Annotated in this window: 115 protein-coding genes, 3 tRNA genes and 1 pseudogene (2 of these 119 running past the window's edge); 58 read left to right on the top strand and 61 right to left on the bottom strand. The window is 67.1% G+C overall.

Going from position 1 to position 110,119, the window contains the following annotated elements; genetic code table 11:
* Window positions 1-708, bottom strand: partial view of an ABC transporter ATP-binding protein gene (locus M4578_RS20645; protein WP_258095115.1) — the 5' portion only. It extends 153 nt beyond the left edge of the window; the window shows 708 of its 861 coding nt (coding positions 1-708); it begins with the start codon at window positions 706-708; its stop codon lies off the left edge, out of view.
* A 303-nt stretch (window positions 709-1,011) separates the two neighbouring features.
* On the opposite strand from M4578_RS20645, the gene M4578_RS20640 reads away from it, so the two are divergent.
* The 3 genes from M4578_RS20640 (at window position 1,012) to M4578_RS20630 (ending at window position 2,968) form a co-directional block, all read left to right on the top strand.
* On the top strand, window positions 1,012-1,650 hold the full coding sequence (locus M4578_RS20640; RefSeq protein ID WP_258095114.1) for a TetR/AcrR family transcriptional regulator: 639 nt from the start codon (window positions 1,012-1,014) through the stop codon (window positions 1,648-1,650).
* Between the two features lie 51 nt (window positions 1,651-1,701).
* The gene (locus M4578_RS20635; RefSeq protein ID WP_258095113.1) at window positions 1,702-2,322 is read left to right on the top strand and encodes a MarC family protein; all 621 of its coding nucleotides are present in this window, start codon (window positions 1,702-1,704) and stop codon (window positions 2,320-2,322) included.
* Window positions 2,323-2,386: 64 nt separating this feature from the next.
* Window positions 2,387-2,968: a retropepsin-like aspartic protease family protein gene (locus M4578_RS20630; RefSeq protein WP_258095112.1), complete on the top strand. Its 582-nt coding sequence runs from the start codon at window positions 2,387-2,389 to the stop codon at window positions 2,966-2,968.
* A 66-nt stretch (window positions 2,969-3,034) separates the two neighbouring features.
* On the opposite strand, the gene M4578_RS20625 is transcribed toward M4578_RS20630, so the two are convergent.
* Genes M4578_RS20625 through M4578_RS20615 form a run of 3 tightly spaced genes read right to left on the bottom strand, consistent with a single transcriptional unit; the run spans window position 3,035 to window position 5,379 of the window.
* Entirely contained in the window at window positions 3,035-3,493 is a 459-nt protein-coding gene (locus M4578_RS20625) for a DNA polymerase III subunit chi (RefSeq protein ID WP_258095111.1), read from the bottom strand.
* Window positions 3,494-3,496: 3 nt separating this feature from the next.
* Complete coding sequence (locus M4578_RS20620) at window positions 3,497-3,904, bottom strand: VOC family protein (RefSeq protein ID WP_258095110.1); 408 nt, start codon at window positions 3,902-3,904, stop codon at window positions 3,497-3,499.
* Window positions 3,905-3,906: 2 nt separating this feature from the next.
* Window positions 3,907-5,379 (bottom strand): leucyl aminopeptidase, encoded by a 1,473-nt coding sequence (locus M4578_RS20615; protein WP_258095109.1) that lies wholly within the window; start codon window positions 5,377-5,379, stop codon window positions 3,907-3,909.
* 148 nt (window positions 5,380-5,527) lie between these two features.
* Between M4578_RS20615 and lptF the strand changes: the two genes are divergently transcribed.
* The 6 genes from lptF to rsmA all read left to right on the top strand — a co-directional run bounded on the left by lptF (window position 5,528) and on the right by rsmA (window position 13,035).
* The gene (gene lptF / locus M4578_RS20610) at window positions 5,528-6,643 is read left to right on the top strand and encodes an LPS export ABC transporter permease LptF (RefSeq protein WP_258095153.1); all 1,116 of its coding nucleotides are present in this window, start codon (window positions 5,528-5,530) and stop codon (window positions 6,641-6,643) included.
* The gene (lptG, locus tag M4578_RS20605; protein WP_258095108.1) at window positions 6,640-7,734 is read left to right on the top strand and encodes an LPS export ABC transporter permease LptG; all 1,095 of its coding nucleotides are present in this window, start codon (window positions 6,640-6,642) and stop codon (window positions 7,732-7,734) included. Before lptF ends, lptG begins: the two co-directional genes overlap by 4 nt.
* Window positions 7,734-9,917: an LPS-assembly protein LptD gene (locus tag M4578_RS20600; protein ID WP_258095107.1), complete on the top strand. Its 2,184-nt coding sequence runs from the start codon at window positions 7,734-7,736 to the stop codon at window positions 9,915-9,917. The genes lptG and M4578_RS20600 overlap by 1 nt, the downstream gene beginning before the upstream one ends.
* Complete coding sequence (locus tag M4578_RS20595) at window positions 9,908-11,140, top strand: peptidylprolyl isomerase (RefSeq protein WP_258095106.1); 1,233 nt, start codon at window positions 9,908-9,910, stop codon at window positions 11,138-11,140. Before M4578_RS20600 ends, M4578_RS20595 begins: the two co-directional genes overlap by 10 nt.
* The gene (gene pdxA / locus M4578_RS20590; protein ID WP_258095105.1) at window positions 11,137-12,114 is read left to right on the top strand and encodes a 4-hydroxythreonine-4-phosphate dehydrogenase PdxA; all 978 of its coding nucleotides are present in this window, start codon (window positions 11,137-11,139) and stop codon (window positions 12,112-12,114) included. The genes M4578_RS20595 and pdxA overlap by 4 nt, the downstream gene beginning before the upstream one ends.
* A gap of 84 nt (window positions 12,115-12,198) precedes the next feature.
* Window positions 12,199-13,035, top strand: a complete 837-nt coding sequence (gene rsmA, locus M4578_RS20585; protein ID WP_258095104.1) for a 16S rRNA (adenine(1518)-N(6)/adenine(1519)-N(6))-dimethyltransferase RsmA — start codon at window positions 12,199-12,201, stop codon at window positions 13,033-13,035.
* Between the two features lie 82 nt (window positions 13,036-13,117).
* Here rsmA and M4578_RS20580 read toward each other — a convergent pair whose 3' ends face one another.
* The 7 genes from M4578_RS20580 to M4578_RS20550 all read right to left on the bottom strand — a co-directional run bounded on the left by M4578_RS20580 (window position 13,118) and on the right by M4578_RS20550 (window position 19,925).
* Entirely contained in the window at window positions 13,118-13,726 is a 609-nt protein-coding gene (locus tag M4578_RS20580) for a DUF4167 domain-containing protein (RefSeq protein ID WP_258095103.1), read from the bottom strand.
* A gap of 221 nt (window positions 13,727-13,947) precedes the next feature.
* The gene (gene prmC / locus M4578_RS20575) at window positions 13,948-14,823 is read right to left on the bottom strand and encodes a peptide chain release factor N(5)-glutamine methyltransferase (protein WP_258095102.1); all 876 of its coding nucleotides are present in this window, start codon (window positions 14,821-14,823) and stop codon (window positions 13,948-13,950) included.
* A gap of 25 nt (window positions 14,824-14,848) precedes the next feature.
* Window positions 14,849-15,898 (bottom strand): peptide chain release factor 1, encoded by a 1,050-nt coding sequence (prfA, locus tag M4578_RS20570; RefSeq protein WP_258095101.1) that lies wholly within the window; start codon window positions 15,896-15,898, stop codon window positions 14,849-14,851.
* A gap of 91 nt (window positions 15,899-15,989) precedes the next feature.
* Window positions 15,990-16,394 (bottom strand): DUF1499 domain-containing protein, encoded by a 405-nt coding sequence (locus M4578_RS20565; protein WP_258095100.1) that lies wholly within the window; start codon window positions 16,392-16,394, stop codon window positions 15,990-15,992.
* 170 nt (window positions 16,395-16,564) lie between these two features.
* Window positions 16,565-17,533 (bottom strand): agmatinase, encoded by a 969-nt coding sequence (speB, locus tag M4578_RS20560; protein ID WP_258095099.1) that lies wholly within the window; start codon window positions 17,531-17,533, stop codon window positions 16,565-16,567.
* An 8-nt stretch (window positions 17,534-17,541) separates the two neighbouring features.
* Window positions 17,542-18,708 carry a M20 aminoacylase family protein gene (locus M4578_RS20555; RefSeq protein ID WP_258095098.1) on the bottom strand — a complete coding sequence of 389 codons (1,167 nt, stop codon included), beginning with the start codon at window positions 18,706-18,708 and terminating at the stop codon, window positions 17,542-17,544.
* A 56-nt stretch (window positions 18,709-18,764) separates the two neighbouring features.
* The gene (locus tag M4578_RS20550; RefSeq protein ID WP_258095097.1) at window positions 18,765-19,925 is read right to left on the bottom strand and encodes a M20 aminoacylase family protein; all 1,161 of its coding nucleotides are present in this window, start codon (window positions 19,923-19,925) and stop codon (window positions 18,765-18,767) included.
* Between the two features lie 63 nt (window positions 19,926-19,988).
* On the opposite strand from M4578_RS20550, the gene mazG reads away from it, so the two are divergent.
* Both mazG and M4578_RS20540 read left to right on the top strand, forming a co-directional pair.
* A complete protein-coding gene (gene mazG / locus M4578_RS20545) occupies window positions 19,989-20,798 on the top strand; it encodes a nucleoside triphosphate pyrophosphohydrolase (protein ID WP_258095096.1) in 810 nt (269 codons plus the stop codon).
* Between the two features lie 271 nt (window positions 20,799-21,069).
* Window positions 21,070-22,071: a Fe(3+) ABC transporter substrate-binding protein gene (locus M4578_RS20540; protein ID WP_258095095.1), complete on the top strand. Its 1,002-nt coding sequence runs from the start codon at window positions 21,070-21,072 to the stop codon at window positions 22,069-22,071.
* A 297-nt stretch (window positions 22,072-22,368) separates the two neighbouring features.
* On the opposite strand, the gene M4578_RS20535 is transcribed toward M4578_RS20540, so the two are convergent.
* The 3 genes from M4578_RS20535 to fabD form a co-directional block, all read right to left on the bottom strand.
* Window positions 22,369-22,602, bottom strand: a complete 234-nt coding sequence (locus M4578_RS20535; protein WP_007800270.1) for an acyl carrier protein — start codon at window positions 22,600-22,602, stop codon at window positions 22,369-22,371.
* A gap of 219 nt (window positions 22,603-22,821) precedes the next feature.
* The gene (gene fabG / locus M4578_RS20530) at window positions 22,822-23,559 is read right to left on the bottom strand and encodes a 3-oxoacyl-ACP reductase FabG (protein ID WP_258095094.1); all 738 of its coding nucleotides are present in this window, start codon (window positions 23,557-23,559) and stop codon (window positions 22,822-22,824) included.
* Between the two features lie 35 nt (window positions 23,560-23,594).
* The gene (gene fabD, locus M4578_RS20525) at window positions 23,595-24,539 is read right to left on the bottom strand and encodes an ACP S-malonyltransferase (protein ID WP_258095093.1); all 945 of its coding nucleotides are present in this window, start codon (window positions 24,537-24,539) and stop codon (window positions 23,595-23,597) included.
* A gap of 185 nt (window positions 24,540-24,724) precedes the next feature.
* Between fabD and M4578_RS20520 the strand changes: the two genes are divergently transcribed.
* The 15 genes from M4578_RS20520 to M4578_RS20450 all read left to right on the top strand — a co-directional run bounded on the left by M4578_RS20520 (window position 24,725) and on the right by M4578_RS20450 (window position 40,503).
* Window positions 24,725-25,921, top strand: a complete 1,197-nt coding sequence (locus M4578_RS20520; RefSeq protein ID WP_258095092.1) for a cytochrome b/b6 domain-containing protein — start codon at window positions 24,725-24,727, stop codon at window positions 25,919-25,921.
* Between the two features lie 167 nt (window positions 25,922-26,088).
* Entirely contained in the window at window positions 26,089-27,123 is a 1,035-nt protein-coding gene (gene pyrC, locus M4578_RS20515; protein ID WP_258095091.1) for a dihydroorotase, read from the top strand.
* A 172-nt stretch (window positions 27,124-27,295) separates the two neighbouring features.
* On the top strand, window positions 27,296-27,766 hold the full coding sequence (locus M4578_RS20510; RefSeq protein ID WP_258095090.1) for a hypothetical protein: 471 nt from the start codon (window positions 27,296-27,298) through the stop codon (window positions 27,764-27,766).
* A gap of 129 nt (window positions 27,767-27,895) precedes the next feature.
* Window positions 27,896-28,576: an orotate phosphoribosyltransferase gene (locus M4578_RS20505; RefSeq protein WP_258095089.1), complete on the top strand. Its 681-nt coding sequence runs from the start codon at window positions 27,896-27,898 to the stop codon at window positions 28,574-28,576.
* A 227-nt stretch (window positions 28,577-28,803) separates the two neighbouring features.
* Window positions 28,804-30,288 (top strand): replicative DNA helicase, encoded by a 1,485-nt coding sequence (locus tag M4578_RS20500; RefSeq protein WP_258095088.1) that lies wholly within the window; start codon window positions 28,804-28,806, stop codon window positions 30,286-30,288.
* A gap of 59 nt (window positions 30,289-30,347) precedes the next feature.
* On the top strand, window positions 30,348-31,385 hold the full coding sequence (alr, locus tag M4578_RS20495; RefSeq protein ID WP_258095087.1) for an alanine racemase: 1,038 nt from the start codon (window positions 30,348-30,350) through the stop codon (window positions 31,383-31,385).
* Window positions 31,382-32,164 carry an MlaE family ABC transporter permease gene (locus M4578_RS20490; RefSeq protein WP_258095086.1) on the top strand — a complete coding sequence of 261 codons (783 nt, stop codon included), beginning with the start codon at window positions 31,382-31,384 and terminating at the stop codon, window positions 32,162-32,164. Before alr ends, M4578_RS20490 begins: the two co-directional genes overlap by 4 nt.
* 88 nt (window positions 32,165-32,252) lie before the next feature.
* On the top strand, window positions 32,253-32,999 hold the full coding sequence (locus M4578_RS20485) for an ABC transporter ATP-binding protein (protein WP_258095085.1): 747 nt from the start codon (window positions 32,253-32,255) through the stop codon (window positions 32,997-32,999).
* A gap of 10 nt (window positions 33,000-33,009) precedes the next feature.
* On the top strand, window positions 33,010-33,390 hold the full coding sequence (locus M4578_RS20480; protein WP_258095084.1) for a hypothetical protein: 381 nt from the start codon (window positions 33,010-33,012) through the stop codon (window positions 33,388-33,390).
* Between the two features lie 94 nt (window positions 33,391-33,484).
* Window positions 33,485-33,913, top strand: a complete 429-nt coding sequence (locus tag M4578_RS20475; RefSeq protein ID WP_258095083.1) for a paraquat-inducible protein A — start codon at window positions 33,485-33,487, stop codon at window positions 33,911-33,913.
* A 156-nt stretch (window positions 33,914-34,069) separates the two neighbouring features.
* On the top strand, window positions 34,070-34,900 hold the full coding sequence (locus tag M4578_RS20470; protein ID WP_258095082.1) for a DNA repair protein: 831 nt from the start codon (window positions 34,070-34,072) through the stop codon (window positions 34,898-34,900).
* A 124-nt stretch (window positions 34,901-35,024) separates the two neighbouring features.
* On the top strand, window positions 35,025-36,389 hold the full coding sequence (radA, locus tag M4578_RS20465) for a DNA repair protein RadA (protein ID WP_258095081.1): 1,365 nt from the start codon (window positions 35,025-35,027) through the stop codon (window positions 36,387-36,389).
* 39 nt (window positions 36,390-36,428) lie between these two features.
* The gene (locus M4578_RS20460) at window positions 36,429-37,001 is read left to right on the top strand and encodes a CvpA family protein (RefSeq protein ID WP_258095080.1); all 573 of its coding nucleotides are present in this window, start codon (window positions 36,429-36,431) and stop codon (window positions 36,999-37,001) included.
* 193 nt (window positions 37,002-37,194) lie between these two features.
* Window positions 37,195-38,754, top strand: coding sequence for an alkaline phosphatase PhoX (locus M4578_RS20455; RefSeq protein ID WP_258095079.1), 1,560 nt, complete (start codon window positions 37,195-37,197; stop codon window positions 38,752-38,754).
* 135 nt (window positions 38,755-38,889) lie between these two features.
* The gene (locus M4578_RS20450; protein WP_258095078.1) at window positions 38,890-40,503 is read left to right on the top strand and encodes a hypothetical protein; all 1,614 of its coding nucleotides are present in this window, start codon (window positions 38,890-38,892) and stop codon (window positions 40,501-40,503) included.
* Between the two features lie 4 nt (window positions 40,504-40,507).
* Here the strand turns inward: M4578_RS20450 and M4578_RS20445 are convergent, their stop codons facing one another.
* Window positions 40,508-41,101 (bottom strand): RES family NAD+ phosphorylase, encoded by a 594-nt coding sequence (locus M4578_RS20445; RefSeq protein ID WP_258095077.1) that lies wholly within the window; start codon window positions 41,099-41,101, stop codon window positions 40,508-40,510.
* Between the two features lie 11 nt (window positions 41,102-41,112).
* Window positions 41,113-41,838 carry an antitoxin Xre/MbcA/ParS-like domain-containing protein gene (locus tag M4578_RS20440; RefSeq protein ID WP_258095076.1) on the bottom strand — a complete coding sequence of 242 codons (726 nt, stop codon included), beginning with the start codon at window positions 41,836-41,838 and terminating at the stop codon, window positions 41,113-41,115.
* 206 nt (window positions 41,839-42,044) lie between these two features.
* Here M4578_RS20440 and purF point away from each other — a divergent pair, with 206 nt between their 5' ends.
* The 6 genes from purF to M4578_RS20410 all read left to right on the top strand — a co-directional run bounded on the left by purF (window position 42,045) and on the right by M4578_RS20410 (window position 47,440).
* Entirely contained in the window at window positions 42,045-43,514 is a 1,470-nt protein-coding gene (gene purF / locus M4578_RS20435) for an amidophosphoribosyltransferase (RefSeq protein WP_258095152.1), read from the top strand.
* Window positions 43,515-43,656: 142 nt separating this feature from the next.
* Window positions 43,657-43,920, top strand: a complete 264-nt coding sequence (locus tag M4578_RS20430) for a pilus assembly protein PilP (RefSeq protein WP_258095075.1) — start codon at window positions 43,657-43,659, stop codon at window positions 43,918-43,920.
* Window positions 43,921-43,952: 32 nt separating this feature from the next.
* The gene (locus M4578_RS20425) at window positions 43,953-44,600 is read left to right on the top strand and encodes an SDR family oxidoreductase (protein ID WP_258095074.1); all 648 of its coding nucleotides are present in this window, start codon (window positions 43,953-43,955) and stop codon (window positions 44,598-44,600) included.
* Window positions 44,601-44,756: 156 nt separating this feature from the next.
* Window positions 44,757-45,542: a 5'/3'-nucleotidase SurE gene (surE, locus tag M4578_RS20420; protein WP_258095073.1), complete on the top strand. Its 786-nt coding sequence runs from the start codon at window positions 44,757-44,759 to the stop codon at window positions 45,540-45,542.
* Complete coding sequence (locus tag M4578_RS20415) at window positions 45,539-46,183, top strand: protein-L-isoaspartate(D-aspartate) O-methyltransferase (protein ID WP_258095072.1); 645 nt, start codon at window positions 45,539-45,541, stop codon at window positions 46,181-46,183. The genes surE and M4578_RS20415 overlap by 4 nt, the downstream gene beginning before the upstream one ends.
* Before the next feature lie 63 nt (window positions 46,184-46,246).
* Window positions 46,247-47,440: a peptidoglycan DD-metalloendopeptidase family protein gene (locus tag M4578_RS20410; RefSeq protein WP_258095071.1), complete on the top strand. Its 1,194-nt coding sequence runs from the start codon at window positions 46,247-46,249 to the stop codon at window positions 47,438-47,440.
* 175 nt (window positions 47,441-47,615) lie between these two features.
* Here M4578_RS20410 and M4578_RS20405 read toward each other — a convergent pair whose 3' ends face one another.
* From M4578_RS20405 to tatA, 4 genes are read right to left on the bottom strand one after another with little or no spacing between them, the layout of a single operon-like run.
* Window positions 47,616-48,413, bottom strand: a complete 798-nt coding sequence (locus M4578_RS20405) for an ATP-binding protein (RefSeq protein ID WP_274705706.1) — start codon at window positions 48,411-48,413, stop codon at window positions 47,616-47,618.
* 41 nt (window positions 48,414-48,454) lie between these two features.
* Window positions 48,455-49,438: a twin-arginine translocase subunit TatC gene (gene tatC / locus M4578_RS20400; protein ID WP_258095069.1), complete on the bottom strand. Its 984-nt coding sequence runs from the start codon at window positions 49,436-49,438 to the stop codon at window positions 48,455-48,457.
* Window positions 49,435-49,917 (bottom strand): Sec-independent protein translocase protein TatB, encoded by a 483-nt coding sequence (gene tatB / locus M4578_RS20395; protein WP_258095068.1) that lies wholly within the window; start codon window positions 49,915-49,917, stop codon window positions 49,435-49,437. The genes tatC and tatB overlap by 4 nt, the downstream gene beginning before the upstream one ends.
* A gap of 6 nt (window positions 49,918-49,923) precedes the next feature.
* Window positions 49,924-50,139: a twin-arginine translocase TatA/TatE family subunit gene (tatA, locus tag M4578_RS20390; RefSeq protein WP_258095067.1), complete on the bottom strand. Its 216-nt coding sequence runs from the start codon at window positions 50,137-50,139 to the stop codon at window positions 49,924-49,926.
* Window positions 50,140-50,347: 208 nt separating this feature from the next.
* On the opposite strand from tatA, the gene M4578_RS20385 reads away from it, so the two are divergent.
* Window positions 50,348-51,013: a helix-turn-helix transcriptional regulator gene (locus tag M4578_RS20385; protein ID WP_258095066.1), complete on the top strand. Its 666-nt coding sequence runs from the start codon at window positions 50,348-50,350 to the stop codon at window positions 51,011-51,013.
* Window positions 51,014-51,178: 165 nt separating this feature from the next.
* On the opposite strand, the gene M4578_RS20380 is transcribed toward M4578_RS20385, so the two are convergent.
* Window positions 51,179-51,754 (bottom strand): YceI family protein, encoded by a 576-nt coding sequence (locus M4578_RS20380; RefSeq protein ID WP_258095065.1) that lies wholly within the window; start codon window positions 51,752-51,754, stop codon window positions 51,179-51,181.
* Window positions 51,755-51,863: 109 nt separating this feature from the next.
* Window positions 51,864-52,103: a hypothetical protein gene (locus M4578_RS20375; RefSeq protein ID WP_258095064.1), complete on the bottom strand. Its 240-nt coding sequence runs from the start codon at window positions 52,101-52,103 to the stop codon at window positions 51,864-51,866.
* 276 nt (window positions 52,104-52,379) lie between these two features.
* On the opposite strand from M4578_RS20375, the gene rpsF reads away from it, so the two are divergent.
* The 3 genes from rpsF to rplI are packed head-to-tail and all read left to right on the top strand — an operon-like array spanning window position 52,380 to window position 53,614.
* A complete protein-coding gene (gene rpsF, locus M4578_RS20370; RefSeq protein WP_258095063.1) occupies window positions 52,380-52,742 on the top strand; it encodes a 30S ribosomal protein S6 in 363 nt (120 codons plus the stop codon).
* 25 nt (window positions 52,743-52,767) lie between these two features.
* The gene (rpsR, locus tag M4578_RS20365; RefSeq protein ID WP_258095062.1) at window positions 52,768-52,995 is read left to right on the top strand and encodes a 30S ribosomal protein S18; all 228 of its coding nucleotides are present in this window, start codon (window positions 52,768-52,770) and stop codon (window positions 52,993-52,995) included.
* A 13-nt stretch (window positions 52,996-53,008) separates the two neighbouring features.
* On the top strand, window positions 53,009-53,614 hold the full coding sequence (rplI, locus tag M4578_RS20360) for a 50S ribosomal protein L9 (protein WP_258095061.1): 606 nt from the start codon (window positions 53,009-53,011) through the stop codon (window positions 53,612-53,614).
* 300 nt (window positions 53,615-53,914) lie between these two features.
* Here the strand turns inward: rplI and tig are convergent, their stop codons facing one another.
* Window positions 53,915-55,246 carry a trigger factor gene (gene tig / locus M4578_RS20355; RefSeq protein WP_258095060.1) on the bottom strand — a complete coding sequence of 444 codons (1,332 nt, stop codon included), beginning with the start codon at window positions 55,244-55,246 and terminating at the stop codon, window positions 53,915-53,917.
* Window positions 55,247-55,441: 195 nt separating this feature from the next.
* Between tig and M4578_RS20350 the strand changes: the two genes are divergently transcribed.
* The 3 genes from M4578_RS20350 to M4578_RS20340 all read left to right on the top strand — a co-directional run bounded on the left by M4578_RS20350 (window position 55,442) and on the right by M4578_RS20340 (window position 59,309).
* Window positions 55,442-55,515 (top strand) — tRNA-Gly (locus M4578_RS20350).
* Window positions 55,516-55,596: 81 nt separating this feature from the next.
* Complete coding sequence (locus M4578_RS20345) at window positions 55,597-56,718, top strand: metallophosphoesterase family protein (RefSeq protein ID WP_258095059.1); 1,122 nt, start codon at window positions 55,597-55,599, stop codon at window positions 56,716-56,718.
* Window positions 56,715-59,309, top strand: coding sequence for an AAA family ATPase (locus M4578_RS20340; RefSeq protein ID WP_258095058.1), 2,595 nt, complete (start codon window positions 56,715-56,717; stop codon window positions 59,307-59,309). Before M4578_RS20345 ends, M4578_RS20340 begins: the two co-directional genes overlap by 4 nt.
* A 364-nt stretch (window positions 59,310-59,673) precedes the next feature.
* Here M4578_RS20340 and M4578_RS20335 read toward each other — a convergent pair whose 3' ends face one another.
* The 5 genes from M4578_RS20335 to purC all read right to left on the bottom strand — a co-directional run bounded on the left by M4578_RS20335 (window position 59,674) and on the right by purC (window position 64,773).
* Window positions 59,674-61,008 (bottom strand): sigma-54-dependent transcriptional regulator, encoded by a 1,335-nt coding sequence (locus M4578_RS20335; protein WP_258095057.1) that lies wholly within the window; start codon window positions 61,006-61,008, stop codon window positions 59,674-59,676.
* A gap of 42 nt (window positions 61,009-61,050) precedes the next feature.
* Entirely contained in the window at window positions 61,051-62,808 is a 1,758-nt protein-coding gene (locus M4578_RS20330) for a sensor histidine kinase (protein ID WP_258095056.1), read from the bottom strand.
* A 46-nt stretch (window positions 62,809-62,854) separates the two neighbouring features.
* Window positions 62,855-63,523: a phosphoribosylformylglycinamidine synthase subunit PurQ gene (gene purQ, locus M4578_RS20325; protein WP_258095055.1), complete on the bottom strand. Its 669-nt coding sequence runs from the start codon at window positions 63,521-63,523 to the stop codon at window positions 62,855-62,857.
* 170 nt (window positions 63,524-63,693) lie between these two features.
* The gene (gene purS / locus M4578_RS20320; protein WP_258095054.1) at window positions 63,694-63,924 is read right to left on the bottom strand and encodes a phosphoribosylformylglycinamidine synthase subunit PurS; all 231 of its coding nucleotides are present in this window, start codon (window positions 63,922-63,924) and stop codon (window positions 63,694-63,696) included.
* Window positions 63,925-64,011: 87 nt separating this feature from the next.
* On the bottom strand, window positions 64,012-64,773 hold the full coding sequence (purC, locus tag M4578_RS20315; protein ID WP_258095053.1) for a phosphoribosylaminoimidazolesuccinocarboxamide synthase: 762 nt from the start codon (window positions 64,771-64,773) through the stop codon (window positions 64,012-64,014).
* Between the two features lie 158 nt (window positions 64,774-64,931).
* On the opposite strand from purC, the gene M4578_RS20310 reads away from it, so the two are divergent.
* Window positions 64,932-65,246 (top strand): DUF1476 domain-containing protein, encoded by a 315-nt coding sequence (locus tag M4578_RS20310; RefSeq protein WP_258095052.1) that lies wholly within the window; start codon window positions 64,932-64,934, stop codon window positions 65,244-65,246.
* Window positions 65,247-65,593: 347 nt separating this feature from the next.
* Here M4578_RS20310 and M4578_RS20305 read toward each other — a convergent pair whose 3' ends face one another.
* Window positions 65,594-66,874, bottom strand: a complete 1,281-nt coding sequence (locus M4578_RS20305) for an ATP-binding protein (protein WP_258095051.1) — start codon at window positions 66,872-66,874, stop codon at window positions 65,594-65,596.
* Between the two features lie 43 nt (window positions 66,875-66,917).
* On the opposite strand from M4578_RS20305, the gene M4578_RS20300 reads away from it, so the two are divergent.
* Both M4578_RS20300 and M4578_RS20295 read left to right on the top strand, forming a co-directional pair.
* Entirely contained in the window at window positions 66,918-67,832 is a 915-nt protein-coding gene (locus M4578_RS20300; RefSeq protein ID WP_258095050.1) for an MBL fold metallo-hydrolase, read from the top strand.
* 80 nt (window positions 67,833-67,912) lie between these two features.
* Window positions 67,913-67,987, top strand: a tRNA-Asn gene (locus M4578_RS20295).
* A 310-nt stretch (window positions 67,988-68,297) separates the two neighbouring features.
* On the opposite strand, the gene M4578_RS20290 is transcribed toward M4578_RS20295, so the two are convergent.
* Window positions 68,298-68,372: transfer RNA gene (locus M4578_RS20290), tRNA-Val, on the bottom strand.
* A 165-nt stretch (window positions 68,373-68,537) separates the two neighbouring features.
* On the opposite strand from M4578_RS20290, the gene M4578_RS20285 reads away from it, so the two are divergent.
* The 9 genes from M4578_RS20285 (at window position 68,538) to xylB (ending at window position 78,441) form a co-directional block, all read left to right on the top strand.
* Window positions 68,538-69,236 (top strand): HAD family hydrolase, encoded by a 699-nt coding sequence (locus M4578_RS20285; RefSeq protein WP_258095049.1) that lies wholly within the window; start codon window positions 68,538-68,540, stop codon window positions 69,234-69,236.
* Window positions 69,229-70,176, top strand: a complete 948-nt coding sequence (locus M4578_RS20280; protein WP_258095048.1) for a sugar-binding transcriptional regulator — start codon at window positions 69,229-69,231, stop codon at window positions 70,174-70,176. Before M4578_RS20285 ends, M4578_RS20280 begins: the two co-directional genes overlap by 8 nt.
* Before the next feature lie 105 nt (window positions 70,177-70,281).
* A complete protein-coding gene (locus M4578_RS20275; RefSeq protein ID WP_258095047.1) occupies window positions 70,282-71,601 on the top strand; it encodes an ABC transporter substrate-binding protein in 1,320 nt (439 codons plus the stop codon).
* 106 nt (window positions 71,602-71,707) lie between these two features.
* Window positions 71,708-72,580 carry a carbohydrate ABC transporter permease gene (locus tag M4578_RS20270; RefSeq protein WP_258095046.1) on the top strand — a complete coding sequence of 291 codons (873 nt, stop codon included), beginning with the start codon at window positions 71,708-71,710 and terminating at the stop codon, window positions 72,578-72,580.
* Window positions 72,581-72,706: 126 nt separating this feature from the next.
* Window positions 72,707-73,537 carry a carbohydrate ABC transporter permease gene (locus M4578_RS20265; protein ID WP_258095045.1) on the top strand — a complete coding sequence of 277 codons (831 nt, stop codon included), beginning with the start codon at window positions 72,707-72,709 and terminating at the stop codon, window positions 73,535-73,537.
* Window positions 73,538-73,731: 194 nt separating this feature from the next.
* Window positions 73,732-74,736, top strand: coding sequence for an ABC transporter ATP-binding protein (locus tag M4578_RS20260; RefSeq protein ID WP_258095044.1), 1,005 nt, complete (start codon window positions 73,732-73,734; stop codon window positions 74,734-74,736).
* Window positions 74,733-75,506 (top strand): L-iditol 2-dehydrogenase, encoded by a 774-nt coding sequence (locus M4578_RS20255; protein WP_258095043.1) that lies wholly within the window; start codon window positions 74,733-74,735, stop codon window positions 75,504-75,506. Before M4578_RS20260 ends, M4578_RS20255 begins: the two co-directional genes overlap by 4 nt.
* Window positions 75,507-75,518: 12 nt before the next feature.
* Window positions 75,519-76,985, top strand: coding sequence for a mannitol dehydrogenase family protein (locus M4578_RS20250; RefSeq protein ID WP_258095042.1), 1,467 nt, complete (start codon window positions 75,519-75,521; stop codon window positions 76,983-76,985).
* 7 nt (window positions 76,986-76,992) lie between these two features.
* A complete protein-coding gene (xylB, locus tag M4578_RS20245; protein ID WP_258095041.1) occupies window positions 76,993-78,441 on the top strand; it encodes a xylulokinase in 1,449 nt (482 codons plus the stop codon).
* Window positions 78,442-78,462: 21 nt separating this feature from the next.
* Here xylB and M4578_RS20240 read toward each other — a convergent pair whose 3' ends face one another.
* The 13 genes from M4578_RS20240 to M4578_RS20180 all read right to left on the bottom strand — a co-directional run bounded on the left by M4578_RS20240 (window position 78,463) and on the right by M4578_RS20180 (window position 89,168).
* Window positions 78,463-79,536 (bottom strand): DUF1513 domain-containing protein, encoded by a 1,074-nt coding sequence (locus M4578_RS20240; protein ID WP_258095040.1) that lies wholly within the window; start codon window positions 79,534-79,536, stop codon window positions 78,463-78,465.
* Between the two features lie 4 nt (window positions 79,537-79,540).
* A complete protein-coding gene (locus M4578_RS20235) occupies window positions 79,541-80,524 on the bottom strand; it encodes an imelysin family protein (protein ID WP_258095039.1) in 984 nt (327 codons plus the stop codon).
* Between the two features lies 1 nt (window position 80,525).
* Window positions 80,526-82,055, bottom strand: a complete 1,530-nt coding sequence (locus M4578_RS20230) for a di-heme oxidoreductase family protein (RefSeq protein ID WP_258095038.1) — start codon at window positions 82,053-82,055, stop codon at window positions 80,526-80,528.
* The gene (gene bfr, locus M4578_RS20225; protein WP_258095037.1) at window positions 82,042-82,527 is read right to left on the bottom strand and encodes a bacterioferritin; all 486 of its coding nucleotides are present in this window, start codon (window positions 82,525-82,527) and stop codon (window positions 82,042-82,044) included. Before bfr ends, M4578_RS20230 begins: the two co-directional genes overlap by 14 nt.
* Complete coding sequence (locus M4578_RS20220; RefSeq protein WP_258095036.1) at window positions 82,475-82,771, bottom strand: (2Fe-2S)-binding protein; 297 nt, start codon at window positions 82,769-82,771, stop codon at window positions 82,475-82,477. Before M4578_RS20220 ends, bfr begins: the two co-directional genes overlap by 53 nt.
* Before the next feature lie 14 nt (window positions 82,772-82,785).
* A complete protein-coding gene (locus M4578_RS20215; protein ID WP_258095035.1) occupies window positions 82,786-84,042 on the bottom strand; it encodes an imelysin family protein in 1,257 nt (418 codons plus the stop codon).
* A gap of 49 nt (window positions 84,043-84,091) precedes the next feature.
* Window positions 84,092-84,253 (bottom strand): hemin uptake protein HemP, encoded by a 162-nt coding sequence (gene hemP / locus M4578_RS20210; protein ID WP_258095034.1) that lies wholly within the window; start codon window positions 84,251-84,253, stop codon window positions 84,092-84,094.
* The gene (locus M4578_RS20205; RefSeq protein WP_258095033.1) at window positions 84,250-84,399 is read right to left on the bottom strand and encodes a hypothetical protein; all 150 of its coding nucleotides are present in this window, start codon (window positions 84,397-84,399) and stop codon (window positions 84,250-84,252) included. Before M4578_RS20205 ends, hemP begins: the two co-directional genes overlap by 4 nt.
* 536 nt (window positions 84,400-84,935) lie before the next feature.
* Window positions 84,936-85,667: a gamma-glutamyl-gamma-aminobutyrate hydrolase family protein gene (locus tag M4578_RS20200; protein ID WP_258095032.1), complete on the bottom strand. Its 732-nt coding sequence runs from the start codon at window positions 85,665-85,667 to the stop codon at window positions 84,936-84,938.
* Window positions 85,664-86,632, bottom strand: a complete 969-nt coding sequence (locus M4578_RS20195; RefSeq protein WP_258095031.1) for an amidoligase family protein — start codon at window positions 86,630-86,632, stop codon at window positions 85,664-85,666. Before M4578_RS20195 ends, M4578_RS20200 begins: the two co-directional genes overlap by 4 nt.
* A complete protein-coding gene (locus M4578_RS20190) occupies window positions 86,616-88,394 on the bottom strand; it encodes a sensor histidine kinase (RefSeq protein ID WP_258095030.1) in 1,779 nt (592 codons plus the stop codon). Before M4578_RS20190 ends, M4578_RS20195 begins: the two co-directional genes overlap by 17 nt.
* A gap of 46 nt (window positions 88,395-88,440) precedes the next feature.
* Window positions 88,441-89,001 (bottom strand): RNA polymerase sigma factor, encoded by a 561-nt coding sequence (locus M4578_RS20185; protein WP_258095029.1) that lies wholly within the window; start codon window positions 88,999-89,001, stop codon window positions 88,441-88,443.
* A complete protein-coding gene (locus tag M4578_RS20180; RefSeq protein WP_258095028.1) occupies window positions 88,998-89,168 on the bottom strand; it encodes a NepR family anti-sigma factor in 171 nt (56 codons plus the stop codon). Before M4578_RS20180 ends, M4578_RS20185 begins: the two co-directional genes overlap by 4 nt.
* Window positions 89,169-89,281: 113 nt before the next feature.
* On the opposite strand from M4578_RS20180, the gene M4578_RS20175 reads away from it, so the two are divergent.
* Window positions 89,282-90,082, top strand: a complete 801-nt coding sequence (locus M4578_RS20175) for a response regulator (RefSeq protein ID WP_258095027.1) — start codon at window positions 89,282-89,284, stop codon at window positions 90,080-90,082.
* 168 nt (window positions 90,083-90,250) lie between these two features.
* On the opposite strand, the gene M4578_RS20170 is transcribed toward M4578_RS20175, so the two are convergent.
* Together M4578_RS20170 and M4578_RS20165 are read right to left on the bottom strand one after the other, a co-directional pair.
* Window positions 90,251-90,415 (bottom strand): DUF1328 domain-containing protein, encoded by a 165-nt coding sequence (locus tag M4578_RS20170; protein WP_258095026.1) that lies wholly within the window; start codon window positions 90,413-90,415, stop codon window positions 90,251-90,253.
* A gap of 45 nt (window positions 90,416-90,460) precedes the next feature.
* On the bottom strand, window positions 90,461-90,649 hold the full coding sequence (locus tag M4578_RS20165; protein ID WP_258095025.1) for a PLD nuclease N-terminal domain-containing protein: 189 nt from the start codon (window positions 90,647-90,649) through the stop codon (window positions 90,461-90,463).
* Window positions 90,650-91,116: 467 nt separating this feature from the next.
* On the opposite strand from M4578_RS20165, the gene M4578_RS20160 reads away from it, so the two are divergent.
* Window positions 91,117-91,311, top strand: a complete 195-nt coding sequence (locus tag M4578_RS20160) for a PepSY domain-containing protein (protein ID WP_420854826.1) — start codon at window positions 91,117-91,119, stop codon at window positions 91,309-91,311.
* A gap of 71 nt (window positions 91,312-91,382) precedes the next feature.
* On the opposite strand, the gene M4578_RS20155 is transcribed toward M4578_RS20160, so the two are convergent.
* The 3 genes from M4578_RS20155 to M4578_RS20145 form a co-directional block, all read right to left on the bottom strand.
* Window positions 91,383-92,780: a TRAP transporter large permease gene (locus M4578_RS20155; RefSeq protein ID WP_258095023.1), complete on the bottom strand. Its 1,398-nt coding sequence runs from the start codon at window positions 92,778-92,780 to the stop codon at window positions 91,383-91,385.
* Complete coding sequence (locus tag M4578_RS20150; RefSeq protein WP_258095022.1) at window positions 92,777-93,409, bottom strand: TRAP transporter small permease subunit; 633 nt, start codon at window positions 93,407-93,409, stop codon at window positions 92,777-92,779. Before M4578_RS20150 ends, M4578_RS20155 begins: the two co-directional genes overlap by 4 nt.
* A gap of 106 nt (window positions 93,410-93,515) precedes the next feature.
* Window positions 93,516-94,532, bottom strand: a complete 1,017-nt coding sequence (locus tag M4578_RS20145) for a C4-dicarboxylate TRAP transporter substrate-binding protein (protein ID WP_258095021.1) — start codon at window positions 94,530-94,532, stop codon at window positions 93,516-93,518.
* Window positions 94,533-94,959: 427 nt separating this feature from the next.
* On the opposite strand from M4578_RS20145, the pseudogene acs reads away from it, so the two are divergent.
* The 5 genes and pseudogenes from acs to aat all read left to right on the top strand — a co-directional run.
* Window positions 94,960-97,018 (top strand): annotated as a pseudogene (acs, locus tag M4578_RS20140) (acetate--CoA ligase); the annotation flags it as partial.
* Window positions 97,019-97,348: 330 nt separating this feature from the next.
* Window positions 97,349-97,846 carry a hypothetical protein gene (locus M4578_RS20135; RefSeq protein WP_258095020.1) on the top strand — a complete coding sequence of 166 codons (498 nt, stop codon included), beginning with the start codon at window positions 97,349-97,351 and terminating at the stop codon, window positions 97,844-97,846.
* A gap of 217 nt (window positions 97,847-98,063) precedes the next feature.
* Entirely contained in the window at window positions 98,064-98,549 is a 486-nt protein-coding gene (gene accB / locus M4578_RS20130) for an acetyl-CoA carboxylase biotin carboxyl carrier protein (protein ID WP_258095019.1), read from the top strand.
* A 12-nt stretch (window positions 98,550-98,561) separates the two neighbouring features.
* Window positions 98,562-99,917 (top strand): acetyl-CoA carboxylase biotin carboxylase subunit, encoded by a 1,356-nt coding sequence (gene accC, locus M4578_RS20125; RefSeq protein ID WP_258095018.1) that lies wholly within the window; start codon window positions 98,562-98,564, stop codon window positions 99,915-99,917.
* Window positions 99,918-99,966: 49 nt separating this feature from the next.
* Window positions 99,967-100,602: a leucyl/phenylalanyl-tRNA--protein transferase gene (aat, locus tag M4578_RS20120; protein ID WP_258095017.1), complete on the top strand. Its 636-nt coding sequence runs from the start codon at window positions 99,967-99,969 to the stop codon at window positions 100,600-100,602.
* Here aat and M4578_RS20115 read toward each other — a convergent pair.
* The 13 genes from M4578_RS20115 to soxC all read right to left on the bottom strand — a co-directional run.
* A complete protein-coding gene (locus tag M4578_RS20115; RefSeq protein ID WP_258095016.1) occupies window positions 100,566-100,925 on the bottom strand; it encodes a DUF2155 domain-containing protein in 360 nt (119 codons plus the stop codon). The genes aat and M4578_RS20115 overlap by 37 nt on opposite strands.
* On the bottom strand, window positions 100,922-101,371 hold the full coding sequence (mlaD, locus tag M4578_RS20110) for an outer membrane lipid asymmetry maintenance protein MlaD (RefSeq protein WP_258095015.1): 450 nt from the start codon (window positions 101,369-101,371) through the stop codon (window positions 100,922-100,924). The genes M4578_RS20115 and mlaD overlap by 4 nt, the downstream gene beginning before the upstream one ends.
* 4 nt (window positions 101,372-101,375) lie before the next feature.
* Window positions 101,376-101,759 (bottom strand): NADH:ubiquinone oxidoreductase subunit NDUFA12, encoded by a 384-nt coding sequence (locus M4578_RS20105; RefSeq protein WP_258095014.1) that lies wholly within the window; start codon window positions 101,757-101,759, stop codon window positions 101,376-101,378.
* A 71-nt stretch (window positions 101,760-101,830) separates the two neighbouring features.
* Entirely contained in the window at window positions 101,831-102,193 is a 363-nt protein-coding gene (locus M4578_RS20100; RefSeq protein ID WP_258095013.1) for a RidA family protein, read from the bottom strand.
* Window positions 102,194-102,256: 63 nt separating this feature from the next.
* On the bottom strand, window positions 102,257-103,522 hold the full coding sequence (gene clpX, locus M4578_RS20095) for an ATP-dependent Clp protease ATP-binding subunit ClpX (protein WP_258095012.1): 1,266 nt from the start codon (window positions 103,520-103,522) through the stop codon (window positions 102,257-102,259).
* 152 nt (window positions 103,523-103,674) lie between these two features.
* On the bottom strand, window positions 103,675-104,307 hold the full coding sequence (locus M4578_RS20090; protein WP_258095011.1) for an ATP-dependent Clp protease proteolytic subunit: 633 nt from the start codon (window positions 104,305-104,307) through the stop codon (window positions 103,675-103,677).
* Window positions 104,308-104,418: 111 nt separating this feature from the next.
* Entirely contained in the window at window positions 104,419-105,342 is a 924-nt protein-coding gene (locus M4578_RS20085; RefSeq protein WP_258095010.1) for a cation diffusion facilitator family transporter, read from the bottom strand.
* A gap of 87 nt (window positions 105,343-105,429) precedes the next feature.
* Window positions 105,430-106,050 carry a hypothetical protein gene (locus M4578_RS20080; protein ID WP_258095009.1) on the bottom strand — a complete coding sequence of 207 codons (621 nt, stop codon included), beginning with the start codon at window positions 106,048-106,050 and terminating at the stop codon, window positions 105,430-105,432.
* 72 nt (window positions 106,051-106,122) lie between these two features.
* Entirely contained in the window at window positions 106,123-107,385 is a 1,263-nt protein-coding gene (locus M4578_RS20075) for an NAD(P)/FAD-dependent oxidoreductase (RefSeq protein WP_258095008.1), read from the bottom strand.
* 149 nt (window positions 107,386-107,534) lie between these two features.
* Window positions 107,535-107,669 carry a hypothetical protein gene (locus M4578_RS20070; protein ID WP_258095007.1) on the bottom strand — a complete coding sequence of 45 codons (135 nt, stop codon included), beginning with the start codon at window positions 107,667-107,669 and terminating at the stop codon, window positions 107,535-107,537.
* A gap of 154 nt (window positions 107,670-107,823) precedes the next feature.
* Complete coding sequence (locus tag M4578_RS20065) at window positions 107,824-108,534, bottom strand: c-type cytochrome (protein ID WP_258095006.1); 711 nt, start codon at window positions 108,532-108,534, stop codon at window positions 107,824-107,826.
* 7 nt (window positions 108,535-108,541) lie between these two features.
* On the bottom strand, window positions 108,542-109,756 hold the full coding sequence (locus M4578_RS20060; protein ID WP_258095005.1) for a c-type cytochrome: 1,215 nt from the start codon (window positions 109,754-109,756) through the stop codon (window positions 108,542-108,544).
* On the bottom strand, window positions 109,740-110,119 hold the final stretch of the coding sequence (soxC, locus tag M4578_RS20055; protein WP_258095004.1) for a sulfite dehydrogenase. Its footprint extends 898 nt past the window's final position; only the last 380 of its 1,278 coding nucleotides appear in the window; the start codon falls outside the window, past its right edge — the gene reads right to left on this strand; it ends in the stop codon at window positions 109,740-109,742. The genes M4578_RS20060 and soxC overlap by 17 nt, the downstream gene beginning before the upstream one ends.

The raw sequence follows: 110,119 nt of genomic DNA, 5'->3' as shown, positions 1-110,119 counted from the left end.
GCGCCCGGGATTGGCGTCGAGCACCAGCACGCGGTCGGCCATGCGCACGGCCTCCGAGACGTCATGGGTGACGATCACCAGCGTCAGGCCGAGGTTGCGCGCAATGGCGCGCACATCGCGCTGTAAGGAACGGCGGGTAAAAGCGTCGAGCGCCGAGAACGGCTCGTCGAGCAGCAGCATTTCGGGGTTGGTGGCCAGCGACCGCGCCAGCGCCACGCGCTGCTGCTGGCCGCCGGAGAGTTCCTGTGCGTTGCGGTCGGCAAAGCTCGCCAGATCGACCAGCTCCAGCACCTCGGGCACGCGCTTGGCGATCTCGTGGCCGCGGCGGGTAAAGCGCAGACCAAGCGCCGCGTTCTGCGCCACCGTCATCCAAGGGTAAAGCGACGGCGCCTGAAACATCATGACCCATTTCGGCGATGGTTCGGTGACGGTATTGCCGTTGATCACCACCTCGCCCCGGCTTGGCAGGGTCAGCCCCGCCAGCATGTGCAGAAGCGTGGACTTGCCGCAGCCCGAGCGCCCCAGAAGCGCCAGCACCTCGCCCGGGCGCACCTCGAAATTGATGTCGTCAAGCACCATCCCGTCGCTTTTGCGATAGGCGTGGCCAAGCCCCATCACCGCAAGATGCGCGCCGCGCGAAACGGCTTGGCGAATCCCGGCCGAGGCGGGTTTGGCGGAGGCAGTCGCATAGGCGGCTTGCGAGATCATGTCAGCATTTCACTCCAAAATCAGACGAACAGGTCTGTCTGTATTTCGGAGATAAATCCCGATTCTCGTCAAGCGCAGGCTCCTAAAAAATGCCTCAGTTTTTTCTGTGCCCGCTTTTTATACGCAAATTTGCGCCATTAATGCGCATATTCAGCGCGAAAAGGCTGTATTTCGGGTGAATGCCCGGAAATGATGCAAAGCCGCACCATCTCGGCCAAAGGTGAACGAATCTGTCTCCTTTACTTGCGTGTGCCACCATCTCTTGCGATAGTTTCCCAAAGGCCAGTTCCCGGATACCGACTCATGCTCAAGACACTCGATCCCGCCTGCCCCACGCCCCCGAACGGCCGCTGGAGCATGGCACAGTCCGAGCCCCGCACGGCACGCGACCGCATTCTCGTCGCCGCCTCCACATTGTTCTGCCGCCACGGCTTTGCGGCGACGGGGATCGACACGGTGATCGAGCAGGCGGGCACGGCCAAGGCGACGCTTTATAAACACTTCTCCTCGAAACAGGAGCTGATCGAGGCCGCGCTGAACGCCGAGGGCGCGACCTGGCGGTCGTGGTTCTTCGGGCGGCTGGCCGAGATCCAGGGCGCGCCCGATCAGCGGATGCTGGCCGTGTTCGACGTGCTGGGCGAGTGGTTCTCCGACCCCGGTTTCTACGGCTGCCCCTTCATCAATGCGGTGGCCGAGTTCGAAACCGGCAACGATGCGGTGCGCAAGGCCGCAGAGGCGCATAAGTCGCATCTGATGACCTGGCTCAAGGCACAGGCCATCGAAATGAACCTGCCCGATGTGCAGGAGGTCGCACGCTCTTTCGCGGTGCTGATCGACGGCGCCATCGTGGCGGCCCAGCACACCCGCGACGCCAGCTTCGCGGCAACCGCGCGGGCCATGGCCGAACAGCTTCTGGCCGGCGCCCGCGCGTCCTCTGCCTGAGCCCGCATTCCCCGCTGGACAAACGCGCCGCGCTCTCCTAGCCCATTCAGGATGGAGGCCGCCTTTCTCATCACCGCTTTCGCCACGCTTTTCGTGGTGATCGACCCGATCGGGCTGACGCCGATCTTTATCGCGCTGACGCAGGGGGCGGATGCGCGGCACCGCCGGGGCGTGGCGCTGCGCGCCTGCATCATCGCGGCGCTGATCCTCACGCTCTTCGCCTTCTTCGGCGAGGCGGTTCTGGGCTTTATCGGCATCTCGATGCCCGCCTTCCGCATCGCCGGCGGCATCCTGCTGTTTCTGACCGCGCTCGACATGCTGTTCGAGCGGCGCTCGAAGCGGCGCGAGGACAAGGCGGAAGAGGAAACCGCCCTGCCCGACCCGTCGGTCTTTCCCATCGCCATCCCGCTGATCGCCGGCCCCGGCGCCATCGCCACGATGATCCTGCTGGTGGGACAGACCAGCTCGGCGCTGGGGGTGGCGGCGGTTCTGGGGGTGCTGGCGGCGGTACTCGGTCTCGTGCTGCTGCTGTTTCTGAGCGCCGGCCCCATCGAGCGCGCGCTGGGGCATACCGGGATCGTGGTGGTCACCCGGCTGCTGGGCATGCTTCTGGCGGCGCTCTCGGTGCAATTCGTCATCGACGGGCTGCGGAATATCGGTCCGCTCTTCTGACCCCTACCGCCGTGCCGCCCGGGTCCCTACATTACCCGTAAGCACAGCGCAGCGGAGCAGCCCCTTGAATACCCTCGATTACGGATCGCTTGCCTATCTGGGGCTTCTGGCCGCCGCCCTGATCTTCTGGATGTTCGTCCAGAACCGCGACCGTCTGGGCAAGAAGCTGCAATATCTCGCCGTCTGGGGGCTGATCTTTCTGGGCGCCGTCGCGGCGGCGGGGTTGTGGGGCGACATTCGCCAGACCATGATGCCCGCTCAGGCGGTGTTTGCCGATCAGGGCCGGGTTGAGCTGCCGCGCGCGCCCGACGGGCATTATTACGTGTCGCTCGACATCAACGGCGTACCGACGCGCTTTGTGGTCGATACCGGCGCCACCGGCATGGTGCTGACGCAGAAGGATGCCGAACGCGCCGGGCTCGACCCCGAGGCTCTGATGTTCCACGGCGAGGCCACCACCGCCAATGGCACCGTGCAGACCGCCCCGGTGCGGCTCGACGAGGTGGCGCTTGGCCCCTTCACCGACCGCGGCGTGCGCGCCTATGTGAATGGCGGCGAGATGAAGACCTCGCTGCTGGGCATGAGCTATCTTCAGCGCTTTCACCGGCTGGAGATCTCGGGCGGAAAGCTGGTTCTGGAACGTTGAGACGGCATGCAAGGATATAGCGTCAACATGCTGAAATAATAGGGGTTTTCGCGCGAGAAGGTCCGTTCAGGCTTCCGCCTTCTTCTCCCATCGCCCGCTTTCCTCGGACCAGTATTGCGCCGCGCATCCGGCACCGGTCAGCCGGCGCCACAAGCCGCGCGCCGCCTGCACCGCCGCCGGGTCGTGCCCGTCGAAGAGGATGCAGACCCGCTCCAGCTCGGTCACTTCCTCGGGGCTCACCTCGGCGCCGTCCACCGTCATCAGGCAGGCCGCCGCGTTCGGAATCGCCGCTTCCACCGTCAGCAGCACCGGTTGCAGCGCGTCATGCCTGCCGCCCGCCAGACCGTGCGGCAGGAACCCCTCCTCGGGCCCCAGCCACAGCCGCTGGTCGAGCCAGTCCATGCGCGCGCGGTCGGTGCCGCGCACCGCCACGCGCCAGCCCGCCGCCAGAGACTTCTCCAGAAGCACCGGCAGCGTCGCCTCGAGCGGGCGCTGCGTCAGATGGTAGAAATACGCCGCCCCCATGGCTCAGCCCCCATGCGCGCCTTCGGGATGATATTCGCCGAAGGTAAAGATCTGCCCCTCAGGATCGCGCACCGTATAGCTCTGTCCGCCATAGGGCAGCTCTTCGAGCGGCAGCAGGATCTCGGCCCCGGCCCCCACGGCGCGGGCGAAATGACCGGCCACGTTCGACACGCAGACATAGATGGCGGCGGTCACGCCGCCCGCCGCCGGAGGCCGCAGCATGTGCCGCCCCATCGGGCTGTCGCGATGTTCCGGGCCGAACATCAGGAACCCGTCGCCCTGCTTCAGCTCGGCGTGGATGATCCGCCCGTAGGAATCGCGATAGACCGCGTGTTCGGCAAAGCCGAGCGCGCCGGTCAGAAAGGCCAGCGCCGCGTCGCAATCCGCATAGCGCATCGCGGGAACGATCACGCTCAGCCCTCCCCGCCCTCGAACCGGTCGCGGACCAGCCTATCGAGCGCCATCACGCCCCAGCCCGTCGCGCCCTTGGGCGCCAGCGTGCTGTCGCTCTTGAGATGGGCGACACCGGCGATATCGAGATGGATCCACGGCACATCGGGCTTGACGAAACGGCCAAGGAACTGCGCCGCCGTGATCGAGCCCGCCGGACGGCCGCCGATGTTCTTCATATCCGCCACCGGCGATTTCAGCATGTCGTCATAGGCCTTGCCCATGGGCATCCGCCAGGCACCTTCGCCCTCGGCACCGGCGGCCTTAAGGAAGGCATCGGCAAAGCCGTCGTCGTTGGAGAACACCGCGGCGTTGTCATACCCCAGCGCCACGATGCAGGCGCCGGTCAGCGTGGCGAGATCGACCATCGCGGCGGGTTTGACATGCTCCTGCGCGTACCACATCACGTCGCACAGCACGAGCCGCCCCTCGGCATCGGTGTTGATCACCTCGATCGTGTCGCCCTTCATCGAGGTCACCACATCGCCCGGGCGCACCGCGGTGCCCGAGGGCATGTTCTCGACCAGCCCCACAAGCCCCACCACATGCGCCGGCGCCTTGCGCAGCGCCAGCGCTTTCATCACCCCCGAGACGACGCCCGCGCCGCCCATGTCCATGGTCATGTCTTCCATGCCCGCACCGGGCTTGAGCGAGATCCCGCCGGTGTCGAAAACCACGCCCTTGCCGACCAGCGCCAGCGGCGCGCCCTCGGCGCCCTTCCAGCGCATCACCACCACCTTCGACGGCGAGGCCGAGCCCTGCCCCACGCACAGCAGCGCGCCCATGCCCAACTCGGCCAGCCTGTCCTCTTCCAGAACCTCGACCTCGACCCCCAGATCGCGCAGCCCTTCGAGACGGGTGGCGAATTCCGTGGTGGTCAGCACATTGGCGGGCTCGTTGACCAGGTCGCGGGTAAAGAACACCCCCTCGGCCAGCCCGAGCAGCGGCACGCAGGCCGCCTGCATCTCTTCCGGCTTGGCACAGAAGACATGCGCCCGCCCCGGGGTCTTGCCCTTGTCGCTCTTGTGATCGGTGAAGCCGTAGCCGCGCAGCGCCAGCCCCAGCACCACCTGCGGCAGCCGGATCAGCGACTCGCCCAGCACCGTCACCGCGCTGCCGCCGGCGGCGCGGGCGATGGCCGCCCCCGCCGCGCGCGCCTCGGACACCTCCGAACGGCGCTCGAGCTTGATCACATCCACCGCCTCTGCGGCCATGCCGGCGGGAAAGGCCAGGCTGATCATCTCGCCCGCCGCCTTCTTCTCCCAGCTTTCGCCGGCCACCGCGCGGGCCACCGCGCCCCGGGTCAGCCGGTTCAGCCGCCGCGCCCCGCGCCCCAGTTGCCCCGCCGCATTGACAAAGACGGCCACCCGCCCCTCGGCCGCCGCCAGGGCGTCCAGATCGGTTTCGGCAAAGGTGATCTCGCGCAGATCGGTCATCGTGCTCTCCTGTGTTCCTTGTCCCAAGTGGTAGAGCCGCCGGACGGCATTGACCAGAGGCACCTTTTCCCCCACACACCGATCGTCTAGGGTCTGATGCGACATAAGTTCTGGGGGGAACGCAGGCGTGCAGAGATTCGACAGATACATGCTGTCGCAACTCATGGTGGTGTTCGGGTTTTTCGCCCTTGTGCTGGTGATGGTCTATTGGGTCAACCGGTCGGTAAGCCTGTTCGACAGGCTGATCGCAGACGGCCATTCCGCGGGCATCTTTCTCGAATTCACACTGCTGAGCCTTCCGGGCGTCATCGCCATCGTGCTGCCGATGGCGGCCTTTGGCGCGGCCGTCTATGTCACCAACCGCATGTCGAACGAATCCGAGCTGACCGTGCTTCAGGCCACCGGGCTGTCGCCCTGGCGCCTGGCCCGTCCGGTGCTGGTCTTTGGTCTGCTCATCGCCGTGCTGATGGCGATTCTCAGCCATGTGCTGGTGCCCGCCTCGATCGCGCAGCTCCGGCTGCGCGAGACGCAGATCTCGGGCTCGGTCTCGGCCCGGCTGCTGCACGAGGGCACCTTCCTGCACCCGACCCGCGGCGTGACCTTCTACATCCGTGACATCACCGCCGATGGCGAGCTCAAGGACGTCTATCTCGCCGACCGCCGCGACGAGAAGCGCGCGATCACCTACACCGCCGAAACCGCCTATATCCTGCGCGACGACGAGGGGCCGAAGCTCGCCATGCAATCGGGGCTGGCGCAGACCCTGCTGCTCGAGGAACAGACGCTCTCGACAACCAACTTCACCGATCTCACCTATGACATCACCGGGCTGGTCACCGCCGGAAACCGCCCCGGACGCCGTGCCCGCCAGGTGTCGACCTGGGAGCTGCTGACCAACACCGACGCGGTGGCCGAAGAGGTCAATGACAGCGTCGGCGAGATTCTCGAAGAGGCGCATGCCCGCTTCGAACTGCCGCTGCTTTGCATCGTGGCGGCGCTGATCGGCTATGCGGCGCTGATGACCGGCACCTATTCGCGCTTCGGGGTGACCAAGCAGATCGTCGGGGCGATCTTCCTGCTGGTGCTGCTCAAGCTGGTGGAAAGCGCGGTAAGCGATCCGGTGCGCGCCAATGCGGCGCTCTGGCCGCTCATCTACCTGCCCAGCGTGACCGGCGTCGGCATTGCCGGCGCGCTGCTCTGGCGCGCCTCACGCCCCTTCCGGCCCGGCAAGCCCGTGGCCGAGGCGGAGGCGCTGCCCGCATGATCCTGCATCTCTATTTCGCCCGGCGCTTCTTCTGGATGTTCATGTCGATCCTCGCGGTCTTCGCGCTGTTTCTGGGGCTTGTCGATCTGGTCGAGCAACTGCGCAAATTCGACAGCGACGTGAGCTTCGGCCAGGTGGTGCAGGTGACGCTGCTGAAACTGCCCGAAGGCATGTACGAGATCCTGCCGCTGGTGATGATCCTCGCCACCGCATCGCTGTTCCTGATGCTGGCGCGCAGCTCCGAACTGGTGGTGGTGCGCGCGGCCGGGCGCTCGGGGCTCACCGCGCTGCTGGGGCCGGTGCTGGTGGCGCTGGCGATCAGCGGCGTGACCGTGGCGATGCTCAATCCCATCGTCGCGGCCACCTCGAAGCGCGCCTCGGACCTGACCGAAAGCTACGAGAGCAACGGCGCCTCGGTGATCTCCATCGGCAAGGAAGGGCTCTGGCTGCGCCAGGGCGGGCCACGCGGCCAGACGGTGATCCGTGCCGAACGCGCCAACCCCGATGCCACCGTACTGTATCAGGTGAGCTTTCTGGCCTACGCGCCCGATGGCGGGCCGGTGCGCCGGATCGAGGCCGCCGAGGCCCAGCTCGAGGACGGTGCCTGGGTGCTGCACGACGCCAAGGCCTGGCCGCTGGCCGCAGGGCTCAACCCCGAAACCTCGGCCGAGCGTCACGACGTGCTGCGCATCGAGTCGGATCTCACCCAGGACGGCATCCGCGACCGGTTCGGCAAACCCTCGGCCATTGCCATCTGGGATCTGCCCGCTTTCATCGACGGGCTGGAACAGGCAGGCTTTTCCGCGCGCCGCCACATCGTCTGGTTCCAGATGGAGCTGGCGCGGCCGATCTTCCTGATCGCCATGGTGCTGGTCGCGGCGGGCTTCACCATGCGACCCGCGCGGCTGGGCCGGACCGGGCTTTATGTGCTGGCGGCGGTGCTGCTGGGCTTCGGCCTGTATTACGTGCGCAACTTCGCGCAGATCATGGGCGAGAACGGCCAGCTTCCGCCGCTCCTCGCCGCCTGGATTCCCCCTGTCGCCTCGCTGCTTCTGGCACTGGGGCTGGTGCTTCAGATGGAGGACGGCTGATGCGCCTTGCCCGCCATCTTTGCCTCGCCGCGCTGCTGGCGCTGAGCGCGCCCGTGCCGCTGGCTGCACAGACCACGACCCTGTCCGCCAATGCCGAGGACACCAGCACGGAAGCCGCGCTGCTGATTGCCGACGAGGTGTTCATCCAGGACGGCTCGCAGCTTGTCGCCAGCGGCAATGTCGAGGCGCTGCACGATGGGCTGCGGCTGACGGCGGCGCGCATCCTCTTCGATCAGGACAGCGGGCTGCTCACCATCGAGGGCCCGATCCGCATCACCGACGAGGCCGGCAACCTGCTGCTGGCCGACGCCGCCGAGATGGAGGAAGGGCTGCGCAACGGGCTGCTCAAGGGCGCGCGCATGGTGATGGACGACCAGCTTCAGCTCGCCGCCGTCGAGGCGCAGCGGGTCGACGGGCGCTACACCCAGCTTTCGCGCGTCGCGGTCACCTCGTGCCAGGTCTGCGGGCGCAACGCCACGCCGCTCTGGCAGATCCGCGCGCAGCGGGTGATCCATGACGAGGAGCAGCGCCAGCTCTATTTCGAGGGCGCGCAGTTCCGCGTGCTCGATGTGCCGATCCTCTGGGTGCCGCATATGCGCCTGCCCGACCCGACGCTGAAACGCGCGCGCGGCTTCCTGACCCCCTCGATCCGCAGCACCTCGCTGTTGGGCAGCGGGCTGCGCATCCCCTATTTCATCCCGCTGGGCGACCATCAGGACATCACCCTCACGCCTTATCTCTCTTCCGAGACCCGCACGCTCGAGGCGCGCTATCGCCGCGCCTTTGCCAATGGCACGATCGAGCTGAACGGTGCGGTGAGCAAGGACACGCTGATGCCCGACCACACGCGCGGCTATCTCTTCGCCGAGGGGCAGTTCGGGCTGCGCGACGGGTTCCAGCTCGATTTCGACGTGGCAACGGTCTCCGACGACGCCTATTTCAACGAATACGATTACGGCCCCAGCGAACGGCTCAAGAGCGGGCTGACGCTGAGCCGTGCCCGCAAGGACGACTACCTGCAGGCCGATCTGCTCTATTACGAGACTCTGCGCGCCTCGGAAGAGAACGACACCCAGCCCTCGGCCATGATCAACACCATGTACGAGCGGCGCTTTTTCCCGACCCGCACGGGCGGCGAGCTGCGGCTGGGCGCCATGCTGCACGCGCATTACCGGCGCTCGGATCTGGACATCGACAGCGCCGACGACGACAGCGTCGTCGATGGGCGCGACATGGCGCGGCTTTCGGCCGAGGCGAGCTGGCAGCGGCGGTGGACGCTGGCGGGCGGCATCCGCGCGGGCGTGTCGGGGCATCTCTGGGCCGACCGCTACGCGGTGCGCGACGACGCCGCCTCGGACAGCGAGGCCTCGCAGCTCACCCCCGGCGCGGCGCTGGAACTGCGCTGGCCGCTGATCCGGCGCGGCGCCTATGGCGAGCGCACCCTGCTCGAACCGGTGCTGCAATACGGCTGGGTCGGCGGCGAGCGCCCGAACATCCCCAATGACGAAAGCACGCGGGTCGAGTTCGACGAGGCCAACCTGCTGTCGCTGTCGCGCTTTCCCGCCGCCGACCGCCACGAGCGCGGACGGCTGATGGCTGCCGGGCTGCGCTGGCTGCACGAGGCGCCGTCGGGCTGGACGGCGGGGCTCACGCTGGGCCGGGTCTGGCGCGACGAGCCCGACAGCGATTTCAGCCGCTCCTCGGGGCTCGACAGCGAGGCCTCGGACTGGCTGATCGCGGGCGGCTTCACCAATCCGCTGGGGCTCAGCATCTCGGCGCGCGGCCTGCTGGACGACACCGCGCAGTTCAACAAGGCCGAGGCCCGCGCCGGCTGGTCCAACGCCCGGATGGATCTGGGCGCCACCTATGTGATGCTGGTGCAGGACCCGGCCGAGGACCGCGACGAAAGCCAGGCGGAATGGGGCTTTGACGGCACCTACCGGATCACCCGCCACTGGACCGGATCGGCGGAGTGGCGCTATGACCTCGCCGACCAGCGGCTTGACCGCACCGGCGTGGGGCTGCAATACCGCAATGAATGCGTTCAGGTGGATTTTTCGGTGATGCGCAAGTTTGCCTCCTCGACTAACCTCGAACCGTCTACAGATTTCGGCCTGACGGTCGCGCTGACCGGGTTCGGCACCACCGGCAGCGCCAAGGAGTATCGACGCACATGCAACTGACCCCTGCCCGCCTTTTCCGTTCGCTCACCCTCGCCGCCGGGCTTGCGCTGGTGCTGACCCCGGCCATGGCGCCGGCGCAGAATCTTTTCGCGCCCGCCATCGTGGTCGATGAGATGGTGATCACCGGCTACGAGATCGAGCAGCGCGCGCGGATGCTGACGCTGCTGAACGCGCCCGGCAATTCCACCGAACTGGCCCGCGAACAGCTCATCGACGACCGTCTGCGCATGCAGGCCGCGCGCGACGCGGGCATCGAGCCCTCGGCGCAGGACGTGATGGACGGCATGGACGAATTCGCCGGCCGCGCCGACATGACCCGCGACGAATTCGTGCAGGCGCTGGAACGGGGCGGCGTCGCCGAACAGACCTTCCGCGATTTCGTCCAGGCGGGCTTTGCCTGGCGGATGCTGGTGCAAAGCCGCTTCGCGCAACGGGCGCAGATCTCTTCGGACGAGATCGACCGCGCGCTGGCCGGCAATGGCAGCGGCTCGAATGTGCGGGTGCTGATGTCGGAGCTGATCATGCCGATGACGCCGCAGAATGCCGAAGAGGTGCGCGCGCGGGCCGAGCGCATCGCGCAGCTCACCTCCGAGTCGGCGTTCTCGGCCGAGGCGCGGCGCTATTCGGCCACCGCGACCCGCGGCAGCGGCGGGCGCCTGCCCTGGCGCGATCTGGCCGAGCTGCCGCCGCAGCTTCAGCCGCTGATGCTGGGGCTGGCTCCGGGTGAGGTCACCGAACCGCTGCCGATCCCCGGCGCCATCGCGCTGTTCCAGCTTCGCGACATCGAGGAGACCGGTTATTCCGCGCCCGAGATCGCCTCGGTGGAATATGCCGCCTATTACATGCCCGGCGGCCGCACGCCCGAGACGCTGGCCAAGGCCCGGGTGCTGGCCGAGCGGATCGACCGCTGCGACGATCTTTACGGCATTGCCAAGGGCCAGCCCGAAGAGGTGCTCGAGCGCGGCGCCCTGCCGCCGGCGGAGATCCCCACCGACATCGCCTATGAGCTTTCCAAGCTCGACGACGGCGAGGTCTCGACCGCGCTGACGCGGTCGAACGGGCAGACGCTGGTTTTCCTGATGCTCTGCGGCCGGACCGCGACGGTGGCCGAGGATGCCGATCGCGGACAGGTCGAGATGGGGCTGCGCAACCAGCGGCTGGGCGCGCTGGCCGATGGCTATCTCGCCGAGCTGCGCGCCAACGCCCGCATCATCGAGAAATGAGCCCGTCCCCCGCACCCGTCGCGCTGAGCTGCGGGGAGCCCTCGGGGATCGGCCCGGAACTGGCCGAATCCGCCTGGGAGATCTTGGGCGCGGCCCTGCCCTTCGTCTGGATCGGCGCGCCCGGGCATCTGCCCGGACGGGTGCCGCATGTGCTGCTGAGCCGCCCCGAGGAGGCGGCGCAAGCGGCCGAGGAGGGGCTGCCGGTTCTGCCGCTGCCGATGCCCGGGCCGCGCGTGCCCGGCACGCCGCAGCCGGCACAGGCCGCCGGGGTGATCGACTCCATCGCGCGCGGCGTGGCGCTGGTGCAGGACGGCGCCTGCTCGGCGCTCTGCACGCTGCCGATCTCGAAACAGGCGCTGGCCGAGGGGGCGGGCTTTGCCTATCCCGGTCACACCGAATATCTCGCGGCGCTGGCCGGCGCCGACGAGGTGGTGATGATGCTCGCCTGTGACGAACTGCGCGTGGTGCCCGCCACCATCCATATCGCACTGGCGGACGTGCCCCGCGCGCTCACCGCAGAGCTTCTGGAAAAGCGCCTGCGCATCACCCGCGACGCGCTGATCGCGCAGTTCGGCATCGCCGCGCCGCGCATCGCGGTGGCGGGGCTCAACCCCCATGCCGGCGAAGGCGGGCGCATGGGCCGCGAGGAGATCGAGCTGATCGCGCCGCTGCTCGAGCGGCTGCGTGCCGAGGGCATGGACCTCGCCGGCCCGCTGCCCGCCGACACGATGTTCCATGCCGAGGCACGGGCGGGCTACGACGCGGCGGTCTGCATGTATCATGATCAGGCGCTGATCCCGATCAAGACGCTGGCCTTCGACAAGGGCGTGAACGTCACGCTGGGGCTGCCCTTCATCCGCACCTCCCCCGATCATGGCACCGCTTTCGGGATCGCCGGGCAAGGCATCGCCAGCCCGAGCTCGACGGTGGAGGCGCTGAAACTCGCCTGGCGCATGGCCGGAGGAGCCGCGTGACCGGCGGGCGGCGAGGCCGCGGCCCCTGCCAGGCCCCGTGCAGGCCCGGCGGCTGACAGTGCGTATTTTCGGAAAGATGAAACCATGAGCGGGATCGACGGGCTGCCGCCGCTGCGCGAGGTGATTGCCACCCATGAGCTTTCGGCGAAGAAATCGCTGGGCCAGAACTTTCTGCTCGACCTGAACCTGACCGCCAAGATCGCGCGCCAGGCGGGCGATCTGTCCGGGATGGATGTGCTGGAAATCGGTCCCGGCCCCGGCGGGCTGACCCGTGGGCTGCTGGCCGAGGGCGCGCGCAAGGTGCTGGCCATCGAGAAGGACCGCCGCTGCCTGCCGGCGCTGGCCGAGATCGCCGAGGCCTATCCCGGGCGGCTCGAGGTGATCTCGGGCGATGCGCTGGAGGTGGACCCGCTGGCGCATCTCACCCCGCCCATCGCGATCTGCGCCAATCTGCCCTACAACGTGGGCACCGAGCTGCTGGTGCGCTGGCTGACGCCGGCGGAATGGCCGCCGTTCTGGACCACGCTCACGCTGATGTTCCAGCGCGAGGTGGCCGAGCGCATCGTGGCCCAGCCCGGCTCCAAGGCCTATGGGCGGCTTGCGGTTCTGGCGCAATGGCGGGCGGAGGCGCGCATCGTGCTGTCCCTGCCGCCCTCGGCCTTTACCCCGCCGCCCAAGGTATCCTCGGCGGTGGTGCATCTGCGCGCCCTGCCCGCGCCGCGCTTTCCCGCCGATCAGGCGGTGCTGGAACGGGTGGTGGCCGCCGCCTTCAACCAGCGCCGCAAGATGCTGCGCGCGGCCCTGAAGGGGCTGGCCCCCGACATCGAGGCGCGGCTCGAAGCCGCGGGAATCGCGCCGACCCAGCGCGCCGAACAGGTGTCGCTGGAGCAATTCTGCGCGCTGGCCCGCGCCCTCGCCTGACAGTCCCCTGCGCGGAACGGAAAACGCCACGCCCGGAGGGGGCGTGGCGTTGCGATAAGTGCCGTCCGTTTCGGGATCCGGCTTATTCTGCCGCGTCCGGCGCCGGGGTCTCGCCGTTTTCGGCGCTGGGCTCGGGCTCGGGTTTGGGGTCCGGTTTGGGTTCGGCCTTCTTGCGCGTGCGGCGCGGCTTCTTGGGCTTTTCCTCGGCCGGCGGCGGCGTTTCGCGGTTTTCCGGCGTCTCCACCAGCCCGGCCTCCTCGCCGCCCATGTCGATCACATCGGGCTGGTCGCCGCCGCCCAGCGGATCGGCCCGGGGCGCCTCGGCCTCCTCGGGCTCCTCGCGCGCGGCGGATTTCTGCACGTCGCGCTCGGCCCGCTCCTTGTCGCGCTGCGCCTGGCGCTCGCGGTTCTCGCGCTCCTGCTGCTCGCGCCGGACCTCGGCCTCGCGCTGCGCTTCGGAGAGCAGCCGCATGTAATGCTCGGCATGCTGCTGGAAGTTCTCCGCCGCGACCCGGTCATTGGCGAGCCCTGCGTCGCGGGCGAGCTGGTTGTATTTGTCAATGATCTGCTGCGGCGTGCCGCGCACCTTGCCCTCGGGACCGCTGCTGTCGAACACACGGTTGACGACATTGCCCAGAGAGTTGCGGTTGCGGTTGTTCTTCGACCGCGAACGGGATTTCGAGGATCGCATGTTGTTCTGCTATCAGCCTTGTGTCTGACTGTCCCTGTGACCCTGCGGCGCCTGAGCGCGATCAATTGCGAGGTCACACCAATGTTGGGTTGACGTCGGGCGGGACCGCCGCGAGGCATCCACCGCTCCAACCCCCTCTGATAATCACGTCCGGCCCCCGGAAACAAGCAAAAATCGGGAAAACATTCGGAAATCCGGCGGAAATCTGCGCTCGTCCCGGCTCAAACCGCTTGCAGCCGGGCGGCCACCACCCGGTCGCGCCCGTCGAGATCGGGGATCACCGCGATCTCGTCCAGCCCGGCCTGCGCAAAAAGCGCCGCCACCGCGGCCCCCTGGGTGGGGCCGATCTCGACCAGCAGCCGGCCACCCGGGACAAGATGCCGCGCCGCGCCCGCGGCGATGGCGCGATAGGCGGACAGCCCGTCGCCCTCGTCGGTCAGGGCCATGCGCGGCTCGTGGTCGCGCACATCCGGCGCGAGCCCCGGCATCTCGGTGGCGGCGATATAGGGCGGGTTCGACACGATCAGGTCGAAGCGCCCGGAGAGGCTGCCAAGCGCGCCGAACCAGTCGCCCCGCCGCAGCGCCGCGCGGGCCATGAGCCCCAGCGCATCGCCGTTCCGCCCGGCGACGCGCAGCGCCGCCTCGGAGAGATCGGTGCCGATTCCGGTCGCCGATCCGCGCTCGGCCAGCAGGGTGAAAAGCAGACAGCCCGAGCCGGTGCCCAGGTCGAGCACCCGGTCGAACGGGGCGGAGAGCGCCTGAGCGACAAGCGTCTCGGTTTCCGGGCGCGGATCCAGCACATCCGGGGTCACCTGGAAATCGCGGCCGTAAAACGCCCGCCGCCCGGTCAGATGCGACACCGGCGCATGCAAGGCGCGGCGCGCGATCAGGTCGGAAAAGGCGGCCTCGTCCTCGGGCGTCACCGGGTCTTGCAGGCACAGCGAGAGCCGACCCGGAGCGACCCCGAGCACATGGGCCAGCAGCCGGCGCGCATCGCGGCCCGGATCGGGGATCCCCGCCTGCGCCAGTTGCCGGGTCGCGCCGGCCAGAAGCACCGCGCCTGTCACGCGCGCAGGCAAGAATTTTCGGACGAACATTCTTGCCCCTCCCCGGCGGCCCGCGTCACGCGCCCATCTCCGCAAGCTGCGCCGCCTGGGCGTCGGCGGTCAGCGCATCGACGATCTCGTCGAGATCGCCGCCCATGATCTGGTCCAGCCGGTAGAGCGTCAGCCCGATCCGGTGATCGGTCATCCGGCCCTGCGGGAAATTATAGGTGCGGATCCGTTCCGAGCGGTCGCCCGTCCCCACCTGGCTGCGGCGATCCGAGGCGCGGGCATCGGCGGCTTTCTGGCGCTCCATATCGTAGAGACGGGCCCGCAGCACGTTCATCGCGATCTCGCGATTGCGGTGCTGGGATTTCTCGGAGCTGGTGACCACGATCCCGGTGGGAAGATGGGTGATGCGCACGGCAGAATCGGTGGTGTTCACATGCTGGCCGCCGGCGCCGGAACTGCGCATCGTGTCGATGCGGATGTCGCCCGGGGCGATGTCGATGTCCACCGCCTCGGCCTCTGGCAGCACGGCGACGGTCGCGGCGGAGGTGTGGATCCGCCCGCCCGACTCGGTTTCCGGCACGCGCTGCACCCGATGCACGCCGGATTCGAACTTGAGTCGCGCAAAGACGTTCTCGCCCTCGATGCGCACCACGAGTTCCTTGAGCCCGCCGAGCTCGGTCGCCTGTTCCTCAATCACCTCCCAGCGCCAGCCGCGCGCCTCGGCATAACGCTGATACATGCGCGCCAGATCGCCCGCGAACAGCGCCGCCTCTTCGCCGCCGGTGCCCGGGCGGATCTCCAGAATCGCCGGGCGCGCATCGGCGGCATCCCTGGGCAGCAGCGAAAGCTGCAACGCCTTTTCCGCCTCGGGCAGCCGCGCCCGCAGCGCCGGCAGTTCCTCATCGGCCAGCGCCTTCATTTCCGGATCGGACAGCATGGCCTCGGCCTCGGCCAGATCGGCCTGAAGCCGGTCCCATTCGGCGATCTGGTCCACCACCGGCTTCAGCTCGGCATATTCACGGCCGAGCGCGGCCAGATCGCCGGCCCCCTCGGCCATACGGGCCTCGAGATATTCGAAACGCTCTCGGATTTGCTGAAGACGGTCTGCTGGGATCATGGCGCAACTGTCTTTCCCGAAACCGCACAGGCGTCAAGGGCGGCCAAATCTCTTCGAAGAGATTTGCATATTCCTTCGAAGGAATTTGCGCTCAGCGCCCGTCGCCGAGCTGCGCCAGCCAGCCCTCGACCCGCGCCCGGTTCACCCCCAGATCGGACTGACCGAAACGCTGTCGGGCATAAAGCTCCAGATGGCCCTCGCCCAGCTGCACGGTGGTGTAATCGGGAAAGCCCATCCATTGCGAGCGCGTGACATAGGTCACCCGCCCGTCATCCGGCGCGCCCGCCAGCACCTCGGTGCGCGGCGTCTCGAGGATGATCCGGTGCAGCGCCGCAAAGACCGGTGCGCCGCCAGCGATCCGCCGGCGCACCCCGCTCGCGAGGTCCTGGTCGGCTGTCACCTTCGGATCCACATGCCACACGGCGGGATCCGACGGCGCGAGGCGAATCCAGGCAAGCCCGCCCACGACGACAAGCACAACGATCCAGAACAGCATTCGCAAAGGCTCCGATCCTTTCGGTCGATGGGGGTCAAAACCGGCACGCCCGCGAGGCACGCCGCAGCGGCGCTGCGCATGACAGAGCCGCCGACGCTTTCCTGTTCACACGATTCTGCCCGGCGGGAAAAGGCTGACCCGCTCACAATCGCGGGAATCCGCCGATAGCGTTAACCGCCGGCGCGCCGGGTCCAGCCCCAGAGGCAGAGCAGCTCCGTCGCCACATGGGCTGCCGCAATAGCGGTGGCGCCACTGGTGTCGAAGGGGGGCGAGACCTCGACCACATCGCCGCCCTTGAGGTTGATCCCCGCCAGACCGCGCAGCATCACCGCCGCCTGATGGCTGGTGAGCCCGCCCCAGACCGGCGTGCCCGTGCCCGGCGCAAAGGCCGGGTCGAGCGCGTCGATGTCGAAGGTCAGATAGACCGGATGACGCCCGACGATGTCCTTGACCCGTTCCGCAATTGTCTCCGGCCCCTCGCGATGCAGCTCGCGGGCGTCGAGGATGTGGAACCCCATCGTATCGGGGTTGTCAGTGCGGATGCCGATCTGCACCGAGCGCTGCGGGTCCACATAGCCGAGCTTCACCGCCTTATACATAAAGGTGCCATGGTCGATGCGGCTGAAATCGTCATCCGCCCAGGTGTCGGTATGGGCGTCGAACTGGATCACGCTCAGGGGCCCGTATTTCTCTGCATGCGCCTTGAGGATCGGCAGGGTGATCGAATGATCGCCGCCCAGCGTGACGGTGGCCGCGCCTTGTTCGAGGATTCCCGAAATATGCTTTTCCAGCGTTTCGGGAAACCCCGGAACATTGGCATAGTCGAAGGCCAGATCGCCGTAATCGGCGATGGCAAATTCGCTCAGCACATCATAGCCCCAGCCATAGGGCGCATCGCAGGGTTGCAGGGCGCTGGCCTCGCGGATCGCGCGCGGCCCGAGCCGCGTGCCGGTGCGGTTGGTCACCGCCTGATCGAAGGGCACGCCGGTCACGGCGATGTCCACCCCGCGCAGATCCTTGGTGTATTTGCGGCGCAGGAACGAGGTGGCGCCGCCGAACACGTTCTCGAAACTCGGCCCCTTCAGGTCTTCACGGGTGAAGGCGTGGTCGATCTGGGTCTTTGCGTCTTCCAGTGCCATGGGATGCCTCAGCCTTTCAGGGGCAGCGCGGTTTCCACCAGCCGCGCGAAGAAGGACGCGCCGATGGGCGCGATGGAATCGTTGAAATCGTATTCCGGGTGGTGACAGACCGGCGTGTCGCCCTGCCCCAGAAACAGATAGGCGCCGGGCCGCGCTTCCAGCATGTAGGAGAAATCCTCCGCCGGCATGATCGGGTCGATGTCGTCGCGCACCTTGTCGGCGCCCACCACCTCGCGCGCCACCTCGGCCGCGAAAGCCGCCTGCGCGGCGTGGTTCACGGTCGGCGGATAGCCCCGGTCATAGATCACCTCCGCCGTGCAGCCGAAGACCGCCGCCTGCGCTTCGGCGATCTCGCGCATCCGCCGTTCGGCCATGTCGCGGGTCTCGGGTCGGAAGCTGCGCACCGTGCCGCCCAGCCAGGCGGTCGAGGGGATGATGTTATGGGCGGTGCCCGCGTGGATCTCGGTCACCGAGACCACAAGGTTGTCGATGGCCGAGGTGTTGCGGCTGACGATCGTCTGCAGCGCGCCCACCAGCGCCGCCGCGGCGGGCACCGGGTCGATGCAGTCCTGCGGTTCGGCGCCATGGCCGCCCTTGCCGGTGATCTCGATACGGAACTCATCCGCCGAGGCCATGAGCGGGCCGGGGGCGGTGACGATATGCCCCTCGGGCTCGCCCGGCGCGTTGTGGATGCCATAGACCTCCTCGATGCCGAAGCGGTCCATGATCCCCTCGTCGACCATGACCTTGCCGCCGCCGCCGCCCTCTTCGGCGGGCTGGAAGAGCAGCGCCACGCGGCCCGCGAAATTGCGCGTCTCGGCGAGGTATTTCGCGGCCCCAAGCAGCATCGTCGTATGGCCGTCATGGCCGCAGGTATGGGCCACGCCCGGCACCGTCGAGGCATGATCGCTGCCCGAAAGATCCTGCATCGGCAGAGCGTCCATATCGGCGCGCAGCCCGATGGTCCTGCCCGGTGCGCGCCCCTCGATGATCGCCACGACCCCGGTTTTGGCGATCCCTTCGTGTATTTCCGAAATCCCGAAAGATGTCAGCTTTTCAACGACAAACCCGGCGGTCTTGACGCAGTCGAAGAGGAGTTCGGGATGCTGATGCAGATGCCGGCGCCATGCGGTCAGCGTGTCGGCATCGGCGGCAATGGAATTGATCACGGGCATGGGTCTCTCCCTCGCGGGCCTGTCCCGCGTATCTTCTCATGAAACGATAAAACCGCTCAGCTCTTCAAGGGGTGGCGCGTCTCGATCAGCCGGGCGAAGAAGCTGGCGCCGATGGGCGCGGCCTCGTCGTTGAAATCGAATTTCGGGTGGTGACAAAACGGTCCCTCGCCCTGCCCGAGATAGAGGAAGGCGCCGGGCCGCGCCTCGAGCATGTAAGAGAAATCCTCCGCCCCCATGGAGGGCACGGAGTCGTCCTCGACCTCGGCCACGATCTCGCGCGCCACGGACACGGCAAACCCGGTCTGTTTGGCGTGGTTGACGGTGGGCGGGTAGTTGCGCTGGTAATCCAGCTCGGCGGTCAGCCCATAGCTCATCGCGGTGCCCGCCACGATCTCGCGGATGCGCTTTTCCGCCATGTCGCGGATATGCGGATCAAAGCTGCGCACGGTCCCCGCGAGATAGGCCGTCTCGGGGATCACATTGGTGGCCGATCCCGCCTGCACCACGGTCAGCGACACGACCAGCGACTGCAGCGGATCGGTGTTGCGCGACACCACGGTCTGAAGCGCCTGGCCGATGGCCAGCGCGCAGGGCACCGGGTCGATGCAGGTGTCGGGATGCGCCGCATGGCCGCCGCGCCCGGTGAGCCGCAGCTCGAAATCGTCCACCGCCGCCATCAGCGGGCCGGTGCGCGTGGCGATCTCGCCCAGCGGGCGCGAGGGATCGGTGTGCAGGGCATAGACCTCCTCGATGCCGAACCGCTCCATGATCCCCTCTTCGACCATGATACGCCCGCCGCCGATGGTCTCTTCCGCCGGCTGGAAGATCAGCGCCACCTTGCCCGAGAACTTGCGCGTCTCGGCGAGATATTTCGCGGCGCCCAGCAGCATGGTCGTGTGCCCGTCATGGCCGCAGGCATGCATGCGCCCCGGCACCTCGGAGGCATATTCCGCGCCGGTTTCCTCGTCCATCGGCAGCGCGTCCATGTCGGCGCGCAGCCCGGTCACGGGCCCGTCGCCCTGCCCCTCGATCACCGCCACGACACCGCTTTGCGCGATCCCTTCGTGGATTTCCGAAATACCGAATTCCCGCAGTTTCTCGACCACGAAGGCTGCTGTCTCGTGACAGTCGAGGCTCAGCTCCGGGTGGCTGTGCAGATGGCGGCGCCAGGTCTTCATCTCCTCGGCGTAATCGGCAATGCGGTTGACGATGGGCATGGGTGGACTCCGGTGCTGGCATGGCGCAGGACTGAACCCAATACCGAAACGCGGGGGAAGTCCATGAGCGACGATCTGATCCACAATCCCAAGGGCGGAATGCCGCGGCTGCTCGAGATCATGCGGCGGCTGCGCGACCCGGAGACCGGCTGCCCCTGGGACATCGAACAGGATTTCGCCAGTATCGCGCCCTACACGATCGAAGAGGCCTATGAGGTCGCCGACGCCATCGAGCGCGAAGCCTGGGACGAGCTGAAGGGCGAGCTGGGCGACCTGCTGTTCCAGTCGGTGTTTCACGCCCAGATGGCGAGCGAAAAGGGCCTCTTCAGCTTCGACGAGGTGGCCGACACCATGTCGGACAAGATGGTCGCGCGGCATCCGCATGTCTTCGGCGACGAGTCGAACGCCAAAACACCGGAACAACAGACCGCGGACTGGGAAGCGATCAAAGCGCAGGAGCGCGCGGCACGGGCCGAGAAAGGCGTGCTCGACGGGGTGGCGCTGGGGCTGCCGGCGCTTCTGCGCGCGGTGAAGCTGCAAAAGCGCGCCGCGCGGGTGGGGTTCGACTGGCCCTCGACCGACGAGGTGATCGACAAGATCGTCGAAGAGGCGCAGGAGCTGCGCGAGGCCAGCGATCCGGCGCATGTGGAAGAGGAATTCGGCGATCTGCTCTTCGTCATGGCCAATCTGGCGCGGCACCTGAAGATCGACCCGGAGGCCGCGCTACGCGCCGCCAACGCCAAGTTCACCCGGCGCTTCGAATCCATCGAAACCGCGCTCGCCACGCGGGGCAAGCGCCCCGAGGACAGCACTCTGGAAGAGATGGATGCGCTTTGGGATGCGGCCAAGGCGCAGGAAAAAACCGGTGGCTGACCAGAGCCCACCGCCCGGTCACGCGGATGTGCGGCCGGGCGCCAAGGCGCGACCCGGGGACTGCGCAGTGCCAAAATTATTTGAAAAATAATTTTGGCACCAAGACCTTACCCATAAACTCTATGATCTTGCACAAAGCGCTCTGAGCCGCGATCCGCCCCAGCAGGGCGCGTGCCAGGCTGTCTCTCCGACTTCCGCCCCATTGACCTGACAATTTTTATCGGATTTAACATGGCGAAATTGGAACCCTGCAAGACCGGAGCCTTTGCCCATGCGCCTCGCATCCACTGCCCTCGCCCTGCTCGCGACCGCCAGCCCCGCCCTGGCGGAAGAGGTCAATCTCTATTCCTACCGCCAGCCGGAGCTTCTGGCGCCGCTGACCGAGGCGTTCACCAAGGCGACCGGGATCGAGGTCAATGTCGCCTATCTCAGCAGCGGGCTGGTGGAGCGGCTGCAGGCCGAGGGCGACCGCTCGCCCGCCGATCTGGTGTTCACCGTGGACATCGCCCGCCTGGCGGCGATCGTACAGGCCGGCGTGACACAGAAGGTGGAAAGCCCGGTGCTGGACGAGAACGTGCCGGCGCAATATCGCGATCCGGGCGGGGAATGGTACGGGCTGACCACCCGGGCACGCATCATCTATGCCTCCAAGGACCGCGTCGATCCCTCCGAGGTAACCACCTATGAGGATCTCACCGATCCGAAATGGCAGGGGCGGCTCTGCACCCGCTCGGGCACGCACCCGTATAATGTCGCGCTGACCGCAGCCTATCTCTACCATCACGGGGAAGAGGCGACGAAAGCCTGGCTCGAAGGGCTCAAGGCCAATCTGGCGCGCAAGCCGCAGGGCAACGACCGCGCCCAGGTCAAGGCGATCTGGTCGGGAGAGTGCGACATCGCGCTCGGCAACACCTATTATATGGGCGAGATGCTGAACGACCCCGAACAGGTGGCCTGGGCGGAATCGGTCAATGTGCTGTTCCCGGTCTTCGAGGGCGGCGGCACGCATGAGAACATCTCGGGCGTGGCGATGACCAAAGCGGCCCCGAACCGCGAAAACGCCCTGAAAATGATGGAATTCCTGACCTCGCCCGAGGCGCAGGAAATCTATGCCCACGCGAATTTCGAATACCCCGTCGCCCCGGGCAGCGAGGCGGACGATCTGGTCAAGAGCTGGGGCAGCTTCACGGCGGATGACGTGAACCTCATGGATCTGGCCGCCCACCGCGCCGACGCGCTGCGGATCATCGAAGAGGTCGATTTCGACGGCTGAGGCTGCGGGGCGTGGTGACGGATCTCTTGCCACCGCGCTCAATCCCCGCGCCTCTGGCCCGGAATCAAGGCCGAAGGCCGCCGGGCCCAGCGGCGGCCCGTCCCGGCGGGCTGCCGCTGGGCCCGGCTTGCTTTGCATATGACTGCAACGCACCGGTCTGTTCTCTCGACCGGACACCGTAGGGTGGGCAATCCTGCCCACCCCTCCCCGAACATCCGGCCCGCACCACATCCCCAAAACGCAAAACGGCGCCCCGAGGGACGCCGCTGCAATATTCCGGTTCGTCCGGAAAGCGTCTTACGACGCTTCCTTGATGAACTTCACCGCGTCGCCGAAAGTCTGGATCGTTTCGGCGGCGTCGTCCGGGATCTCGATGCCGAACTCTTCTTCGAAGGCCATGACCAGCTCGACGGTGTCGAGGCTGTCGGCGCCCAGATCGTCGATGAACGACGCGCTCTCGGTCACCTTGTCTTCTTCCACGCCGAGATGCTCGACAACGATTTTGCGCACGCGATCAGGAATATCGCTCATTCTAACGTCCTCACATTTCTCCGGGCCATCGGCCCCGTTCTGCCCTTGCCCCACCGGGGTGGCTGCTCCTCGCGCCCGTGACGGGCGGCTCATCCCCGGATGCACCGGGACCGGCCTTGCAGCGCGGCAGAACCGCACGTCCGGGCCTCATTCCTTGCGCGCCTATACCATAAGGGGGCGGGATGGCAAATGCTTTCCGCCCGCCCTGGCAGGCTGCCCTTACAGCATCGCCATACCGCCGTTGACGTGCAGCGTTGTGCCCGTCACATAAGCGGCTTCCGGGCTCGAAAGATAGAGCACGGCGGCGGCGATTTCCTCGGGCGTGCCCATGCGCCCGGCGGGGATCTGGCCCATGATCGCGGCCTTCTGGTCGTCGTTGAGCTTGTCGGTCATCGCGGTCTCGATAAAGCCCGGCGCCACGGCATTCACAGTGATCCCACGCGTCGCGACCTCGTAGGCGAGCGACTTGGACATGCCCACCATGCCCGCCTTGGCGGCGGCATAGTTGCCCTGACCGGGGTTGCCGGTGGCCCCCACGATCGAGGAGATGTTCACGATCCGGCCCCAGCGCGCCTTCATCATGCCGCGCAGCACCCCCTTGCAGAGCTTGAAGGTCGCGGTGAGGTTCACGTCGATCACCGACTGCCATTCCTCGTCCGACATCCGCATGAAGAGGTTGTCGCGGGTGATGCCGGCGTTGTTCACCAGAATATCGACGGCCCCCATGGCCTCGGCCGCCTGTTTCGGCAGCGCTGCCACGGCCTCGGCATCCGAGAGGTTGCAGGGCAACACGAAGGCGCGCTCGCCCAGCTCTTCCGCCAGCGCCTGAAGCGGCGCTTCGCGGGTGCCCGACAGCCCCACCGTCGCGCCCGCCGCATGCAGCGCCTTGGCGATGGCCCCGCCGATGCCGCCCGACGCGCCGGTGATCAGCGCGCATTTTCCCGTAAGATCGAACATGTCCGTTAGTCTCCCTGCCTCGTTCCTGGCGCCGCTCAGACCGACGCGGCCTCGAGCACCTTGGCCACGTCCTCGGGCGTGCCCACCGCCTGCACGGCGGCGGCGCGGTTGATGCGCCGCACCATGCCCGAAAGCGCCTTGCCCGCGCCGATTTCCCAGAACTCGGTGACGCCCTGCGCCACCATGTATTCCACCGATTCCCGCCAGCGGACAGAGCCCGTCACCTGCTCGACCAGCAGCGCGCGGATCTCTGCCGGATCGGTCACCGCCGCGGCGCGCACATTGGCCACCAGCGGCACCGAAGGGGCTGTGATCTCGACCCCTGCCAGCGCCTCGGCCATCACCTCGGCGGCGGGCGCCATCAGCGCACAATGGAAGGGCGCGCTCACCGGCAGCATCACCGCGCGCTTGGCGCCCTTTTCCTTGGCCAGCTCCACGGCACGCTCGACGGCGGCCTTGCTGCCCGAGATCACCACCTGACCCGGATCGTTGTCATTCGCGGCGGCGCAGACCTCGCCCGGCGCGGCAGCGGCCTCGGCCACCTCGCGCGCGGCGGCGAGATCGAGCCCCAGCAGCGCCGCCATGGCGCCCTCGCCCACCGGCACCGCCTGCTGCATCGCGCGGCCGCGCGTGCGCAGCAGCCGCGCCGCATCGGCGATGCTCAGCGCCCCGGCGGCGGTCAGCGCGGAATACTCGCCCAGCGAATGGCCTGCCACAAAGGCCGCCGAACCGACGCTCACGCCCTCGGCTTCCAGCGCGCGCAGCGCCGCCATCGAGGTAGCCATCAGCGCGGGCTGCGCGTTCTCGGTCAGCGTCAACGTCTCGGCCTCGCCCTCCCAGATCAGCGCAGAGAGGTTTTCCCCCAGCGCGGCGTCGACCTCGTCGAAAACGGCGCGCGCTGCCGGATAGGCCTCGGCCAGCGCCTTGCCCATGCCGATGGCCTGTGCGCCCTGACCGGGGAAAATGAATGCTCGGGACATAGGGGCTCCTCCCATCTTCTGCGGTGATCCAGCGGTTTGGGCGCCTCCCATAGCGCCCTCGTAACGCTTTCGCAACGCTCATGCACGCCTATTGTGCGCAGCTTCGCAATTGCGCTGCGCCGCAGCGACGCTAGGTAGGGCAAAGCCGGAGCCCATGCCCCATGCCCAACCTCAGGAGCCGCAAGATGCCCCTCGCCAATTCGACCACGACCTATGGCCCCCTCGCCCGCGCGTTTCACTGGCTGATCGCGCTCGGCATTCTGCTGATGATCCCGCTGGGATGGATCGCCCATCTGGCACCGATGCAGGATGCCGACCAGATCGCACTCAAGACCGCGCTGTTCTCTGCCCACAAGACGCTGGGCGTGGCGCTCTTCCTGCTGGCGCTGCTGCGCATTCTCTGGGCGCTGGTCCAGCCCAAGCCGGTGCCGCTGCACCCGCACCGCAAGGGCGAGACGCTGCTGGCCGAGGCGATCCACTGGGTGCTTTACGCGGCCCTGGTGATCGTGCCGCTGTCGGGCTGGGTCGAACATGCCGCGACCGACGGTTTCGCGCCGATCCTCTGGCCCTTCGGACAGAACCTGCCCTTCGTGCCGAGCTCGCCGCAGGTGGCCGAAACCGCCGCCACGGTGCATTTCCTGTCGCAATGGGCGCTGGTGGGCGCGCTGGCGCTGCATATCGCGGGGGTGCTGAAACACACGGTGCTCGACCGCGACGCGACGCTGGCCCGCATGGCGCGCGGCACCGCTGCCGGCACCGAGGGCGGTCATTCCGGCTTTGCCGCGCCGCTGGCGCTGGCGGTGCTGATCTGGGCCGGGGTGATCGGCGGCGGTGCGGCCGCAGGCTATTTCACCCAGGAAGGCGCGCCGGACGCCCCCGCGCTCGAGGCGGCCGCCAGCGACTGGCAGGTGCAGGAGGGGACGCTGTCGATCGCGCTGGTGCAGATGGGCTCCGAGGTCACCGGCAGCTTCGCCGACTGGACCGCCGCCATCACGTTCGAGCCGCAGGACGCGCCGGGCAAGAGCGGCGAGGTCACCGTGCAGATCGCCATCCCGTCGCTGACCCTCGGCTCGGTGACGAAACAGGCGATGGGGGCGGATTTCTTCGACGCCGAAACCTATCCCACCGCCACCTTCCAGGCCGATCTGATGAATGTCGCCGACGGCTATGTGGCCGAGGGCACGCTGAGCCTCAAGGGGGTGGACCTGCCGGTGTCGCTGCCCTTCACGCTGACGCTCGACGGCGACCGTGCCGAGATGACGGGGCGCACCACGCTCGACCGGATGGGCTTTGCCATCGGCGCGAACATGGCCGACCCCGGCCAGCTCAGCCACGAGGTCGAGGTCATCGTCGCCCTGACCGCCACCCGCAGCGCCGAGTGAGCCGCGGCGGATGCCTCCGGCGGGCGTATTGGAAGAAAGATGAAAGCCGGGCCTGTCTTTCATCTTTCCGATAAATACTCACCTGCCGGCGGTGCCGCCGGGCGCCGCTGCGGGAGGCGCGCGCTTGCCTCTGGCCCCGCTTCGCGCCGCATGCTATCGGCTCGGCCATGACCCAGATCACGCTCCGCCGCCCCGATGACTGGCACCTGCACCTGCGCGATGGCGCCATGTTGCAGGCCGTCGCCCCCGAGACCGCCCGGCATTTCGGCCGCGCCATCATCATGCCCAACCTCGTGCCCCCGGTGGTGACCGGCGCCGAGGCGGCGGCCTATCGCGCGCGCATCCTTGCCGCCCTGCCCGAAGGCAGCGATTTCACCCCGCTGATGACGCTCTATCTGACCGAGACCACCGATCCGGCGGATGTGGCCAGGGCGCATGAGTCCGGCCTCATCACCGCGCTCAAGCTCTACCCGGCGGGCGCCACCACCAACTCCGCCTCGGGCGTGCGCGATTTCGACAAGGTGCGCCCCGTGCTCGAGACCATGGCCGAGCGCGGCATCCCGCTATGCGTGCATGGCGAGGTGGTCGATCCGGAGGTCGATATCTTCGACCGCGAGGCGGTGTTCATCGACCGGGTGCTCGACCCGATCCGCCGCGCCACCCCCGGCCTGCGCGTGGTGATGGAGCATATCACCACCAGGGACGGCGCCGATTACGCGCGTGCCGGCGGGCCCGATCTGGGCGCCACGATCACCACCCATCACCTGGTGATCAACCGCAACCACATCCTCGTCGGCGGGATCAAGCCGCATTACTACTGCCTGCCCGTGGCCAAGCGCGAGACCCACCGCCAGGCGCTGGTCGCCGCCGCCACCGGCGGCGAGAGCTGCTTCTTCCTGGGCACCGACAGCGCGCCGCATACCGATCCCAACAAGGAAAGCGCCTGCGGCTGCGCCGGCTGCTTCACCGCCACCAACACGATGTCTATCCTCGCCGAAGTCTTCGAGCGCGCCGGCGCGCTGGACCGGCTCGAGGGCTTTACCTCGCTCAACGGTCCGGCCTTCTACCGGCTGCCGCCGAACGAGGCGACCCTGACGCTGACCAAGGGCGCGCCGGTGACCTATCCCGATAAGATCGCCACCGGCGACGGGCCGCTCACGGTCTTCGATCCCGGCTTCCCGTTGCACTGGCAGGTGGCCTGAACCGGGCGCGGCGGCGTCCGGCGCCGCCCAATCCCATGGCAAACACCCCCTCGCCGCTCACAAAAGCGGCAAATGCTGCAATGCAGCATCATCAGGCCGGGTCGCTCATGCGACCTTGGTCGTAGATCTGGCAGGCTGGTCTTCGGGAGGATCTGTACCGGAGACGGGCCCGATGGACGCATTGATCGACGCCTTGCTGGCCTGGGTGGCCGGCAACAGCGATTACGACACGACGGCGATGCCGCATCCCGCAGTGGTCGAGCTGAGCCCCCAGGAGCTGACGCTGGAATTCTACAACGGCATTGCCAGCCTGATGCCCGAGGATGGTGTGGACGAGCGGCTGAACGCGCTTTTCGCGGTGACCGACGGACCCAACGGCACGATCTACATTCTCGATGCGGCGACGATCGAGGGCGCCGCGCATTACGACGATCCGCATCAGAACCCGCTGTGGCGGGAAATCCTGCTGCACGAGCTGGTGCATCATGCGCAGGCCCAATCGGGGGCGACCGCGCACTGGGAATGCCGGCGCTTTGGCGAAATGGAAGCCTATACGCTGGGCGGCCGCTATCTGAAGCAGAAACGCATCGACGACCCGATGCCGAACCGGATGTTCTGGGCGCACGCCTATTCCACCTGCTGAGCGGCGCCCCGGCAGCGCCGGCACCTGGGCGAAACGCGCGCTGCCATTTCCGCCCGAACCGCCACCGCGGGGCTTCAAGCAGGCGACAAACCGCGCTAGAGGGGGCGGAACCCTTAAGGAGTGCGCCCCATGATCCCCTCGTCCTACCCCTCTTCCGAAGAAATGGCCCGGCTGACCGCGCGGATGCTCTGGGAGATCGGGGCGGTGCATTTCATGGAGAACGGCACGCCGTTCAAGCTGGCCTCCGGCCTGCCCTCGCCGGTCTATATCGACTGCCGCAAGCCGAACTCCTTCCCGCGCGTGCGCTCGACGCTGATGGATTTCCTCGCCGTCACGGTGATGCGCAACGCGGGTTTCGAGGCCTTCGACAATATCGCGGGCGGCGAGACCGCCGGCATCCCCTTTGCCGCCATGGTGGCCGAGCGCATGGCGCTGCCGATGACCTATGTGCGCAAGAAGCCCAAGGGCCATGGCCGCAACGCCCGCATCGAGGGCGTGATGACCGAGGGCCAGCGGGTGCTGCTGGTCGAGGATCTGACCACCGACGGCGGCAGCAAGCTGAGCTTTGTCGATGCGATCCGCGAGACCGGCGCCACCTGCGCCCATACGGCGGTGATCTTCTATTACGGCATCTTCCCCGAGACGACGAAGACGCTGGGCGACCATGGGGTCGATCTGCATTACCTCTGCACCTGGCACGACGTTCTGGCCGAGGCCAAGACGCGCGGCGGGTTCGATGCCGAGACGCTGAGCGCGGTCGAGGCGTTCCTTGCCGATCCGCGCAAATGGCAGGCGGAAAACGGCGCGTAAATTTTCACCGGCGCCGGGGGATAACCCCGGCTCGAATCGCCCCACCACAACCAGATATTGCGGCATCAGCGCAATCTGCTACGATATGAGCCGAGGCGCGGCGGGGTGCCGCGATCTCCACCGCTTTTTCCCGGCGGTTCTCCACAAAACTATCCCGATTGGTTCCGGCCCGCGCATTGGCTATGACGCATGAACCGCGGGACAGACGGGAAAATGGGGGCAGAGCAATGAACGACCACAGCGTGTTCAATCCGGCCGGAGTCGAGGTCGAACAGGCGGAGACCATGCCGCATTCGATCGAGGCCGAGCAGCAATTGCTGGGCGCGATCCTGACCAACAACGACATTTACGACCGGGTCGCGGCGATCCTCGGCGCGCATCACTTCTATGAGCCGGTACACGCCCGCATCTTCGAGATCGCGGCGGCGCGCATCGCGAAGAACAATCTTGCCTCGCCCGTGACGCTCAAGGCGTTCATGGAGGATGACGAGGGGCTGAAGGAGCTGGGCGGCCCGGCCTATCTCGCCCGGCTCGCCGGTGCCGCCGTGTCCAGCTTCGCGGTGCGCGACTATGCGCAGATCATCTACGATCTCGCGGTGCGCCGCGACCTGATCGCGCTGGGGCGCGACATCTCGGCCAAGGCCTCCAAGGTCGATGTGAAATCCGAACCGCGCGAGCAGATCGTCGAGGCGGAACAGGCGCTTTACAAGCTCGCCGAGCAAGGCCAGACCGAAGGCGGTTTCCAGAGCTTTCTCAGGGCTGTAACGGATGCTGTTAACGTCGCCAACGCGGCCTATCAGCGTGAAGGCGGGCTCGCCGGCATCTCCACCGGCCTCATCGACATGGACAAGAAGCTGGGCGGGCTGCACCCCTCCGACCTGCTGATCCTCGCCGGGCGCCCCTCGATGGGCAAGACCTCGCTCGCCACCAACATCGCCTTCAACATCGCCAAGGCCTACAAGCGCGGGCAGAAACACGACGGCAGCGAGGGCGCCATCGACGGCGGCGTCGTGGGCTTCTTCTCGCTCGAAATGAGCGCCGAGCAGCTTGCCAGCCGGATCCTCGCCGAAGCCTCCGAGATCTCCAGCCACAAGATCCGCCAGGGCGACATGGACGAAAAGGAATTCCGCCGCTTCGTCGATGCCGCCAAGGAGCTGGAGGCCTGCCCGCTCTTCATCGACGACACGCCCGCCCTGCCGATCTCCCAGGTCGCGGCCCGGTCGCGGCGGCTCAAGCGGACCCATGGGCTCGACCTGATCATCGTCGACTATCTCCAGCTTCTGCGCGGCACCGCCGAAAACCGGGTGCAGGAGATTGCGGAAATTTCCATGGGGCTCAAGGCCATCGCCAAGGAGCTGAACATCCCGGTGATCGCGCTGTCGCAGCTCTCGCGTCAGGTGGAAAGCCGCGACGACAAGCGCCCGCAGCTCTCGGACCTGCGCGAATCGGGCTCGATCGAACAGGATGCCGACGTGGTGATGTTCGTCTTCCGCGAGGAATATTACGTCGAGCGCGAGAAACCCTCCGACGACCGGCTCGACGAGATGGCCGCCTGGCAGGAGCGCATGAGCCGCCTGCACGGCAAGGCCGAGGTGATCATCGGCAAGCAGCGTCACGGCCCCATCGGCACCGTGGAACTCTCCTTCGAAAGCCAGTTCACCCGCTTCGGCAACCTGGTGAAACCCTGGCAGCAGGACGGCGAAGGCTACTGAGCCGCCGCGCGGCGTCTTTCCCCCTTGACGCCCCTGCGGGCTTGGCTTTCAAGCAGGACATGGCACAGGCACAGCTCACCATCGACCTCGCCGCGATCCGCGCCAACTGGCGCGCGCTCGCCCAACTCACCACCGGCGAGGCCGGCGCCGTCGTCAAGGCCAACGCCTATGGGCTCGGCGTCGAGCGGGTCGTGCCGGCGCTGGCCGCCGAAGGCGCAAGGCGCTTTTTCGTCGCCGCCGCCGAGGAAGGCATCGCGGTGCGCCGCGCGCTGGGGCCCGGCCCCGAGATCTGCGTCTTTTCCGGCCATATGGACGGCGATGCGGCGGTGCTGCGCGATCACCGGCTGACGCCGATGATCAACTCCATCGACCAGATGCTGCGCCATGTCGAGGCGCTGCCCGGCCATCCCTTCGGCATCCAGCTCGACAGCGGCATGAACCGTCTGGGCATGGAGCCCGCCGAATGGTCGGCGCTGCGCGACATCGCCCTGGCGCAGAAGCCGGTGCTGCTCATGTCGCATCTGGCCTGTGCCGACGAGCGCGAGCACGGCATGAACGATTTCCAGCTCCGCAGCTTCCGCGCCATGACCGACGGCATCGACGTGCCGCGCTCGCTCTCGGCGACCGGCGGAATCCTGCTGGGCCCGGACTATCATTTCGAGGTGACCCGCCCCGGCGTCGGGATCTATGGCGGCCTGCCCTTCGTCGAGGCCAGCCCGGTCGTCACCTTGACGCTGCCGGTGATCCAGATCCGCGACGTGGCCCCCGGCGAGGCGGTGGGCTATGGCAATGCCTTCGTTGCGCGGGTGCCGACCCGCGTCGCCACCGTCGCCGCGGGCTATGCCGATGGCATCCACCGCGCGCTGGCTCCCAAGGGGTCGCTCTGGGCCGGCGAGATCCGCTGCAAGATCCTCGGCCGCGTCTCCATGGACCTGATCACCGTGGATGTGACGGCAGTCAAGCAGGTGCCCGAGCATCTCGAACTGCTGGGCCCGCATCAGGGCATCGACACGGTCGCCGACGCGGTGGGCACCATCGGCTACGAAATCCTCACCTCCCTCGGGAGCCGCTACGCCCGCAGCTACACGGGCGCATGAGCCCCGCCGCCCCTCTCGCGCTGCTCGGCCGCACGGTGCTGGGCTTTCTCGCCGCCGTGGGGCGGGTGGCGCTTTTCGCGGGCGACGCGCTTTCCCATATCCTGCGCCCACCCTTCTACGGGCGCGAATTCCTGCAGGCGCTCTTGCAGATCGGCTGGCTGTCGCTGCCCGTGGTGGGGCTGACGGCGGTCTTCACCGGCGGCGCGCTGGCGCTACAGATCTATTCCGGCGGCGCCCGCTTCAACGCCGAGGCGGTGGTGCCGCAGATCGTCGCCATCGGCATGGTGCGCGAGCTGGGCCCGGTGCTGGTGGGGCTGATGATCGCCGCCCGCGTCACCTCCTCCATCGCCGCCGAGATCGCCACCATGAAGGTGACCGAACAGATCGACGCGCTGGTGACGCTCTCCACCCATCCGATGAAATATCTCACCGCGCCGCGCCTGCTGGCGGCGCTGATCGTGGTGCCGCTGCTGGTGGGAATCGGCGACATCATCGGCATTTTCGGCGGCTATTTCGTCGGCACCGGCTCGCTGGGCTTCAACCCGGCGAGCTATCTCAAGAACACCGTCGATTTCCTCGAACCGCTCGACGTGATCTCCTCGCTGGTCAAGGGCTGCGCCTTCGGCGGCATCGCCGCGCTCATGGGCTGCTATTACGGCATGCATTCGGGCCGCGGCGCGCAGGGCGTGGGCCGCGCCACCAAAAGCTCGGTCGAGGCCGCCGCCGTGCTGATCCTCGCCGCGAACTTCCTGCTCACGGGGGTGTTCTTCTCGGTATGACCCACCCGCCCCGCACCCTGCCCTTCTTCTCTTTCCAAATACGCACCGCCGCCCGTGCCGCAGGCGCCAAGGCCCGAGGAGATGCGCCATGATCACCCTCACCGGCGTGCAAAAATCCTTCGGCCCGAAGACCGTCCTGCGCCATGTCGACCTGACCGTCCCGCGCGGCACCTCCATGGTGATCATCGGCGGCTCCGGCACCGGCAAATCCGTCACGCTGAAATGCATCCTCGGGCTGGTCGAGCCCGACGCGGGCACCATCACCGTCGATGGCAGCGATGTGCACGAGGGCGACCGCGACGCCTTTCTCGCCCGCTTCGGCATGCTGTTCCAGGGCGGCGCGCTCTTCGACTCGCTGCCGGTCTGGCAGAATGTCGCCTTCCGCCTGCTGCGCGGCGCGCTGAAGCGCCCCAGGGCGGAGGCGCGCGAGATCGCCATCGAGAAACTGCGCCGCGTCGGGCTCACCCCGGATGTGGCCGACGCCTTCCCCGCAGAGCTTTCGGGCGGCATGCAGAAACGCGTCGGCCTCGCGCGCGCCATCGCCGCCGACCCCGAGATCATCTTCTTCGACGAGCCCACCACCGGACTCGACCCGATCATGGCCGGGGTCATCAACGATCTCATCCGCGAGATCGTCACCGAAATGGGCGCGACGGCGATGACCATCACCCATGACATGTCCTCGGTGCGCGCCATTGCGGACCATGTGGCGATGCTGCATGACGGGGTGATCAAGTGGACGGGGCCCGTGGCGCAGATGGATGCGGCGGAAGATCCCTATCTGCAACAGTTCATCCACGGGCGCGCCGAGGGCCCGATCGCCGCCGTGAGATAGAGGCCCCGCCATGTTCGAACCCGGCCCCGTCCTGCTCGCCTTCCTGGTCTTCAAGCGGTTCGTCTTCCTCGAACTGGTCGCCGCCCTGGCGCTGGCGCGGGTGATCCGCGCCGCTGGCCCCGCGCGGCTGGCCGCGCTCGCCGCGCTTCTGCTGGCGCTGACGGGCGCCGCGGCGCTGCTCGCACCGCTGGCCGGGGCCGCCGGCCCGGCGGTGGCCGCCGCAAACCGCTTCATGACGCTCGGCAACGGCATGCTGCCGCTGCTCCTGCCCTCGCTCTTCCTCGCGCTCAGCGCCTATCTGCCCGGCACCCGCGCGCGCGGGATCGACTTCGCCCATATCGCGCTGCTCTGGATCCTGGCCGGGCTCTGGGTCGCGACGCTGATCCTGTGAACGCCCCCCGTCCGGCCTGGCCGTGCCTGGGGGAGCGCGAGGGGGTGGAACCCCCTCGCCCCCGCGCCTCCGGAACGTCGCAAGCTCCGGTGCCATGCTGAAAGCCGTCAATCTCGCCCTGCTGCTGCTCTACCCGATCGCCTGGTCGGCGCCGCTGCTGCGCGCCGGCCTGCTGCCGCTCTTCGGCATGTCGGAAATCAGCGTGCTGACCGGGCTTCAGGCGCTCTGGGGCAGCGACGTCTTTCTCGCCCTCGTCGTGACCGTCTTTGCGCTCTTTGCCCCCTGGCTCAAGACCCTGGGCCTGAGCCTGCTGCAATTCGGCCTGCTCGACCGCCGCGCCCTGCCGGCGCTCGGCCTCCTCGGCAAGCTCGCCATGGCCGACATCTTCCTGATCGCGCTCTATATCACGCTTGCCAAGGGGATCGGGGTCGGTCGGATCGAAACCGCCTGGGGCCTCTACCTCTTCACCGGCTGCATTCTGGCCTCGCTGCTCGTCTCGCTGGCAGAGGCGCGACGGCATTGATGCGCTGACGGAAACAGAGCGTTGATTCGCGAAGGATTGTCCCGCGCGACCGGTCCCGCGGACCACCCGCTCAAAAAAGTCTAGGAAGAACCGCCCCCTTCGGCATATTCTTGCCACTATCTGTTCGATCAGAGTGATTTGCCGGGGGGCTTTTCGATGATGACGCATTTGCGCGCGACGGGCCTGCTCGTGCAATTTTTCATGCAGCGGCTGGCCTTCCTGCTGGTGATTTCTCTGGGGCTGGGGCTGGCCGCCTATTCGCTCGCCTGTCTCCTGGGCTATGCACCCTGGCTCACCCTGCCGTTGCAATTCGGCGAGACCCGCGTGCCCGAAGCCGGGATCTATGTGCAGCTCACGTTCTGCGCGCTGGCGGTCGGGCTGATGTTCTTCCTGCCCGCCAATGCGCGCATGATGGCGCTGGAGAATTCGCACCGGCGCTTTCACATCGGCATGAAGGATGTGGCCCGCGCCTATGCCGCCGCCCATCGCGCCGACCGCGAAGGCGTGTTCACCCTGTCCTCGGAATTCGACTCGGTGCGCGAGCGCATCGCCTTCCTGCGCGACCATCCCGACCTCGGCGATCTGGAGCCTTCGGTGCTCGAGGTGGCGGCGCAGATGAGCCACATCTCGCGCGAGCTGGCGCAGACCTATTCCGGCAGCAACATCCAGCGCGCCCGCGATTTCCTGACCGCAAGGCAACAGGAGATCGAGGATTTCAACGAGCGGCTGGACGAGGCCAAGGCCATCGCCGCCGAAATGCGGCAATGGCATATGCGCGTGTCGCTGGAAGAGGATGTGGCCGAGGCGCAGCTTGCGCGGCTTTGCGAGGAGCTCGAGGAGATCCTGCCCGAGATCCTGCCCGAAGACTCGCGCCCCGAAGCCGAGGAGGCCTCGGGCTGGGTGAGCGGTCCGGAAGGGTTCGAGGCCGACGAGGCGCCGCAGGACGACCGGATCGTCGCCATGCTGTCGCGCCGCGCGGCGGAATAGGCGGCGCCTCTTCCCAAGCGGCGGAACGGGCGGGTGCGTCCGGCCGGCCTCCGGCGGGCGTATTTGTGGAAAGATGAAAGCCGGATGCTTGCGCCTGCCGCAGGGCTGGGCCTAGAAGGCGGATATGGCGCGCGCTTCCTCCAGTTTTGTCTGTCAGTCCTGCGGCAACAGCACCTCGAAATGGTCGGGGCGCTGCGAAGCCTGCGGGGAATGGAACACCATCGTCGAGGAGGCGCCGCTCTCGGAGGGGCCCACGGGCAAGACGCTGGGCAATGCCAAGGGCCGCGCCGCCAAGCTCACCGATCTCAGCCATCCCGAGGCGCCGCCGCCGCGCACCGCCTGCGGCATCGGCGAGCTCGACCGGGTGCTGGGCGGCGGGCTGGTGCCGGGCTCGGCCATCCTTGTGGGCGGCGATCCCGGCATCGGCAAATCGACGCTGCTCTTGCAGGCGGCGGCGGCCTTTGCCAATACCGGGCTCAAGGTGATCTATGCCAGCGGCGAGGAGGCCAGCGCCCAGGTGCGCATGCGCGCCCAGCGGCTGGATCTGACACAGGCGCCGGTGAAGCTCGCCGCCGAGACCAATCTGCGCGATATCCTCACCACGCTGGAGCAGGAAAAGCCCGCGCTCGCCATCGTCGATTCGATCCAGACCATGTGGGCCGACAATGTGGGCTCGGCCCCCGGCTCGGTGGGCCAGGTGCGCGCCGCCGCCCATGAGCTGACGAGCTTTGCCAAGAAGCGGAATACCAGCGTCATCATGGTGGGACATGTCACCAAGGACGGCCAGATCGCCGGGCCCCGCGTGGTCGAGCATATGGTCGACACGGTGCTCTATTTCGAGGGCGAGCGCGGCCATCAGTTCCGCATCCTTCGAAGCGTCAAGAACCGCTTCGGCCCCGCCGACGAGATCGGCGTCTTCGAGATGACCGGGGCCGGGCTGGCCGAGGTCGGCAACCCCTCGGCGCTGTTTCTGTCGGAGCGCGGCACCCCGGCCACCGGATCGGTGGTCTTTGCCGGGATCGAGGGCACGCGGCCGGTGCTGGTGGAATTCCAGGCGCTGGTCGCCCCCACGCCGCAGGCGCAGCCGCGCCGCACCGTGGTGGGCTGGGACGGCGGGCGTCTGGCGATGATCCTCGCCGTTCTGGAGGCGCGCTGCGGCATCCCCTTTGCCGGGCTCGATGTCTATCTCAATGTCGCGGGCGGCATGAAGGTCAGCGAACCCGCCGCCGATCTGGCGGTGGCGGCAGCACTTTTGTCGGCGCGGGAAGATGTGGCATTGCCGCCCGAAACGGTGGTTTTCGGCGAAATCAGCCTCTCTGGCGCCTTACGTCCGGTGGGACAGACCGAAAACCGGTTGAAAGAGGCGCAAAAACTTGGTTTCTCCACGGCCATCCTGCCTCGGGGCGGAAAAGCCAAGGGGAACGGGATGACGCTCACCGAAATGGCGGATCTGGCCGCCGTGGTGGGAGAGGTCTTTGGCGCCGGCTGAGGCGCGCGGGCAGACAGGGTCGACAAGGGACGGGATCGGATGGAAGGTTTCACTATCGTGGATGGCGTGGTCGCCGTCGTCATCGTGCTGTCGGCGCTGCTGGCCTATTCGCGCGGCTTCGTGCGCGAGTCGCTGGCCATCGCCGGATGGATCGCCGCGGCCTTCCTCGCCTATGTCTTTGCCCCGCAGGTGCAGCCGCTGGTCAAGGAAGTGCCGGTCATCGGCGAATTCCTCACCGATAGCTGCGAGCTGTCGCTGATCGCCGCCTTTGCCGCCGTGCTGGCGCTGGCGCTGGTGGTCACCTCGCTTTTCACCCCGGTCTTCTCCAGCCTGATCCAGCGCTCGGCGCTTGGCGGGCTCGACCAGGGGCTCGGCTTTCTCTTCGGCGTGGCGCGCGGCGTGCTGCTCGTGGCCATCGCCTTCTTCGTCTATGACACGGTGATCACCGCCCAGGACATTCCGATGGTCGATGATTCCCGCTCGGCGGCGATCTTCTCGCGCTTCACCGACCGCATCGAGGAACAGGATCCCGAGGCGGCTCTGGGCTGGATCACCCGGCAATACGAACAGCTTGTGGCGGTTTGCCACGCACCGGGCGCAAACGACGCCTGAGCGGCACCCGCCCGCAACACTTCTCCAGGTTCAGACGGCGCGCGCGGATCTTCCGCGCGCGCTTTTTCATCTGCGACACCCTGCCCCGGCGGCACGCGCCGGATTGATGCAGCCGTTACAAAACCGTCGCCGAACCGTCACAGAACAGGTCTAGCCCGGCGGACGACCGCAACCCTGACCTCAGGAGATTCCCATGAAAGCCACGAAAGCGCTTCTCGCGCTCGCAGCGACCACCTGCCTGACCTCCGCCGCCATGGCGCAGGAGATCAAACGCGTTGCCACCGTTCCGGTCGGCGGCGAGATCACCGGCATGTTCCTGCAGGGCGACGATCTGTTCTTCAACGTGCAGCACCCTTCCGACGACATCGGCACCGATTTCGCCAAGGCGACCGTGGGTGTTGTGGCCAATGCCGATTTCGACGCCGCCGCGCTGTCGGTGCCGGAAGGCGACGACATGAAGCTCGTCAAGACCTCGCTGGGCGCCTACCAGATCCTGGTTCAAGAGGGCGATTTCGAGAAGATGGGCGTGATCGCCGGCAAGGGCGGCGTCATCAAGACCTCGAACGACCCCGACTTCAACGGCTTCATCGCCACCGGCGACAACGAGGGCTATCTCTTCTCGAACTGGGAAGACCGTCCCGGCGGCATGTCGCGCGTCAAGCTGACCCGCGCCGCCGATGGCAGCTACAGTGTCGACGAAGCCGACGCCACCATGGTCGATTTCTCTGCCGTTCAGGGCACCTGGGTGAACTGCTTCGGCACCGTGTCGCCCTGGAACACGCCGCTGACCTCGGAAGAGCTCTATTTCGACGACACCGCCGACTGGAACAACCCGGGCTATGAGTACCATGGCGACCAGGAAGCGCTGGCCTCGTATGTGGGCAAGTTCCCGAACCCCTACCGTTACGGCTATATCGTCGAGATCACCGATCCCGCCGGCACCGCCACGCCGGTCAAGATGACCGCTCTGGGCCGTTACAGCCACGAGAACTCGGTGGTGATGCCCGACCGGAAGACCGTGTATCTGTCGGATGACGGCACCAATGTGGTGTTCTTCAAATTCGTCGCCGACACCGCCGGCGATCTGTCGGCCGGCACGCTCTACGCCGCCAAGATGACCCAGAAAGGCGCCTCGGGGGCCGACAGCGCCACCACCGGTTTCGACATCGAGTGGATCGAGCTGGCCCATGCCAGCAACGCCGAGATCGAAGGCTGGATCGCCGAGTATGACGCCGTGACCGCGGAGGATTACAAAGAGGGCGCAACCTCCTACATCTCCGACGACGAGGTTGCCGCCTGGGCTGCCGGCACCGCCGCCGACAACCGCGTGGCCTTCCTCGAAAGCCGCAAGGCCGCCGCGGCCAAGGGCGCGACCGCCGAGTTCCGCAAGATGGAAGGCGTGAACATCAACCTTGCCGGCGCCGCCGACGGGTCGGTCCCCTATGCCTATATGGCGATGTCGGAAGTCGCCAAGGGCATGGCCGACGACAAGGGCGACATTCAGGTCACCGAGAACAAATGCGGCATCGTCTACCAGATGCCCTTCGACGCGGCCTACAACATCACCGCGATGACCCCGGTCGTCGCCGGCGGCCCCTACGACAAGAACGCCGAAACCAACGCCTGCGCGCTGGATGCGGTGTCGAACCCCGACAATATCGTGGTGCGCAATGACGGTTCCGTGCTGATCGGCGAGGACACCGGCAACCACGAGAACAACGCCATGTGGCTGTGGAAATCCGCCGCGATGTAAGCGGCCCGTCCCAGGATATGACCGAGGGGCCGCCTTGCGCGGCCCCTCTTTCCTTTTGTCAGAGCCCGCGCCGCAGCCGCCAGCCCGACCGCCAGCCACCTGCCGTCCGCCTCTCCCCGACCGATGGTGACCCGAATGCTCCGCCCTGCCCTGCTGATCTCCCTGCTCTCCTCCGCCAGCGCCCTTGCCGCCGAGGATCTGAGCCGGATGGGAACCGAAGACTACATGCGCCTGCGGCCCGCCGCGCAGGACATGGCCGAGGCCGGCCGCCTCTACAATCCCGAAGCGCCGATCCCGCCGCAGTGCTATACCAAGATCGAGGGGCGGCATAATCCCTGCTATGTCTGCCACCAGTACAATTCCGAGGCCGACCGGCCGAATTTCATGCAGGATGGCGCGTTGCAGGAAAGCTATGCGTTTTCCGACGCCGGCATGACCAACCACCATGTGAACCTCTTCCTCGACCGCTCGGCCGAGGTAGCGGCAATCTCCGATGCCGAAATCCTCGCCTGGATCGAAACGGAGAATTACTCCGACCTCGCCGGACGGCTGGAGGATACGGGGTTCGAAGGCTGGATTCCCGATCTCGCCGAATATCACCTGGGCGCTGCGGCTTTCGACGAGACGGGCTTTGCCCGGGACGGTTCGGGCTGGGTCGCCTTCAATTACAAACCGCAGCCCTCGACCTTCTGGCCCACCAACGGCTCGACCGACGATGTGCTGATCCGCCTGCCCGCCGCCTTCCGTCAGGATGCCGCCGGGCAGGAAAGCCGCGACATCTACATGGCCAATCTCGCACTGCTGGAAATCGCCTTTCAGGATCTCGACGACGTGACGCTGCCGGAGGTGGACGAGGCGCGGATCGGTGCCGATCTGGACGGCGACGGCACGCTGGGCCCGGTGACCTGGATCGCGCGCCGCGACAGCTATCTGGGCGGCGCCTCGGGCGAACCGCTGACCCGCATGATGTATCCCGAGGGCACCGAGTTCCTGCATTCCGTGCGCTATGTCGGCGTCGAGGGCGACGCGATCGTCACACCGCCGCGCATGAAAGAGCTGCGCTATATGGTCAAGAGCCGGATGCTCGACATCCCGCAGCTCCGATCGCGCTATGGCAATGAATTGCAGGAAAAGGCCGACGAGAACCTGCCGCGCTATATCAGCCTCGGGGACCGGGGCATGGACAACGGCTTTGGCTGGACGCTGCAAGCCTTCATCGAGGATGCCGATGGCGCCCTGCGGCCACAGACCCGCGAAGAGACCTTCTTCTGCCGCGGCTGCCACGCCACGGTGGGCGCCAATATCGACCAGACCTGGGCCTTTCCACGCAAGGCGAAGGGTGCCGAAGGCTGGGGCTATATCGACCTGCACGGCATGCCCGACGCCCCCAATCTCGGCGAAGAGATGGGCGAGATCGCGCTCTATCTCGACCGCGCGGGCGGCGGCGACGAGTTCCGCTCGAACACCGAGATGCTGGCGAACTGGTTCACCGACGGCAAGGTCGATCCCGCCAAGCTCGCGGGCCAGGATGTGCACAGCCTCATCGCCCCCACCCGCGCGCGGGCGCTGACGCTGGACAAGGCCTATCGGGTGATCGTCGGCGAGCAGAGCTTTCTGTTCGGGCGCGACGCGACGGTGACGCCGCCGGCCAATGTGCATGCCTTTATCGACGAGGCCACCGCGCCGACCCTGCCCGAAGCCTACCGCTACAGCCACGACATCCGCCTCGACTGGGACGCGGCGGAATAAGCGTCTAGAGCGCGTCCTCGGGGTCGATCTCGATATGCAGCGCGCGCAGATGCGCCGCCAGGTCGGGATGCTCCAGCAGGCGCATATGGGCGGGGCAGCGCAGCGCCGGGAAGGCGCGCTCGTAGATCACCATGCACAGCCGCCCGGTCAGGCGGCTGCGGTACTTGATCCCCGCGATCTCGGGAAACTGGTCGTGCAGCATCTGCGAAAACACCTGCCCCGCGTCATGCGCCCGCGCACCAAGCGTGTCGGTGTCGATCCCCAGCAGGAAGGGCGACACATCGACCAGATCGAGCACCATCAGCGGCGCGCCGGTGCCGATCTCGGCGACGGACCAGCGCGCCAGTTCGCCGAGGCGGAGCACCCGGTTGCGGCGCGCGACCCGTTCGAACCGGTCCCGCACGATGGTTTCCGCGATGCCGGTCGCGGTGTCCTCGGCGGCGTAGATGACGCGAAAGCCCTGGCGCGGCGAAGAGAAGCGCGTGTCGCCATAGCCCGCGCCCAGCGGCATGTCGTGATAGGCGCCGGCATAGACCCGACGCCAGCGCAACAGCGACACCCGCTGCAACGCAAGCCCCACCGCCGCCGGATCGAGCACCACCCGCCCCGTCAGCCGAGGCTGCGCCGCGCGGCGGTCGTCACCATCGCGACCGCGCCGACCCGCAGTGCCTCAAGCGGCGGACGGTCGCCGAAATCCAGATGCGGCTGGCACAGCCATTCCCAGGCGACACCGGCATTGCCGCCCGCTGCGGCAAGCACCCCGTCGAGCCCGGGCATCGGGCGTCCGTCCGGAAACTGCGCCATCGGGATCACATGCGCGCGCTTGCCCTTGGGCAGCGCGATGATCTTCCCCTCCTTGCGCCACGCATCGAGCGTCGATCGTCCGATCCCCAAAAACTCCGCCGCGGCACTCGGCCCCAGAACCGGCCCCGCCCAGCTTTCCATGTCGCGCGCGCGCATCAGCGGCGACAGCCGCCGGAGGGTTTCCTCGGGCGCCACCGCCGCCGGCAGCGGGCGCCCGGTCAGGGTTTCGACCTCCTGTTCTAAAGCAGCGTCGAAAAGGCCCTCGTCGGGCCTGGCGCCAACCGGGGAATACCCCTGCGCATACCCCTGCCCCGGGAATACCGTGACCTGCGTGTCGAACGCCCGCACCCCGCTCCACATCCCGACCGTGGCCCGCGCGACCGCCGCGCCCGACTGGCTCATCGCCGTGACAATCGCCTCGGCAACCGCCGGATCCAGCCCCGGGTTGCGCGCGAGCAACCCTTGATAAAGGCTGTCGTGGTCGATCATCTGAAACTCGGCGGGCGGCAGAGCCTGGGATTTCTCGGACATGGGGGCTCCTTGGTCGCCTTTCATATAGTCCAAAATGTCCAGTTTGTCCATTTTGTCCGGTAAAGTTGCGCTCTTTTGCACAACCCTCTTGCATTGCCGCATTGCAGCGCCGAAATGTGATCCTTCCGTGACATGTCCTCTTCATGCCAGTATGAGGGGGCCACACCCCAATACCGGATTCGGAGCTGCCCTTGTCCGAGCGCCAGATGCCACCCGCCCATCCCTTCGATTTCGACGCAATCGAGGGGGACACACTGCATGAAGAATGCGGGATCTTCGGTGTCATCGGTGTGACCGATGCCGCGAATTTCGTAGCCCTCGGGCTGCACGCGCTGCAACACCGCGGCCAGGAAGCCGGCGGCATCGTCTCCTACGCGCCCGGCGAAGGCTTCAACTCCGCCCGCCGCTTCGGCTATGTGCGCGACAATTTCACCAAACAATCGCTGATGGAAACCCTGCCCGGGGCGCTGGCCATCGGCCATGTGCGCTATTCCACCGCCGGATCGAAGGGCGCCGCCATCCGCGACGTGCAACCCTTCTTCGGCGAGTTCTCGATGGGCGGCGCCGCCATCGCCCATAACGGCAACATCACCAATGCCGAGGCGCTGCGCCGCGAGCTGATCGAGCGCGGCTCGATCTTCCAAAGCTCGTCGGACAGCGAGTGCATCATCCATCTGATGGCCCGGTCGCTTCAGCGCGACATCCCCTCGCGCATGGAAGACGCGCTGCGCAGGGTCGAGGGCGCCTTCAGCGTCGTGGCCATGACCCGCACCAAGCTCATCGGCGTGCGCGACGCGCTCGGCGTGCGCCCGCTGGTGCTGGGCCGCGTCGGCGACGGCTGGTGCCTAAGCTCGGAAACCTGCGCGCTCGACATCATCGGCGCCGAATTCGTGCGCGAGATCGAGCCGGGCGAGATGGTCGTGATCTCGGGCGACAAGGTGGAAAGCACCCGCCCCTTCCGCGCCCGCAAATCGCGCTTCTGCATCTTCGAACACGTCTATTTCTCGCGCCCCGATTCGATCATCGGCGGCCGCTCGGTCTATGAGACCCGCCGCCAGATCGGCGTGGAACTGGCCCGCGAAGCGCCGGTCGAGGCCGATCTGGTCTGCCCGGTGCCCGACAGCGGCACCCCGGCGGCCATCGGTTATGCGCATGAAAGCGGCATTCCCTATGGCATGGGCATCATCCGCAACCAGTATATGGGCCGCACCTTCATCGAACCCACCGAGCAGATCCGCAACATGGGCGTGCGGCTCAAGCTCAACGTCAACCGGGCGCTGATCCGGGGCAAGCGGGTGATCCTGGTGGACGATTCGGTGGTGCGCGGCACCACCTCGCGCAAGATCAAGGAAATGATCCTCGACGCGGGCGCGGCGGAGGTGCATTTCCGCATCGCGTCGCCCCCCACCGCCTGGCCCTGTTTCTACGGCGTCGATACGCCGCAGCGCGAAAAGCTGCTGGCCGCCACCATGTCCGAGGACGAGATGTGCGCGCATCTGGGCGTCGATTCGCTGAAATTCATCTCGCTCGACGGGCTCTACCGCGCCGTGGGCGAGGCGAACGGCCGCGACGACAAGGCGCCGCAATATTGCGACGCCTGCTTCTCGGGCGAATACCCGGTGGAACCCGCGGACATGATCGAGAAGGGCTTCAAGCTCAAGACCGCCGCCGAATAAGCGCGCTTCCGCCGCTCCGGCGGCGGCGGCCCGCGCATGACAAAGCCTCTCACGGCGGCGTGACAGGCACCGGTCTTTTTTATCCTCCATACGGCCTGTATCTGCCCGCGTCTGACAACAACGCGAGAGATACAGCGCCATCATGGCTCAATCCCAAACCCCTCAGAACGTCGCCGAAAGCGCGACCCAATCGGCGAAGATCCCCAATCGCGGCCCGCTGCTGCTCGGCATCTTCGGCACCGAAAGCGCGCCCGAGGCGCTCATCCGCCTGCCCGGCGGGCGCACCGAGACCGTCGCGGTCGGCGACCGGGTGCAAGGCCAGCAGGTCGTGGCGATCGACGCCACGCGCATCGCGCTGGCGCGCGGCGGCGCGGCGCAATGGCTGGAGCTGCCGGCGACACGTTGACAAAGCCCGCGCGGCGGGCCAAGGGGGCGGACATGACCGATCAGATCGCCATTGTGACCGGCGCCTCGCGCGGCCTGGGCTTCGCCCTGGCCGAGGCGCTTGCGCCCCGCTTCCATGTCGTTGCCGTCGCCCGCACCGTGGGGGCGCTCGAAGAGCTCGACGACCGTATCAAGGCCCGCGGCGGCAACGCCACGCTGGCCCCCATGGACATCACCAAGCCCGAGGCCATGGCCCAGCTTTGCCGCGCCATCCACGACCGCTGGGGCGGCGCCGCGCTCTGGGTGCACACGGCGATCCACGCCGCGCCGCTGGCCCCCGCAAGCCACATGGATTCCAAGGACTGGGACCGCTCCATCGCCGTCAACCTGACGCCGATGGGCCATCTCATCCCCTATATGGCACCGCTGCTCGGCGAGCAGGGTCAAGCGCTCTTCTTCGACGACCCGCATGCGGGCGAGAAATTCTACGCCCATTACGGCAGCACCAAAGCCGCGCAGATCGCGCTGGCGCGAAGCTGGCAGGCGGAAAGCGTCAAGACCGGCCCCCGCGTCCACATCCTCGCGCCGAAGCCGATGAACACCGCGACCCGCATGCGCTTTCATCCCGGCGAGGACAAGACCGCGCTGGCCAGCCCCTTCGACGAGGCGAAACGGCTGCTCGACGAGATCGGCCTGGGCTGATCCCGCCAGGGGGCCCGGCAGCCCTTTCATCTTTCCGATAAATACTCAAAAACCGGCCCTTGCCGCCTTCCGCGGCGGGGCCGGCGCCGCAACCGGCCTCCGCCGCTTGCCCCGCGCCGCCACTTTCCCTATTCAGGCGGAAAGACAGGGGCTTTCATGCGCATTCTCATCACCAATGACGACGGGATCAACGCTCCCGGGCTGGCGGTTCTCGAAGCCATCGCCACCGAGATCGCGGGACCGGAAGGCGAGGTCTGGACCGTGGCCCCCGCCTTCGAGCAATCGGGCGTCGCGCATTGCATCAGCTACACCCACCCGATGATGATCGCCGAGATGGGCCCGCGCCGCTGGGCCGCCGAAGGCAGCCCCGCCGATTGCGTGCTTGCCGGTCTGCATGACGTGATGAAGGACGCGCCGCCGGATCTGGTCCTCTCCGGTGTCAACCGGGGCAACAATTCCGCCGAGAACACGCTTTATTCCGGCACGCTGGGCGGTGCGCTCGAAGCCTCGCTTCAGGGTCTGCCGGCCATCGCGCTGTCGCAATATCTCGGCCCCGAGACGCGCGGGCTCGAGAACCCGTTCGAGGCCGCCGCCGTCCATGGCGCCGCGGTGATCCGCCAGATCCTCGCTGCCCGCCCCGACGAGCCCGGCGATTACCGGCTGTTCTGGAACGTGAATTTCCCGCCGCTACCCGCCGCCAAGGTCCAGGGCACCCGGCTTGTGCCCCAGGGCAAGCGCCGGGGCACGCAGTTCACCACCGAACCGCATCTGTCGCCTTCGGGCCGCCGCTTCCTGTGGATCCGTGGCGGCGACCAGCGCGCCGCCGCCAGCCCGGGCAGCGATGCCGACGCCAATCTCGCCGGCCATATCTCCGTGACGCCCATGCGCGCCGATCTCACCGCCCATGATGCGCTGGCCAGCCTGAAAGACGCCTTCGCATGAGCTTCGACGCCGAAGCCAAGATGCAGTTTCTCTTCGCGCTCCGCTCGCACGGGGTGACCGACACGACCGTGCTGAGGGCGATGGAAAAGATCGACCGCGGCGCCTTTGTCAAAGGCTATTTCACCGAACGCGCCTATGAGGACATGCCGCTGCCCATCCCCTGCGGCCAGACCATCTCGCAGCCCTCGGTCGTCGGGCTGATGACCCAGGCGCTGAAGCTCACGGGCCGCGAGAAGGTGCTCGAGATCGGCACCGGCTCGGGCTATCAGGCGGCGATCCTCAGCCAGCTCGCCCGCCGGGTCTATACGGTGGACCGCCACCGCCGGCTGGTGGCCGAGGCCCGCGCGGTCTTCGAGGCGCTGGATCTGGTGAACATCACCGCCTTCACCGCCGATGGCAGCTTCGGCCTGCCCGATCAGGCGCCGTTTGATCGCATTCTTGTCACCGCCGCCGCCGAAGACCCGCCGGGCCCGCTCTTGGCCCAGCTTCGGATTGGCGGTATCATGGTTGTGCCGGTGGGGCAGTCCGACGCCGTCCAGCATCTGATCCGCGTCACGCGCACCGATCAGGGCTATGACTATGACGAGCTGCGCCCCGTGCGTTTCGTACCGCTGGTGGAAGGGTTGGCCAAGGACAGCTAGGCCCGTAACCGGCAGGGTTGCCGTGACGTCCCGGAGACAAGGGGCGCATCTGAGGATATCGAGATGGACCGTCTTTACCGCCCCCGTTCCCTGCGCCTTGGCGCGCCGCTGGTGCTGGTTGCCGCGCTCGGCGCCTGCTCGCAGCCCTTCGACTACGACATGCGCGGCCGGATGGGCGGGTCGGTCGATACCAGCCAGGCGGCGCTCTCGGCGGTTGCCGACCGGCCCGCGCCGGACGACCGCGGGGTCATCTCCTACCCCAATTACCAGGTGGCGGTGGCGCGGCGCGGCGACACGCTGAACGACGTCGCCACCCGCGTCGGCCTGCCGGCGGGAGAGCTGGCGCGCTATAACGGCATCCAGACCGACGACTCCCTGCGCACCGGCGAGATCATCGCCCTGCCCCGCCGCGTCACCGAACCCTCGCCCGCAACCGGCGCCGCCGGCACCGGCCCGATCCGGCCCGCCGCCGAGGTCGATATCACCACGCTGGCGGGCAACGCCATCGACAACGCCCCCGCGACCCCGGCGCAGACCGCGCCGCCGCCGCAGACCGGAGTCGAGCCCATCCGCCACAAGGTGGCCCGGGGCGAAACCGCCTATACGATCGCGCGGCTCTACAACGTCACCCCCCGGGCGCTGGCGGACTGGAACGGGCTCGACCGCAATTTCTCGCTGCGCGAAGGCCAGTACCTGCTGATCCCGGTGGTCGAACAGACCGCCGCCGCACCGACGAACGACACGCCCCCCGGCGTCGGCTCCCCCACCCCCGAGCCGCCCTCGGCCTCGCAGCCGCTGCCCAAGGACCAGCCCTCGGCGGCCGAAGCCGCCGCCAGCGCCGCCAAGGCCACCGCCAAGCCGGTGGCCGACATCGGCCAGACGCAGGCGGCCAAGGCGACGGCGGCCAAAGCCGCCATGGCGATGCCGGTGAGCGGCAGCATCATCCGCGAATATGCCAAGGGCAAGAATGAGGGGATCGACATTTCGGCCCCGGCGGGCGCCCCGGTCAGCGCCGCCGCCAGCGGCACGGTCGCGGCGATCACCACCAATACCGACAATGTCCAGATCGTGGTGATCCGCCACCCCGACGACGTGCTGTCGATCTACACCCATGTGGACAATCTCAGCGTCCAGAAGGGCGATGCGGTGAGCCGCGGCCAGAGCATCGGCAAGGTGCGCGCGGGCGAGCCGAGCTTCCTGCATTTCGAGGTGCGCAAGGGCTTCGACAGCGTCGACCCGATGAGCTATCTGCGCTGAGCGGCAGCGCCCCTGCCGATCCTTCCGAAAGCGGCCCTCTCCGGCCATGCGTATTTGCCAAAGAGAAGAAGAGGCCAGACGCGCTCTTGCCCTTCTTCTCTTTCCAAATACGCGCCTTCGCCACGGCTACGCCCCGAGGATCCTCCATGGTCTTCCGGACGGCGCCGCCAGCCGATCAAGACAGCGGCACGCCCTTCCGGCCGGCAAGATCGGTGAAGAACTGCCAGGCCACCCGCCCCGAGCGCGCACCGCGCGTTGCCTGCCATTCGATGGCCTCGGCGCGCAGTTCCTCCTCCTCGACACGCACCCCGTAGGCGCTGCAATAGCCGCGGATCATGTCGAGATACTCGTCCTGCGAACAGGGGTGGAAGCCGAGCCACAGCCCGAACCGGTCGGACAACGAGACCTTTTCCTCCACCGCCTCGCTCGGGTTGATCGCCGAGCTGCGCTCGTTCTCGATCATGTCGCGCGGCATCAGGTGGCGGCGGTTCGAGGTGGCGTAGAACAGCACGTTCTCGGGCCGCCCCTCGATGCCGCCGTCGAGCACTGCCTTGAGGCTCTTGTAATGCTGGTCGTCATGGCTGAACGACAGGTCGTCGCAAAACAGCACGAAGCGCTTCTCGGAGCCGCGCAGCAGGTTCAGCAGGCGCGCCACCGAGCCCAGATCCTCGCGCTGCAGCTCGACCAGTTTCAGATCCTCTCCCTGTGCGCGAACTTCGGCACAGACCGCTTTGACAAGGCTGGATTTTCCCATCCCGCGCGACCCCCAGAGCAGGGCGTTGTTCGCGGGCATCCCCCGGGCGAACTGCGCGGTGTTCTGCAGCAGCGTGTCGCGGGTCCGGTCGATACCGATAAGCAGCCGCAGCGGCACGCGGCTCACCTTCTGCACCGGCTCCAGACGGTCGGGATCGCGGTGCCAGACAAAGGCTTCGGCGGCGTCGAAATCGGGGGCGTCGAGCGGCGCGGGCGCCATGCGCTCCAGCGCCGCCGCGATGCGTTTCAGCGCGGATTTGCTCACTTCTTGTCGTCCTCTTCCGGTTCGCCGTCGTCCTCGTCGAACTCCTTGAGCAGCGGATCGTTCTCGGTGTCGGGCTCTTCCTCGAACCACAGACCCTGCGATTTCAGCTCTTCCTCGCGCTTCTTCTCGACCATGCGGACAAGGAAGATCGAGATTTCATACAACCCGTAGACCACGGTGAAGAGAATGGCCTGCGTGGTCACATCCGGCGGGGTGACCAGCGCGGCCAGAACCAGGATCGCCACCACCGCATATTTGCGCACCGAGCCGAGACCGGCGGCCGAGACCAGCCCCGCCTTGCCCATCAGCGTCAGCAACACCGGCAGCTGAAAGCAGAGCCCGAAGGCGATGATGAATTTCAGCGTGATGTCGAGGCTCTCGTTCACCTTGCCGAAGAAGGTGATCTTGATACCCTCGGTCGTCTCGGGAACCATCGCGGGCTCTGCGGCTTGCACACCCGTCACCCCGTCGCTCACCCTGTCCGCCGCCGTCGACAGCAGGTTGGCGAAGATCGAGGAGACATCCGCGAAGCCCAGGAAGAAGGACATCGCCAGCGGCGTCACCACGAAATGGGCAAAGCTCGCGCCCAGCAGGAACATCACCGGCGAGGCGATGAGGAAGGGCAGGAACGCCCCCTTCTCGGATTTGTAGAGCCCCGGCGCCACGAAGCGCCAGAGCTGATAGGAGATCACCGGGAAGGCCAGCGCAAAGCCGAAGACCATCGAGATGCGGAACAGCGTGAAAAGATATTCCTGCGGCGAGGTATATTGCATCGTCGGCGACGGGTCGCCCAGCTCGCGCAGCGTGGCCTCGATCGGGCCCAGCAGGAATTGCAGGATCGGCTCGGCGACCGTGAAGGCCAGCACGATGCCGATGATAAAGGCGATCACCGCCCGGATGAGCCGCGTGCGCAGCTCTGCCAGATGCTCGATCAGCGGCGCCGAGCTGTCGTCGATCTCGTCATTCTCTGCCTGGCTCATGCCTCACCGTCTTTTTTCAGCGCCGCTTCCAGCTCGGCGGCCTTGGCAGCGGCCTCTTCGGCGCGTTTCGCCGCCTGCTCCGCCTCGCGCTTCTGCCGGTCGGCGGCCGAGCGCGCGGCGCTCGCCTCGATGCGGCGCTTGGCGGCCTCGCGCTCGGGGTCGAGCGCGGCGGGGTCTTCCTTGAGCCCCTCGTCCTTGCGCTCGGGCGTCGGGTCGGTCATGGCGCGGGCCGCGTCCTTGACCCCGTCCAGCGCCGAGCCCAGCGGGTTGGTCGCGGTCTTGAAGGTCTTGGCCACATCGCGCACGCCGCTTTCATCCGCGGCGTCGTTCATCGCGCGGGTAAATTCGCGGGCCATGCCGCGCGCCTTGCCCATGAACCGGCCGACGTTGCGGAACAGCACCGGCAGATCCTTCGGCCCGACAACGATCAGCGCGACGATGCCGATGACCATGAGTTCCGACCAGCCGAGATCGAACATGGGGGCTTACACCTTGTCCTTCTCGTCGGCGGGCGTGACGTCCTTGGCTTCGTCGGCCTTGGCGTCCTCGAGTTCCTTGGCGCCGTCGTTGACGCCTTTCTTGAAGGCGGTGATGCCCTTGCCGACCTCGCCCATGAGGTTGGAAATCTTGCCGCGGCCGAACAGCACCAGCACCACGACGGCGATCAGCAGAAGGCCGGGAAGGCCGATATTGTTGAGCATGTCTTTTCTCCTCTCGCGGGCGGCGTGCCGGCCCTGCGTTGAAATCCGTCTCCGATCTCTAGGCGCTTTCGCGCCCCCCGAAAAGCGCCAAACCGGGCCCTGCCCCGGGGCGAAGGGGAAAATCCGGGCGCTTCCTTGACACTATTCTGTCAGGAGCGCATCTGAAAGACAGCCCTCTTCCGCCACCCGCGCCCGGTTCCCGAATCGCATGAAGAAATCCGACCGCCTGCACGCCCTGATGCTGCGCCTCAAGGACGGGCGCGCGCATACCGCCGAGGCGCTGGCGCGGGAATTCGGCGTGTCCATGCGCACGATCTACCGCGACATGGATCTGCTCGCCGCCTCGGGCCTGCCAGTCAGCGGCACCCGCGGCCGCGGCTATGCCGCCCGCAGCGGCATCACCCTGCCGCCGCTCGAACTCAGCGAGACCGAGCTCGAGGTGCTGCATCTGGGCCTTGCCGCCGTCGGCGCCGGGGCCGGCGAGATGCCCGAACTGGCGGAGGCCGCGCGCAGCCTCTCGGCGCGGATCGACACGCTGCTGCCCGAAGAGGCCGGCGCCGAGCCCGCGAGCTTCGGCTTTGCCGCCCATCCCCTCCAGGCCGGCGCCCAGGGGTTCCGCCACATGCCCGCCATGCGCGCCGCGATCCGCGCGCGCCAGAAGCTGCGCCTGCGCTTCCGCGACCGCGACGCCCCGCAGGACATCCGCCCGCTCCAGCTCGATTACTGGGGCCGGATCTGGACCTGCATCGCCTGGAACGAGACCACCGGCGATTTCGACCGCTTCCGTCTCGACCGCGTGACCGCGCTCACCCCGCTGCCCGGGCTCTTCGTCGAGGAACCCGGCAAACGGCTCTCGGACTACCCCGACCGCTGATCCGCCCTTTCATCTTTCCGCAAAATACGCCGGGGAAAGCGCGCCCCGGCGCGCGAGGGGCAGCGCCCCCCGCCCCGCCCGCAAACAGAAAACCCCCGGAGGCAGATGCGCTCCGGGGGCCACGGGAAAAAAGCCACCGATTAAAACCGTAACGGCTTTTCAGGCTTATTCGGCCTTCATCGCCTCGATCGAGATCTGCACCTCGACCTCGTCGCTCACATAGGGGGCGAACATGCCGAGATCGAACTCCGAACGCACCAGCGTGGTGGTGGCCAGGAAACCCAGCCAGGGCTTGCCTTCCATCGGGTGATCGGCGGCCTGAGTCAGCGCGGCGTCGAGCACGACCGATTTGGTCACGCCGTTCAGCGTCAGATCGCCGGTGATCAGCGCGGTGGTCTCGCCGGTCACCTCGATGCCGGTGGAGGTGAAGGTCACCAGCTCGCTGTCGTCGGTCGCGCCGAAGAAATCGTCGCTCATGAAGTGCTCGAACCGGGCTTCCCAGCCGGTCAGCATGCTGCGCACCGGGAAGGAGACGGACACCGAGGAGGCCGCCGGATCTTCGGCGTCATAGGAAATGTCGCCCGCGAAACCCGAGAACATGCCGTAGCCGGTCGAGAACCCGAGGTGGTTGTAGGAAAAGACGATCTGGCTGTGGCTGGAATCCAGCACATAGCTTTCGGGGGCGGCGACGGCGGCGAGCGGGGCGGCGGCCAGCAGGCCGGCAAGCAGGTAGGATTTCATGTTTCAGGCTCCGTGACTGGTTTTGGTCGATGCCCGAAAGATGACCTTTTGCCGCGCTGCGGCAATTCACTGCCCGCCCACAGGTTCTGTTGAAAAACGAACAGTGGGGTCAGGACCGCCTTGCGCTGGCCCCGGTCAGGCAGCACAGGCCGCCGATCAGCAGGAACAGCGACAGGCCCAGCTTGATCAGCGTCAGCTCGGGCAGATGCGACGCGCCCGGCACCAGCCAGAGCCCGAACGCCGACAGCGCCATGGCCGCGCCCACGACCAGAAGCCCCAGCCGCAGCGTCAGCGCCAGCAGATCGCCGGCAGCGGCATGGGTCGGGATCGGGGTGATTTCTGCGGTCATCTTGCGGCTCCTCCGGCAATGTTGCGTGTCTTGGCGACAGACCGGACTTTCGCCGCCAAACCGGGCCAGATTTCGACGCGTTCCGGGAAAATCGCGGGCGCCGCTTCCCGCTCCCGCCGTATTTCCCGAGGCCGGTCATGACGCTTGATCTCGGCGGCCAGCGGTGTATACGGGCGCATCCCTTTGCGAGACCGTATGAACCGCGCAGTCTCTCGTGGGCAGGAGCGAAGGGATCGCCTGCCCTATGAAATGCGCCTTGACAGAAATGGAGCTCACATGCCGCTTTACGAGCATGTCTTTATCGCGCGTCAGGATCTTTCCAACGCGCAGGCCGAGGGCCTCGTCGAACATTTTGGCACCGTCCTTTCGGACAACGGCGGCAAGGTCGTCGAATCCGAATACTGGGGCGTCAAGACGATGGCCTACAAGATCAACAAGAACCGCAAGGGCCACTACGCCTTCCTCAAGACCGATGCACCGGCATCGGCCGTGCAGGAGATGGAACGCCTGATGCGCCTGCATGACGACGTGATGCGCGTGCTGACCATCAAGGTCGAGGGCCACGAAGAAGGCCCCTCCGTGCAGATGCAGAAGCGCGACGAGCGTGACCGTGGCGACCGCCGCGAACGCCGCAACTGATCACCTGAAGAAGAGGACGTAACCAATGGCTGCTAAACCGTTTTTCCGCCGCCGCAAGGTCTGCCCCTTCTCGGGGGAGAATGCACCCAAGATCGACTACAAGGACACCAAGCTGCTGCAGCGCTACATCTCGGAGCGCGGCAAGATCGTGCCGTCGCGCATCACCGCCGTGTCCGCCAAGAAGCAGCGTGAGCTGGCCCGCGCCATCAAGCGTGCCCGCTTCCTCGCCCTGCTGCCCTACGTCGTGAAGTAAGGAGATCAGACCCATGCAAGTCATCCTTCTGGAACGCGTGGCCAAACTTGGCCAGATGGGCGATGTCGTCGACGTCAAGCCGGGCTATGCCCGCAACTACCTGCTGCTGCAGGGCAAGGCGCTGACCGCCTCGAAAGAGAACATCGCACAGTTCGAGACCCAGAAAGCGCAGCTCGAAGCGCGCAACCTGGAAAGCAAGAAAGAAGCCGAAGCGCTTGCCGACCGTCTGGGCGGCCAGCAGTTCGTGGTGATTCGCCAAGCCTCCGACGGCGGCAATCTCTACGGTTCGGTCACCACCCGCGACGCCGCGGATGTGGCCACCGAAGAAGGCTTCTCGCTCGACCGCAAGCAGGTCATCATCCGTCAGCCGATCAAGGAACTCGGTCTGCACGAGGTCGAGGTGCACCTGCACCCCGAAGTGATGGTCACCATTTCGCTGAACGTCGCCCGCTCGCCCGAAGAGGCCGAGCTGCAAGCGTCGGGCAAGTCGATCCAGGAACTCGCCGCCGAGGAAGAGGCCCAGGCCGAATTCGAGATCGCCGAGCTGTTCGACGACATCGGCGGTGCCACCTCGGAAGAGTCCGATCTGGTCGAGACCCCGGAGAACAAGGAAGACTGAGCCCCGCGCCAGGCTTTCCGAAACGCGAACCGCGCCGGTCCTCCGGCGCGGTTTTTCGTTGTGCGGGCAAGAACTTGCCAAGCCCGAAGCAGCGCTTTCCGGACGGCCCCTCAGACACAGAAAACAGGCGCGCCGCCCCCGTCAACCATCCCAAGCGCAAACAGCCGACCCAGCCCCGTAGGGTGGGCAATTCTGCCCACCGCCCCGCCCCCGATCCGCTGCCAACAAAAAAGCGGACCCCAAGGGCCCGCTTTCTTGTCTGCTCTCTGTCTTTGCGGCCCGAACCGGACCGCGACAGGATCACTCTTCGTCGAGCGCCTCGACCGCCTTCTGAAGCTCGTCCTTGGAGACCTCTTTCTCGGTCACCGTGGCCTGCTCGGCGATGTGGTCGATCACCTTATCCTCGAAGATCGGCGCGCGGAGCTGCTGCTGCATCTGCGCGTTCTGACGCACGAAATCGAAGAAGGCGCGCTCCTGGCCCGGGTACTGGCGGGCCTGGTTCATGATCGCCTGGGTCATCTCGGCATCGGTCACCTCGATCTCGGCCTTCTGGCCGATCTCGGCGAGCAGCAGGCCCAGACGCACGCGGCGTTCGGCGAGTTTCACATGCTCGTCAGAGGGTTCGATGGAATCGTGGTTGTGGTCATGCACCTCGGGGTGCTCTTCGTGCCAGAGCTGATGCGCGATCTGCTTGGCCTCGGCATCCACCAGCGCCGGCGGCAGCTCGAAGCTCACCAGCGTGTCGAGCTTGTCGAGCAGGCCGCGCTTCATCACCTGACGGGCGGCACCGACATATTCGGCTTCCAGACGCTCGCGGATCTGACCTTTCAGCGACTCGAGATCCTCGGCGCCGAATTTCTTTGCCAGCTCGTCGTCGATCTCGGCGGCCACCGGCTCTTTCACGGCTTTCACGGTCACGTCGAAAACCGCCGCCTTGCCGGCCAGATGCTCGGCACCGTATTCCTCGGGGAAGGTGACCTCGACGGCCTTCTCTTCCTCGACCTTCACACCCACGAGCTGATCTTCAAAGCCCGGGATGAAGGAATTCGAGCCCAGCACCAGCGGGTAATCCTCGGCGGAGCCGCCCTCGAAGGGCTCGCCATCCACCTTGCCGACGAAGTCGATCACGACCTGATCGCCGTCCTTGGCCTTGGTGCCCTTGCGGCGGTCCTTGAAATCCTGCGCGTTCTCGGCGAGCGAGGCCAGCGCCTCGTCCACGGCGGCGTCGTCGGCCTTGGCGACCAGCTTCTCGATCTCGACGCCGGAGAAATCCACCTCGGGCACGTCGGGGAGCTTTTCATAGCTCATCGCGACATTGACGTCGTCGCCCTCTTTCCAGTCCTCGTTGGTCATCTTGACCTCGGGCTGGAGCGCCGGGCGGTCGCCGCTGGCCTCGAAATGCTTCGACATCGCCTCGTCGATCGCTTCCTGCATGGATTCGCCCATCAGGCGCTGGCCGAACTGCTTCTTCAGCAGCGGCATCGGCACCTTGCCTTTGCGAAAGCCCTTCATCTCGATCTCGGGCTGGGCTTCCTTCAGCTTGGCGTTGACCTTCGCGTCCAGTTCCTCGGCGGTGAGGATCAGCTCATAGGCCCGCTTCAGCCCTTCGTTCAGCGTCTCGGTGACCTGCATACCATCTTCCTTGGTTCTTGCGCGGCCCTCGTCGCAGTGCCGCCTCTCTCTGTCGAATTTGCGGTCTTCTATGCGTCCGCGCCCTTGCGTGCAAGGCGCATTTGCGTGCCGCAGCGCGGCAATGGCAGGGCGCTGCGCATGGCGCCAACAACGCGCTTGCCAGCATCCGGTCCGTGCAGTAAGCACTGCCCTGTCGCGGGTGTAGCTCAATGGTAGAGCAGCAGCTTCCCAAGCTGACGACGAGGGTTCGATTCCCTTCACCCGCTCCATCCCCCCCTCGCCGCACAGCGCAAAGCGCCATCGCCCGTCTTGCCAAGCCGGCTGCCGCCGGGCAGACAGTGGGGTCAGCCATGACCTTCCGTTTTCTGCATAGCTCCGACCTGCATCTCGGCCGGAAATTCGCCAATATCCCCGAGCCGCCCGACGGCAATATCCGCGGCCGGCTGATGGAGGCGCGCCACGGCGCCATCCTGCGTCTGGCCGTGGCCGCGCGCAGCCGTGGCGCCGGACATATCCTGCTGGCCGGAGACACGTTCGATACCGCCACCCCCTCGCCCACGCTGATCCGCCAGACGCTCGCCGAAATGGGCGCGGCGCAGGATCTGACCTGGTGGCTGCTGCCCGGCAACCACGACAATCTGCGCGATGCCGAACCGCTCTGGGACAACCTACGTCGCGATGCGCCCACGAATCTGCGCGCGCTGACCGAGGCCGCGCCGGTGGCGCTCGGCCCCGAGGCCCTGCTGCTGCCCTGCCCGGTCGCCTGGCGCGCGGCCGGCAGCGACCCGACCGCGCCGCTTGCGGGCATGGCCAGCCCCGAGGGCACGCTGCGCATCGGCCTCGCCCATGGCGGCGTCACCGATTTCACCGAGGGTGGCGGCGCGATCGCCCCGGACCGCGACCGCAGCGCCCGGCTCGATTACCTGGCGCTTGGGGACTGGCACGGGCGCATGGCCGTCTCGCCCCGCGTGCACTATCCCGGCAGCCCCGAGCAGGACCGGTTCAAGCACGACCGCCGGGGCGTCTGTCTCTGCGTTGCGCTCGACGGCCCCGGCGCCCCGCCCCGGCTCGAAGAGATCGAGACCGGGCAGTTTCTCTGGACCGAAACGCCGCTCACGCTGCACCCGCGTCAGGACGCGGCGGCGGCGCTGGCCGAGGTGCTGCCCGGCGAGGGCCGGCGCGACACCCTGCTGCGGCTGCGGGTCTCGGGCTGGGCCGGGCTCGCCGACCAGCTCGCGCTGCGCCAGGCGGCGGCGCGGAACGGCCCGGAATTCGCTCATTTCGAGCTGCGGACCGAGGCGCTCGGCACCCAATACGCGGAGGCCGATCTCGACGAGATCGACCATGGCGGCGCCCTGCGCCTCGCCACCGAGGCGCTGAAGGCCGAAGCGGAATCCGAGCCCGCCGAGCGCACGGTCGCCGGCGACGCGCTGGCGCGGCTCTATGCCTATGTGCGCGAGGCCGAGGCATGAAGCTACGCGCGATCCGGCTCGAGAACGTCCGCCGCTTCACCACGCCGGTGACGGTCACGGGGATCGCCGACGGGCTCAATGTGCTGAGCGAGCCCAACGAGCGCGGCAAATCCACCCTGTTCGACGCCCTTCAGGCGCTGTTCTTCAAAGCGCATGGCTCGCGCGACAAGGAGGTCGCCGCGCTGCGCCCCCATGCCGGCGGCGCCCCCGAGATCGCGGTGGAGGTCGAGACCGAAGCGGGCCGCTTCACCATCGCCAAGCGCTGGTTCTCGAAACCCGCCGCGACAGTGCATCGCGACGGACGCCTCATCGCCCAGTCCGATGCCGCCGAGGCCTGGATCGCCGAGCTGCTCGGCGGCGCCGAGGGCGGGCCCTCGGGGCTGATCTGGGTGCGCCAGGGGGTGACCGATCTCGGCAGCGGTTCGAAACGCGAGCAGGAGGCGGCGCTGGAGGCGCGGCGCGACCTGATGTCCTCGATCGGCGAGGAGGTCGAGGCGATGACCGGCGGGCGGCGCATGGACATGGCACTGGCGCGCTGCCGCGAAGAGCTGGAGCGCTACGCCAGCGGCAAGACCCGGCGCCCCCGGGGCCCATGGAAAGAGGCGCAGGACGCGGTGGCGGCGCTGGAGGCCGAGCATACGCGGCTGTCGGCCACCGCCACGGCGCTGCACGAGGCGCTGGCCATGCGCAAGCGCTGCCGCCGGGAACTGGCCGAGCTGGAGGATCCCGAAGCGCAGCAGAACCGGCAGGACCGGCTCGAGGCCGCGCGCGCCGCGCAGCGCGCCGCCGAACGCCATCTGGAGGAGCTGGAGAGCGATGCGCGCCGGCTCGAGGCGGCGCAGCTTGCGCTCGCCACGGCGCGCGACCGCCGCGACCGGCTGCGCGCGGCCACGGCAGAGGCGGCCGAGGCGGCGCGGCTGGCCGAGGAGATGGCAGCGGCGTCCGAAGCCGCGCAGCGCGAGCAGGCGGCACGGCAGGCCGACAAAGACAGCGCCGATGCGCGGTTCGACGCGGCGCAGCAGGCGCTGAAATCCGCCGAAGAGGACCGCCGCCGGGCCGAGCGCGCCCGCGCCGCCCGCGAGGGCGCGGCCCGGCGCAAGGAACTTGCCGCGCGCATCGCCGAGGCCGAGCGCGCCCGGCACGCGATGGAGGAGGCCGCAGCCGCAGCGCAACGCGGCCCCGACGCCGCCGCCCTGCGCCGGCTCGAAGCGCTGGTCTCGGCGCGCGCCGCCGCGCAGGCCGCGCGCGACGCCAGCGTCCCGCAGATCGTCGCGCAATACGCGCCGGGCCGCGACGGCGCCATCCGGCTGCCGGACGGCCCCCTGCCCTCCGGCACGCCGCAGCCGCTTCCCCGCGCCACGCGGCTTGCGCTCGACGGCATCGGCTGGCTCGACATCCGGCCCGGCGCCACCGCCCATGACGACGACAGCCTCGCACAGGCCGAGCGCGCATTGCGCGAAGCGCTCGACGCGCTACAGGCCGACACGCCCGAGCAGGCCCGCAGGGCCGCCGAGGCCCGCGCCGAAGCGGAGCGCCGGCACGGCGCGGCGGCGGCGGTCTGGCGCAGCCTCGCGCCAGAGGGCATCGCGGCGCTGCGCAAGGCGCTGGCGGACATCCCCGAGCCCGAAAGCGCCGAAGCCGCGCCCGACCCCGCCGTGGCCGAGGCGGCCCTGCGCGCCGCGCAGGACGCCGCCGCGCTGGCGCAGGCGCAGCGCGACCGCGCCGCCGAGCGCCTGTCGGATGCCCGCAGCGAGGCCACCCGCGCCGTCACCGCGCTAACCTCGCTGCGCGACCGGCTGGCCCGCGCCCGCAGCGCGCTCGCGGCCCAGGGCGAAACCGACGACACCGCGCTGACCGAGGCCGTCACCCGCGCCGATGCCGCCGTCCGTGCCGCCGAAACGCTGCACGCGGAAAAGCGCCGCGCCGCCCCCGATCTCGCCTCGACCGAGGCGGCGCTACAGCGCGCGCAATCGGTCGAGGACCGCGCCCGCGCCGAGATCGCCCGGCTGAAACCCCTGCTCGCCACGCTCGACGAGCGCATCGCCCGCAGCGCCGGCGAGGCGGTCGAGGAACGGCTGGCGGAATGCGCCGAGGCGCTGGCGGCGGCCCGCGCCGCGCTGGCGCGGATCGAGCACGAGGTCGCGGTGCTGATCCGGCTGGAGGCGGCGCTGGACACCGCCCGGGCGGAAGCGCGAGAGCGCTATTTCACCCCCGTCGCCACCGAACTGAAACCGCTCCTGCGGCTGCTCTGGCCCGAGGCCGAACTGACCTGGGGCCAGGACACGCTGCTGCCCGACAGGCTGATCCGCGACGGCGCCGCCGAACCCATCGACATCCTGTCCGGCGGCACGCAGGAACAGCTCGCGCTGCTGGTGCGGCTGGCCTTCGCGCGGATGCTGGCCGCTGCGGGGCGCCCGGCCCCGGTGATCCTAGACGATGCGCTGGTCTTTACCGATGACGACCGGATCGAACGCATGTTCGACGCGCTGCACCGGCAGGCCGCCGATCTCCAGATCATCGTGCTCACCTGCCGCCAGCGCGCCTTCCGCGATCTCGGGGGAACGGCGTTGCGGTTGCACACGGAAGGATGAGACGCGGGGAGCGACGGCGAAGCTCCCTCCCCGTCGCCTCTGGAAGAGACCGACCGGCGAGGCCCCGGATCAGGTCCGGGGCGTGTATCGTGCGATCCGTAGGGTGGGCAATCTGCCCACCCCCCAGATCTCAATAAACGCGCTTGCCGGTCAGAAACTGCGCCAGCATGCCGTTCTTGGCGGGCAGGAAGCAGCAGGCAAGCACAAAGCGGAACGGGTCGATGACCATCATGGCGAGGATCTCTCTGAAAGCGTATGCCGGCGCGACCGGGCAGCGCCCGGCCGGATTTGGCGCGGACGCTACCCGTCCAGGGAATCGATTCCATGACGGTTCGCGGACAATCCTGCGACAGCCCGCCCAGGTTCAGAGATAATCGGCCCGCTGCAACCCGTATTTCGCCATCTTCTCGTTGAGCGTCCGGCGCGGCAGGCAAAGCTCGTCCATCACCGCCGAGATCGAGCCCTTGTGCCGCCGCATGGTGTTGTCGATCAGCATGCGCTCGAAGGCCTCGACATATTCCTTGAGCGGCTTGCCCTCGGTGGTCATCACCGGCTGCATCTCCTCGTGATCGCTCATCAGCAGCGAGGCGATGGTGCCCTGCCCGCGCCGCGATTGCAGCACCGCGCGTTCGGCGAGGTTGATGAGCTGGCGCACATTCCCGGGCCAGGGCGCCTGCAAGAGCTGCGCCGCCTCCTGCGCCGAGACCTTGGGCGCCTCGCAGCCGTATTCGTCGGCAAAGCCTTCGGAGAGCCGGGTGAAGAGCGTCAGGATGTCCTCACCGCGCGACCGCAGCGGCGGCACGGTGATCTTGAGCGCCGCGAGGCGGTAATAGAGATCCGGGCGCAGCGCGCTTTCGCAGGTATGCCCCTCGTCCTGAAGATTGCAGATCGCCACGATGCGGGTCTCGGGCGGCGTGCCCTGATCGTTGATCACCGACAAGAGCCGCGCCTGGGCACCGTCCGACAGCGACTCGATGTCCTCGAGCACCAGCGTGCCGCCGCGCGCCTCTTCCATCGCCGGCAACCGCGTGTCCTCGGGCTGCATCGGCCCGAAGAGCCTGCGCATCAGCGCGTCCTCATCCATCGCCGCGCAGGAGATCAGCACGAATTTCTTGCCCGCGCGCGAGCCCACCGCATGCAGCGCGTGGGCGATGAGCGTCTTGCCGGTGCCGGTCTCGCCGTCGATCAGCACATGACCGTCGGCCTGGCCCAGATCCAGCACATCTTCCCGCAGCCGCTCCATCGCCGGGCTCTGGCCGATGAGCTTGGACATGATCTGCGAGCCGTCCGACAGCTCGCGGCGCAGCGCCCGGTTGTCGAGCGTCAGCCGGCGCGCATTGGTGGCCTTCTTCGCAAGCTCGGACATACGGTCGGGGTTGAAAGGCTTTTCCAGGAAATCGAAGGCGCCGATGCGCATCGCCTCCACCGCCATCGGCACGTCGCCATGGCCGGTGATCATGATCACCGGCAGCGCGCTGTCATTGCCCATGAGCTTTTTCAGGAACTGGATGCCGTCCATGCCCGGCATCTTGATGTCCGAGATCACGATGCCCGGATAATCGGTGCCGAGCGAGCCGAGCGCCTCTTCGGCGCTGGCATAGGTCTCGGTGTCGTAGCCCGACAGCGCCAGCCACTGGCTGATCGACTGCCGCATGTCCTTTTCGTCGTCGACGATGGCAATCTTCATGGCTTTTGTCATTTTGGTCTTTCGCCTTCTTCTGCCTTCGGCACTCCGCAGCGCCTATTCGGCGGCCTGCGTGGTTTCATTCAAGATAGGAAGCTGCATCTCGAAAACAGCCCCACCCTCGGCGCCGTTCCGCGCCGTCAGCCGCCCGCCGAGATCGGCCACGATGCCCGAGCTGATCGCCAGCCCCAGCCCGGTGCCGTCGCCCGGCTGCTTGGTCGTGTAGAAAGGTTCGAACAGCGCATCGAGATCCTCGATCCCGTGGCCATTGTCGCGCACCGACAGCACCGCCGTCTCGCCCGAGGCCAGAATGATCTCGATCTCGGGGTTGGCCACCGATTTCGTCGCGTCGATGGCGTTGCGCAGCAGGTTCACCAGAACCTGCTCGATGCGCATCCGGTCGCCCATCACCCGCACCGGCGCATCCGGCAGGATCTTGGCGATGCGCACCCGCCGCGCCTTGAGCTGCGGCTCCATCATCGACAGCGCCGAGGCCAGCGCCTCGCCCATATCCACCGGGCTCAGCTCCTCCTGCCCCTTGCGGGCATAGCTCTTGAGCTGGCGGGTGATGGCGCCCATGCGCTCGATCAGATCGTCGATGCGGTGGAAAGCGGTCATCGCCTCGTCGGGCCGGTTGCGCCGCAACAGCAGCCGCGCCCCGGCCAGATAGGTCTTCATCGCCGCAAGCGGCTGGTTCAGCTCGTGGCTCACCGCCGCCGACATCTCGCCCAGGGCGGCGAGCTTGGAGCTCTGCTCGAGTGTCTGCTCGGCCGAGGCCAGATCCTTCTGCACCTTCTCGCGCTCGGCGATCTCGCGCTGGAGCCTTGCGTTGAGCCGCCGAAGCTCGGCCGATTCCCGCTGGAACAGCGCCATGCGCAGCGCCGTCTTGCGGCTGAGCGCGTAGAAGGCCAGCGCCGCCAGCAGCGCAAAACCCATGATCTCCAGCGCCAGCACCGCGTTCACCTTCTCGCGCACCGAGGCATAGGTGGTGAAGGTCGCCATGGTCCAGCCGCGGAACGGGATGCGCCCGTCGATCCGCATCACCGCCTCGCCGCGCAGATAGGCGTCGGGCGGCAGCGCCGTCCAGTCGGCGGTGGCCTTGATGGCACGCTCGATGGCGCTTTCCGGCGATTGCCGGGCCAGCGCCTCCTCCATGGTCGAGCCACGCCAGCGCGGCTCTGTGGCCAGGATGATCGTCCCTTCGGAATTCAGCACCGCCACCGCGTCGGTGATCCCCGCCCAGGCGCGCTCGAACTTGGCCAGATCGACCTCGACCACGATCACCCCGATGGCGCTGTTCTGGGTTTCGAGTCTGCGCGAATAGGTGAAGGAATAGCCTCCCGCCTCGCGTGCCTGGGTGGTGAAGACCGTGGTGTTCGAGCGCAGCGCATCGACGAAATAGGGTGCATTGCGGTGCTGCTCGCCCAGCCGGTTGCGGTCGGTCGCGGCCACGGTGCGCCCGTCGCGGTCGAGCAGCATCAGCGAGGCGGCGCCGATCTCGTCCACATAGGAAATGAGCCGCTGCGAGGACTGGCTGAAATCGGCCGAGTTCAGCGCCCCGATCAGCGCCGGGTCGCGGGCCAGAAGCTGCGGCACGATGGCGTTGCGGCGCAGCTCGGACAGGATGTTGCCGGAGTAGAGCGCCAGCCGCAGCTCGGCGCGGTTGCGGGTGGATTGCGTGAACCGGTCGGTCAGCAGCACATTGGTGACCCAGACCGTCGTCACCGCCAGAAGCACCAGCGAGACAAGCGCCAGCCGCACCCGCCAGGTCAGCGGCCCTGAACGCCTCACGCGCTTCTCCGTTTTTGTGGCCATCTCGGACATGACCGTCAGAGTACGCGGGCGCGCTCAGGCGCTCAAGTCACGCCTCCGCCAGCGCAGCGGTCAGATGGGCGAAAAGACGCGCACCGTCCTCGTTGCCCTGCGCCGGATCGCAGGCGCGTTCCGGGTGCGGCATCATCCCCAGCACCCGGCGGTTGGCCGACAGGATGCCCGCAATGTCGCGGTCGGCGCCATTGGGGTTGTCGGTATAGCGGAACGCCACCCGGCCCTCGCCTTCGAGCATGTCCAGAGTCTGGACATCGGCAGTGTAATTGCCGTCATGATGCGCGATCGGAATGCGGATCTGTTCGCCCGCCGTATAGGCGCGGGTAAAGATCGACTGGCTTTCCGCCACCTCCAGCCCGACCGTCCGGCAGATGTATTTCAGGTTCGCATTGCGCAGCAGCGCGCCGGGCAGGATCTTGGTTTCGGTCAACACCTGAAAGCCGTTGCAGACCCCCAGCACATAGCCGCCGCGCTCCACATGGGTCATCACCTCGCCGCAGATCGGCGAATTCGCCGCGATGGCGCCGCAGCGCAGGTAGTCGCCAAAGGAAAAGCCGCCGGGAATGCCCACGATGTCGATGCCCTCGGGCAGCGCCGTATCCTTGTGCCAGACCATCTGCACATCGAGCCCCGCCTTGCGGAACCCTTCGGCAAGGTCGCGGTCGCAGTTCGATCCGGGAAAGACGATGACGGCGGCTTTCATGGGCGCACTCCCTGTCCCGCGCGGCGCGGGCGAAATCGGTTGAGGGCCCCGCCCGGCCAGGGCAGCGGCCCGTTTCAGTCTGCGGGATCCGCGCGCGCGGCGCAATATCCCGGTCCTTGTCCCGCCCTGCCCGCCCGGTCAATCCAAGCGCTGCAAAGGCGCCGCCCTCTTCAGAGCAGCTCGACGCGGTAGCTCTCGATCACCGTGTTGGCGAGCAGCTTCTCGCACATCTCGGTGACGGTGTCCTCCGAGGTGCCCTCGGCCAGATCCAGCTCGATCACCTTGCCCTGACGCACGCCGCCGACGCCCTCGAACCCGAGCCCCAGCAGCGCATGTTTCACCGCCTCGCCCTGCGGATCGAGCACGCCGTCCTTCAGCATCACATGCACCCGTGCCTTCATGGCGTCCACTCCGTTCGCTGCGAAAGGCCCCTGCCCTTCATCTTTCTTCAAATACTCACCCGCCGCGCCCGCCAGAGGCGCGGCGCCTCAGTTGATGAGCTTCGGCTTGGCCACATGAGTGGCCTGCTTGGGCATCACGCCCAGACGCTTGGCCACCTCGGTATAGGCGTCGGTCAGCGAGCCCAGATCGCGGCGGAACACGTCCTTGTCGAGCTTCTGGCCGGTCTCGATGTCCCAGAGCCGCATGGAATCCGGCGAAATCTCGTCGGCCACGATCAGCCGCTGGTAATCGCCGTCATAGACCCGGCCGATCTCGATCTTGAAATCGACGAGCTTGATTCCGACGCCGTACATCAGCCCCGAGAGGTAATCGTTGACCCGCAGCGCCAGGCTCAGGATGTCGTCCATGTCCTGCTGGCTCGCCCAGCCGAAGGCCGCGATATGCTCTTCGGTGACCAGCGGGTCGCCCAGCTTGTCGTCCTTGTAGCAATATTCCACGATCGGGCGCGGCAGCGGCGTGCCCTCCTCGATCCCCAGCCGCTTGGCCAGCGTGCCGGCGGCGAAGTTCCGCACGATCACTTCCAGCGGCACGATCTCGCAGGCCCGCACGAGCTGTTCGCGCATGTTCAGCCGCTTGAGGAAATGGGTCGGCACGCCGATATTGTTCAGCCCGGTCATGAAGAACTCGCTGAGCCGGTTGTTCAGCACGCCCTTGCCCTCGATCACGTCTTTCTTCTGGGCGTTGAAGGCGGTCGCGTCGTCCTTGAAATACTGCACGATGGTCCCGGGCTCGGGGCCTTCATAGAGAATCTTCGCCTTGCCTTCGTAGATCTTCTTGCGGCGTGCCATGGGAATCCTTTCACCGGGGCGCGCAGAGGTCCGCCCTGCGTCCTGCGTGGCCCTATAAATCATGCCTTCCCCCGTCGCAAGCGGACGCTTGGGGTTGCGCCACCCGCCGGGTGTGGAATATTCAGTTAACGATTGTTTTACCGGGGGGAGCGAGAGCCATGTCCACCTTCGACGAACGCGAGAAGGCGTTTGAAACCAAGTTTGCGCATGACGAGGAGATGGCCTTCCGGGCCGAGGCCCGCTGCAACAAGCTGCTGGGCCTCTGGGCGGCCGGCATGCTCGGCAAGAGCGGCACCGAGGCCGAGGCCTATGCCCGCGAGGTGATCAAGGCCGATTTCGAAGAGGCCGGCCACGAGGATGTGGTGCGCAAGGTGGCCGCCGATCTGGTCGGCAAGGCCGATGCCGACGCCATCCGCGCCAAGCGCTCCGAACTGCTGTCCGAGGCCAAGAGCCAGATCATGCTCGAAGGCTGACCCGAGCCGCATCGCGACACTGCCGAAACGCGCCTCTCCGGGGCGCGTTTTCTTTTGTCCGACCGCCGCGAGGAGCGTCCGCAAGGACGCGAGGAGCGGCGCGGTGAGACACCCTTTCGGAGCCCTCTCGAAGCCCGTACGGGGCCCGTCCCGAGCCCGTCGTCCGGGGCACGGCACAGCCGCGCCCCGTCCGGTGACGTGTCCGCGGCGCGTCGCAACCTCGCGCCGGCCCTCCCAGCCTCGCCGCCGCGGCGCGCCGAAATCCGGCACGGCTTCGGCAAAACCCGGGCCTTTCCCGAGGATTTGCCTCAAATCCGCACAACCGCCCGCACCGCCCCCGCACCGCCTCAGCGGGCAATGACGATATCCGCGCGCAGCCCGCCCAGCGTCTCGCTCTGGCCAAGCCGCAGCACGCCGCCATGAGCGCGGGCAATATCCGCGGCGATGGCCAGCCCCAGCCCCACGCCGGTGCCCTTGTCCTGATTGCGTGCCGGATCCAGCCGCACGAAGGGGCGCAGCGCCTCCTCCCGCCGCTCGGGCGGTATCCCGGGCCCGTCATCCTCGACCCGCAGCCGCAGGCTCTTGTCGGTCAGCGTCGCCGAAACCTCGCAGCGGCGGCCATAGCGCACCGCATTGCCGATCAGATTCTCCAAGGCACGCCGCATCGCTCCGGGCCGCAGCGTCACCTCGCCCCGCCCCTCCAGATGCGCCACGCGCACCGGCGTGCCCGCCCGCTGCGCATCCGCGACGATCGCCTCGACCAGCGCGATCGGATCGGTGGGCTCCGCCGTCCCCTCCTGGCTGTCGCCCCGGGCGAAATCGAGAAAGGCGTCGATCAGCCGCTGCATGTCCTCCACATCGCGCTCCAGCGGCTCGCGGTCCTCATCCTCCAGCATCGACAGCCCCAGCCGCAGCCGCGTCAGCGGCGTGCGCAGATCGTGGCTCACCCCCGACAGCATCATGGTCCGCTGCTCGATCTGCCGCTCGATCCGGTTGCGCATGTCCAGAAAGGCGTTCCCCGCCGCCCGCACCTCGACCGCCCCCGAGGGCGAATAGGGCATGTGCCGCCCACGGCCGAACGCCTCCGCCGCCCGCGCCAGCCGGGTGATCGGGCGCAGCTGGTTGCGCAGGTAGAGAAAGGCGACCAGCGTCATCAGCACGCCGAACACCATCATATTGACGAAAAGCTGATGTGCATTGGTCGGCGAGACCCGCCGCCGCGCGAAGGCGATCTCGCTCAGCCCCTGCGCATCCCGGACATAGAGCCGCACATCGTAATCGTCGGGCAGCAGCACGCGCTCGAATCCGGGCACGAAACGTTCCAGCGTGCGGGCCACCACCAGCCCCGAGAAATCGTACCAGCGCCGCTGGCCCGCCGCCGGCACCCCGTCGTCGGGCAGCGCCCGCACCGTCAGCGCAAGCGGCTCGGCCAGCTCGGGCCGTGCCAGCACGAGCTTGATCTCCCGCGCAAGCTCGCGACTCATCTGGTTCGACACATCCTCGAAATGGCGCTGGATGAACACCACCGAGACCACGAGCTGCAGCGTGATCACCGGCAGAATCAGGATCAGCGCCGCCCGTCCGTACAGGCCGCGCGGCATATAGCGTTTGAGCCATTGGAAGAACATGCGCTACCTCTGGGGCGGAACCACCCACAGAAAGCCCCGAAAGATGCAGGACCCGCAACCGGATTTTCGCCCCCGCCCCGGCCAGCCCGACGAGATCGCTCCCGGCCTGCGCCGGATCCTCGCGCCGAACCCCTCGCCGATGACCTTCCGGGGCACCAACAGCTATCTTCTGGGCACCCGCGGCCTCGCGGTGATCGACCCGGGCCCCGACGATCCCGCGCATCTCGACGCGCTTCTGGCGGCGCTGGCGCCCGGCCAGCGCATCACCCATATCTTCGTGACCCATGCCCATATCGACCATTCACCGCTCGCCCGCCCGCTATCGGAGGCCACCGGCGCGCCGGTCCTGGCCTTCGGCGATGCGGCGTCCGGCCGCTCCGAAGCGATGCAGGCCCTCGCCGAGACCGGTCTCGCGGGCGGCGGCGAAGGCGTGGATGCGGCGTTTCTCCCTGACGAGATCCTGGCCGACGGCGCCCGGGTCGCCGGAGACGGCTGGGTCCTGGAGGCGCTTCACACGCCGGGCCATTTCGGCAATCATCTTGCCTTTGCCTGGGGCGACGCGCTGTTCTGCGGCGATCTGGTGATGGGCTGGGCCTCGTCGCTGGTCTCGCCTCCCGATGGCGATCTGACCGACTTCATGGCCTCGCTGGCGCGGCTTTCGGCGCGGCCCTGGCGCGTCTTCCACCCCGGCCACGGCGCCCCGGTCGAGGCCCCCTCCGCACGGCTCGCCGAACTGACGCGCCACCGCCAGATGCGCGAGGCGCAGATCCTCGCCGCGCTCGCGGCAGGGCCGGCGGATGCGGCCGGGCTTGCAGCTCGAATCTACACCGAGACCCCGCCCGCCCTTCTGCCTGCCGCCGCCCGCAACGTGCTGGCCCATCTCCTCGACCTGCACACGAAGGGACGTGTCTCGACCTCCGGGGCGTTGACGAAAAACGCCTTGTTTCAAATGACTTGAGGTCATTTTCGGAAAAGCTATGGAAATGTGACAAAACCCTCTGGACGGTCGGAGTCGGGATTGCTATAGACCCCCCGTGTTCCGGCGTAGCTCAGCGGTAGAGCAGTTGACTGTTAATCAATTGGTCGTAGGTTCGATCCCTACCGCCGGAGCCAAAACATCCCGATACCGCTTCTAAGCGGGGTGTTTTGGAGAAACTGACCTGAGTTTCTCCTTTCAATTCGCCTGCAAAGACCCGCGATCGCAGTCACCAGACGGAGCCGACACCCGTCCAGCACGCGTCAAATGCGGCACGCCCCCTGCCCCGCAGTCTCTCTCCCGAGCCAGGCATCCCTCACGAGACAGAATCGCCAAGACCCCGGCCCCGCCAACGCCCCCTCGGTCCCGGGCCAGCCATCGCGCATGACGCGAACGCGCCAAACAGCGAGCATTCGACTTCGGCGACGACCTGAAAAGAAGGGGGAATGGTGGGTGATGAGGGATTTGAACCCCCGACATCTTCGATGTGAACGAAGCGCTCTACCACTGAGCTAATCACCCGGTAGAGGGGCTCATAAAAGAACCCGGCAGGAGGTGCAAGAGCCCAATCGCACCCTTTTGGACGGAAATCTTCGCCCCGCGCAGCTTGCCCTCGCGCCACGCCGGGCGGAGCACTGGCGCGCCGGCAGCACATGGTCTAAGCCCGCAGCAGAACGGAGGAGCAGCATGACCGACATCCGCCTCGTCATCTTCGACTTCGACGGGGTCGTCGTCGATAGCGAAGTCATCAGCGCACGCATGCTGGTGGCAGAACTGGCCAACCATGGCGTGCAGGTCGATCTGCCCTATATCGCCCGGCATTTCCTGGGCCGCAGCTACCCGGTGGTGCTGGACCAGATCCGCCGCGAATTCGGCATCGCGCTGCCCGAGGGGTTCGAGGCCGACTATCGCGCCCGGCTGGTCGCCGCCTTCCGCACGGAGCTGCGCGTCATGCCCGGGCTGCAAGCCGTCCTGGGCGCGCTGCGCGTGCCCTATGCGCTGGCCACCAGCTCCAGCCCCGCCCGCGTCGCGCAATCCATGGAAATCGTCGGGCTGACACCGCTCTTCGCGGGCCGGATCACCACCGCCGCCGAGGTCACCCATAGCAAGCCCGCCCCGGACCTGCCGCTGCGCGCCGCGCAAAAGGCCGGCGTGGCGCCGGAACACTGCCTGCTCATCGAGGATTCGCTGGCCGGCATCCGCGCCGGGCTCGCGGCGGGGATGGAGGTCTGGCACTTCACCGGCGGCAGCCATTTCGCCGGAATCGAGCCCCCCTCGGCCCCCGATGCCCGGCCGCACCGCCGGTTTGCGGAATTCGCCGAACTCGCCCATCTTGCGCCCCAGCTTCTGAACACGGACGAGGCAAGGAGCCTGGCAGATGAGTGACGACAGCGAGGTGCCGCCGCAGGATCTCGCGGCGCGGGCGGGCTGGCTCTATTACGTGGGCGGGCTGCGTCAGGACCGGATCGCCGAAGAGCTGGGGATCTCCCGCCAGCGCGCCCAGCGGCTGGTGGCGCGCGCCCTGGCCGAGGGGCTGGTCCGGGTGCGCATCGACCACCCGATCGCCGAATGCCTCGAGCTGGAGCGCGCGCTGCGGCAGAAATTCGGGCTGAGCCGGGCGCGCGTGGCGCCGCGCGCCGGCCCCGGGCAGGACGCGCTGCGCGCCATCGCCCCCGTCGCCGCGCCGGAGCTCGAGCGCATCTTCTCCGACGAGACGCCCAAGCTGATCGCGCTCGGCACCGGGCGGACGCTGCGGGCGGTGGTCGAACAGATGCAGACCGTGGCGGCCAGCCATCACAAGATGGTCTCGCTCATCGGCAATGTCGCCCCCGACGGGTCGGCCTCGTTCTACGAGGTGATCATGCGCATCGCCGACAAGACCGGCGCGCCGCATTATCCGATGTCGGTTCCCGTCATGGCCCGCGACGCCGAGGAACTCGCCCTTTACCGCGCCCTGCCTCATGTGAAAAGCGCACGCACGCTGGCGGAACAGGCGGACGTCACCATCGTCGGAATCGGCCAGATGGCCGATGACGCGCCGCTTTTCATGGACGGGTTCATCACCGCCGAGGAGCTGCACGCGGTGCAGGACGCCGGGGCGGCGGGCGAGATCGGCGGCCATATCTTCGATTCCGAGGGCCGCTACCTGGATCATCCGGTGAATAATTTCATGGTCGGCGTGCGCGTGCCGGCGAACCGGAATCCGGTTCTCTGCATCGGCGGAGGCGTCAGCAAAATCAAACCATTGCGCGCCGCTCTTCAGGGCGGACTGATCGCCGGACTGATCACCGACGAGCTCACCGCTGCCGAATTGACCGGCAGTTAAGCCCCCGGATGCCCGCAAAACGGGCTTGACTCGACTCACGCCTCAATGTGAGCTTTTGCCCAGCATGTGAGCATATGCTCAATGTCGAGTTTGGGAGGACCGTTCATGAAACATTCGATCCGCGCCTTGATGGGCGCGTGCGCCGTCTCTGCGCTGGCGACCGCCGCGCTGGCGGAAACCACGATCACCGTCGCGACGGTGAACAACGGCGACATGATCCGCATGCAGAGCATGATGGAGGATTTCTATGCCCAGCACCCCGACATCAAGGTCGAGTGGGTGACGCTGGAAGAAAACGTGCTGCGCCAGCGCGTGACCCAGGACGTGGCCACCAATGGCGGCCAGTTCGACGTGATGACCATCGGCAATTACGAGGTGCCGATCTGGGGCGCGCGCGGCTGGCTGATGCCGCTCACCGATCTGCCCGCCGATTACAAGGTCGATGATCTTCTGCCCTCGATCCGCAGCGCGCTCAGTGTCGATGGCAGCCTCTACGCCCTGCCCTTCTACGGCGAAAGCGCCATGGTCATGTACCGCACCGACCTGGCGGAACAGGCCGGCGTGAGCCTTCCCGATCAGCCCACCTGGGCGCAGATCAAGGAGGCCGCCGCCAAGATGACCGACAAGGATGCCGGCATCTACGGCATCTGCCTGCGCGGCAAGCCGGGCTGGGGCGAGAACATGGCCTTCATCTCGGCGATGGCGAATTCCTATGGCGCACGCTGGTTCGACATGAGCTGGGAGCCCGAATTCGACAGCGCCCCCTGGCAGGCGGCCTTCAAGGACTACCTCGACCTGATGACCAATTACGGCCCGCCGGGGGCCTCGTCGAACGGGTTCAACGAGAACCTCTCGCTGTTCCAGCAAGGCAAATGCGGCATGTGGATCGACGCCACCGTGGCGGCCGGTTTCGTCACCGACCCCGAGGAATCCAGCGTGGCCGAGAATGTGGGCTATGCGGTCTTTCCCAACAAGGACGGCGTGGACAACCACGGCAACTGGCTGTGGTCCTGGAACCTCGGAATCCCGAAATCCACCGACGCGCCCGAGGCCGCCGAAGCCTTTGTGACCTGGGCCACCGGGCCGCATTACACCCAGCTCGTGGCCGAGAAACAGGGTTGGCGCGCGGCGCCTCCGGGCACGCGGAAATCGCTTTACGAGAACGCCACCTATCTCGCCGAAGCGCCGTTCGCGACGCTGACGAAAGAGACCATGGACGCCGCCACGCCCGAGAAACCCTCGGTGCAGGACGTGCCCTATGTGGGGGCGCAATTCGTCTCGATCCCGGAGTTCCAAGGCATCGGCACGGCGGTGGGCCAGCAGTTCTCGGCCGCGCTTGCGGGCCAGATGGACGCGGATACGGCGCTGAAGAACGCCCAGATGCTGACCCAGCGTGAAATGACGAAGGCCGGTTACATCAAGTAACCGCCGCGTTGCAGGCGCGGGCCGATGCACCTCCGGCCCGCGCCCCGTTCGACCGGGGCCGGCCCGTCCGGCCGCCTCTCGCTCCCCCTTGCCGAAAGACCCCGCCATGGCCACCCAGCATTCCCGCGCCGCAGCAAGGCTGATGATCTCGCCCGCCGTGCTTCTTCTGCTTGGCTGGATGATCGTGCCGCTGTCGATGACGCTGTATTTCTCCTTCCTGCGCTACAACCTGCTGATGCCGGGCATGGAGGAATTCACCGGCTGGACCAATTACCGCTTCTTCCTCACCGATCCGGCGTTTTTCGCCGCCCTGACCAATACGCTGCTGCTGGTGGGCGGCGTGCTGCTGATCACGGTGATCGGCGGCACCCTTCTGGCGCTGCTGCTGGACCAGCCGTTCTGGGGCCAAGGCATCGTGCGGATCATGGTGATCGCGCCCTTCTTCGTGATGCCCACGGTCTCGGCGCTGGTCTGGAAGAACATGTTCATGAACCCGGTGAACGGGCTTTTCGGCCATGCCGCCCACTGGCTGGGGCTGGAACCCTATGATTTTCTCAGCCAGGCGCCGCTGATGTCGATCATCGGCATCGTGAGCTGGCAATGGCTGCCCTTCGCCACGCTGATCCTGCTGACCGCGCTGCAATCGCTCGACCAGGAGCAGCTCGAGGCGGCGGAGATGGACGGCGCCGGCGCGGTGCAGCGCTTCGGCTATATCATGCTGCCGCATCTGGCGCGCGCCATCACCGTGGTGATCCTGATCCAGACGATCTTTCTGCTGTCGATCTTCGCGGAGATCCTGGTGACCACCAACGGCGGCCCCGGCACCGCCTCGACCAATCTCACCTATCTCATCTACATGCAGTCGCTGCTGCAATTCGATGTGGGCGGCGGTTCGGCCGGCGGCGTGATCGCCATCATCCTCGCCAATATCGTCGCGATCTTCCTGATGCGGATGATCGGCAAGAACCTGGACGCGTGACGATGGCCGGGACCACAGAGATCCGCGCCGTCGCCCCGGCCTGCGCCGGGCCGATCCGGCCGCCTGCGGCGGCATCTGCCTCCGGCGGGAGTATTTTCCGAAAGATGAAAGAGGGAGGGCGCTGACATGGCCCGAGCCGCCACCACCCAGCGCAAGGCGATCGTCACCGTCGCCGCCTGGATCGTCGGGATCGCGATCTTCTTCCCGATCCTCTGGATCGTCATCCTGTCGTTCAAATCCGAGGGCGACGCGATCCGCACCCCGCTCGAGGTGCTGCGCGCGCAATGGACGCTGGAGAGCTATACCACCGTGCAGGAACGCTCCAACTACCTGCGGCACTTCTGGAATTCGGTGGTGCTGTCGGTCGGCTCCACGCTGATCGGCCTGATCATCGCGGTGCCCGCCGCCTGGGCCATGGCCTTTGTGCCGGGCAAGCGCACCAAGGACGTGCTGATGTGGATGCTCTCGACCAAGATGCTGCCGCCGGTGGGGGTGCTGGTGCCGATCTATCTGATCTTCCGCGATCTCGGGCTGCTCGACAGCCGGGTCGGGCTGGTGATCGTGCTGACGCTGATCAACCTGCCGATCATCATCTGGATGCTCTACACCTATTTCCGCGAGATCCCCGGCGAGATCCTCGAGGCGGCGCGGATGGACGGCGCCACCCTGCGCGACGAAATCCTCTATGTGCTGACGCCCATGGCGGTGCCGGGGATCGCCTCGACCCTGCTGCTCAATATCATCCTCGCCTGGAACGAAGCATTCTGGACGCTGAACCTGACGGCGGCGAAAGCCGCGCCGTTGACCGCGTTCATCGCCTCCTACTCCTCGCCCGAGGGCCTGTTCTACGCCAAGCTCTCGGCGGCCTCGACCATGGCCATCGCGCCGATCCTCATCATGGGCTGGTTCAGCCAGAAACAACTCGTCCGCGGCCTGACTTTCGGCGCGGTGAAATAACACGCCCTCACGCGGCAAAGCGGTGGGGCAAACGCAAAGCCCTCAAGCAGCAATGCGGTAGGGCAACCACACGACCCTCAAGCAGCAATGCGATAGGGCAAACACACGACCACCCTCAAGCAGCGACGCGACAGGGCAAACGACAGAGCCCTCACGCGGCGATGCGACGGGGCAAACGCAAAGGGACCAGAGACATGGGACGCATCACGCTTGATCAGGTGACCAAGAGCTTCGGCGAGGTGAATGTCATCCCGCCGCTGGACCTGACCATCGAGGACGGCGAATTCGTGGTCTTCGTCGGCCCCTCGGGCTGCGGGAAATCCACCCTGCTGCGGCTCATCGCCGGGCTCGAGGACGTGAGTTCGGGACAGATCCGCATCGACGGCGCCGATGCCACCGACATGCCCCCCGCCAGGCGGGGGCTGGCCATGGTGTTCCAGAGCTATGCGCTTTACCCGCATATGTCGGTGCGCAAGAACATCGCCTTTCCGATGAAGATGGCCGGCGTGCCCGAGGACGAGCAGAAACGCCGCATCGACAGCGCCGCCAAGGCGCTGAACCTCACCGATTACCTCGACCGCCGGCCCGGCCAGCTCTCGGGCGGGCAGCGCCAGCGGGTGGCCATCGGGCGCGCCATCGTGCGCGAACCGCAGGCCTTTCTCTTCGACGAGCCGCTGTCGAATCTCGACGCGGCGCTGCGGGTGAACATGCGGCTCGAGATCATGGAGCTGCACAAGTCGCTGGCCACCACGATGATCTATGTGACCCACGATCAGGTCGAGGCGATGACCATGGCCGACAAGATCGTGGTGCTGCGGGCGGGCAATATCGAGCAGGTCGGCTCGCCGCTGGAGCTTTACCGCGAACCGAGGAACGAGTTCGTGGCAAGCTTCATCGGCAGCCCCAAGATGAACCTGATCCGCGGCGAGGTCGCCAGGACCTATGGCGCCCAGAGCATCGGCATCCGCCCCGAACATATCGCGGTCTCGACCGATGAGGGGCTGTGGCATGGCACCGTGGGGGTGGCCGAACATCTGGGCAGCGACACCTTCGTGCATGTGCACGGCCATGGCATGGGCAGCGAGCCGCTGACCGTGCGGGTCGATGGCGAGCTGCCCGTGCGCCACGGCGACCGCATCTTTCTCACCCCCGACACCGAAAAGCTGCACCGCTTCGACGCGCAGGGGCTGCGCCTGTGACCCGGCTTGACGGGAAATGCGCGCTGATCACCGGTGCCGCGCGCGGCATCGGCGCCGGTTTTGCCCGCGCCTATGTGGCCGAGGGCGCGCGGGTGGCCATCGCCGATATCGACATAGCCCGCGCCGAGGAAACCGCCGCCGCGCTTGGCCCGGCGGCGATCGCGGTTGCGCTGGATGTGACCCGGCAGGACAGCATCGACGCCGCCGTGGCCGAAACCGTCGCCACGCTGGGCCGCATCGACATCCTGATCAACAACGCCGCCATCTTCTCCGCCGCGCCGCTGACCGAGATCGCCCGCGCCGATTACGACCGGGTCTTCGCCATCAACGTAAGCGGCACGCTTTTTACCATGCAGGCGGTGGCCCGGCACATGATCGACGCGGGCATCCGGGGTCGGATCATCAACATGGCCAGCCAGGCCGGGCGCCGGGGCGAGCCGCTGGTCGCGGTCTATTGCGCCAGCAAGGCGGCGGTGATCTCGCTCACGCAATCGGCCGGGCTGAACCTGATCCGCCATGGCATCAATGTGAACGCCATCGCCCCCGGCGTGGTCGAGGGCGAGCACTGGGACGGGGTCGATGCCTTCTTTGCGAAATACGAGGGCAAACCGCCGGGCCAGAAGAAGGCCGAGGTCGGCGCGGCGGTGCCCTATGGCCGCATGGGCCGGGCCGAGGATCTGACCGGCATGGCAATTTTCCTGGCCTCGGAAGAGGCCGCGTATATCGTCGCCCAGTGTTATAACGTGGACGGCGGTCAGTGGATGAGCTGACGGAGGCGTGACATGAAACTGGTGACCGAAACGCTGGGCGATCTGGACAAGCGCGTCGCCCTGCCCGCCTATGACCGCGCATCCCTGCGCCATGGCATCGTGCATGTGGGGCTGGGCAATTTCCACCGCGCGCATCAGGCGGTCTATCTCGACGATCTCTTCGCCACCGGACGCGATCACGACTGGGCCATCACCGGCGCCGGCGTGCGCGCCTCCGACGCGCGGATGCGCGCGGCGCTGCTGGCGCAGGATGGCCTGTCGACGGTGATCGAACTTGGCCCCGACAGCACCCGCCCGCGCATCGTCGGCGCGATGATCGACTATGTGGAGGTGGCCGAGACCAACGGCCCTCTCATTGCCAAGATGACCGACCCGGCCACCCGCATCGTCTCGCTGACCGTGACCGAGGGCGGTTATTACGTCGATCCCACCACCGAGACCTTCGATCCCGGCCATCCCGACATCGCCGCCGACGGCGCCGCCCCCGAGGCACCGAAAACCGTCTTCGGCGCCATCGTGGCGGCGCTGAAGGCGCGCCGGGCCGCCGGCACGCCGCCCTTCACCGTGATGAGCTGCGACAATATCCCCGGCAACGGCCGCGTGACGCGCGACGCGGTGGTGGGCACGGCGCGGCTTTCGGACCCGGCGCTGGCGGCGTGGATCGCCGACACCGTCGCCTTTCCCAATTCCATGGTCGACCGCATCACCCCCGCCACCGGCGCCGCCGAGCGCGCGCTGGCCGCGGAATACGGGCTGGACGATCCGGTGCCGGTGACCTGCGAACCGTTCCGGCAATGGGTGCTGGAAGACCGCTTTCCCCAGGGTCGCCCGCGTCTGGAGGAGGTGGGCGTGACCTTTACCGACAAGGTCCACGATTACGAGCGGATGAAGATCCGCATCCTGAACGGCGGCCATGCGCTCATCGCCTATGCCGGGGCTCTGCTGGGCTGCGAACTGGCCGATGAGGCCATGGCCCATCCGCTGGTGCATGGCTTCTTCCGCAAAGTCGAGGAACAGGAGATCCTGCCCCATGTGCATCCGGTGCCCGAATTCACCCCCGCCGCCTATCTCGATCTGATCGACGGGCGGTTCTCGAACCCGGCGGTCAAGGACACGATCCGGCGACTTTGTCTCGACGGCTCGAACCGGCAGCCGAAATTCATCGTGCCCTCGATTGCCGACGGGCTGCGCGCCGGCGCGGCCGTCGAAGGGCTGGCGCTGGAATCCGCGCTTTGGTGCCGCTACTGCGCCGGCACGCTGGAAGACGGCAGCCCGGTCGCGCCCAACGATCCCGACTGGGACCGCCTCGTGGCGCTGTCCGCCACGGCAAAGGCCCGCCCGCAAGCCTGGCTCGAGCAGCGCAGTGTCTATGGCGATCTGGCCGGCAACGCGGTTTTTGGCGCCAGCTTCGCCCGCTGGCTCGACCGGGTCTGGACCCAGGGCGCGCGGGCGGCGCTGGACCGCTATCTGGCAGAGTGAGCCCGTCATGAGCTTTCTCGGCATCGACCTCGGCACCTCCGGCCTGCGCGCCCTGCTCACCGACGCGCGAGGCGCACCGCTTGCCGCCGCCGAACGGCATTACGAGGTCTCGCACCCGGCGCCCGGCTGGTCCGAGCAGGACCCGGCGGATTGGGTCGCGGCGCTGGAAGGCGCGGTGGCCGAGCTGCGCCGCCACCCCGCCTGGCCGGAGCTGCGCGGGATCGGCGTCGCCGGGCATATGCACGGGGCGGTGCTGCTGGACCGCATGGGCGCGGTGATCCGGCCCTGCATCCTGTGGAACGACACCCGCAGCGCGGCCGAGGCGGCGCGGCTCGACGCCACGCCGCAGGTGCGGGAGCTGTCGGGCAATATCGTCTTCCCGGGCTTCACCGCGCCCAAGCTGCTCTGGCTGCGCAGGCATGAGCCCGACGCCTTTGCCCGCGTGGCCAAGGTACTGCTCCCGGCGGCCTATCTCACCCATTATCTCACCGGCGCCTATGTGGCGGATATGTCCGACAGCGCCGGCACAAGCTGGCTCGACACCGGCGCGCGCGCCTGGTCCGACACGCTGCTGCGGGCCGGCGGCATGACGCGCGGCCAGATGCCCCGGCTGGTCGAGGGCAGCGACAAGGCCGGTGAGCTGCGCGAGGATCTGGCCCGCCTCTGGGGCGTGCGGCCGGGTGCGGCGGTGGCGGGCGGCGCCGGGGACAACGCCGCCGCCGCCTGCGGCACCGGGGTGCTGTCGGAGGGTCAGGGCTTTGTCTCGCTCGGCACGTCGGGCGTGCTGCTGGCGGCGCGCGACGGCTACCGCCCGGCGCCCGAAAGCGCGCTGCACAGCTTCTGTCACGCGGTGCCCGGGCGCTGGTATCAGATGGGCGTGATGCTGAGCTGCACCGACAGCCTCAACTGGCTGGCCCGCATCACCGGCACCCGCCCGGCCGAGCTGACCGCCGCCCTCGGCGACAGGCTTTCCGCGCCGGGGCGGCTGCGCTTCCTGCCCTATCTCTCGGGCGAGCGCACCCCGCACAACGATTCCGACATACGCGCGGCCCTGACCGGGATCGGCGCCGAGACCACGCGCGACGACCTGACCCGCGCGGTGCTCGAAGGGGTCTGTTTCGGCCTGCGCGATTCCGCCGAGGCGCTGCGCGCGGTCGGCGCGCGGCCCGCGCATCTGCTCGCCATCGGCGGCGGCAGCGGGTCGCGCTACTGGCTGCGGCTGCTGGCCACGGTGCTGAACCTGCCGCTGCATCTGCCGAAGGCCGGCGAGTTCGGCGCCGCCCTCGGCGCCGCGCGGCTGGGACGGACCGCCGCCACCGGCGAGGCGCCTGAAACGGTGATGACGCCGCCGCCCATCGGCGAGGTGATCGAGCCGGTCACCGCGCTGGTGCCCGCCTACGAGGCGGCCTATGCCCGGTTCGGCCCGGCCTATCGCGGCATCAGGGCGGTGCAGTAGGCGCCCGCTCCGAGGGCGCCCTTATGCCCGGATCGGCACCAGATGATTGTCCCAGGCGGCTTCGGCCCGGCGCAGCGGTGTGGCGCCCTCCGGAGAGATCAGCATCACCCCGCCCAGCCCGTCGCTGGCCATATAGCCGCCCGCGTGGCTGGCCAGCCCGCAAATATCGTCGCGCGACACCGACCCGAGGAAAGCGCCGCTCTCCGAAAACCGGTGCAGGCGCCCGCCGCGCGGCGAGGTGATGGCGATCTCGGCGCCGTCGCCGGAAAACGCCACGCTGCCCGCATAGCCGTCCATCGCCAGCTCGTCGCCCAACGGCGCCTCGCAGAGTACCAGCTCCTCGCCTCGCCGATGCAGCGCCAGCAAGGGCGGCGCCATGCCCGGCTCGCCCTCCCATTGCATGGCAAAGCCCACCAGCCCGTCGCCGCGCAGCGCCAGATGGCGGATGGAGTTCTGCGAGAATTCCGGCAAGTCGCGCTTTTCCAGCAGCGTGCCGTCCAGCGCGGTGTAGACGAGGCTCGGGCGCATGGTCTCGATGTTCAGCTTGGTCCGGTCCCATCGGTCGGTCTGGATCCCGCCATTCGCGATCACCAGCGTCTGGCGATCCGGCATCATGCGCAGATCGTGCGGCCCGACCCCGTGGCTTTCGAATTCGCCGATGCGGGTGTAATTCGCCTCGGCGTCCCAAAGCCCGATGAACCCGGCGCTGTCCTCCACCCGCTGTTCCACCGTGTAAAGCAGGCTGCCATCCGGCGAAAACGTCCCGTGGCCGTTGAACTGCCGGTCTTCGGGCGGGGTCAGCCGGTGCAGCACCGCGCCATCGCGGCAATCGACCACCAGCGCATAGGTGCCGGGCCGCCGGGCAAAACCCACCGCCTCGGCGCGGCTGGGATGGGCCGAGGCCGCGTGGCCGCGCGCCGGCAGCGGCACACGGAACGCCTCGGACCCGTCCTCGCGCAGCCCCGCCAGCATATAGCTGCCATCGGGCAGTTTCGCGGCGGCCAGATAGCTCGGGTCGCCCACGGCGGCCCAGCCCACCGCGGGGCTGGCCCCGGCGGCGAGAAGGCTGGCAAGGAACGCGCGTCGGGTGGTCATGACATCAGTCTCCGTCCTGCGAATTGAACCCCGGGGTCAGCCCGAGCGGGAGCCCCAGTTCCTGTTCGATGGCATCGTGCAGGGCCCGCACATGCTGCTGCACGATCTCGACGCGCAGCCGCGCCGCGGGGTCCTCGACATCCTGAAACGCCGGATCCGTCACACGCGCGGCGACCTGTTCCAGCCGGTCCATGGCCGCCTCGGTCGCGGGCATCTCCCAATCGGCAAGCGCCACCGCCAGATCCTTGGCCGCCGCCGCATCCAGCAGCACATTGCGCAGCGACCGCCCCGAGCGCCAGGCCTCGGCCCGGGTCGGGCGTGGGCGTTCGAAAGTGCCGAGCGGACGGCCAAGCCGCGTGTCGGCGGTGAATTCGAGGCTCGACAGCACCTGCGTATAGACCGCGCGCAGCGCCTCTTCCGGCGAGAGATAGGTGGCGTTCCCCGCCTCTCCGGCGCTGAGGATCACCTGCGCGAACCCGTCGCGCCAGCCGCTTTCCAGCGCGCCGGCCTGCGCCGCCAGATCGGCGGTCATCGTCTGCACCAGCGCGCAGCCGTAGCTGCCGCTCTCATATCCGGCGAAGGCGTCGTCATAGAGCATCTGCTCGAGCGCAAAGAGCCCGCGCGCGGCGATCGACACATGCGCGAACGCCTCGAGGTCGCGCCCGGCGGGTTCTTCGCCCGAGATCATCCGCGACAGCGTCTTGGGGGTAAAGCCGCGCGCATCGGGCCAAAAGACCACCGACAGCGCGCCGGTCTCGGACGGGCCGAGCCGCACGTCGCCGATCCGTGTCCAGGCGTCGAAGGCGGCGTTCCAGGGCGCCCGCAGCGCCGGGGCGGTGCAATCCGCGCCGGCGGCCTCGGCAAGCGCCGTCGAGGCCGCCGTAAACCCGGCGAAGCCCGGCAGGATGTCATGGGTCAGCGCATCCTCGACCCCGGCCGCAGCGTGGCTGGCGGCGAGGCTGGCGCAGAGCAGAAGAGCATATCGCATCTCAGAGACTTTCCAGAAATTGGATCAGCGCGGCACGGTCCGCAGGCGCCATGGAGATCACCGCGTCGCGATGCGGCTGCGCCTCCCCGCCATGCCAGAGAATGGCTTCGATGAGCGACCGCGCGCGGCCGTCATGCAGGAACGTGGTATGCCCCGAGACCCGTTCGGTCAACCCGATGCCCCAGAGCGGCGGGGTGCGCCATTCGGTCCCGGTGGCGCGCCCCTCGGGCCGGTGATCGGCAAGCCCCTCGCCCATGTCGTGCAGCAGCAGGTCGCTGTAGGGCCAGATGAGCTGAAAGCTCTGCTCGGGCCGGTCGGGCATGCGGGCGGTGACGAATTTCGGCCTGTGGCAGCTTGTGCAGCCGGTCTCGTAAAAAACCCGCTTGCCGCGCAACACCTCCGGATCCTCCAGATCGCGGCGCGCGGGCACGGCGAGATTCTGGCTGTAGTAGCTCACCATGTCGAAGCCTTCGACGCCGATCTCAAAACCCTCCGCGTCGTCGCCATGGGGTGCGTCGCGGCAGGCCGCCTGCGCCTCGGTGCACTCGCCCCAAAGCGCCGGGTGCAGTGGCGTCGCGATACCGATGTCGCCCGCGAAGGCCGAAGCGGATTGCGCGCGCACGGTGGGCTCCCCCGCCTTCCAGCCGAAGCGGCCCAGCATGGGCGCGTCGTATTCCAGCGACCAGACCACCGCGGCGCGGCCGGAAATCCCGTCGCCATCGGCATCCTCGGGGTCGGCCCCCGCCAGGATATCCTCCGCCGGGATCGCCTCGAGCAGCCCCAGCCCGATCATCTGCGGCGCCACGCGCGGGCTCAGCATCGCGCCGTCGCCCAGAGGCCCGTAGGCGAGATCCGTGGCGCGGTAACGCGGCACGCGCAGCGAGACCGTCTCGCCGCCCGAGAGCGGCACCGCGATCTCTTCGTAGGTCACCTCCAGCCGCGCCTCGCCCCGGTGTCCGACGGTGCCGAACTCCTGCAACTGCGCGCCATAGACCGGATCGGGCGCGGTGGCGATCCAGCCGGCGATGGCGGGCATCTCGGCCTGCGGATCGGCGGGCACCGAGACGCGCAGGAACATCGAGACCGCATCGTCGCCCGCCCCGTCGGGCGGATGGCCGCGCCCGTCGCGGATATGGCAGCCCAGACAGCTTCGCGCGTTGTAAAGCGGCCCCAGCCCGTCCGAGGCACGGGTCGAGGACGGGGACGAGACCCACAGTTTCTGAAACAGCGCGTCGCCGAGGTTGAAATCCATCCGGCGGTCCGGCGCCATATTGGCCGAGGGTTGCGCAAAGGCCTGCGCGTCGGCACGCGCGGGCACGGTGGCGGCGCCGGCGGGGCGCGCCTCGAAGGGTTCGGGAGCGGAAAACGCCCGCGCCGGCGCGGTCACCGCCGCGATCCGGGCCCGCTCTTCGGCGCTGCGCGGCAGGCTGGCCAGATGCGGATCGTCGAGCGCCGGCAGCACCGCCTCGGCCGCTGCCGCGGCGCCGCCCGAAAGCAGCGCCGCGCAGAGTGCCAGGTTACTCGGCCTCATCCATCGGCGAGGCATTGAGAAGCGCATAGCGTTCCTCTCCAAGTTTGCCGTAGAGCTCGAGCTGCGTTTCGAGAAAGTCGATATGGCCTTCCTCGTCGATCAGCAGTTCCTCGAACAGCTTCATCGTCACGTAATCGCCGGCGGAATTGCAGTATTCACGGGCTTCCTTGTAAAGCGCGCGCGCCTCCTGCTCGGCGGCGAGATCGGCCTCCAGCGTTTCTTTCGGGGTCTGGCCGATGCGCAGCGGATCGAGCTTTTGCAGGTTGGGATGGCCGCCCAGAAAGATGATCCGCGAGATCAGCTTGTCCGCGTGGTGCATCTCCTCGATGCTTTCCTCGCGGCTTTTCTTGGCCATATGACCCAAGCCCCAATCCTCCTGAAGCCGGAAGTGCAGCCAATACTGGCTGACGGCGGTCAGTTCAGACCGGAGAGCCTTGTTGAGATAGTCGATGACGGTGTCGTCGCCCTTCATAGCGCTTTTCCTGTGTTGATCCGGGGCGTTTCAGGCCACGGAGTTCCATGGGGACTTCCAGATTATCATTTGTGCGCATGGTTTTCAGGAAAAGCGGCATGCAGCCTCCGCAATCGGCCGCTTTTCCGAGGGCATGATAGATCTTGCCGGGGGTGATGATCGTCTGCGGGTCCGCCGCGCGCATCCAGTCGATGGCCGCGTGAATGTCGTGATCGGTGATACCCTGACAATGGCAGACGATCATCTCGGTCTCTCGCGTTACTGGAAGACGGAGCCGGGGTTGTCGAGGCTGTCGGAGCCTTCGAAGTCGATCCCGCCGAGGTCGAGCGCCGAAACGATGCGCTCGATGGTGCGGGTCTGGTCGATCAGCGCATCCACGCCGCCCATCACCAGTTCTTCGCCCTTCTCATCGCCCGGTGCCAGCATCTGGTCATAGGCGAACCCGCCTTCGGCCGCCGTCTTGATGGCGCCGAGCTTTTCCATGGTGGTGTCCAGCTTGGCGGTCATCTCGGCGTCGAGCGCCGGATCGGTCTCGGCCACCAGCGCGCTCAGCGAGGGCCCTTCGACGGCGCTGCCGTCGATGCGGGTGTAGCTGCCCAGATAGACGTTCTGGATGCCCTTGCCGTCATAGTAATGCGAGTTGTGGGTGTTGTCCGAAAAGCAGTCATGCTCTTCCTCGGGGTCGTTCAGCATCAGGCCCAGCCGCATCCGCTCGCCCGCCTGCTCGCCATAGGACAGCGAGCCCATGCCGGTGAGGATCGCGGTGATGCCCGCGTTCTCGTCGGCGGTCACGGTCTCGCGCGCATCGCCTTCCGCGCCCCAGGCGGCAACCATCTCCTCGAGATCCGAGACCAGCAGGTCGGTGGCGGCCTTCAGGTAATCGGCACGGCGGTCGCAATTGCCGCCGGTGCAGGCGTCGCCGCTGGCGTAATCGGTATAGGGACGGTCGCCCGCGCCCGGGCCGGTGCCGTTCAGATCCTGCCCCCAGAGCAGGAACTCGATGGCGTGATAGCCGCGCGCCACATTGGTTTCGATCCCGTCGGCCTCGTTCAGCGTGTCGGCGATCAGTTCCGGCGTGATCTCTGTGGCATCCACCGCCTGCCCCGCCAGCGTCACCTGCGGGTTGGCGATGATGTTCAGCGCCGCATATTCGTTCTCGTCGCTCTCCATATAGGAGCCGTCGACATAGTCGATGAGCCCCTCGTCCAGCGGCCAGGCATTCACCTTGCCCTCCCAATCGTCCACGATCGGATTGCCGAAGCGGAAGACCTCGGTCTGCTGATAGGGGTTGCGCGCGGCGAGCCAGGCGCTCCGGGCGGCAGCGAGCGTCTCTTCCGACGGGCTGGCGATCAGCGCCGCAACCGCCTCCTGCAACGCTTTCGCAGTGGTCAGGCTGTCCTCGTAGCCGGCCAGAGCGATGTCGGCATAGGTGTCGAGCACCGCCGCCTTGTCGGTCGCGGCCAGGGCCGGCGTGGCCAGAAGCAGCGCGAGAGCGGTTGAAGTGGCACGTTTCATAAAGAGTCCTCGTTGGCGTGTCGTGGTCTTGGGGTGGCTGACGATGGTGTCACTTGGTCAGGATCAGCTTGCCCGCTTTGGTGATGCGCAATGTATAGACCTGCCCGTCCAGGTCGATTTCGGCAATGTTTCCGCCCCCTGTCAGCGCGCGCGCCTCATGGCGCGGGATGGCGGGCACGGCGGTATCGGCGTTCAGTTTCGACTCCATCATCGCCCCGCTCCCCGCGCTTCGATCCGGTCGAGCAGGGCCTCCAGTCCGGCATCGTTCGGCCAGAGGCCGGCCAGCACCAGGTTAATCAGGTCGTCGCTGTCGCGGCGCGGGGCAGCGCCCTGAGCGCGGGTTCGGTTTTCGGTCATCGTCAGCCTCCATGATCGGTTCATATCGGGCTGCCCCGTCGTCGTTGCAGGGTGGCTGGATGCCCTCATAACTGAGCAAAAGAATCGGAAAAGTCAACCTGACAATTTAAGTCACCTTTATGACGGCCACAAAAAACCGCAGACCGCGACCGGTCTTTGAGCATTTTTCAGGAAAAGCGCGCGAAGGAGGCACGGGCGCCAGCCGGGCATCCTTGCCGGCCGGCGCCCTTGCAGCGATGGCGGTTCAGGGCGGCGGTCCCGCCGACTGCCCTGCCCGCCGGATTGGATCGGTCCACCCCGTTCAGCGGGAATCCTCGTCGCGATCCCGTGCGCTGGTCAGCGCAAAGATCACCACTGCGATCACCGTGAGTGCGGCCAACCCTGCGATAAAGATATCGGTGGACATGGCGGCCTCCTTGACTGCGTTCACAAACACAACCGAGGGTCCCGGCAGAAGTTCCGGAACATTTTGCCGCAGCCGCGGATTTTTCAGGAAACCGTGGAACCCGATGCGGTCGGCGCAAAGACCGCCCTGCTCAGTTCCAGAGCGCCGCGCGCGCCTCTGCTTCGGCCTCGGCGGCGGGAAGCTGGGCCGCGTTGTTGCGCCCGGCCCGCGCCGCGGCCACCAGCGACCGGAACAGCCGCCGGTGCGCGCGGCGATAGATCAGATGCTCGGGATGCCATTGCACCCCCAGGGCGAAGGGGTCGGTCACCCGTTCGATGGCCTGCACCATGCCGCCCTCGTCACGCGCCGCCACCCGCAACCCCTCGCCCAGACGGTCCACCGCCTGGCTGTGCAGGGCGTTCACATACAGGCAATCGGTGCGCGCCGAATGCGCCAGCAGCGTCTCGGAGCCGATCCGCACCCGCTTGCGCGGCAGGATGGTGCGGATATTGCGCGACGCATAGACCTGATAGGCGTCCTGATGCAGCGTGCCGCCCAGCACCACGTTCAGCATCTGCGAGCCGCGGCAGATCCCCAGGATCGGCAACCGCCGTTCGAAGGCGCCGCGCAGCACCTCCTGTTCCAGCGCGTCGCGCGCCGGGTCGAGCCGCACCCCCACCCGCAGCTCGCCACCGTAAAGCGTGGGCGCGATGTCGTCGCCGCCGCCGATCACCACCCCGTCGACCGCGCTCAGATCGACCCTGCGGTAGCCCGCCTGCCAGCGCAGCGCCCGCCCGCCGGCCAGCCGGATCGCCAGCGCCATGAGCGGGAACACGCGCCAGCCCGAGCGGCGCGAGACGGTCACCCCGATCACCGGTCTCACAATCCCGCCTCCAGCAGCAGCTCCTGCACCCGCCAGGCCCAATCCGCACGGATCGTGGTGAAGGAGGCGCGATGCTCCCGCCACGCGGATTTGAGCCGCTCCAGCAACGCCGGATTCCCGGCCACCCGTTCGACCAGAACCCAGCGGTTCCATTCCCCCGCCAGCGACCAGTTCGGTTCGTCGATGCGGCAATCGGGCAGCCGCCAGTGATAGGTGGGCCGCGCTGAAATCTGCTCCATATCCATCACCCGCGCGACGCGGGTGCGGTCGATCCGGGCGAAGAGGCAGAGCATGTCGAGCCCGTGATTGCGCGACGGCGCATGCTCCAGATAGGTGTCGATCAGCCGCCGCATGTCGCCCGGCGCATCCGGCGCCGCCAGCCGGTCGACCAGCGCGCGCGGATACGGATCGACCCAGGGCAGCAGCCGGCGCGACATATCTATCCCGGCGACGCGGCGCAGATGATCCTCGATCAGCGCATAGGCGGTGAGCACCGGTGCGATGTCCGCATGGCTCAGAGACACCGCCTCGGGGTTGAAATGCACGCCGAAGCCCAGCAGCACGCCGCCGCTGGTGCCCGTCGCCCCGGCCAGCGCCAGCGTGCGCAGCGCCTTGTCGAGCGCGGCGATCTGCGCCACCTCGAGCGGGGTGCTGACGATCTCGAGCGGCACCACGCTGCGGGCCAGATCGCGAAGCTGCCGCCCCAGCCCCTCGTGTTCGAGCTTTTGCAGCGGACGGCTGTCGAGATAGATCTCGAAATCCCCCAGCGCGCTGCCGAGGACCTTCCAGCGTCCGGGCGCCTCCTCGCGGGCATTGCCGCCCAGACGGCCCGCCAGCAGCCCCGCCGCATGTTCTTCGGTCAAGCCCGAGAACTCGATCTCGATGCCGACGCGGCGCGGGCGGCCCTCTGCGGTCAGCGGACGCGGCAGCGGCAAAAGCGGCGGTGGATTAGAAGTCGGGGACATCGGGCACCTTCGTGGGCGTGGTTTCGTCCGGTTCGAATTCCTTCAGGGCAAAGGCCACCCGGACCCGGTACAGCCCCTGCGCCATCCCCTGCTCCAACGACCCGCCGAGCTGCGTCGCAAAGGCCTGGATCAAACGCGAGCCGAGCCCGGCGGGTTCGCCCGCCATCTCCGGATCGGCGGTCCCGTGACGCGCGGCGGTGTTGGAGATCTCGAGCACCGCACGGCCTTCCTCGTCGCGCTGGAACCGCACCGAGACCCGCGCGGCCTTGGCGCCCTCGGGCGGCGCGGCGTATTTCATCGCATTGGTCAGCGCCTCGGCGGTCAGCAGCGACAGCGGCACCGCCTGATCCGGCACCGCCTCGAGCGGCGCCAGATCGGTCTCGACCTTGACCGGCCGGCCGCTCACTTCGGTCATCTGCGCCATCTGCTGCACCAGATCGGCCAGCAGCCGCCCCGCATCCACATGGCCCAGATCCTCGGTCTGATAGAGATTGCGGTGGATCGTGGCGAGACTGCGGATCCGGTCCTGGATCCGGTGCAGAACCAGCCGCGTCTCGGCCTCGCGCGCCTGCCGGATCTGCATGTTCATGATCGAGGAGATAAGCTGAAGATTGTTCTTAACTCTGTGATGCACTTCCTTGAGAAGAATGGTCTTTTCCCGAAGCGCGTTTTCCTGCTGCGCCTCGTCGCGAAGGATCGCCTCGGCCATGGCAAGGAAGTCGTCCTCCATCTCGGCAAGCTCGGCGGGCATCTCGTGCTGGTCGCCCTGATCGGGCAGCCGGCGCGACCGCGCAAAGCTGCGCATGCGCCGCGACAGGCGCTGGATATGGCGGATCACCAGACGGTTGACCGCCAGGAAAGCCACGATCACCGAGGCGCCCCACATCAGTAGCGGCAGCGCCTTGGCCAGCCCGCTCACCGTGATCGCCTGCGCCTCGGCATTGTCGCGGCTCCAGATCCCCAGCGCATGCACCATGCCCGGCACCAGCGGCGCCGCCGCATAGACCCGCGTCGTGCCATCGGCGCTGCGCGCCGCAAAGCTCTGCGCCCGGGCGCCGACCAGGCTGGCCAGATCCAGATCCGCCGGCAGCAGCCCCGCCACCCGGTCCCCCCCCTCGCGCGAGGACAGGATCTCGCCATGCTCGTTGATGGTGACGAGATCCTCGAACTCGGCGGGCACATCGGCCTTCTGGCCGCGCGGCAGCAGCGCCGAGGGCACCGACAGCAGCACATGGCCCGCCAGCTCACCGCCCAGGAAATAGGGTTCGGCCACGACGATGACCGAGCGCTTGCTGATCGGCGCGGAGCGGTTGAGCCACGCAGTGGCGCCCGGCGTTTCCTTGAGCGCCTGCAAGCGCGGGAATTCCGAGACATCGAGCGAGGCGCCCGCCGAGGAACAGGGAATGCGCCCGTCGGCGGTGAAGAGCGCGGCAAAGGAATAGCCCGGCGAGGCGGCAAGATAGGCCGACAGCCGCGCCGAGCATTCCTCGAGATCGTCGATCTCGTTCAGCTCCTGCGCCAGCGTCGCCCCAAGCGCCTGCGCGCCGCCCTGGGCCCGCAGCACCGTCTCGCGCTCTCCCACGGCGGCGGCCTCGGTCAGCGCCACCAGCGAAAGCTGCGAGCGCAGCCGCGTCTCGTGCTGCAGCTTGGCGGTCTGGAAATAGGCCACCACGCCGATCGGCACCAGCGCCAGTGTCAGAAACAGGATCATCCGCGCCGCCAGCCCCATCGGGCGCAGGCGCCGTGCCTCGGCATTGGTCATGGTGTTCCGCTCGCGTCCTCTCACCTTGCCCGGCGTGCCGGCCGGATCAGCCGAGCGCGCCGCCGGCGCGCCCTGCCGCGACCACTGCCATCGTCGCCTGGTCGGTCATCTCGAGTTCGTCCTCGTCGTCGAGCTTGAGCAGCTCGGCCAGACGTGCGCGGGCGCGGTTCACCCGGCTCTTGATGGTGCCCACGGCGACTCCGCAGGTCTCGGCCGCATCTTCGTAAGAGAAGCCCTGTGCACCGACAAGGATCAGCGCTTCGCGCTGTTCGTCGTTGAGCTGCACAAAGGCACGGCGGAAATCCGCAAGCTGAAGACGCCCGTCATGCGCCGGCTTCTCGGAGAGGCTTTCGGTAAAGATCCCGTCCGCGTCCGACACCTCGCGCCCGGCCTTGCGGCGGTTGGAATAATAGGTGTTGCGCAGGATGGTAAAAAGCCAGGCGCGCATGTTGGTGCCCGGTTCGAACGTGCCGATCTTGGTCCAGGCCTTGACCAGCGTGTCCTGCACCATGTCGTCGGCCACGGCGCCATTGCGGGTGAGCGACAGCGCAAAGGCGCGCAGCGCGGGGATGTGTTCGACGATCTCGTCGCGTGGGTCGGCGCTCATTTGCTGTCCCCGCCCGTGGGCTCGCCGCCCTCGTCCTGCGCGCGCAACTGCGCGATCAGGTCAAGAAACCGGTCGGGTACCTTCTCCTCCAGCATGTCCTGATAGACTCGCCGCAGGTTCTCGTCGATCGCCTCGGCGCCTGTGTCTTTTCTCCGCGTATGACCCATGTCCGTCCTTGCTCTTCTCTGCGGTGCCCGCGCATTATTTTACCATTCTGCGGGAACCAATGCGGCATGGGGACGTTTGGTTCCCGAAAAAGTCGAAAAAAGGATCATCGGACATGACACAGGGCGATCTGAGCCAGGCCATCGGATCGGCGCTGCCCTATCTGCGCCGCTACGCGCGGGCGCTGACCGGCAGTCAGACCACCGGCGACAACTACGCCGCCGCCACGCTGGAGGCGATTCTCGCCGACCGCAGCAGCACCGCCGAGGCCAGCACGCCCAAGGTGGGGCTGTTCCGCGTTTTCCATGGCATCTGGGCAAGCACCGGCGCGCCGGTGGTGGACGAGGCCAGCGGTGCGCTGGCCAAGGCGCAGGACCGTCTCGCGACGCTGACGCCCAACAGCCGCGAGGCGCTGCTGCTGCACACGATCGAGGAGTTCAGCCTGTCCGACGTGGCCGAGATCATGCAGATCGAGACGGACGAGGCCGAACAGCTGGTGCGGCTGGCACGGCAGGAAATGGCCGATGCGGTCTCGGGCCGGGTGCTGATCATCGAGGACGAGGCGATCATCGCCATGGATCTGGAAAGCATCGTCGCCGATCTGGGCCATCGGGTGACCGGCGTGGCGCGCACCCGCGACGCGGCCGTCGCGCTGGCGCGCGAGGATGTGCCCGATCTGGTGCTGGCCGACATCCAGTTGGCCGACAATTCCTCGGGGATCGACGCGGTGAACGACATCCTGACCGAATTGGGCGCGCGGCCCGTGATCTTCATCACCGCCTTCCCCGAACGGCTGCTGACCGGCGAACGGCCGGAACCCGCCTTCCTGATCTCGAAACCCTATTCCGAGGATCAGGTCCGCTCGGCGGTCAGCCAGGCGATGTTCTTCTGCTCGACGGAGACGCTGAAGGCCTGAGGCCGGTCCTGCTTCTGTTTCGAAAGGCGCGCCGTCTCCCGGCGCGCCTTTTTCGTGCGGCGTCGCGTCGTAGGGTGGGCAATCCTGCCCACCGCCCCGGCTTTCCCGAACGAAAAACCGCCGCGCTCCTCCGAGCGCGGCGGCGGGCGCATTCACCTTGCCCGAGCGTCAGGCGCGGCGCGCGATCCGCATGATCAGCGTGACCACGAAAAGCACCAGGAAGATGAAGAACAGCACCTGCGCGATGCCCGCCGAGGCCGAGGCGATCCCGCCGAAGCCGAAGACAGCCGCGACGATGGCGACGATGAAGAAAAGAAGAGCCCAGGACAGCATGAGAAGAACCTCCGGTTGTCTGTTGATTTCACTATGGTTCAGGCGTCAGATCACGGCGCGCGCGGCGCGCGGCCCGGCGATCAGCCAGATGATGAAGCCCAGGATGGGCAGCACGATCACCAGCAGCGTCCACAGCACCTTGGCGCCGGTGCTGGCACGGGACGTGAGGATCGAGACGATGGCCCAGATGTCGAGCACGAGGACGAGAAAGCCTCCGATACCGGCATATTCCATTGCAAAGCCTCCTTTGCGTTGCGGTGGCGGAAGACAAGAGCGTCCCTGGGGCGGCACGCGGCCACCGTCGGGGCGCCAGCCCCGCAGGTTCTCGGACTTCCGGATTTTGCATGCCCCGGCGCCGTGCCGGGATCTGAGAAGAGAACGCCGCTTAGGCGTGAAAGGTTCCCTGGTTTGCGAGATCGGCGTCACATACGCTGTGCCGCACAGGCGTCAAAGCAGGCTCACTCCCGCGTCTCTGGCCCGGAAGCAAGGCAACGCCGTCGGACCCGGCTTTTGTTGCGCATCCGGAAATCACCGGGACATGACCACGCATGCCGGAGCACGCTCTTCTATTAGAAATTAAGAATTCCCTTTCCACCCCCCGTGCCAGAGGCTGGTCGCCAGATCCAAGGGAGGAGACCCCGATGACCCGCAGCCTGATCGCCGCGCTTTTCACGACCGCAAGCCTCATCGCCCTGCCCGCCATGGCAGAGACCCCCACCGCCGAGCAGACCGCCAAGATCCTGGCAATGCTCGCGGAGATGCAATGCGAGATGGACCCGGACGACATCGAGATGGAAGACGGCGGCTACGAACTCGACGATGTCTATTGCGCCGACGGGCAATATGACATCGACCTCGACGCCGCTCTCAACGTCACCAACAAGCGCAAGGAATAACGACCGGCCGCCTCACTCTCCCGGCCGACAGACCGGCGCCGCCCAGCTCCCGGGCGGCGCCGTTTTTCATGTCACGCCAGCGATGGCAGCCAGAGCACGATGGCAGGAAACGCCACCAGCAGCCCGATGGTCACCGCATCGGCAAGAAAGAACGGCGTCACCCCCCGGAACACGTCCTGCACGGACAGATCGGGCCGCACCCCCGCCACCACGAAGCAGTTGAGCCCGATGGGCGGGGTGATCAGGCAGAACTCGGCCATCTTCACCACGAGGATGCCGAACCAGACCGCGCACATCTCGCCGGACATGCCAAAGGTGCTCTCCGCCGCCGAAACGCCTTCGCCGCCGTTCAGCGCCATCACCGCCGGATAAACCACCGGCAGCGTCAGCAGCAGCATGCCGATGGCATCCATGAACATGCCCAGCACCGCATAGGCGAGCAGGATGCAGATCAGGATCACCATCGGCGGGTAATGCAGCGAGGAAATCCAGTCGGCAAAGGCCGAGGGCAGATCGGCGAAGCCCAGGAAGCGCACATAGATCAGCACGCCCCAGATGATGGTGAAGATCATGATCGAGAGTTTCGCCGTCTCGACCAGCGCATCCTTCAGCTCGGCCCCGCGCATGCCGTGCAGCAGCGCCATGACGAAGATGATGAACGCCCCCACCGCGCCGCCCTCGGTCGGCGTGCCCCAGGCGTCGCCGAAGGGGTTGTAGACAAAGAAGATGATGATCACGACCACCGCGAGGATCGGCAGCGCCGGCGGCAGCGCGGCAAAGCGCTGGCCCCAGGTGAAGCCCCGCACCGGCGGCCCGAAATTGGGGATGACCAGCGCAAGCCCGACGATCAGCAGCCCGTAGATCACCGCCGAGAAGGCGCCGGGGATGAAGCCCGCCAGCAGCAGCTTGCCCACGTCCTGCTCGACGATGATGGCGTAGATCACCAGGATCGCCGAGGGCGGGATGAGCGAGGCCAGCGTGCCCCCCGCCGCCACGACCCCCGCCGCAAAGCGCTTGTCGTATCCGATCTTCAGCATCTCGGGGATGGCGATGCGGGCAAAGACCGCCGAGGTGGCGACCGAGGCGCCCGACACGGCGGCAAACCCCGCCGTGGCAAAGACGGTGGAGACCGCGAGCCCGCCCGGCACCCAGGCCATCCAGCGCTTGGCCGCCTCGAACAATGCCTTGGTGAGCCCGGCGTAATAGGCCAGATAGCCGATGAGGATGAAGGTCGGGATGAGGCTCAGCGCCTGGCTCGCGACCTTGCCATGAGGCACCTGCCCTGCGGTCTTGACCGCCACGCCGATGGCCCAGCCCAGCATCTCGGGATCGTAGCTGCGCTTTTCCCAGAAGATCCAAACGAGGCCCAGAAGCCCCGCCAGCCCCGCCGCAAAGGCCACGCGCATGCCCAGCACCACCATGACGAAGAGCCCGCCGGTGACCCAGAGGCCGATTTCGATGGATGTCATTGATCATGCCCCTGAATATGCTCTGCCTCGGCCGCCGCCTGCTCGGCGGCGCTTTGCACCAGCGGCACCGCCGGGGGCGTCTCGAGCCCCAGCACCAGCGCCCGGCCGTAACCCCAGAGCTGCAACACCAGCCGCAGGCACATCACCGAAAACGCCACCGGCACGATGAGCTTGGCAGGCCAGAGCGGCAGCCCGAGGTCGATGGTGGAATCCCGCGACCAGAGCGGTTTGGTCAGATCGAAGCTGCGGTCGAAATGCGCCCAGCTTCCCCAGACCAGCGCCGCCATCAGCACCAGGATGCCGAAGGTGGTGACAAACTCCGCCAGCCACAGCGCCCGGCCCTTGAGACGCCCCACGACGATGTCCATGCGAATATGGCCGCCGTTGCGCTGCACATAGGAAATGCCGAAGATCGCGATGAGCGGCATGGCCATCTCGATCCAGTCCACATAGCCGCGCAGCGGTTCGTTGAAAAGCTCGCGCCCGCCGACCGAGGCCACCGCCAGGAACATCAGGCAGAAGGCGCCCAGACCCGACACGAAAGCCATGGCATATTCGAGATGCTGCAGCAGCCGGTCGAGCCGACTGACAGCGGAGTCGTCGGAAAGCACGGCGGAATGTCCGGCCATGGCGGGTCCTTTCTCTGAAATACCGGTGGGGGCAGGCCCCGGCCCGACGACCGAGGGCGCGTGGGGCGGGCATGCGTCCCCCGCCCCGGACTCTTCTGTCGAAAGGTCAGTTCGAGGCGCGGGCCTCGGCCAGCGTCGAATAGACCAGATCGTAGAGCTCCTGCGCGGGCAGCCCCTGCCCGGCCATATCGGCGATCCAGGCCTGGTGGATCGGATCGCCGCCCACCTCCTTGAACTTGGCCAGTTCCTCGTCGGCGATCACCACTTTCTGCACGCCCTTCTCTGCGAGCACGGAATCCCATTTCTGCAACAGCGCGCCGTAGTTTTCGAGGTAATAGGCGATGGCCTCGTCGATGGAGCCGTCGAGCGCCGCGCGCTCGTCGTCGGTCAGCATGTCATAGGCGTCGATATTCACCACCACCGGGCAGTTCACCGTGCCGGGGTTGAGGTTCGCGGTCCACCAGTCGGCCTCGTTGATCGTGCCGAAGCTGAGATGCGCGTGTTGGGCGAAAGACGCGGTGTCGATCACGCCGGCCTCCATCGCCTGATAGACCTCGGAGGCGGTCATAGAGGTGGGCACCGCGCCCACCGCCTCGAAGGCCTTGCCGATGCCGCCGGTGGCGCGCACCCGCATGCCGTCGAAGCTCGCCAGCGTGTCGCGCGGCGCGCCGGTGCCGACGAGATTGTACTGCGGCATGGGCGTGGTCATCAGCAGCCTGGCGTTCCACTGCGCCATCTCGTCGGCCACCGCCGGATGGGCGTAGATGGCATTCGACACGGCCACCTCTTCCGCCAGCGTGTTCACCCCGATGAAGGGCAGCTCCAGCACGGTGATCGCGCGGTTCTTGTCCGGGTGATAGCCGGCGCAGAACTGCGCCATCTCGAAGGCGCCGATGGAGATCCCATCGAGATTCTCGGTGTTCTTCGACAGCCCGCCGTAAGAGATGTTCATGGTGAATTCGCCGTTCGTCCTCTCCGCGACGAGATCGGCGAGCTTGTGCACATGTTCGGTAAAGGCGCGCCGTTTGCCCCAGAGCGAGACGTTCCATTCGGTCGCCATCGCCTCGGTGGCGAAAGCGGTGGTGAGCGCCGCCACACAGAGCGTCGTCGTCAGTCGTTTCATATCGGTCAATCCTCCCAAGATTGCGGCGGGTGTCACCGCCTTGGCGCAGGAGGTTAGAGCATCGACCGCATGACGCAACCCCGATCCCGAGTCGCCGTGGCGTCGCCTGGGGGCATGCACATTGCGCTGCTCGGTATACAATTGCATTCCGCAACCTTTTGTCACACCCGCGTGAACGGGGCCCATTGCCCGGCACAGCTTCTGATTGTTTACAGCCCCTGAAAGCGAGCCCCTTGAATCCATGGGAAATTCCCGCCTCCCAGCGAAGATATTTACAACTATATGCACGCTAACGAAAATAGTTTACAAATAAACGCTTAGTTTACCGTTACTTATTCCATTCTTTTCGAACGGCGGTATGATCGACGCAGGGATGGGAAATGCCGCAGTGCGGCGTTCGAGAGCTTTAGATCTAGGGAGGATCTCCATGAAAGATGATGCTCAAACCACCGCTGCCGGGGTTTACCCCCCGTCGTCCGAGTTTGTGACCGGCGCGCATATTGATGCGGCGCGGTACGATGAGATGTACGCGCGGTCGCTGAGCGACCCGGACGGGTTCTGGGCCGAACAGGCGCAGCGGCTCGACTGGATGGCGCGGCCGACCAAGATCAAGAACACCTGCTTCGAGTTCGGCAAGGTCGATATCAAATGGTACGAGGACGGCGTGCTCAACGTCGCCTACAACTGCGTCGACCGCCACCTCAAGACCCGCGCCAACCAGACCGCCATCATCTTCGAGCCCGACAACCCCGAAGATCCCGCCCAGCACATCACCTATGCCGAGCTCTACGACAAGGTGAACCGCATGGCCAACGTCCTGCTCTCCCAGGGCGTCATGCGCGGCGACCGCGTCGTCATCTACCTGCCGATGNGAGCTCTACGACAAGGTGAACCGCATGGCCAACGTCCTGCTCTCCCAGGGCGTCATGCGCGGCGACCGCGTCGTCATCTACCTGCCGATGATCCCCGAGGCCGCCTATGCCATGCTGGCCTGCGCGCGCATCGGCGCCATCCATTCCATCGTCTTCGCCGGCTTCTCCCCCGACGCGCTGGCCAACCGCATCAACGATTGCGGCGCCAAGATCGTCATCACCGCCGACACCGCGCCCCGCGGCGGCCGCAAGACCGCGCTCAAATCCAACACCGACGCCGCCCTGCTGCACTGTTCCGACAAGGTGCGCTGCCTCGTCGTCAAGCATACCGGCGACCAGACCACCTGGATCCAGGGCCGCGATGTCGATCTCAACTACCTCATGGAGCACGCCGCCCCCGACTGCCCGCCGCGCCCGATGAACGCCGAAGACCCGCTTTTCATCCTCTACACCTCGGGCTCCACCGGCAAGCCCAAGGGGGTTGTGCACGCAAGTGGTGGATATTTGGTTTACGCCGCCATGACGATGGAGACCGTCTTCGATTACCACGAGGGCGACGTCTATTGGTGCACCGCCGACGTGGGCTGGGTGACCGGGCATTCCTACATTGTTTACGGGCCCTTGGCCAATGGCGCCACGACGCTGATGTTCGAGGGCGTGCCGACCTGGCCCGATGCCAGCCGGTTCTGGCAGGTTTGTGAGAAACACAAGGTAAATCAGTTCTACACCGCGCCGACGGCCATTCGCGCGCTGATGGGCCAGGGTGACGATTTCGTAACCGGTTGCGATCTATCCTCGCTCAAGGTGCTGGGCACCGTGGGCGAACCGATCAATCCGGAGGCGTGGAACTGGTATAACGACAAGGTGGGTCAGGGCCGCTGCCCGATCGTCGACACCTGGTGGCAGACCGAGACCGGCGGGCATCTGATGACGCCGCTGCCGGGTGCGCATGCGACCAAGCCGGGCGCGGCGATGAAACCGTTCTTCGGGGTCAAACCCGTGGTGCTGGAGCCGACGAGCGGCGAGATCATCGCCGACCGCCCGACCGAGGGCGTGCTGGCGATTGCCGATAGCTGGCCGGGGCAGATGCGCACGGTCTGGGGCGATCACGAGCGCTTCGAGCAGACCTATTTCCAGCAATACAAGGGCTATTACTTCTCCGGCGACGGCTGCCGGGTGGATGCGGACGGCGATTACTGGATCACCGGGCGGGTCGATGACGTGATCAACGTCTCGGGCCACCGCATGGGCACGGCCGAGGTGGAATCGGCGCTGGTGGCGCATGCCAAGGTCGCCGAGGCCGCGGTGGTGGGCTATCCGCATCCGGTGAAGGGCCAGGGCATCTATTGCTACGTGACGCTGATGAACGACGAGGAGCCGTCGGAGGATCTCAAGAAGGAGCTGCGCACCTGGGTGCGCACCGAGATCGGCCCGATCGCCTCGCCGGATCTGATCCAGTGGGCGCCGGGCCTGCCCAAGACCCGTTCCGGCAAGATCATGCGCCGCATCCTGCGCAAGATCGCCGAAAACGATTTCGGCGCCCTCGGCGACACCTCAACTCTCGCCGACCCCTCCGTCGTCGAGGACCTCATCGAAAACCGCGCAAACAAGGGGTNAAAACGATTTCGGCGCCCTCGGCGACACCTCAACTCTCGCCGACCCCTCCGTCGTCGAGGACCTCATCGAAAACCGCGCAAACAAGGGGTAGTCGCTCCATCAATCGCCACAAAAGGGGCGGCGCCCATCCGGGGCCGCCCCTTTTTGCTGCGTGCGCCGCGCCCGCGAATGGAAAGGCCGGGCTAACCACGCGGTCGAAAATACCGATAAGTTTCGCAAAACCGCTGCCGCGGCACGCGCTTTGTGCTAGGCTCGATCCGTGGGGGCCTTTGTATCTGATGGAGTGGATCCATGCAGTTTACAGGTGTTCCCCCCGCGGCGGCACCTTTGGCAACCGGGCATCCTCTCGGCCTACCGGCAGTGCCGGATGGCCCCCCGACCGAAACCAAGGTGCAACCCGTTTCCGAACAGGCAAAAACCGGCGCCGATGCCGGCCCCTCCGGGCAGACCCCCGCCCGGTTCTGGCGCGGCCTGAGCGGGCAGCCCGACCCGGCGCGCCATGTCGCACCGCCTTCGATCGTTCAGATCAAGATCTCCGCGATTCTCGAGAAACAGGCCGAGAAGCTCTTGAACGACGCACACAAGGCCGTGTTTCAGGACAGCGCCGACGCCGACCGCACGCCCCCTGCCGACACCGCCCCGCCACCGTCCGCCTCGGAAGAAGCCGAGCCGCCCCATATACCCGCCGAAACGGCGCCCGACGCCTCCCGGTCCAAACCGGACCCCACGGTTCCCGATGGCAGGGACGAGAGCGCAGCGGATACGGGCACTTACGGCCCGCGACACGGGTTTTCGCAAGAGGCTGTCTTCGCCCCGGCCACCTGACCCCGCCGCGTCCGGCTCCCCTGTACGCGGCCTCGCGCCGGGGAGCCGTGCCCTTTGGCAGCGCGGATCCCAGACGCTCGCTATCCGCAGCGTCAAATGCGGAAACAAGCGTGCATTTCCCCCTCACCCTCGCTTTTCATGCGCAAACGCATGGCCTATAAGCGCCCAATCAAGGGGCCAGGGAATAAAGGCCCGGCAAATCACCGGCGAGGATTGCATGAGCAAAGACACCCACGAAGCCGATGTGGCCTTTATCAAGGCATTGGCAGAACTGCTCCGCGAAAACGACCTGACGGAGCTGCAGGTGAAACGCGACTACGGCGAGGACGACAGCCTGAACGTCCGGGTCAGCCGCGCGGCACCGCAGGCGGCCCCCGTCATGACCGCCGTCGCAGCCCCCGCCCCCGCGGCCCCTGCCGCCGCACCGGTCGCCGCAGCGGCCCCGGCACCCGAAGATCCCGCGGCCCATCCCGGCGCGGTGACCTCGCCCATGGTAGGCACCGTCTACATGCAGCCCGAACCCGGCGCCCCCTCGTTCATCAGCGTGGGCCAGCAGGTCAAGGAAGGCGATACGCTGGTCATCGTCGAGGCGATGAAGACCATGAACCACATCCCCGCCCCCCGCGCGGGCACGGTCAAGCGCATCCTCGTCGAGGACGGCGCCCCCGTCGAATACGGCGCCCCCCTGGTCATCCTCGAATAAGGAGCGACCCCGATGTTCGACAAGATCCTCATCGCCAACCGCGGCGAGATCGCGCTGCGCGTCATCCGCGCCTGCCGCGAGATGGGCATCGCCTCGGTTGCGGTGCATTCCACCGCCGATGCCGACGCCATGCATGTGCGCATGGCCGACGAAAGCATCTGCATCGGCCCGGCCCCCTCGACCGACAGCTATCTGAGCCCGCTCGCCATCATCTCGGCCTGCGAGATCTCGGGCGCGCAGGCGATCCACCCGGGCTATGGGTTCCTGTCGGAAAACGCCCGCTTCGTGCAGATGGTCGAGGATCACGGGCTGACCTTCATCGGCCCCTCCGCCGAGCATATCCGCGTCATGGGCGACAAGATCACCGCCAAGGACACGATGAAGGCGCTCGGTGTGCCCTGCGTGCCGGGCTCGGACGGCGGTGTGCCCGATGTCGAGACCGCCAAGAAGATCGGCCGCGAATTCGGTTATCCGGTGATCATCAAGGCCACCGCCGGCGGCGGCGGGCGCGGCATGAAGGTCGCCGCATCGGAAGCCGAGATGGAGCGGGCCTTCCAGACCGCACGGGCCGAGGGCAAGGCCGCCTTCGGCAATGACGAGGTCTATATCGAGAAATACCTGCAGAAGCCGCGCCATATCGAGATCCAGATCTTCGGCGACGGCAAGGGCAACGCCGTGCATCTGGGCGAGCGCGACTGTTCGCTGCAACGGCGCCACCAGAAGGTGTTCGAAGAGGCCCCGGGCCCCTGCATCACCCCCGAAGAGCGCGCCCGCATCGGCGCGACTTGCGCCGAGGCCATGGCCGAGCTGAAATATTCCGGCGCGGGCACCATCGAGTTCCTTTACGAAGACGGCGAGTTCTATTTCATCGAGATGAACACCCGTCTTCAGGTGGAACACCCGGTGACCGAGGCGATTTTCGGCGTCGATCTGGTGCGCGAACAGATCCGCGTGGCCGAGGGCTATCCGCTGTCCTTCACGCAGGAGGATCTCACCATCGACGGCCACGCCATCGAGGTGCGGATCAACGCGGAAAAACTGCCGAACTTCACCCCCTGCCCCGGCAAGATCACCCAGTATCATGCGCCGGGCGGGCTGGGCGTGCGGATGGATTCGGCGCTCTATCAGGGCTATTCGATCCCGCCCTATTACGACAGCCTGATCGGCAAGCTCATCGTGCGCGGCCGCGACCGGACCGAAGCGCTCTCGCGGCTCAACCGCGCGCTTGGCGAGCTGATCGTGGACGGCGTCGATACCACCGTCCCGCTCTTCCACGCGCTGCTACAGGAAGAGGCGATCCTCGCCGGCGACTACAACATCCACTGGCTGGAAAAATGGCTGGCCGAGGATCCGTTCTCCACAAGCTGATGTTGCGCGGCGGCGGATACCGGTCGCCAGGCGCGCGGGGGGGCCGTGGATGACGGTAACCCCCGAACTTCTCGTGCAAGCCTATCGCTCGGGCATCTTCCCCATGGCCGAGCATCGCGACGACCCCGAGCTGTTCTGGGTCGATCCGCGCCGCCGGGGCATCGTTCCGATGGACGGGCTGCACATCTCGCGCAGCCTTGCCAAGCGGCTCGGACGGGACGATTACCGCGTGAGCGTCGATACCGCTTTCGAAGAGGTGATCGACGCCTGCGCCGACCGGCGCGAAACCTGGATCAACCACGAAATCCGGGCGCTTTTCGTCGATCTCCACCATCGCGGCCTTGCGCATTCGCTCGAGGTCTGGATGGATGGCGCGCTGGCCGGCGGGATCTACGGTCTGGAAATCGGCGCTGCCTTTTGCGGAGAGTCGATGTTCTCGCGCCGCCGCGACGGCTCCAAGATTGCGCTCTGCTGGCTGATCGACCTGCTCGGGCGCGCGGGCTTTACCCTGTTCGACACGCAATTCCTGACCGAGCATCTCGCCTCCATGGGCGGGATCGAGATTTCACGCGCCGACTACCGGGCCCGGCTTGCAGAGGCGCTGACGCAGACCGCGGATTTCGCGGGAACCCCGCTGGCGCGCTCGGGTCAGGAGGTGGTGCAGCGCAACACCCAGACGTCGTAGCGCTGATGATCCATCGCATTCAAAGCGGGGGAGGAGGCCACCATCCAGCCACGGAACACCGGCTCGGCCTCTCCGGCCTCGCGGACGGTCAGGAAGGCAAAGGCGTCGCCGGCCCGGTTGCCTTCGGGATAGCGGCATTCGCGCAGCGCGATCTCGATACGACCGAACTGTACCGATTGCCCCGAGAGGATCTCGATATCGGTCGCCTTGCCGGTGAGCTTGTCGAGCCCGCGCAGCACGGCCCCATTGCCCGTGCTGGTCGCCTCCTGCGCCGGCAGCGCAGTCGCGGCAAGGGCAAGGGCCAGCGTCAAACTGCGGATCATTCGTTGCCTCCCCCGCCGACATATTTCAGCAGCAACGAGATCAGGCTCACCGAGCCCTGCGTGTCGAGAATCTCGTCTCCGGCCTCGTAATAGAACAGCGAGCCGCCGGGGCTGATCTCGACAAAATTCCCGCCCAGAAGCCCTTCGGAAGAGATCACGATGGCGCTGTCGTCGGGAATGCGGATCCCGTCCTGCACGCTGAGGGACATATCGGCGCGATAGGTTTCGTCGTTCAGCGCGATGCCGGTCACCGTGCCGACCTTGACCCCCGCAAGCCGCACATCGCTGCCCACGGTGATGCCTTCGAGCGACCGGAAGCTGGCGGTCAGCGGATAGCCCGCCTCCCCCAGCCGGAACCCCGTGGTCGTCACCGCATAGGCGCCGAACGCAATCGCGGCGGCGAGCACCGCCCCGCCGACCAACACCTCTGTGGCGGACGTGGTCATGAAGTTATTCCGGGCTCCAGGCCTCATAATCCTGCCGGGCCTTGGGCTCGATCTGGCGAATCGAGCCCTGCGGCGCATAGGCCAGCGCCGTCCCGGTCAGGTTTTCGATATGCGGCTTTTCCCAGCTCTTGTGGGGCAGCGGCTTGTCGGTGGGCGGCTCGTCGAACGTATAGTGCAGCCAGCCATGCCAGTCGGGGCTGATGCGGCTTGCCTCGATCTCACCGTTGTAGATCACCCAGCGCCGCTTGCCGTCCTTGGTCTGGTAGAAGGTGTTGCCCTGTTCATCCTCGCCCACACGGGTTCCGTTGCGGCTGCTCCAGAGACGGGTGTTGAGCGTGGCCCCGTTCCACCAGGTCAAAGCGCTTACGAGCGAGTTCAGAATGCCCATGGACGACTCCTCGGTATCTTCCTGTTTTCTATATGGCGAATTCGGCGCCGAAGGTCCAGCGCGCATCCGGCTTACGCCGGCGCCAGGGCGGTCACTTCGATCTCGATCCGGTATTGCGGTGCGATCAGGTTGCATTCGATCATCGTGGCCGCCGGCGGGTTTGCCCCGAAGGTCTCGGCCAGGATTGGCCAGCAGAGTTCGAACTCGGCCGCGTCCGGCAGGTAGTAATTGACCCGCACCGCATCGGCAAAGCTCGCGCCCGCCTCGTCCAGCGCCTTGCCGATCACCTCCAGCGCCGAACGGCACTGCTCCTCGACGCTGTCGCCCTGCCCGACCGTGCCCGCCACATGCACGAAGCCGCCCGCGACAACCGCGCGACAATAGCCGATCTTGGCCTCGAAGGCGCCGCCGGAAGAAATACGTCTGATGGTCATGTTCCGTCCTCGCACGAAAAAGGCGGGGCCGAACCCCGCCTTGAAATCCTTTTTATCCGCGCCTCAGCCCGCCGACGCGCCCTCTTTCTTGGGGTCCGCGTAGATCATCAGCGGCTTGGCCTCCGAGGTCACCGCCTCTTCGTTCACCACCACCTCGGTCACATCGTCCATGCCCGGCAGCTCGAACATCGTGTCGAGCAGGATGCCTTCGAGGATCGACCGCAGCCCGCGGGCACCGGTCTTGCGCTCGATGGCCCGCTTGGCGATGGCCGACAGCGCATCGTCGGTGAAGCTGAGCTGGGTATCTTCCATCTCGAAGAGCCGCTGATATTGCTTGACCAGCGCGTTCTTGGGCTGGGTCAGGATGGTGACCAGCGCGTCCTCGTCGAGATCCTCCAGCGTCGCGATCACCGGCAGACGGCCAACGAATTCCGGGATCAGGCCGAATTTCAGCAGATCCTCGGGCTCCAGATCCTTGAAGATCTCGCCAGTGCCACGCTCGTCCGGGTCGCGCACATCGGCGCCAAAGCCCATGGCCGAGCCCTTGCCGCGCTGCGCGATGATCCGGTCGAGACCGGCGAAAGCACCACCGCAGATGAAGAGAATGTTCGTCGTGTCCACCTGCAGGAATTCCTGCTGCGGATGCTTGCGCCCGCCCTGCGGCGGCACCGAAGCAACGGTGCCCTCCATCAGCTTGAGCAGCGCCTGCTGCACGCCCTCGCCCGACACGTCGCGGGTGATCGAGGGGTTTTCCGACTTGCGGGTGATCTTGTCGACCTCGTCGATATAGACGATGCCGCGCTGCGCACGCTCGACATTGTATTCGCTGGCCTGAAGCAGCTTGAGGATGATGTTCTCCACATCCTCGCCCACATAGCCGGCCTCGGTCAGCGTGGTGGCGTCGGCCATGGTGAAGGGCACATCGAGGATGCGCGCCAGCGTCTGCGCCAGCAGCGTCTTGCCGCAGCCGGTGGGGCCGATCAGCAGGATGTTCGACTTCGCCAGCTCGATGTCCGAGCTTTTCTGCGAGTGATTCAGACGTTTGTAATGGTTGTGCACCGCGACCGAGAGCACGCGCTTGGCCATCGCCTGGCCGATCACGTAATCGTCGAGCACGTCGCAAATCTCGCGCGGGCTGGGCACCCCTTCGGAGGATTTCAGGCCAGCGCCCTTCGTCTCCTCGCGGATGATGTCCATGCAGAGCTCGACGCATTCATCGCAGATGAAGACGGTGGGCCCCGCGATCAGCTTGCGCACTTCGTGCTGGCTCTTGCCGCAAAAGCTACAGTAGAGGGTGTTCTTGCTGTCGCCGCCGGAATTCGTCGCCATATCACACCTTTCGGGGCCGTTTCACGCTTTGGCTGTGCCAGACTGCCAGCCACAGGCCCATCTTTTTCGCCAATTCCGCAAAGTCTAGGGCACTGCCCCGCGGTCTACAATCTGAAAAATGCCCCGCCGCCCTCGGACGGCGGGGCACCCGATCACGATTTGCTCTCTTCGGCGGCACCGCGGCTTTCGACGATTTCGTCGATCAGACCCCAGGCCTTGGCATCTTCGGGCGACATGAAATTGTCGCGCTCGAGCGCGGCCTCGACGTTTTCGAGCGTCTGGCCGGTATGTTTCACATAGATTTCATTGAGGCGTCGCTTCAGCTTCAGCGTTTCCTCGGCATGAATCATGATGTCGGTCGCCTGGCCCTGGTAGCCGCCGGAGGGCTGGTGGACCATGATCCGGCTGTTGGGCAGCGAGAAGCGCATGCCGGCCTCGCCCGCCGTCAGCAGCAGCGAGCCCATCGAGGCCGCCTGGCCGATCACCAGGGTGGAGACCTTGGGCTTGATGTACTGCATGGTGTCGTAGATCGACAGGCCCGAGGTCACAACACCACCGGGGCTGTTGATATACATCGAGATTTCCTTGGCCGGGTTCTCGGCCTCGAGGTGCAGAAGCTGCGCCACGATCAGGCTCGACATGCCGTCATGCACCGGGCCCGAGACGAAAATGATGCGCTCTTTGAGCAGGCGCGAGAAAATGTCGTAGGCGCGTTCGCCCCGGCTGGTCTGCTCGACCACCATGGGGACGAGAGTATTCATGTAGATGTCAAAAGGGTCTTTCATATCCGCCTGCCTGCTGTTGTCCTGAAATGCCTATCCGGTCAGTGTTAAGAGATTCTTAGTATCGGGCCCCGGGCGCCGCAAGGGCTCGTGGCGGATTTGGCACGGCGCATCTCAGGCACCGCCCCAGTCCTGAGGGGCCGCACAGGCGTGCTGGGCGCATTCCATCTCAAGCACCACATGGGCGATTCCGAACCGGGCTTTCATGCGATCCTTGACCGCGGCCTTGATCGTGTCGGCCTCTCCCCAGGCGCCCTCGCGCACCACGAGATGGGCCTGAAGCGCCGCGCGATGCTCGTCGATCTGCCACAGATGCGCCTTGTGCAGACCGTCCACCCCCGCGACCTTGCGCGCCTCGTCGAGCACCTCGCGGGGCGTCAGTTCGGGCGGGCTGCCCAGCATGAGGATGCGGATCACCCCGCCGATCTCGGAAAACGCCATCCAGAGGATGTAGCCGGCGATGAGCAGCGTCACCAGCGGGTCGATCCAGGTCCAGCCGAAGAGCAGGATCACCGTGCCCGCCACGATCACGGCGACCGATCCGAGCGCATCGGCAAGGTTGTGCAGAAACGCCGCACGGATGTTCACGCTGTCCTTGGACATTGTCCAGGTGAGCAGCGCGGTGACCAGATCCACCACCAGCGCCAGCGCCGCGATGATCACCACCAGCCAGCCCTCGACCGGCTCGGGCGACAGGAAGCGCAGCACCGCCTCCATCACCAGATAGAGCCCGATGACGATCAGCGTGGTGTAGTTGACCAGCGCCGCCACCACCTCGGCGCGGGCATAGCCGAAGGGCATGTCGGCACTGGCCGGGCGGCGTGCGATCTTTCGCGCCACGGCGGCGATCACCAGCGAAATCGCATCGGAGAAATTGTGCAACGCATCGGCGATCATGGCGAGGCTGCCCGACAGGATCCCCCCGGCCACCTGCGCCACCGTCAGCAGAAGATTGACCGCGATCGCACCGGCAAGGCGGGCGTCGCCGGCATCCGGATCCACGTGATGGTGATGATGGTGGTGATGGTCGTGCGGCATGGGAGAAACAGTCGGCAGGAGGAGACGGACGGCAGGGCCGTTTCCTGTCAGAGTGCGTCTGCACAGGCAAAGGTCAACCCCCACACCTCACGGCGCCAGCGGATCCGGGCGCACCAGACGCCCGTCGAACACGCCACGCGCATACCAGGGCCGGCGCCCCCAGGTTCGCGCGACCAGCACATCGACCTGCGGACGCCACCTGAACATGCGGTCGTCTTTCACCCGCGCCCAATAAAGCCTGCCTTCATGGCGGCACGCGTCCAGCACCAGACCGCTTTCCAGCGGTTTGCCGCGCGCGCTCACCACAACCGCGCTGTGTTCCACCGGGAAATAGAACCGGCCGGTGGATATGACGACATGGCTCTCCAGCAGTGCGAACGGCTCTTGCCGGAGTTTCGCATCAAAGGCTTCGGCCCAGGCCCGGCAGAGCGCCGGCGTCTTGACGTCGAAGGCGATGCCCCGGCGTTTGGCCTGGGCCATGAGGTGCTGACCGTAGTCGCGCGCCAGCGCGCGCGGAACGTCATAGGCCAGATCGGAGAGGCGCCGCGCATCGGGCAGCGCAACCCCGGGCTCAAGCGTCAGGATGGCCCAGGTGAGCGCATCGCGCTGCTCCGCGGTTGCGGTGGGGGGCAGTTTCGGCGGCGGCGGCGCGCAACCGGCAAGGGCCAGCACCACAAGCCAGCCAAGGAGAGGCGGAACCCGTGTCATGCCAGCGCGCTAGCACGAGAGCCGGAAAGGTCGGGTTAACGCGGGCGGCGCTGTCGCCGCCCGCGCCGGATCTCAGCCGAACATGTCGGCGGTGATGCCATCGTACCAGCCGAGGCTTTCCTCATAGGTCGCCTTGCGCAAGGCGGTATCCTCGCCGGTCTGGCTGACGAAGCTCGACACGCTGGCGATCTTTTCCTCGGTCGGCTCATAGGCCGCCCCGACCTTGACCCCATCCTCGGGCGCGATGAGCGACCAGCAGGTGTTGGAGTATTTCGCCGGGAACACGCGCGATCCGGTCAGCGCGCCGCGAATCGCCATGGCCGCCACCTTGGCCTGGGAATTGGCCGAGAACCCGGATTTCGGCATGTCGCCCTGCGCCGAGGCATCGCCCAGGATATGGATGTCGGGATCCATGCGGCTGACCATGCTGTGCCCGTCCACCGGCGCCCAGTTGCCCTCGGTCAACCCCGCCGCCGCGCAGATATGGCCTGCCTTCTGCGCCGGAATGACATTGACCACGTCGGCCTTCACCAGCTCGCCGTCGATATCGACCTCCATGCCGGCGGGATCGACGCGGACATTGCCGCCGCCGAAATCCGGCCCCAGCCGTTCGACCATGCCTTGATAGTGCCGTTCCCATCCCTCCTCGAACAGCGCCTGTTTGGAAAAGCCCGGCTTGGGATCGGCGATGAGGATCTTGGCGGTGGGATTGTGGGTCTTGAAATGATGCGCCACCATCGAGATCCGCTCGTAGGGGCCCGGCGGGCAGCGGTAGGGGTTGGGCGGTGCCACCATGACATAGGTGCCGCCCTGAGGCATCGCCTCGATCTGCGCCTTCAGCAGCGCGGTCTGGGTGCCGGCCTTGTAGGCATGCGGCATGACGTCCTGCGCGCTGAGATCCCAGCCCGGAACGGCCCCCTCGACAAAGTCGATACCGGGGCTGAGGACCAGCTTGTCATAGGGCAGGCTGGCGCCCCCGGCGAGGTGCACGGTTCTGGCGTCGCGATCCACGCCAATCACCCAGTCATGCACCACATTAACCCCGTAACCCGCCGCCAGCGTCCCATAGCCATGCGCGAGGCTGTCGAGCGTGCGGAACCCGCCGAGATAGAGATTGGAGAAAAAGCAGGTGTAATAGCTGCGCGTCGGTTCGACCAGCATGACCTCGATCCCGCCCTGGCTGTCCTTGGCCAGATAGCGCGCGGCGGTGGCGCCGCCCGCGCCGCCGCCCACCACCACGACACGCGGTCGCCCCTGCGCGCCCAGCATCGGTGCCGAAAGCGCGGCGGCAGCCGCCGCGCCTGTGCCCATGAAGACCCGTCTGTTCCATCTCATGTCCATTCCTCCCTTAAGCTGGACAGGTTGCGAAACTTGGAAACCGGCGCCAGCCCGGCCCGCGGGCGCCGGATCGGGCGGACTCGCGAGACAGGGGGTGGCGGGAATAGGCAGCAGACGCGACGGACCGAAACAGGCGGGAGGGCGCGCTAGAGGCGGAAGGCCGGCGCCTTGGGCAGCGCGTTCGGCGCGCGCTCTTCGGCGTGGCCCTGGGGCAGAAGCCCGAAGGCGGCGGCCAGGGCGATCAGCCCGGCGAACCAAAGGATTCTCGCACGAAAGGTCATGGTACAATGCTCCGATACAGACCCGCGCCCGGCGCGGTGAAAATGCAGATCTCGCGCGGGACCATAAAACCGGCCCGTGCCGGGGGTCCGAGGCCCCCGCGCCATCCTGCCTCTGTCCTCTCATACGGAGCAATTGCGGAATTCCTGACCTCCCCTATTCGAGATTTCGGAAATAGGCGGCCAGCGCCGCGATCTCCTCGTCGGAGAGGCGGCCGGCCATCATCTGCATGACCGGATGCGGGCGGAGCTTGCGTTTGTAGGCATGCATCGCCACCACAAAATCTTCGACCGGCCAGCGGGTGATCGAGGGAATGCCCGCATCGGAGCCGTCCTGCTGATGGCAGGTAAGGCATTCCGAGGCGAGATAGGCGCCGTAATCCGCATCGCCCACGATGGCCAGCACCTCGGGCGGCAGCGCGACCTCGCGCGGCAACGCAGTCGGGGCGGATTCGGGGATGTCCTGCGGGCTGGCGGTGAAATCGCGCAGATAGGCCAGCACGTCGTGCCGGTCCTGTGGATTCGCGAGGCCACGAAAGGACATGCGGGTGCCGCTGACCAGCGCGCGGGGGTTTTCGAGATAGGCGTCGAGCCGGTCGTAATCCCAGACCAGACCGTCGGAAAAGGCGCGGTCCATTGCCTTGGAATAGGAGAAATCCTCGATGGCGCCGGCGCGGCGTCCGAAGATCTCGTTAAGATGAGGCCCGATGCGATTTCTCGCACCGGGCCCGATCTGATGGCATCCCTTGCACAAACCGAAGATCTCCGCGCCGCGCGCGGCGTCTCCGAGGCGTTCCGCCTGATCTTCGGCATGCGCGGCCCCTGGCGGGGCCAGCGCGATGCACAATGCGAGAAGCCGGGCTTTCATGGCATCATTAGAACTGACGCAGATACTCGATCACCGCATCCACATCTTCCGGCTTTTTCAGACCGGCGAAGGACATCTTGTTGCCCTTGATGTAGTTGCGCGGATCCGCCAGGTAGCCGTGCAGCGTTTCGACATCCCAGACGCCGCCATGTTCGGCCATCGACTTGGAATATTTGAAATCGCCGACCGACGCGATCGGACGGTCCACGATGCCGTTCAGCACCGGGCCGGTGCGGTTCTTGGCACCGTCGCCGACCTGGTGGCAGGCCTTGCACTTGCGGAAGACCTTTTCGCCTTCGGCGGCCAGCGCGGCGTCGATGGGCGCGGCAGCGGCCATCTCTTCGGCGGCGGGGGCCTCCTCGGCCGCAGGCGCAGCCTCTTCGGCAACGGCGGCGACCTCGGTCGTCTCGGCGGGGGCTGCGGCGGCCTCTTCGGCCATGCCGTCCTCGCCACCGTGATCCGGGGTCACGTCGAGCACCGTGGCCCGCATGGTGATTTCCACGCTCTCCTTGCAGTTCTCCATGCAAGGTTCGCCGCTCCAGATCGTGTATTCGGTCTCGGCCCGGTCATCGACGATGAACCCGTCCTTGTTGGGCATCTCGAACTCGGCGAAATTCTCGTCCGACAGAACGAAATCGTCATCCACGAGATCGTTCGAGTAGAGAATATAGGCCACGATCGCATAGACCTCGTCCGGCGACAGCGTCTGCGCGCTGCCGAAGGGCATCGAGCGGTGCACGTAATCCCACACGGTCGAGAGATACGGCCAGTAGGAGCCCACGGTCTTCAGCGGGTCCTCGTGGTCGAGCGTGCCGTCACCGCCGGCCAGTTTCGGCCAGTTGTCCACGCCTTCGGCAAAGGAGCCGTGGCAGACCGCGCAATTCTCTTCGAACACGGTCTCGCCGGTCCAGACATCGCCGGAGCCGGCCGGAAGACCGGTGCCGTCGGGGCTCACGTCCACGTTCCAGGCAGCAACCTCTTCGGGCAGCGCCGCACGGCCGAGGCCGAACTTCTTGTCCGCGTCGGCGGTGGCCGCCTCGGCGGCACCGACCAGCAGGCCCGAAGACGCATGCGCCACCGGCTCGGGCGCGGGCAGCGCCGCCATGGTGCGCGGGCTTTCCGGCCATTTGGCGACGTTGCGGTCAGCGAAATTCACCGATGCGGTCAGCACCAGTGCGATGCCGACAGCCGTCCCGGCATAGAGATTAAGAGACTTCGACATTTTCGGCCTCCCCGTTCGGTTTGACCCACCAGGTCTGGATGCAGTTGTTGTGATAGATCGAGTTCAGCCCCCGGACCTCGCGTAGCTGCGCCTTGGTCGGCTGGACATAGCCCGTCTCGTCCATGGCGCGGGACTGGAGGAACATCTCCTCGCCGTTCCACTCGGTGTCGAGATAGAAGCGGACCATCGCCTTGTCGCCGGCATCGGTGGCCAGACGCGCGGTTTCCCAGGTCTTGCCGCCGTCCTTGGAGACGTCCACACGGGTGATCTTGCCGTGGCCGGTCCAGGCAATGCCGGTGATGACCAGCGGGCCGTGGCCATGGGTGATCGGCATCTGCGGGCTGGGCGAGGTGACGACCGACT

Source organism: Salipiger pentaromativorans, from assembly GCF_024721115.1.
Lineage (GTDB): Bacteria > Pseudomonadota > Alphaproteobacteria > Rhodobacterales > Rhodobacteraceae > Salipiger > Salipiger pentaromativorans.
Note: the sequence above shows the minus strand (reverse complement) of the source record. Positions and strands in the feature narration are given on the sequence as shown.

Coding starts and splice junctions, on each gene's coding strand:
- M4578_RS20640 (WP_258095114.1), top strand. CDS start 1,012: ATGCTCAAGACACTCGATCCCGCCTGCCCCACGCCCCCGAACGGCCGC.
- M4578_RS20635 (WP_258095113.1), top strand. CDS start 1,702: ATGGAGGCCGCCTTTCTCATCACCGCTTTCGCCACGCTTTTCGTGGTG.
- M4578_RS20625 (WP_258095111.1), bottom strand. CDS start 3,493: ATGGGGGCGGCGTATTTCTACCATCTGACGCAGCGCCCGCTCGAGGCG.
- M4578_RS20615 (WP_258095109.1), bottom strand. CDS start 5,379: ATGACCGATCTGCGCGAGATCACCTTTGCCGAAACCGATCTGGACGCC.
- lptF (WP_258095153.1), top strand. CDS start 5,528: ATGCTGTCGCAACTCATGGTGGTGTTCGGGTTTTTCGCCCTTGTGCTG.
- lptG (WP_258095108.1), top strand. CDS start 6,640: ATGATCCTGCATCTCTATTTCGCCCGGCGCTTCTTCTGGATGTTCATG.
- M4578_RS20600 (WP_258095107.1), top strand. CDS start 7,734: ATGCGCCTTGCCCGCCATCTTTGCCTCGCCGCGCTGCTGGCGCTGAGC.
- M4578_RS20595 (WP_258095106.1), top strand. CDS start 9,908: ATGCAACTGACCCCTGCCCGCCTTTTCCGTTCGCTCACCCTCGCCGCC.
- pdxA (WP_258095105.1), top strand. CDS start 11,137: ATGAGCCCGTCCCCCGCACCCGTCGCGCTGAGCTGCGGGGAGCCCTCG.
- rsmA (WP_258095104.1), top strand. CDS start 12,199: ATGAGCGGGATCGACGGGCTGCCGCCGCTGCGCGAGGTGATTGCCACC.
- M4578_RS20580 (WP_258095103.1), bottom strand. CDS start 13,726: ATGCGATCCTCGAAATCCCGTTCGCGGTCGAAGAACAACCGCAACCGC.
- prmC (WP_258095102.1), bottom strand. CDS start 14,823: ATGTTCGTCCGAAAATTCTTGCCTGCGCGCGTGACAGGCGCGGTGCTT.
- prfA (WP_258095101.1), bottom strand. CDS start 15,898: ATGATCCCAGCAGACCGTCTTCAGCAAATCCGAGAGCGTTTCGAATAT.
- M4578_RS20565 (WP_258095100.1), bottom strand. CDS start 16,394: ATGCTGTTCTGGATCGTTGTGCTTGTCGTCGTGGGCGGGCTTGCCTGG.
- speB (WP_258095099.1), bottom strand. CDS start 17,533: ATGGCACTGGAAGACGCAAAGACCCAGATCGACCACGCCTTCACCCGT.
- M4578_RS20555 (WP_258095098.1), bottom strand. CDS start 18,708: ATGCCCGTGATCAATTCCATTGCCGCCGATGCCGACACGCTGACCGCA.
- M4578_RS20550 (WP_258095097.1), bottom strand. CDS start 19,925: ATGCCCATCGTCAACCGCATTGCCGATTACGCCGAGGAGATGAAGACC.
- mazG (WP_258095096.1), top strand. CDS start 19,989: ATGAGCGACGATCTGATCCACAATCCCAAGGGCGGAATGCCGCGGCTG.
- M4578_RS20540 (WP_258095095.1), top strand. CDS start 21,070: ATGCGCCTCGCATCCACTGCCCTCGCCCTGCTCGCGACCGCCAGCCCC.
- M4578_RS20535 (WP_007800270.1), bottom strand. CDS start 22,602: ATGAGCGATATTCCTGATCGCGTGCGCAAAATCGTTGTCGAGCATCTC.
- fabG (WP_258095094.1), bottom strand. CDS start 23,559: ATGTTCGATCTTACGGGAAAATGCGCGCTGATCACCGGCGCGTCGGGC.
- fabD (WP_258095093.1), bottom strand. CDS start 24,539: ATGTCCCGAGCATTCATTTTCCCCGGTCAGGGCGCACAGGCCATCGGC.
- M4578_RS20520 (WP_258095092.1), top strand. CDS start 24,725: ATGCCCCTCGCCAATTCGACCACGACCTATGGCCCCCTCGCCCGCGCG.
- pyrC (WP_258095091.1), top strand. CDS start 26,089: ATGACCCAGATCACGCTCCGCCGCCCCGATGACTGGCACCTGCACCTG.
- M4578_RS20510 (WP_258095090.1), top strand. CDS start 27,296: ATGGACGCATTGATCGACGCCTTGCTGGCCTGGGTGGCCGGCAACAGC.
- M4578_RS20505 (WP_258095089.1), top strand. CDS start 27,896: ATGATCCCCTCGTCCTACCCCTCTTCCGAAGAAATGGCCCGGCTGACC.
- M4578_RS20500 (WP_258095088.1), top strand. CDS start 28,804: ATGAACGACCACAGCGTGTTCAATCCGGCCGGAGTCGAGGTCGAACAG.
- alr (WP_258095087.1), top strand. CDS start 30,348: ATGGCACAGGCACAGCTCACCATCGACCTCGCCGCGATCCGCGCCAAC.
- M4578_RS20490 (WP_258095086.1), top strand. CDS start 31,382: ATGAGCCCCGCCGCCCCTCTCGCGCTGCTCGGCCGCACGGTGCTGGGC.
- M4578_RS20485 (WP_258095085.1), top strand. CDS start 32,253: ATGATCACCCTCACCGGCGTGCAAAAATCCTTCGGCCCGAAGACCGTC.
- M4578_RS20480 (WP_258095084.1), top strand. CDS start 33,010: ATGTTCGAACCCGGCCCCGTCCTGCTCGCCTTCCTGGTCTTCAAGCGG.
- M4578_RS20475 (WP_258095083.1), top strand. CDS start 33,485: ATGCTGAAAGCCGTCAATCTCGCCCTGCTGCTGCTCTACCCGATCGCC.
- M4578_RS20470 (WP_258095082.1), top strand. CDS start 34,070: ATGATGACGCATTTGCGCGCGACGGGCCTGCTCGTGCAATTTTTCATG.
- radA (WP_258095081.1), top strand. CDS start 35,025: ATGGCGCGCGCTTCCTCCAGTTTTGTCTGTCAGTCCTGCGGCAACAGC.
- M4578_RS20460 (WP_258095080.1), top strand. CDS start 36,429: ATGGAAGGTTTCACTATCGTGGATGGCGTGGTCGCCGTCGTCATCGTG.
- M4578_RS20455 (WP_258095079.1), top strand. CDS start 37,195: ATGAAAGCCACGAAAGCGCTTCTCGCGCTCGCAGCGACCACCTGCCTG.
- M4578_RS20450 (WP_258095078.1), top strand. CDS start 38,890: ATGCTCCGCCCTGCCCTGCTGATCTCCCTGCTCTCCTCCGCCAGCGCC.
- M4578_RS20440 (WP_258095076.1), bottom strand. CDS start 41,838: ATGTCCGAGAAATCCCAGGCTCTGCCGCCCGCCGAGTTTCAGATGATC.
- purF (WP_258095152.1), top strand. CDS start 42,045: ATGCCACCCGCCCATCCCTTCGATTTCGACGCAATCGAGGGGGACACA.
- M4578_RS20430 (WP_258095075.1), top strand. CDS start 43,657: ATGGCTCAATCCCAAACCCCTCAGAACGTCGCCGAAAGCGCGACCCAA.
- M4578_RS20425 (WP_258095074.1), top strand. CDS start 43,953: ATGACCGATCAGATCGCCATTGTGACCGGCGCCTCGCGCGGCCTGGGC.
- surE (WP_258095073.1), top strand. CDS start 44,757: ATGCGCATTCTCATCACCAATGACGACGGGATCAACGCTCCCGGGCTG.
- M4578_RS20415 (WP_258095072.1), top strand. CDS start 45,539: ATGAGCTTCGACGCCGAAGCCAAGATGCAGTTTCTCTTCGCGCTCCGC.
- M4578_RS20410 (WP_258095071.1), top strand. CDS start 46,247: ATGGACCGTCTTTACCGCCCCCGTTCCCTGCGCCTTGGCGCGCCGCTG.
- M4578_RS20405 (WP_274705706.1), bottom strand. CDS start 48,413: ATGGCGCCCGCGCCGCTCGACGCCCCCGATTTCGACGCCGCCGAAGCC.
- tatC (WP_258095069.1), bottom strand. CDS start 49,438: ATGAGCCAGGCAGAGAATGACGAGATCGACGACAGCTCGGCGCCGCTG.
- tatB (WP_258095068.1), bottom strand. CDS start 49,917: ATGTTCGATCTCGGCTGGTCGGAACTCATGGTCATCGGCATCGTCGCG.
- tatA (WP_258095067.1), bottom strand. CDS start 50,139: ATGCTCAACAATATCGGCCTTCCCGGCCTTCTGCTGATCGCCGTCGTG.
- M4578_RS20385 (WP_258095066.1), top strand. CDS start 50,348: ATGAAGAAATCCGACCGCCTGCACGCCCTGATGCTGCGCCTCAAGGAC.
- M4578_RS20380 (WP_258095065.1), bottom strand. CDS start 51,754: ATGAAATCCTACCTGCTTGCCGGCCTGCTGGCCGCCGCCCCGCTCGCC.
- M4578_RS20375 (WP_258095064.1), bottom strand. CDS start 52,103: ATGACCGCAGAAATCACCCCGATCCCGACCCATGCCGCTGCCGGCGAT.
- rpsF (WP_258095063.1), top strand. CDS start 52,380: ATGCCGCTTTACGAGCATGTCTTTATCGCGCGTCAGGATCTTTCCAAC.
- rpsR (WP_258095062.1), top strand. CDS start 52,768: ATGGCTGCTAAACCGTTTTTCCGCCGCCGCAAGGTCTGCCCCTTCTCG.
- rplI (WP_258095061.1), top strand. CDS start 53,009: ATGCAAGTCATCCTTCTGGAACGCGTGGCCAAACTTGGCCAGATGGGC.
- tig (WP_258095060.1), bottom strand. CDS start 55,246: ATGCAGGTCACCGAGACGCTGAACGAAGGGCTGAAGCGGGCCTATGAG.
- M4578_RS20345 (WP_258095059.1), top strand. CDS start 55,597: ATGACCTTCCGTTTTCTGCATAGCTCCGACCTGCATCTCGGCCGGAAA.
- M4578_RS20340 (WP_258095058.1), top strand. CDS start 56,715: ATGAAGCTACGCGCGATCCGGCTCGAGAACGTCCGCCGCTTCACCACG.
- M4578_RS20335 (WP_258095057.1), bottom strand. CDS start 61,008: ATGACAAAAGCCATGAAGATTGCCATCGTCGACGACGAAAAGGACATG.
- M4578_RS20330 (WP_258095056.1), bottom strand. CDS start 62,808: ATGGCCACAAAAACGGAGAAGCGCGTGAGGCGTTCAGGGCCGCTGACC.
- purQ (WP_258095055.1), bottom strand. CDS start 63,523: ATGAAAGCCGCCGTCATCGTCTTTCCCGGATCGAACTGCGACCGCGAC.
- purS (WP_258095054.1), bottom strand. CDS start 63,924: ATGAAGGCACGGGTGCATGTGATGCTGAAGGACGGCGTGCTCGATCCG.
- purC (WP_258095053.1), bottom strand. CDS start 64,773: ATGGCACGCCGCAAGAAGATCTACGAAGGCAAGGCGAAGATTCTCTAT.
- M4578_RS20310 (WP_258095052.1), top strand. CDS start 64,932: ATGTCCACCTTCGACGAACGCGAGAAGGCGTTTGAAACCAAGTTTGCG.
- M4578_RS20305 (WP_258095051.1), bottom strand. CDS start 66,874: ATGTTCTTCCAATGGCTCAAACGCTATATGCCGCGCGGCCTGTACGGA.
- M4578_RS20300 (WP_258095050.1), top strand. CDS start 66,918: ATGCAGGACCCGCAACCGGATTTTCGCCCCCGCCCCGGCCAGCCCGAC.
- M4578_RS20285 (WP_258095049.1), top strand. CDS start 68,538: ATGACCGACATCCGCCTCGTCATCTTCGACTTCGACGGGGTCGTCGTC.
- M4578_RS20280 (WP_258095048.1), top strand. CDS start 69,229: ATGAGTGACGACAGCGAGGTGCCGCCGCAGGATCTCGCGGCGCGGGCG.
- M4578_RS20275 (WP_258095047.1), top strand. CDS start 70,282: ATGAAACATTCGATCCGCGCCTTGATGGGCGCGTGCGCCGTCTCTGCG.
- M4578_RS20270 (WP_258095046.1), top strand. CDS start 71,708: ATGGCCACCCAGCATTCCCGCGCCGCAGCAAGGCTGATGATCTCGCCC.
- M4578_RS20265 (WP_258095045.1), top strand. CDS start 72,707: ATGGCCCGAGCCGCCACCACCCAGCGCAAGGCGATCGTCACCGTCGCC.
- M4578_RS20260 (WP_258095044.1), top strand. CDS start 73,732: ATGGGACGCATCACGCTTGATCAGGTGACCAAGAGCTTCGGCGAGGTG.
- M4578_RS20250 (WP_258095042.1), top strand. CDS start 75,519: ATGAAACTGGTGACCGAAACGCTGGGCGATCTGGACAAGCGCGTCGCC.
- xylB (WP_258095041.1), top strand. CDS start 76,993: ATGAGCTTTCTCGGCATCGACCTCGGCACCTCCGGCCTGCGCGCCCTG.
- M4578_RS20240 (WP_258095040.1), bottom strand. CDS start 79,536: ATGACCACCCGACGCGCGTTCCTTGCCAGCCTTCTCGCCGCCGGGGCC.
- M4578_RS20235 (WP_258095039.1), bottom strand. CDS start 80,524: ATGCGATATGCTCTTCTGCTCTGCGCCAGCCTCGCCGCCAGCCACGCT.
- M4578_RS20230 (WP_258095038.1), bottom strand. CDS start 82,055: ATGAGGCCGAGTAACCTGGCACTCTGCGCGGCGCTGCTTTCGGGCGGC.
- bfr (WP_258095037.1), bottom strand. CDS start 82,527: ATGAAGGGCGACGACACCGTCATCGACTATCTCAACAAGGCTCTCCGG.
- M4578_RS20220 (WP_258095036.1), bottom strand. CDS start 82,771: ATGATCGTCTGCCATTGTCAGGGTATCACCGATCACGACATTCACGCG.
- M4578_RS20215 (WP_258095035.1), bottom strand. CDS start 84,042: ATGAAACGTGCCACTTCAACCGCTCTCGCGCTGCTTCTGGCCACGCCG.
- hemP (WP_258095034.1), bottom strand. CDS start 84,253: ATGATGGAGTCGAAACTGAACGCCGATACCGCCGTGCCCGCCATCCCG.
- M4578_RS20205 (WP_258095033.1), bottom strand. CDS start 84,399: ATGACCGAAAACCGAACCCGCGCTCAGGGCGCTGCCCCGCGCCGCGAC.
- M4578_RS20195 (WP_258095031.1), bottom strand. CDS start 86,632: ATGTCCCCGACTTCTAATCCACCGCCGCTTTTGCCGCTGCCGCGTCCG.
- M4578_RS20190 (WP_258095030.1), bottom strand. CDS start 88,394: ATGACCAATGCCGAGGCACGGCGCCTGCGCCCGATGGGGCTGGCGGCG.
- M4578_RS20185 (WP_258095029.1), bottom strand. CDS start 89,001: ATGAGCGCCGACCCACGCGACGAGATCGTCGAACACATCCCCGCGCTG.
- M4578_RS20180 (WP_258095028.1), bottom strand. CDS start 89,168: ATGGGTCATACGCGGAGAAAAGACACAGGCGCCGAGGCGATCGACGAG.
- M4578_RS20175 (WP_258095027.1), top strand. CDS start 89,282: ATGACACAGGGCGATCTGAGCCAGGCCATCGGATCGGCGCTGCCCTAT.
- M4578_RS20170 (WP_258095026.1), bottom strand. CDS start 90,415: ATGCTGTCCTGGGCTCTTCTTTTCTTCATCGTCGCCATCGTCGCGGCT.
- M4578_RS20165 (WP_258095025.1), bottom strand. CDS start 90,649: ATGGAATATGCCGGTATCGGAGGCTTTCTCGTCCTCGTGCTCGACATC.
- M4578_RS20160 (WP_420854826.1), top strand. CDS start 91,117: ATGGCAGAGACCCCCACCGCCGAGCAGACCGCCAAGATCCTGGCAATG.
- M4578_RS20155 (WP_258095023.1), bottom strand. CDS start 92,780: ATGACATCCATCGAAATCGGCCTCTGGGTCACCGGCGGGCTCTTCGTC.
- M4578_RS20150 (WP_258095022.1), bottom strand. CDS start 93,409: ATGGCCGGACATTCCGCCGTGCTTTCCGACGACTCCGCTGTCAGTCGG.
- M4578_RS20145 (WP_258095021.1), bottom strand. CDS start 94,532: ATGAAACGACTGACGACGACGCTCTGTGTGGCGGCGCTCACCACCGCT.
- accB (WP_258095019.1), top strand. CDS start 98,064: ATGAGCAAAGACACCCACGAAGCCGATGTGGCCTTTATCAAGGCATTG.
- accC (WP_258095018.1), top strand. CDS start 98,562: ATGTTCGACAAGATCCTCATCGCCAACCGCGGCGAGATCGCGCTGCGC.
- aat (WP_258095017.1), top strand. CDS start 99,967: ATGACGGTAACCCCCGAACTTCTCGTGCAAGCCTATCGCTCGGGCATC.
- M4578_RS20115 (WP_258095016.1), bottom strand. CDS start 100,925: ATGATCCGCAGTTTGACGCTGGCCCTTGCCCTTGCCGCGACTGCGCTG.
- mlaD (WP_258095015.1), bottom strand. CDS start 101,371: ATGACCACGTCCGCCACAGAGGTGTTGGTCGGCGGGGCGGTGCTCGCC.
- M4578_RS20105 (WP_258095014.1), bottom strand. CDS start 101,759: ATGGGCATTCTGAACTCGCTCGTAAGCGCTTTGACCTGGTGGAACGGG.
- M4578_RS20100 (WP_258095013.1), bottom strand. CDS start 102,193: ATGACCATCAGACGTATTTCTTCCGGCGGCGCCTTCGAGGCCAAGATC.
- clpX (WP_258095012.1), bottom strand. CDS start 103,522: ATGGCGACGAATTCCGGCGGCGACAGCAAGAACACCCTCTACTGTAGC.
- M4578_RS20090 (WP_258095011.1), bottom strand. CDS start 104,307: ATGAAAGACCCTTTTGACATCTACATGAATACTCTCGTCCCCATGGTG.
- M4578_RS20085 (WP_258095010.1), bottom strand. CDS start 105,342: ATGCCGCACGACCATCACCACCATCATCACCATCACGTGGATCCGGAT.
- M4578_RS20080 (WP_258095009.1), bottom strand. CDS start 106,050: ATGACACGGGTTCCGCCTCTCCTTGGCTGGCTTGTGGTGCTGGCCCTT.
- M4578_RS20075 (WP_258095008.1), bottom strand. CDS start 107,385: ATGAGATGGAACAGACGGGTCTTCATGGGCACAGGCGCGGCGGCTGCC.
- M4578_RS20070 (WP_258095007.1), bottom strand. CDS start 107,669: ATGACCTTTCGTGCGAGAATCCTTTGGTTCGCCGGGCTGATCGCCCTG.
- M4578_RS20065 (WP_258095006.1), bottom strand. CDS start 108,534: ATGAAAGCCCGGCTTCTCGCATTGTGCATCGCGCTGGCCCCGCCAGGG.
- M4578_RS20060 (WP_258095005.1), bottom strand. CDS start 109,756: ATGTCGAAGTCTCTTAATCTCTATGCCGGGACGGCTGTCGGCATCGCA.